This is a genomic window from Glycomyces endophyticus, assembly GCF_039531525.1.
In the GTDB taxonomy this organism is placed as follows: domain Bacteria; phylum Actinomycetota; class Actinomycetes; order Mycobacteriales; family Micromonosporaceae; genus Glycomyces; species Glycomyces endophyticus.
This window is the reverse complement of record NZ_BAAAQF010000002.1, coordinates 278,700-392,516: the sequence shown is the minus strand read 5'-3', so window position 1 is coordinate 392,516 and position 113,817 is coordinate 278,700. Positions and strand designations below refer to the sequence as shown.

Genomic DNA, 113,817 nt, shown 5'->3' with positions numbered 1-113,817 from the left:
GGCCGGGTGGGACCGCGAGGCGGTGGGCCGGCGCGCGGGAGGGGCGCTGCCGATCGCGGCGCTCGCGGTCGTCTACACGGCGTTCCTGCTGTTCGCGGCGGGGCTGCGCTTCGTGCTCGTGTCGTTCATCGTGTACGCGCCGGCGACGATCCTGTTCGTCATGACCCGCCGCGAGCAGGGCCGGCGCCTGTTCAGCCCCGGCGAGGCGGTGCTCCTGGCGGTCTCGGTCGCGGGCGCCGCGATCGGCGTCATCGCACTGGCACTCGGCTGGATCAGCATCTAGAACCCTTGGGGGAGCAATGAGCGGTGACTACGGCGTCCACTCCGAGGTGGGCCGGCTGCGCAAGGTCCTGGTGTGCCGGCCGGGCCTCGCCCACCGGCGCCTCACGCCCACGAACGCCGACGGGCTGCTGTTCGACGACGTCATGTGGGTGGAGAACGCGCAGCGCGACCACGCCGACTTCGTGAACAAGATGCGCGGTCGGGGCGTGGAGGTCGTGGAGCTGCACGAGCTGCTGGCGGCGACGATGGCCGACCCGGCGGCCCGGTCGTGGCTGCTCGACCGCAAGATCACCCCGAACGAGGTCGGCCTGGGCCTGGTCGAGCCGACCCGGGAGTTCCTGGAGTCGCTGGGGCCCATGGACCTCGCGGAGTTCCTCATCGGCGGCATGTCGACCGCGGACCTCCCCGAGGACCTCCGCCCGCCCTACGTCGCACTCGCCCGGGAGTCCACGGGCGCGCGCGAGTACCTGATGCCGCCGCTGCCGAACACGCTCTACACGCGCGACACCACCTGCTGGCTGTACGGCGGGCTGACGCTGAACCCGCTGTACTGGCCGGCGCGGCACGACGAGACGCTGCTGATGAAGGCGGTGTACACGTTCCACCCTGACTTCACGGGGTCGACGGTGTGGTGGGGCGACCCCGACGAGCACTGGGGGCAGGCGACGTTCGAGGGCGGCGACATCATGCCGGTCGGGAACGGGGTGGTGCTCATGGGCATGAGCGAGCGCACCTCCCGGCAGGCGATCACGCAGGTCGCGCGGGCGCTGTTCGCGCGGGGTGCTGCCGAGCGGGTGGTGGTGGCGGGCATGCCGAAGCTGCGGTCGGCGATGCACCTGGACACGGTGTTCACGTTCGCCGACCGCGACGTGGTGACGCTGTACCCGAAGATCATGGACGCGGTGCACACGTTCACGCTCCTCCCCGCCGACCGCGAACCGGGCCTCGACCTCGTCGACCACGGCACGGCGCCCTTCACCGACGTGGTCGCCGAGGCCCTGGGCCTGCCCGGGCTGCGGGTGATCGAGACCGGCGGCGACGTGTACGCCTCCGAACGGCAGCAGTGGGACTCGGGCAACAACGCGGTGGCGCTGGAACCCGGCGTCGTCATGACGTACGACCGGAACACGCAGACGAACACGCTCCTGCGCAAGGCCGGCATCGAGGTCATCACGATCGTCGGCGCCGAACTGGGCCGCGGCCGCGGCGGCGGCCACTGCATGACCTGCCCGATCAGCCGCGACCCGGTCGACTTCTGATCCCATCGCGCGCAAACGCGGCCGGTGCTCCTCCCCGAGGAGCACCGGCCGCTGCGTCTGCCGCGGCCTCATCTACTGGGACACGCGGCTCCGCGGGCGCCGCCTCCCCCGATTCGCCGGGCCAGTGCGAAGGGCGCAATTCGGGTAAGGTCGCGGGTGCGCGGCGCGACCGGGCGCGCCCACCCCGTTGCCCCCGCTCCCCGGTTCGAAAGGCCCCCATGGCATCCATTGACGAGGTCATCGCCTCCATCGGCGCGGGCGCCGATGCGGTGAACGAGATCCAGGCGCAGGTCGAGGGTTCCAAGGCCATGACCGAGGAGACCATGGGCCAGTTGCAGGCGCTGAACGTCGAGGGCGCCGCGGCCGCGGTCGGGGCGTGCAAGGATCAGCTTGAGGAGTGCTCCGCGATGGCCGCCGCCCTACACAACAAGCTGACCGAGGCCGCCACTGCCGCGCAGTCCGCCAAGCAGGGGTAGCGGTCGTGGACGGGTTGACCGGGTTCGCGGGGTAAGCGGGATGGCGGGGCTACTGGAGGTCGCGGCGAAGATCGCGGCCGACAAGGAGCAGGTCGCGCAGTTGGCGGCGCTCCTCGCCGCAATGAAGGATCAGGCCGAGCAGACGGCGGGTGCCATTGCGGCCGTGGGCGTCGAGCAGCGGGCCGCGGACATGCGTCGAGCAGCCGAGGCCGTCGAGGAGGCCGAGGCGCTGCGTCTGGCGCTTGAGGGCGGGTTGGAGAAGGCGCGCTGGCAGGCGATGTCGGCCGTACACGGGAAGATGGGGCCGGGAGCGCGAGGATCGGGCCCGGGAGGCGCGTTCATCGCCGCAGACGGGACGGTCATCACCTCCGATGGAGGATCCGCGATCGGCCACCTCGATGCGGTCCCGCCACACGTAAGGCAGGATCCCACTCCAAGTGGCCAGGAGCTGACCGGAGTCGATCCGACCCTCAGCCCCTTCCAGAAGGAGCACGAGGGCGCGAGCGACGACACGAAGATGGGCAAGCTAAGTCGTTTCGGCCGGAAGGCAGTTCGGAACACCGGCGATCTGGTCGAGGCTTCCAAGAACATAATCGATGCTCGAGCCAATACGATTGAGCGCGACTACGATCCCTGGGGCCCAACGGCTCACACGATAACCGAGACCCCCACCCCTCCGTCCCAGACGCCGGTATTCCAACGCTCGGAGATCGGAGACGTGCGCAGTGCGGATGTGGTCGGCACTAGCATCGTGGTTGCAGTCATTGCAGTCGAGGGGCTATCACGGATTCTGAGAAAGAGGAAGCATGGCGAGTAACCCGCTGATCCGAGAGCTCATGCGAGCCATCGCCCTTGGCGACGGATCGAAGATGAAGGAGCTGAACAGCCGCCTTCCCGATGCTGACCGGGATGACTATGTCATCCGGGTCGCTGCGATGTTCGCTGGTGTTGTCGGGCACGTTTTCGAACACGATCAGAGTCCGGAAGCGATTCGCGACTTCATCGCCAAAATCTCATACGCGTACCGAAATGCTGAGCCCCCATTCAAGCCACTCGCGATGGAGGCGCTTATTCGGGCGCTCTTGGGCGAGGATGACCTCCTCGATGAGGTTGCAGCCGAGGATCAGCTCGACATCGAGATCTTGACCATCCGGATGATCACGGATCAGTACCCCAAAGTTCGTGACAATCTGGAGGAGTACCTCAATGACGCCGAGACACTTGCGGTCCACTGGGAAGCTGAAAGCTGACTAAGCATCCATCGAGATTGCGCGCTTGGGGGACAAGTCCAATGGCTCTGTCCCCCAAGCTGTTTCAAAAAACTCTTGGACAATCCTGCACCGTGAGTTGACACGTGGCATTACTTTGAGTCATCATCGGACTCACGCCCCTGGTGTCGCAAGTGGGGTGAGTTCTTACGTCTCGAACGGAGCTTGTTACGAAGCATCCAGATGCCATCGAAGCCTTTAGATAGGCCAGAATTAATCAGCCGTCCGGCGGTCCTCTGCCGCTAAACATGGGTTCCGCCGGACGGCCTAACAACAGAAGGAGTGCTTCCGTGTCGTCTACGACGATACGCTATTCCGGCGTACCTGAAAACAGCCATTCCCGTCGCCTCGATTTCGGGGCCGATACGGCGTCCGGCCTCGCGGCCGATGCCGCCTCCTACAGCCGCCAGGCACCGGACGACCGGTACGACCGGCGTCCCGAAACCGATCTCACCCTGAAGTGGCGCAAGCGTCTCCGCGCGCTCGCCGACACCGACGCCGCGTCCGCCTCCGGCACTCACGTCGCCTCCGGTTCCGAGGGACCGGCGAGGCCCGGCCCGGGTCCGTTCGGCTCACCAGGCTGGTATCCCGACCTCCGGACCGGGAGGCACCGTCGCGGCGAGGCCCCCGACCCGATCCCTCGGCCAGACCACGAAGAAGGCCGGCCCGGGACCTCGGTTCCGAGCCCGCCACAGGATCCGCAACCGCCGCGCGGCTTCTCCTCGCCACTGCGCGAACAGGATCGCGGCGACCTCTCGTGGTCGTTGGATGAGGAGTGTTGCGGTGTCCCGCAATCGTCGGAGGGCCAGCGTGGCGGATCTTCGCGAGCACCAGAAGAGGAGCGGGGCGCAGCCTCACGACCGTCCGAGGACCAGGGCGGCGCATCCTCGCGGAGCTGGCGCGAGCCGGGCGGCGCCGACATCCGGCGGGAGTCATCGGGTCGGCTCGGACGGCCCAGCCCCAGCCCCAGTCATCGCACTACCGCAGAGCCCCGGTCCGCCGAGGCGCCGGTGGCACCGCACCGGTTCGACAAGCTCCGAGAAGACGCCTGGGTCCGGTTCCTCGAGAAGTCCGCCCCATTGGCTGCAGCGCACCACACCACCCGGACCGGGGTAAGACGCGACGGCAATCCGAGCGCGGGCCGGCTGAGGCGATTGATCCTGACCGTCGCCGGAATGATCAAGTACCGCGGAACCGCCCGTGTCGCAACCGAACCGGAGTGGCATGTGACCTCACGGGCTGATCGCAGCGGCTCGCGCATCACGGCACCGGCCGCAGGGGAATCACCGAACTCGGCCGTCCTACGCCTGAGCACAGAGCGGCCCTCGATTCCGCGCCCTCGTGATCTCTGGGGCCGTACCGAGACCGCGTTGCGAACCGCTCGGTTCGCTCAAGCGGTCCGTGGTGCCGCGCGCGCTCGCTCCGAACTCGCCGGAGGTGCGGCATGGGCCTAGGACGGCTCGCCCCGCACTGGATCAGGGCCCGCTATGCGAAGGCCCTCAACGAGATCCCGCTTCCAGTCCGGTCATTCGGCGGGATCGATCCCGCCGCACTGACCGTCCTCGCCGAGGTCGAGATCGCCGGGCAGGTGCTCCGGTTCGGGCGCCTAGCACAGGTGCCGCGCCTGTGGATCACACTGCCAGACCAGTATCCCCAGGTCATGGGTTTCCTCACCGGCCTTGAGACCGGTCGGCCCGACCTCCATCTCACTGAACTCGACCACCTCGAATGGGCCAGTCGGCCGGGACGCGCCGCGCACATCAAACGCGAGGCGCTGACCGCCTGGAACATCCCCAGCCGCAACTGCGAAGGGTAGGAGACACCATGACGCACGACGACATTCCATCCACTGTCGAGTTCCCCGCCATCCCTCCGGCCGAATCACAGGCCGAACCACTCGCGGCATCCGCATTCACGGCCGCGGGACCGACCGACCCGACCGACTCGCCCCACCTCGCCGACGCGACCGAGCCGGCCGACACATCAGACCCGACCGATCCAGCCGCCCTGACCGTGTCGAGACCGGCCAGGTCCGCGCGGCCGCCGGCGGAGACATCGCCGAGGGCGGCACAGACCGCCCTGTTCCGGGCCCACGCGACCGCCCGCCTGCGAGGCGACACTGCCGGGGCACTCGCTCTGGCGATGGACATCGGCGAAGCGCAGCGCTTGGCGCACATGGTGTTCCTGATCTCGCTGTTCACGCAGGTCGTCTACGAGGAGTACGGCGACCGCCCCGACCCATCGGACCTCGCCGCGCTCACCAAGCACCTGCACGAGAAGCACCGCACCGCGAGCCCGGGCTTCATGGCGATCCGCGCCGAGGCGCTGGTGCGGGCCGTCTGCGGAGAGTCTCACTGGTTCAACGAGATCCCGCTCAGTGAGCAGCCCGGCTACCTGTGGGCGGTCATGACCGAGCTGGTCGACCCGGAGAGCACCGATGCCGCCCTGACCGAACGCTTCGACCTCGCCGACGAACTCCGCACCGACATCTTCCGGGAGGTCGGCGCCACTGCAGAGGCCGAAGCGCCGCAGGGGAGCCGGATCGGCCCAGACAACGCCCACTCGCCCGCGCCGGGAACCGACCGAGCCATCGGCGACCGGTCGACACCCGGACCGGCCCCGCGTTCGGCGAAGCCGTTCCGGGACATCACTGAAACCGGCGATGCCGCCGACGAGCAGGAGGTGTGAAGGATGACCACTGAACAACTGCAACCGCTGCACCACGACCACCTCGCCGCGCTGATCACCGGCGACCTGGACCGTGCCGCGAGACTGCGCGAGCGGTTCCGCGCGCACGACCACGGCATCGCCGTCGATCTGCTCCGCGCCGCCGCAGCGGTGTGCCTCGAACACCGCTTCGGCCCCGGGGCCGGGCTCGGTGCGGGTCCGGTCGATCATGATGTGCTCACGGACTTCATGGGCGAAGTCCGCGCTGCCCACCGCTGTACCGAACCGCCACCGGACTACCTCGCCGTCGAAGCGGTGATCCGTTCGCTCTACGGCGAACCGCACTTGCTGGAAGCGCTCGACGTCCACCCGCGGAGCCAGGCCCTCTACACGGTCCTGTGCCGCCAGACCTCCCGCCATCCGTGGCTCGCGGCGAACCCAGACCGCACCATCGCCCGAGCCAGGGAGCTGGCGGTCGTCTGGCTCCTCGGCTGAGCGGAGGCCGGGACGGCGAGATGCACCGCTGGGGCGGCCCGCCGAGGCCGCCTCAGCGGGCCGAACCGCGTGCGTACCTCCAAGCGCACCAATGAAAAAGACGTCGTCGGCGGCGACCGGAATCGTGGGGAGCACTTGAGTGCGAGACGAGGGCTTGTCAGGCACGTACGGCCGCGGGGCGGGATAAGGCGGGACGGCGCCCGCGAGGCGGATCCGGGAATGGGCGGGACGGGCCTGTGAGGCGCGCCCGGGCGCGGGGGACGGCCGGAATTTGTTGGGCTGCAACCGAACCTGAAGCCAGGCTGAAGATTTGCCACTCGATTGAGTGATGACACCCCCTGATACAGGTGAGACAATTGGTGTACGCACAGGGACGCGAAATCAGTACAGTCGGCGGCAGGTGCAAGCAGACTGAGACAAGCCTCTGGCCGGGACCGTACCTCTGGCTGGTTTCGAGAACCCCGTACCGCACCGGGCGGTCGGGCGGGTCTCAACCCTCAGTGCCATCGGGTTCCATCCCGGGCCCTGGGAAGGGTCGCAAGGGGATGGGAGACCTCCGGGCGGGATCACCTCACTCCGGGGAGCACGTGCTCAGAACGAGGCACACGGCACCACCAGCGGACCGCACACCACACCGCTGCACCAAGCAGACACCCGACGACACCTATCCATGAGGAGGCACCGAGGACCAGGCATCACCGGGTTCAGACGGCACGCATTCGCGACGCCAGGCTTCAGGCTTCAGGCTTCAGGCTTCAGGCTTCAGGCGGGATCATCCGCACAGGAGAGCGGCTGAGCTGCAGGCAGCCCCGGGCGGTCACATTCGTCGCAGCTGTTGCGTCATATGAGTGACCGCATGCATGAGGAGGGACCGGACATGACCGACGACCAGTGGCTCGCACGCCGATTCGAGGACGACCGGCCGCGGTTGGTGGCGGTGGCGTTCCGGATGCTCGGGTCTTCGGGGGAGGCCGAGGACGCCGTCCAGGAGGCGTGGTTCCGCCTGGCCGCCAGCGACACCGAGCGGATCGTGAACCTCTCCGGGTGGCTGACGACGGTGGTGGGCCGGGTGTGCCTGGACCAGTTGCGGCGGCGCAGGTCCCGGGCCGAGCAGCCGATCCCCGAGACCGGGCCGGAGCCGACCGCGCTGCCGACGCTGACCGGCGCGCCGGTCGACCCCGAGTCCGAGGCGGTGATGGCCGATTCGGTGGGGCTCGCGCTCCTGGTGGTGCTGGAGACCCTGGAGCCGGCCGAGCGGTTGGCGTTCGTGCTGCACGACATGTTCGGTGTGCCGTTCGACGAGATCGCCCAGATCGTCGACCGGACCCCTACGGCGGCGCGGAAGCTCGCGAGCCGGGCCCGCGCCCGGGTGCGGGGGACGGGCGAGCCGGAGCACCGGGACACGGCGCGCCAGCGCGCGGTGGTCGAGGCGTTCATGTCGGCGGCGCGCGAAGGGGACTTCGACGCGCTGGTGTCGGTGCTCGACCCGGACGTGACGCTGCGGACCGACGCTGCCGGGGTCGGGATGATCCTGCGCGGCGCGGCCACGATCGCGGGCGGCGCGGTGACGTTCGCGGCCATGGCGACCCAGGCGCAGCTGGTGCTCGTGGACGGGCGGATCGGGACGGTCTCGTCGATCGCGGGCCAGCCGCTGCCCACGCGGGTGCTGGTGTTCACGGTGGAGGACGGCCGGATCACGGCGATGGAGGGGATCACCGACGCGGCCCGCATCCGCGGCATGGAGATGACGCTCCTCGCCGTCTGACGGGCGGCCCGCGCCACGCGCCCGCATCGTGCGCCTCGCGTTCTCCGGTATCCCGATCGTCGGCGCGGGCCGGTGCGCCTGGGATCGGTGCCCGCGGTCGGCCCTCGTGGATCGGCAGGCCCCCGTGGAACGGTCGGCTCCAGGATGTTGCACAGGCGCGAGACGGTCGCGGCCGGTCGCAGTCGGTCTCGACCGGTTGTGGTCAGAATCCGCACCCGGTCGCGGACGGCTCCGCACCTGGCACAGCCAACACCCTGGAGCAGGCGCAACAGCGTCGCAGTCGGCCGGCCAGCGCCCGCAACCGGCAGGGTCGTGATCGGGCTCAGTCGGCTCCCAGGCGCGGCACGGCCGGTACTCCCACCCGGCACCGTCAGTTCCGCGCCCGGCACGGTCAAGGCGGCCATTGACTCACCGAATCGTGCCCTCTCTCGATTTTCGATCGGTATCTATTGACTATCGATAGATACCGATCGAGAATCGATGTATGAACGCATTCCTCATCCTGATGCTGCGGATGGCCCTCGCCGCCGCCTTCCTCGCCGGGCTGTTCGGTCAGATCATGGTCGTGCCGAACTCGCTCGCCGAAGACGTCGCCCAGGCATACGGCCCCGAGATGGTGACCGCCCTCGTGCCCGCTGCCATCGCGGGCATCGCCTGCGTGCAGATCGTGCTCGTCGCGACCTGGCGGCTCCTCGGCATGATCGAGGGCGACGCGATCTTCAGCGAGCGGTCGTTCCGCTGGGTCGACGTCGTCGTCTGGGCCACCGCCGTCGCCACCGCGATCGCGCTGCTCGCGGCCGCCTACATCTTCGTGTTCGGGAGCGGCGCCGACGAGATGCGCCTCCTGGGCGACCTCGGCGGGCTCGTCGTATGCGCGGGCGGCGGCGCGGCGTTCGCGATGTTCACCCTCATCATGAAGGGCCTGCTGCGCAAGGCCACCGAGCTGCGGACCGAGATGGCCGGGGTCGTCTGATGGCCATCGCGGTCGACATCGACGTCCTGCTGGCCGCGCGCGGCATGTCCGTGGGCGAGTTCGCCGAGGCCGTGGGGATCAGCCCCGCGAACGTCGCGGTCCTCAAGAACGGGCGTGCGAAGGCGGTGCGGTTCTCGACCCTGGAGGCGATCTGCCGGGTCCTCGACTGCCAGCCCGGCGACGTGCTCCGCTGGGTCCCCGACGCCGACTGACCGGCGGCATGCGAACGGCGGCACCGGAACCCCGGTGCCGCCGCTACGTGCGTCTAGTGCCCGAACTCGTCGGAGTCCGCGGCCGCGCCCTCGCCGCGGTCGAGGGCCGTCAGGGCTGCGACGTCGGCCGGCTCGAGCTCGAAGCCGAACACGTCGAGGTTCTGCTCCAGGCGCGCGGGGTCGGAGGACTTCACCGCGACCGCCAGGCCCAGCTCCAGGTGCCAGCGGAGCACGATCTGCCCCGGCGTGCGCCCGTACTTCTCGGCCAGCGCGGTGACCACCGGGTCCTTCCGGACCTCGCCGCCCGCGCCGCCGATCGGGGACCAGGACTGGGTGACGATCCCCTTCGCGGCGTCGTAGGCGCGGGACTCGGCGCGGGTGGTGTACGGGCTGAGCTGGATCTGGTTGACGTCGGGGACGACCCCGGTGGCGTCGATGACCCGGTCGAGGTGCGCGGGCTTGAAGTTCGAGGTGCCGATCGCCTTGACGCGCCCGGACTCCAGCAGCCGGACCAGGCCCTGCCAGGCCTCGGTGTACTTGCCGTGCTGCGGGTTGGGCCAGTGGATGAGCAGCAGGTCGAGGTAGTCGAGACCGAGCAGGTCGAGGCGGCGCTCGGCGGCCTCGGCGGCGAGGTCGACGCCGTGCCACTCCCGGTTGAACTTGCTGGTGACGAACAGCTCCTCGCGGGCGACGCCGGAGGCCTTGAGCCCCAGGCCGACGCCGCGCTCGTTGCGGTAGTTCTCGGCCGTGTCGACGAGCCGGTAGCCGATGCCGACCGCCTCGGCGATCACCCGCTCGGCCTCGGCGTCGTCCATGGGCCAGGTGCCCAGACCCAGGCGCGGCATGTCGGCGCCGTGTGCGAGCCGGACGGTCGGTGCGGTGGGAGCCATCGGTGCCTCTTTCCTCGGATGCGGTTCGGCGTCTACGCTACCCTCGTCCCGACCAGTGGCGGACTTTGTACCGATGCAAACATTTGTTTGTACCGGCATGTAGCTTCGAAGCATGGGAACGAACGAGAACGCCGTGCTGCGCGTGCCCCCGGCCTCCCCCGCCGACGCGCTCGCCCACTTCACCGGCCTGATGGCCTACAGCAGCGACGTCTCCGACGTCCACGCCGCCCTCGACGCCGAGGACCCGGGCTTCACGCTCGTCGACTCGCGCGGCGCGGCCGCCTGGTTCCAGGGCCGCGTGCCCGGCGCCGTGCACCTGCCGACCGACGAGATCGCCGCCCGCGCCGCCGAGCTCGTGGACGCGGCCAAGCCCGTCGTCGTCTACTGCTGGGGTCCCGGCTGCAACGGCGCCTACCGGGCCGCGATCGAGTTCGCGAAGCTCGGCTACCAGGTGAAGTACATGATGGGCGGCTACGAGTACTGGGTGCGCGAAGGCCTCCCGGTCGCCACCGACGCCGGCGTCGAGCGCGGCCGCCCCGACCCGCTCACCGCCCCGTCGAGCGGCGTCTCCTGCGACTGCTGAACCGGGCCCCGGGCGGCCGCCGGCCCGCGGGCGCATAATCGGGGCATGAGCGAACTCCTTGCGATGCCCGAGGACTGGACCCGCGCGCTGGCGATCGTGGCGCACCCCGACGACATGGAGTACGGCGCCGCCGCGGCCGTCGCCCGCTGGACGGGCGAGGGCCGCGAGGTCGCGTACCTCATGGTCAGCCGCGGCGAGGCGGGCATCGACACGATGAGCCCCGAGGAGTGCGCGCCGGTCCGCGACGCCGAGCAGCGCGCCTCGGCCGCGGTCGTCGGCGTCTCCACCGTCGAGTTCCTCGACCACAGGGACGGGGTCATCGAGGCGGGCGTCGCGCTGCGCCGCGACCTGACGGCCGCGATCCGCCGCCACCGGCCCGAGCTCATCGTGACGCTGAACCGGCGCGACCACTTCGTGCCGGGCACCTGGAACTCCGCCGACCACCGGGCCGTCGGCGAGTCGGTCCTCGACGCCGCCAACGACGCCGGGAACCGGTGGATCTTCCCCGAGCTCGCCGCACAGGGCCTGGAGCCGTGGGGCGGGGTCCGGTGGGTCGCGCTCGCCGCGTCGCCGCAGTCGACGCACGCGGTCGACGTCACCGGCACGATGGAGGCCGGGATCGCCTCGCTGCTGGAGCACCGCGCGTACCTCTCGGCGCTCACCGACGAGGACCCGGAGACCTATGCGCGCGGGTTCCTCACGCAGTTCGCGCAGGCGACGGGCGAGCGCTTCGGCGTCCCGTTCGCGACCGCGTTCGAACTCGTCGGCTTCTAGGGCCCGTACTCCCGATAACGACCGGTCTGATTCGCGGCACGGGCCCTGACGGTGCCGGTGCGGGGGCCGGCTGTCGCGACCGGCCCCCGCGCCTGCTCTGGGGTCGACGAGGACTAGAAACCGCCTTCGAGGGTGCCGGTTCCACCGTCCTCGTCCGTGGCGGTGATCGTGAACGAGTCGCCCTCGCCGCTGCGCGGACCCCCGTTGGGGTCGAACTGGCCCGCGAGCGTGTATTCGATGCCGGGGGGCACGACCACGCCGTCCTTGAGGGTCCACCGCAGGACCGAGTAGCCGTCCTCGCTGGTCAGGACCGCCTTCTCGAAGAGGTTGTCGTCGGTCGTCCACGACTGGATGAACGCGAGGCCTTCGCCTTCGGCGAGCCGCAGCTCGATCTCGACCTCGGCGAGGCCGCGGTCGGTGGAGAACAGGATCTCCGACTGCGTGAAGTACTCGGTGTTGTTGGCGTCGATCTCGCCGGCGCCGTGCAGCCAGTCGGGGGCCGCGGGGGCGTCGTCGCCGCCGGTGGTCGCCTCGTCGGTGGCGTCGGGGCCGCTGCCGGTCTCGGAGGGCCCGCCGCCCTCGGCCGCGGTGCTCGCGTCGGGCTCGCTCTCGCTGGGCTCGCCGGACTGCGTCCCGGGCCCGGCGGCGGGCGGCGCGGGGTCGGGGTCGGCGGAGGGCCCGAAGCCCAGCATCTGTCCGAAGAGGACGACGCCGCCGATGAGGACGACGGCCGCGCCGGTCGCCATCGCGAGGTGGGGGACGAGCCGGCGGCGCTCGGCGGGCGCGGCGGCCCCGCGCGGTTCGCGCATGCCGTCGGCGATCCGCGTCCACATCCGGCCCGTGTCGGGCTCGAACTCCTCGGCGGTGACCCTGAGCCGGTCGGGCAGTTCGTCGTTCACGGCCCCACCCCGTTCCTGATCGCGGTGCGCGCGGGCCCGTCGCCGGGCGCGCCGAGGAGGCGCCGCAGCTCGGCGAGGCCCTTCGAGGTCTGGCTCTTGACGGTGCCGACGGAGACGCCGAGGGCCTCGGCGGTCTCGCGCTCGGACAGTTCGAGGGAGTGGCGCAGCACCACGCAGGCGCGGCGGCGCAGGGGGAGCCGGTCGAGGGCGGCGCGCACGTCGAGGACCGCGGCCGTGTCGGGGCCGTCGGCGGCGTCGGTGGGGCGCTGCCAGAAGAGGGTGTTGCGGCGGCGCTCGCGCACGGCGGCGCGGATGCGGGCCTTGGCGAGGTTGGCGACGATGCCGCGCGCGTACGCGATCTGGGAGCGGGCCCGCCGGGCCTGGTCCCACTGGCGCCACACCGCGAGCATGGCGTCCGAGGCGATGTCCTCCGCGGCGGCGCGATCGCCGATGAGCATCCACGCGAAACGCGCCAGCTCGGCGTGGTGCCGCTCGAAGAAGGCGCGGAAGGCGTCTTCCTCCAGCTTGGCGGGGACGTCCAACGGGGGCCTTCCAGTCGCGTTGCGGGGAGGCGATTCTAGCAGCACGACCGAGACCCCCTCACGTTCCGTTGCACGACAGGCGCAGGCACCCCCGGTGCCCGCGCCTGTCGATCTCCCATGGCAGGAAGCCCATCCGTCGGAACCGGAGTCGTTACGGGCGCGCCATGGCGGGGGTGACGGGGAAAGTCGGTGAGGACATCGCGGTCGCTCCCTCCGGTAGATGTGCGGTGCGGCGAGCCGGGTTGCCGCACCGTCCCCTAGTTGCCGCGGACGCCCCGAAGGTTGCCCCCGTTCCGAAGATTCCTCGGACTTTTTCTGCGGAGGCGCGCCGCCGCAGGTCGCGGCCTATGCGACGGGGGCGGCGAGACCGGCGAAGAGGTTGTCGAAGACGGCGGTGCGGTCGAAGCGCATCGCGTACGCGCGGGCGCGGGCCGCGCGCTCCTCGCGTTCGGCCGGTTCCATGCCCACGGCCCGGTCGATGGCGGCGGCGAGGGCCTCGCGGTCGGCGGGCGGCACCTCGATCGCGTGGTCCCCCACGGCCTCGGGGATGCCGCCGGTGCGGGTGGTGATGACGGGGCCGCCGCCGGCGAGCATCTTCTCGACCAGCGCGATCCCGAACGTCTCGACGAACTCGGGGCGGGGCTTCGACGGCAGCGCGTACGCCGCGCACCCGTTCATGAGCAGGGGCTTCTCGTCGTCGCTGACGTCGGAGAGGAACAGGACGCGCTCGTCGCCCTCGGCGAACACCTTCGTCTCGGCCAGCGCGGGGCCGGTCCCGGCGATGACGAGCCGGTGGGTCTTGTAGGCGTGGGAGTCGCGGTGGGCGGCGATGAGGTCGTCGGCGCCCTTCGCGGCGGCGACGCGGGAGAGGAACAGGACGTACTTGCCGCGTTCGAGGCCGCGCGCGGCCAGGGCGGCGTCGACGGCGGCGCGGCGCTCGGGCGAGGCGTCGAGGCCGGTGTACCGGCTCGCGTCGACGGCGGGGTAGGAGACCTGGACGCGGGCGTCGACCTCGGCGGCGAAGCGGGTCCCGCAGGCGCGGTCGACCTGCTCGGCCTCGTCGGCGATGAGGTCCTTCGTGTACTGGGACACCGCGACGCACCGGTCGTTGGCGAGGTAGGTGGTGAACAGGGCGGCGGCGGCGCCGAGCTCGCCGCGGGCGAGGCAGCCGCGCACGACGTTGGTGATGTCGGAGCCGACCGCTTCGGCGATGGTGGTGACGTCGGCGTCGATCCCGGCGGCGCGCACCGACCGGAGGGCGTCGACGACGGCGTTCGCGTGCGGGGACAGGTACATCGACATGCACACGGTGGGGACGCCGTCGGTGAACAGCTCGAAGAGGCGGCCGGTCATGCCGAGGAGGTGGCGGCCGTCGGGGACGCGGTAGTCCCCGACGGGGCCGGGCCGCTCGACGGTGATGCCCGCGGAGTACGGGAGGAGCTCGTCGAGCGGTTTGAGGGGCAGTCCCGCCGCCTGGAGGGCGTCGATGGGCCAGGTCACGATGCGCACGTCGTCGAAGCCGCGGGTGAGCGCGACCTCCGCGAGGCCGCGGGCCTCGGTGGCGTGGCCGCAGATGACCGGGTCGGCCCTGACGACGATGATCAGGCGGCGGGACTGCTGGGTCACGGTAGGAACTCCTGGAAGCGGGCTCCGGCGCCCCGAGCGTGGTCGGTGCGGTCGGAGGCGGACGGGGGGCGCGTCTTCGTCGCCCAGTCGGAGGGTGCGGCGCCGAGCTCGATCTCCAGCCGCCCGCCGCCGTGCAGCTGGTTGCCGGTGATGAAGCTGTGGTCCAGGGGCCGGCCGTTGAAGCGGGCGGACTGGACGTACTGCGGGGCGGCGCCGCGGGCGTCCTCGCCGATGCCGGTCTCGGTGTGGCCGGTCGTGACCACCTCGAAGTCGTTGCCGCCGAAGCGGAGCTGCGCTTCGGCGAACGCGGGGGCGTTGACGAGGAACAGGTTCTGGCCGGCGACGGGGAACAGCCCCAGCGACGCCCACACGTACCACGAGGACAGGGCCCCGGAGTCGTCGTTGCCGACGAGTCCGCCGCGCCCGGTCCCGAACTGGTGGGCGAGGGCGGCGTGAACGATCTCGGCGGTCCGGTCGGGCCGGCCCGCGTAGTGGTAGGCCCAGGGGGCCTCCATGTCGGGCTCGTTGTTCAGGCCCTCGAACCGGTCGAGGTCGAGGCCGATCGCGAACTCGGTGCCGAACGGCGGCGTGCCGAGCTGCACGACCGGGTCGGCGCCGAACCCGAAGAACCGGTCGAGGATCGCGGTGAACTCCTTGTCGCCGCCGGCGAGCTCGATGCGCGAGGCCATGTCGTGGAGGAGCCGGAACGAGTAGTTCCAGCGGCCGCCCTCGTAGAAGGAGGAGTCGCGCAGGAGCCCGTCGGGGCCGAACGCGTTGATCCAGTGGCGGGCCTTCGCCTCCAGTTCGTCGGCGAGCTTGAGGTCGCCGAGGCCGCGGGCGACGATCGCGGTGCACCAGTAGCCGGTGGCGAGGTCGAGGGTGTGGCTGATGGGGTGGACGACGCCGCGTTCGGTGTAGTCCTCGCCGTAGCCGCGGCGCAGGTCGTCCTGCATGTGGACGAGGGCCCAGTCCCATTCGGGCCCTTCGAGGCCGAGCTGGAACCCGTCGGCGAGGACGGTGTGGGCGAGCGCGGACGCCTGCCGGAAGAACCGGTCGGAGCCGCGGGCCATCCGGTAGCCGATGGGGAGGTTCCCCTCCTCCTCGGCGATCCGCACGATCGCCTCCAGCATGTCGGCGCCCTTGGCCGGGTTCAGGGCCGTGAGCAGCGGGAACTGGGTCTTGTACATGTCCCACATGGTCGCGATGTCGAACACGAACGGGCCCTTGGAGGGCCAGAACGGGCTCTCGTCCTGCGCGAAGCACGGCTTGATGAGCGAGTGGTACAGGCTGGTCGCGAACACCTGGCGGCGCTCGGGGGTGCCGCCCTGGACCTCGACCTGGGAGAAGTAGTCCGACCACGCCCCGCGGGCGTCGCCGAGGGCCCGGTCGAACCCGGCCTCGCCGGGGAGGGCCTGCTCGAGGTTCTTCCGCGCCTGCTCGGTGCCGCGCATGGAGAAGCCCATGCGGATCTCGACGACCTGCCCGGCCCTGGTGGGCCCCATGAACATGAGGCCGAACGGGCGCAGCGTGGTGCGGCGGATGTAGTCGAAGTCGAGCCTGGTGCCGCCGTCGACGCGCCGCCGGTCGTACCAGACGAGCTGGCGCCACCCGGGCGCGTCGGTGTCGATGTACACCGACAGCGGGATGCCCTCCATGACGACGGTGCCCTGCGCGCTGCCCTGCCCGAGGCTCTCGATGCCGGCGCGCAGCGGCACGGTGGTGCCGTGCTCGATCGCGAGGCCGCCGTACGAGAAGTCGAGCACCACTCGCGAGGACGACGACTCGGGGAACGTGTACCGGTGCACGGCGGTCTTCGCGCCCACGGTCAGCTCGCAGCGGATGCCGTTCTCCAGCGTCGCGGCGTAGTACCCGGGCGAGGCCTCCTCGTCCCGGAGCCGCCACCGGTTCCCGAGGGAGTCGAGCGGCTCGATCATCGGCGTGACGCGGAAGTAGTTGTAGTACTTGCGGATCGCGCCGGTGCCGGACTGCTGGAAGTGGGTGAAGCCGCTGGCGAGGTAGTCGTCGTACATGCGCGTCGGGGCGCCCTCGGTGGAGATCCCGTACAGGCCGTACCCGGTCGGGTAGGCCCCCGAGCACGCGCACGCCGAGACCATCCCCAGCGGGTAGCAGGCGCCCGGGTGGGTGTTCCCCACCTGGGCCTTCGGCCACCACCAAGCGGCGGCCAGCCCCTGCGCCGCGGGCAGATCGGTAGCGGCCGTACCGATGAACGGGTCCACGCTGTCCAAGATGCGACTGAGATTAGAGCTCATTCGTCACATCCTCGTTACGGCGACATGAACGCGCAAGCGTTCACGCGGACTCCGTTTGGAATCCGCCGCACCGCCACCCGGAATGCACACTTCGGACGCTTTCGCGACCGCCGAGCCGCTCCCGATCAGCCGCCGAGCGCCCCCAGATGCCCCACGGCCGCGACCGACACCACCGCGAGCCCCGCGACCGTCGTCATCGCCGCAGCGGAGCGGGGTCGGTATGGCAGGCCCTACCGGGTTTTCGGCGGTGAGCGTCAGTGTGCGGCAACCGGATCGGAAATACCGTCGTTCCCATGAGCACTACCCCGGTCATCACCGCCCCCCGCCCCAGGACCCCGGGCCGCCACTCCGCCGCCGGACGCGCCGCCGAGCGCGCCGCCGAGGCCGGTCTCGCGCTGACGCACGGCGGCCGCCGCTGGCACCGGCCGCTGCTGGTCCTCGGGATCGCGTGCGGCGTCGTCGCCCTCGCCTCGCTCGCCGCGATCCCGTTCGACGACCGGCAGATCCTCGGCGAGAGCGTCTGGATCAAGTCGTTCAAGTTCGGCTTCTCGTTCTTCGCCTACTGCCTGTCGCTCGCCTGGCTGCTATCGCACATGACGAAGCTGCGGCGCACCGGCTGGGTCTTCGGCACCGTGTTCGCCGTCGTGAGCGCGGCCGAGGTCGGCGTGATCGTCGCGGCGGCCGCGATGGGCACCTACAGCCACTTCAACGCCTCCGACGACCCGTTCAACCAGGTCGTGCAGCTGGCCTTCCAGTTCGTGCCGGTCATGTTCCTCGCGAACGCCGCCATCGCGGTGCTGGTCCTGTTCCAGCGCATCGGCGACCGCGCCGTCACGGCCGTGATCCGCTGGGGCCTGGCCCTGTCGAGCCTCGGCATGTTCGCCGCGTTCTTCATCGTCACCGTCGGCGGCCAGGGCCAGCGCACCCAGCTCGACGCCAACGGGGACGAGATCCCGCTGAACGCCGGGCACGGCGTCGGCGACCTCGACGGCAACGGCATGGTCCTCACCGGCTGGTCGACCACCGGCGGCGACATGCGGGTCGCGCACTTCATCGGCCTGCACGGCATCCAGGTCCTCATCGGCGTCGGGATGCTGCTGGGCTTCCTGGCGGCCCGCCGGGCGTGGCTGCGCGACGACCGGGTCCGCGCCGGGATCGTCCGCTCGATCGCCGTCGGATACCTCGGGGTGTTCGCGACCGCCGGCTGGCAGGCCGTCCGCGGCCAGGCGTTCACCGCCCCCGACGCCGCCTCGCTCGCCGCCTACGCGGCCTCGGTCCTCCTGGCCGCCGCCGGGGTCGCGATCACCGTCGCCCGGGCCCGCCGGGCCGCCGCGGTGGTCGATCCCGTAGTCAGATAACGCTTGCAACCAGGGATTGCACCCGGGCCGGGACCGCCGCTAGGCTGGTCCCGGCCCCGACCCGTCCCCAGGAGGCGACACCACATGGAACCCTTGCGCCCCAAGCGGCTCAACCCCGGCGACCTGATCGCGATCGCGGCCCCCTCGGGGCCGCGGATGCCGCACCGCCGCGATCAGCTCGACGCCGTCACCGGCGTCCTGGAGGAACTGGGCTACCGCGTGCGCCACACGCCCCTGGTCGCCGCCGCCGCGCACCACTACTGGCGCGCCGCCCCGCCCGAGGCCCAGGCCGCCGAGCTCAACGAGCTGCTGAACGACCCCGAGGTCCGCGCGATCATCCCGTTCTCCGGCGGCAACGCCACCACCGCGTACCTCGACCGCATCGACTACGACGCGGTCCGCCGCGACCCCAAGCCCCTCCTCGGATTCAGCGACATCACCGCCCTCCACCTGGCCCTGCACTCGCAGACCGGCCTCGTCGGCATGCACGCCGACTTCGCGCCCGGCCTGAGCGGCCTCTTCTGGGAGGACGCCGCGGCCGAACGGCACCGGGAGATCCGCGACCTCCTGAACGGCCTCCTCACCGGCGCGATCGGCGAGGTGTCGCTCCCCGCCGACGCCGCCTGGGAGACCTGGCGGCCGGGCCGCGCGACCGGCCGGCTCGTCGGCGGCCTCCTCGACCGCCTCATCAACGTCGAGGCCTCCCCGTACGCGCTCCCGCCCGAGACGTGGGACGGCGCGGTCCTCTTCTGGGAGGACGTCGGCCGCAACCTCGGCCACGTCTGGAACCAGCTCCACGTGCTGCGCATGAACGGCGTCTTCGACCGCGTCGGCGCGATGGTCGTGGGCATTCCCCTCGACGTCGAGATCCCCGCCGACGCCCCGTTCGGACCTGTCTCGGTGCAGGAGGTCGTGCTCGACGTGCTGGCCGACTACGACTTCCCGATCCTCGCGGGAGTCGACTTCGGACATACCGGCCCCAATCTGCCGATGCCCGTCGGGGTCCGGGCCGCGGTCGACGCCACGTCCCGAGAGCTGCGCCTCCTCGAGTCGCCCGTGTCCTAGACGTTTCTTGCACGTACGGGTTGTCGTCGCAATTCCGGGCGCCCGAGTGGTTGCTTTCTTGTGGACCTTCGGGCACGGTTGGTAGACATGAAGATCCGAACGGCCACCCCCGCAGACGCAGACGAGATGGTTCAGGCCCGCACCGCCTCCTGGCGCGCGGCCTACGCCGGCCTGGTCGACGCCGCCGTGCTCGCCGGGCTTCCCGAAGAGGCCTCCGAGCGGTACGTCCGACACCTCGCGCAGAAGCGGCCGCTCGAACTGACCCTCGTGGCGGAGAAGGGCCCGTACGTGATCGGGTTCGCCATGTTCACCTGGGACCACGACGAGGCCGCCGAGGAGGACGCCGCCCCGGGCGTCCCCGGCGAGGTCCAGTCGATCTACGTCCACCCGGACCACTGGAGCCGCGGGGCCGGCCGCGCCCTCATGAACGAGGGCGTGCGCTGGCTGACCGAGGCCGGGCTGTCGCCGGTCCGGGTGTGGATGATGGAGGGCAGCGAGGTGAGCGGCCGCTTCTACGAGCGGTACGGCTTCGAGCCCGACGGGGCGCGCAAGACCGCCGAGATCAGCGGCGCGTCGATCCCCTGCCGGCGGCTGACGCTCAAGCGGGACGCCCCGGCCGCCTGAACCGGGCCTCCGGCGTGATCGGCGCACGGGCCCGGAACGTCCCGGCCGCCTGAGCCGGCACGGCACGCGCGCGGCGGGCCGCCGACGGTGCGGTCCCCTAGCGGACGACGTCGAAGACCTGCTTCTGGATGCCGTTCGCGTACGCCTCGTGCTCGACGAGCGCGAGCTTGACGGCGTCCTGGTCGGCCTCGGAGAACAGGCGCTTCCCGGCGCCGAGGAGCTTCGGGAAGACTAGCAGGTGGTAGCGGTCGACGAGCCCGGCGTCGGCGAGGCTCTTGCCGAGGGCGGCGCTGCCGTTGACGATGATCGGCGCTCCCTCGCCCTCCTTGAGCGCGGCGACGTCGTCGATCGAGCGGAGGATCGTGGCGGGCCAGCGCTCGTCCTCCTCCTTCAGCGTGGTGGAGACGACGTAGCGGGGCATCGAGTTGTAGCCGGCGAAGTCCTCGGTCATGGTGGGCCACACGGGCGCGAACGCCTCGTAGGAGCGGCGGCCGAGCAGGAGCGCGCCGGCCTCGTCCTGTTCGCGGCCCTTGAGCTCGTAGGCCTCGGGGACGAACTCGATGTCCTTGAACGTCCAGCCGGTGTTGCGGTACCCAGTCTCTCCGCCGGGGGCCTCCATGACGCCGTCGAGGGAGACGAACGCGGTGACGATGAGCTGGCGCATGCGGGTGCCTTTCGGTTCAGCGGATGGCTTCCTCCACTATGACGACCGGGCCCGACAGTATTCATCGCGAACCTGAAATCCGCTTCAGGAGGCTACGGGAGCCGCAGCTCCGCGAGGACGGGCGCGTGGTCGCTGCCGTCCTTCTCCAGGACCTCCCAGTCGAGGACGGCGACGCGCTCGTCGGCGAGGACGTGGTCGAGGGCGACGGCCGGGATCTTCACGAACCCGAAGTAGCCGGGGCCGGTGGGCTGCCAGGTCGGGTGCAGGCCCTCGCCGGTCGCCTCGGCGGCGTCGGTGAACCCCGCGTCGAGGAGGTCGCGCATGTTGTCGTGGTCGAGGGTCGCGTTGAAGTCGCCGGCGAGGACCCAGGGGGCGCCGCCGTCGGGGCGCGGCAGGTCCTCGAAGTCCTCCTCCCACAAGGGGATGCGCTCGCGGGAGGCGGGGGCGGCGGTGTGCACGGCCATGAACCGGACGGCCTCGCCGTCGAGGTCGACCTCGGCGCCGATCTGGGAGAAGATCCCGTCGCGGCCGACGGTGTCGATCCGTTCGAGCGGGTGCGAGGAGTAGAGGCCGGTGCCGACGGCGAGGCCGTCGGGTTCGAGGATCGCGTGGGGGAGCAGCTCGTCGAGGCCGAGCTCGTCGAGGCGCTCGGCGGCGGCGGGGGTGAGCTCCTGGACGCTGAGCAGGTCGGGGCCGTGCTCTTCGACGAGGGCGACGACCTTCTCGAGGTCGGTCTGGCCGACGTACAGGTTCACGGACATGACGGTGAACTCGGCGCCGCCGGCCGCGGCCGGCTCGTCCGCGAGGACGCGCGGGAGGAGGACCGCGCCGAGCGCGAGGACCGCGGCGCCGGTGACGGCGAGGGCGGCCCAGTGGCGCACGGCCGCCTGCACGCCGGCGGCGAGGAGCGCGGCGGCCGCCAAGTAGGGCACGAACGCGACGGTGGTGACCAGGAGCCACCCGGTCTCCAGTCCGAGCAGCCGGATGAGCGTGTACGCGGCGACGCCGGCGGTCCCGGTCCACGACAGGGCCCGCAGCGGGCGCGAGCGCCACCAGGGTCGCCGGGCCGTCGTCTCGGCCGGGTGCTCGGTCGGCGCTGCGGTCGCGGTGGCCTCGTCGGTGTCGGTCATGCGCCCGAATCTAGCCGCCGCCGTCCACAGGCACCGGAGGCGCGGGCCGGACCGGGGCGGCGGGCGAGAGGCGGTCCCGAAGCGGGCCTGCCGGTCTACCGGCACCGGCGCTCCGGGCGACGGGGCGGGCCGTAAGCGGCTCCCGCTGGCCCTCCGGCCCCGGAGGCAATGCTCCTTGCGGCCGCGGCGGGCTCAGTGGAGGAGTGCGATGCGGGGCCGGACGGCGGCGGCAAGGTCGTGGAGACCGGGGCCGGTGTGGGGGTCGAGGAGGTCGGCGAGGGCGTCGATGGCGGCGCGGATCTCGTTGCGGCTCAGGTCTTTCGGGTGGGTCCGCTCGATGCCGGGCGGGGGCGGGGCGTCGGCGTTCTCGGCGGTGACGGCGCCGAACCCGGGGTAGGTGAGGCCGAGGTCGGCGGCGTGGAGTTTCCAGAGGTGGTCGCGGGCGTCGGTGAGGGCGTGGAGGGCCCGCCACGGGTGGTCGCGGAGGCGGTGGCGGGCGGCGTCGCCGAGGGCGATCCACGCGAGGAACGCCCATTCGCGGCGGGTGCCGGCGTCGGGGGTCCAGCGGCCGGGGTCGAGGGGCGCGGCGAGGCGGCCGTGCTTGTCGACGACGGCGGTGGACTGCGGGGCGAGCCCGGCGCGGGCGGCGGCGTCGAAGACGACGAGGGAGAGCTGGCGGCCGTCGCGGTAGACGCAGATCAGGTGGGTGAGGTCGCCGAGGGCCTGCTCGAGGGTCGCGGCGGTCGGCGCGAACCCGGTGGCCGCGCGGAGGGCCTCGCCGATGCGAGGGTCGCCGTCGGCGAGCGAGGTGACGCCGATGCCGGCGTCGACGTCGGAGAGCGCGTCGCCCGCGCCGCGGCCGAGGGAGCCGCCGAGCTCGACCCACTCGACCCAGTCGGTGGCGCGGGCCCAGTCGGCCAGGGCGTCGACGACGCCGCGCGGATCAGGTCCCATACCGGCTCCTCACATCTGGCTGCCCCGCAACGGTACCGGTGCGCCGAGCAGGTGTCCGCCGGGCCGCGGGCCGGGCTCAGGACTCGGGGCGCCAGTCTTCGGGCGGGTCCTCGCCGACGCGGCCGTCGACGGCTTCGCGGAGGAGGTCGGCGTGCCCGGTGTGGCGGCCGTACTCCTCGACGAGGTCGCAGACGATGCGGCGGACGCTGAAGTGGCCGCGGCCGGGCCACTCCCAGTGCGCGGGCTGGTCGAGGCCGCCGTCGGCGGTGATCGCGGCGAGGCGCTCGCGGGAGCGCCCGACCGCGGCGTCGTACAGCCCGTACAGGTACTCGGGGCTGTCGTCGGCGGCGGTCGTGAACTCCCAGTCGTCGGTGTCCTCGAGCGGCGCGGACACCCACGGCTCGCCGGGGGACTGGCCGCGCATCTTCCACGCGAACGTGATGTCCTCGACGCGCGCGAGGTGCTTGAGGAGCCCGCCGATGGTCAGGTTCGAGGCCCCGATGCGCTGGTTCAGGCCGGCGGCGTCGAGGCCGTCAGCCTTCCACCGGAAGGTCGTGCGGAGGCGTTCGAGCATCGCGAGGAGGTGCTCGGACTCGGTGCCCGCGAGGGGCGGTTCCCACGGAACTGGTTCGGTCATGCCCGACACCGTAGCGCCGGGCACCGACAACCGGGTCCGATCAGAGCGTGTTCGCGAGCGAGACGACCTCGACGTCCATCGACGAGTTCGCGGGGAAGTCGATCACCGAGGGCGCCACGCCCGCGGCGACGAGGTGCGAGCCGAGCGCGGCGACCATCGCGCCGTTGTCGGTGCACAGCTTCGGGCGCGGGTACCGCAGCGTCAGGCCCGCGGCCTCGGCGCGCTCGGTCGCGAGGGCGCGGAGGCGCGAGTTCGCCGCGACGCCGCCGCCGAGGAGGATCGTCTCGACGCCGTGCTCCTTCGCGGCCAGGATCGCCTTCCGGGTGAGGACGTCACAGACGGCCTCCTGGAACGCGGCGGCGACGTCGTTGACGGGCACGTCCTCGCCGTCGGCGCGGCGCGCCTCGATCCACCGGGCGACCGCGGTCTTCAGCCCCGAGAACGAGAAGTCGTACCGGTGGTGCTCCTGGTCCTTCGCCGCCGAGAGGCCGCGCGGGAACTCGACGAACCGCCGGTCCCCCTCCTTCGCGGCCCGGTCGATGTACGGGCCGCCGGGGAACGGGAGGCCGAGCAGGCGCGCGACCTTGTCGAACGCCTCCCCCGCGGCGTCGTCGATGCTCGCGCCGAGCTGCGTGACCTTCCCGGCGAGGTCCTCGACCATCATGATCGTGGAGTGCCCGCCCGACACGAGGAGCCCGATCGCGGGCTCGGGGATCGGCCCGTTCTCCAGCGTGTCGACGGCGATGTGCGCACTCAAATGGTTGACGCCGTAGATCGGCACGCCCGTCGCGATCGAGTACGCCTTCGCGGCGCCGACGCCGACCATGAGCGCCCCCGCCAGGCCCGGGCCCGCGGTCACGGCGATGCCGTCGAGGTCGGCCAGGGTCACCCCGGCGTCGTCGAGGGCGCGCTGCACCGTCGGCACCATGGCCTCCAGGTGGGCGCGGCTGGCGACCTCGGGGACGACGCCGCCGAAGCGCGCGTGCTCGTCCACGGAGGACGCGATCGCGTCCGCGAGCAGCTCGTGCCCGCGCACGATCCCGACACCGGTCTCGTCGCACGACGTCTCGATGCCCATCACCAACGGTTCGTTCTTCACAGGTCCATCCTCATCACGGCGGCGTCGGTGCCGGTGTGCTGGTAGTAGTTCTTGCGCACGCCGATGCCGGTGAACCCGTAGCGGTCGTACAGCCGCTGCGCCGGGCCGTTGTCGACCGCGACCTCCAGGAACACCGACTTCGCGCCGCCCGCGCGCGCACGCGCGATCAGGTCGTCCATGAGCATCGCGGCGATGCCGCGGCGCCGGTACGCCTCGTCGACGGCGATGTTGTTGATCCAGGCCTCCGCGTCGCCGAACGCGGTCCCCGCGTACCCGGCGATCCGGTCGCCGTCGAGGACGGCCCGGTAGTCGTGCCCGGCCGCGAGCTCGGACCACAGGACGCCCTCGCTCCACGCCTCCGGCCCGAAGATCGCCGCCTCCATGCGCGCCATCGCGGCCAGATGCCACCAGCGCACCCGCTCGATCCTCACGTCACCGTTCATCACGTCAAGCTGTACCACGCCGGGCCGCGCGGCGGGCGCCGCCTCGGCGGCCGTCACTTCCCGGGCGGCGCGACGACGCCGGCCGCGGGCTGCGCGTCCGGGCGGCGCAGGTACAGCGGCGTCAACCGCTCGCTCGGCGCCCCGTCGAGCAGCCGCGGCGCGGCCAGCTCCACGAGCTTCACCAGGTCCGGGTACACCGCGCCGGCCTCGGCCGGGACGGCGAGCTCGGCCGCGTACTTCGACGCGCCCTCGCCGATCGCGTAGTCCGCGCGCGTGTCCGGCAGCTCCGCGGGCTTGGCGACCTGCGGCTCCCCCTCGCGCACGCCGTCCTCGTACACCGCCCAGTACACCTCTTTGCGGCGCGCGTCCGTCGCCACGAGGGCCCGCCCGCGCGTGTTCCCGCCGATCGCGTCCAGCGAGCACACCCCGTACACCGGGATCCCCGCGCCGTCGGCGAACGCCGCCGCCGTGACCATCCCGACCCGCAGGCCCGTGAACGGCCCCGGGCCCACGCCCGCGACGACCGCGTCGACGTCGCGCACGGTCCGGCCCGCCTCCGCGAGGCACGCCTCGATGAACGGGCCGAGCTTCTCCACATGCCCGCGGCCGTCGATCTCCCGGCGGAACGAGGTCAGGAACAGCTCCGGCTCGAACGCGGGGCCGTCGAGGTCGACGAGCGCGGCCTGCACCGCGCTGGTGGAGGTGTCGAGGGCGAGCACTCTCATGCGGCCGCGCCCACCGGCAGGCCCAGCGACGCCAGGCGCGCCGCCCAGTCGCCGCCGCGCGCGTGCAGCACCGCCTCGCGGACCTCGTCCGCGCGCCGCTCGATCGCGATCTCCAGGTGCGACTCCGCGAGCCGCTCCGCCAGGCCCGCGCCCCACTCGACCACGGTCACCGCCGCATCCACGTCGGTGTCAAGGTCCAGGTCGTCGAGCTCGTCCAGGGTCTCCAGCCGGTACGCGTCGACGTGCACCAGCGGCACCCCCGGCGCCCCGGCGCGGTGCGAGCGCGCGATCACGAACGTGGGGCTGGTGATGCGCCCCTCGACGCCGAGCCCGGCGCCGATGCCCTGCGTGAGGGCGGTCTTCCCGGCCCCGAGCGGGCCGGTCAGGATCACGAGGTCCCCCGGTCGCAGGACCGCGGCCAGCCGCAGCCCGAACTCCTGGGTGTCTCCGGCTGTCTGGAGCGTCAGCCTCACGTCTCACTCCTGTTCTGCGGACCGGCCGCTGCCGCGCGCCGGCGCCCGTCTGACTGTCTTCACATAACCGCTACGGGAGGCCGTGGTGGCGCGGGAACGGCCGCCAGCGGCGCTGCCGCCCCGGCCCGGCCTCGCGCGGGGCCTCCCGACGCGGCGGACCGTCACCGATCTCAGCCGCGACTTTGTCGATCATCTCCAACAACAGTTGTGAGATCTCACCAGGGTACTCCAGCTGCGGCGAATGCCCCGCCTCGGCTATGAGCTCCAATCGCGACCCCGGGAGCGCCTCCGCGAGCCGCCGCGAATGCCCCGGCGGCGTCAACGGATCCCCGTCGCCCACCACCACCAGGATCGGCAGCCCCTTGAACTGCGGCAGCACCGCCGTCGAGTCGTGGTCGAGGATAGCTCGCGCATACCCCACGATCGACTGGATCGACGTGCGCCGGTTCATGCGCTCGACCAGCGTCACGATCGACCCCGGCGGATTCGGCGACCGGAACGCCGCCTTCCGCGTCAGCAGCCAGCCCAGATCCCCCGCCAGCAGCCGCGAGCGGTCGATCAGGTCCGGCGTCCACCCCGCGACCTGCTGCAGCATCGGCAGGACCGTCCGCCGCAACCGCCGCAGCGCCCGCATCGGCTTCGTCTCCACCGTGTCCAGACCCGCCGCGCTCGTCGACAGGAACGCCACCCCCTGCACCCGCTCCCGGAACTCCTCCGGATACAGGCGCGCATACGCCATCACCGTCATCCCGCCCATCGAATGCCCGACCAGCACCAGCGGCCCCCGCGGCGCCACCTCGTCCAGGACGTCGCGCAGGATCTCCGCCAAGTCGTCGATCGAATACTCGGTCCGCACCAGCCCGCCCGACCGGCCGTGCCCCGGCTGGTCGTACAGCACCGCCCGCAGCCGCACACCCCCGCGCACCGCGTCCGCGATCGCCTTCCGCTGGAAGTAGAACGTCCCCATGTCCTGCATGTAGCCGTGGATCAGCACCACCGTCAGACCCGCGTCCTCCGGACCGGCGGTCTCCACGTGCACCGACGCCCCGTCGCGCGTCTCCACCGTCCGCACCGAGTTCACCGGCGGCATCTCGAACGGCTCGTTCGCGTACGGATCGCTCGACGACGCCCGCGTCCGCCGCGCCACATACCGCGGCACCCCGTACGCCAGCGCCGCCCCGACCGCGATCCCGCCGGTCACCCCGCCGACGACCGCCCAGCCCTTCGCGCGCCGCGACCCGCGGCGCGGCTCGTCCCCGCTCACCGCTCCAGGCCCCGGTTCCACAGCCGGGGGATGCGCGCCCCCAGACCCGTCAGCACGTCGTTCGGGATCGTCCCCGCCCACGCCGCCCAGTCGTCCGCGTCCGGATGCTGCTCGCCCGCGCCGATGAGCACCACCGGCTCACCCGCCTTCACGGCGTCGTCACCGCAGTCGACCACGAACTGGTCCATGCAGATCCGGCCGATCACCCGCCGCCGCTTCCCGGCGAGGTACACCTCGGCCTTGTTCGACGCCGCCCGCGGGATCCCGTCCGCATATCCCAGCGGCACCAGCGCCACGTTCGTGTCCCGCTCCAGGACGTGCGTGTGCCCGTACGAGATCCCCGACCCCGCCGGGAGCCGCTTCACGCTCATCACCTGCGACCGCACCTCGATCACCGGCTTCAGGTCCACCGGGATCTGCGGCACCGGGTTGTACCCGTACAGCGCGATCCCCGGCCGCACCAGGTCGTACCTGGACCCGGGGTCCGCGATCAGCGCCGCCGAGTTCGCGAGGTGCCGCACCTCCGGCTCCAGCCCGGCCGCCGCCACCGCCTCCAGGTACCGCTCGAACGAGGCCCGCTGCGCCGCGTTCGCCGGATGCCCGAGCTCGTCGGCGCACGCCAGATGACTCCACGCCCCGGCCACCACCACCGCGCCCGCGGCCTGGAACTTCGCCGCCGCCTCCGCGACGGCCTCCCACTCGTGCTCGGCCACGCCCCCGCGCGACATCCCGGTGTCGCCCTTCAAGTGCACGCGCGCCGGAGTGCCCGCCCGCTCGCCCGCCGCGGCCGCGGCCTCCAGCTGCGCAAGCGACGACACGCCGACGTCGATCCCGGCGCCCACGACCTCCGCGAGCCCGGACTGGTCCGGCGCGAAGAAGAACGCCATCACCGGCGCGTCCTCGAGCCCGGCCGCGTGCCGCAGCTGCCAGGCCTCCTTGAGGGTCACGACACCGAGCCGGGCCGCCCCGGCCTCGACGGCGATCCGCGCCGCCGGGACCATGCCGTGCCCGTACGCGTCGGCCTTGACCATCGCCATCATCGGGACCCCGGCGACGCGCGCGAGCGCCTCGACGTTGTGCGCGAGCCGCCGCCAGTCCGCGCTGGCCTTGGCCAGTCCGGACATGCCGCCGTTCACCGGTTCGGTCAGGATGCGGTAGTTGTCCATCGCCACGGCTCAAGGGTACGTGGCTCCGGTCGTGCGCCGCCGCAACGCACCCGCGGCGGCCTGATCGGGCGTCCCGGGCGGGACGGGACGCCCGATCGGGCGGCGTATGCGCAGGCGGGGCCGGTGCCGCTCGCGGCGGGCCCGGTCTTAGGCGGCCTCGGCGCGGACGGTGCGCGCGGCCTCGACGAGCCCTTGGAGCGCGGGCACGACCTCCTCGTAGCGGCGGGTCTTCAGGCCGCAGTCGGGGTTGGCCCAGACGCGTCCGGCGCCGAGCGCGGCGACGGCGAGGCGGAGCGCCGCGGCCATCTCGTCGGCGGCGGGCACGCGCGGGGAGTGGATGTCCCACACGCCCGGGCCGACCGCGCTGCGGTAGTCGGCGCCGTCGAGGTCGGCGAGGACCTCCATCTTCGAGCGGGACGCCTCGATGGAGGTGACGTCGGCGTCGAGCGCCGCGATGGCGTCGATGACCTCGCCGAACTCGGAGTAGCAGAGGTGCGTGTGGATCGCGGTGTCCGGCCGCACGCCCGCGGTCGCGATCCGGAACGACCGGGTCGCCCACGCCCGGTAGGCGGCGCGCCCGGCGGCGCGGACGGGCAGGAGCTCGCGGAGCGCGGGCTCGTCGACCTGGATGATCGCGGTCCCGGCGGCTTCGAGGTCGGCGACCTCGTCGCGCAGGGCGAGGGCGACTTGGTCGGCGGTGTCGGCGAGCGGCTGGTCGTCGCGCACGAACGACCAGGCGAGAATCGTCACCGGGCCGGTGAGCATGCCCTTGACGGGCTTCGCGGTGAGCGACTGCGCGTACGAGGTCCACGGCACCGTCATGGGCGCGGTGCGGGCGACGTCGCCGAAGAGGACCGGCGGGCGCACGCAGCGCGAGCCGTACGACTGGACCCAGCCGGCGGCGGTGGTGGCGAACCCGGTGAGCTGCTCGGCGAAGTACTGGACCATGTCGTTGCGCTCGGGCTCGCCGTGGACGAGCACGTCGAGGCCGAGCTTCTCCTGCTCGGCGATGACGGTGGCGACCTCGGCCTTCATGCGGGCGTGGTAGTCGGCGTCGATCATGAGGCCCTGCCGGTGGGCGGCGCGGGCCTTGCGGAGCTCGGCGGTCTGCGGGAACGAGCCGATCGTGGTGGTCGGCAGCGGCGGCAGCGGCACGCGCTCGGCCTGCGGGGCGCGGCGATCGGCGTAGGGAATGCGCCGGTCGGCGTCGTCGCCGAGCCCGGCGAGGCGGGCGCGGACGGCGTCGTCGCGCCAGGCGTCCGGCGCGGCCGGGCGGGGCTCGCGGGATCCGTCGGGATCGGTGAGGGCGTAGATCTCGGCGAGCTTCTGCCGGGCGAAGGAGAGCCGGGCGACGAGTTCGGCGGGCAGCCCGGTCTCGGCCGCGAGGTCCACGGGGACATGCAGGAGCGACGAGGACGAGGCGACGCCGACGCGGTCGGTGAGGGCCCGGACGCGCTCGACGTCCTCGGCGGCCTTCGCGAGGTCGGTGCGCCAGATGTTGCGCCCGTCGACGACCCCGGCGACGATGAATGTTTCACGTGAAACATTCAGTGTCTCAAGTGCATCGAGATCGGACCGGCCGCGCACCAGGTCGAGGGCGATCCCCTCCACCCCGGCGTCGAGGAGCACCGGCAGCGACTCGCCGAACGGGCCGTAGCCGCCCGCGACGAGGATCTCGGCGGTGCCGACGAGGCGGCGGTACGCCGCGGCGACGACGGCCAGCTCCTCAGGCGTGCGGTCCGCGGCCAGCGCGGGCTCGTCGAGCTGGACGAGCCCGGCCCCGGCGCGGCCGAGCGCGGTCAGGATCTCGGTGTACACCTCCACCAGGTCGCCGATCCGGTCGAGCGGCCGGAAGTCCTCCGGCGCGCCGTCCTCGGGCTTCGCGAGCAGCAGGAACGAGACGGGCCCGACGAGCACCGGCCGGGCGTCCAGGCCGCGCTCGCGCGCCTCCAGGAACTCGGCGACGGCCTTCTCGGGCTTCGCGGCGAACGCGGTCGCGGGCCCGATCTCGGGCACGAGGTAGTGGTAGTTCGTGTCGAACCACTTGGTCATCTCGAGCGGCGCGGCCTCGGCGTCGCCGCGGGCGGCGGCGAAGTACGAGGCGAGCGGGTCCTCGCGCCGGTGGCGCGGGGCGACGGCGTCGACGGCGAACGCGGTGTCGAGCACGTGGTCGTAGTAGGAGAAGACGCCGGTCGGGACGGCGTCGAGCACGGACAGGTCGTCGAGCATCTCGGCGCGGACCGCGGCGGCGGCCCGCTCCAGGCCGGCGGCGTCGAGCCGCCCGGACCAGTGGGCCTCGAGCGCGCGCTTGAGCTCGCGGTTCGATCCGATGCGCGGGTATCCGAGCGCGGTGGAGCGCACGGCGGTGCGGTTGTTCATGTGTCAGTTCCCTCGAACTTGCGACAGCGGGGCCGCGCGCGGTCGCGCGCGGGACGCGGGCAGGTATTCGGACTCGGGGGCGCTCCGTCTCCGGCGCCTAGTCTCCGCCGCTTCCCAGTCCCTCGCGGTCCCAGTGCTCATGGCGGGTTTCGTTCCCCCTCACCGCTGCGGGGCAGTCCTGGATTCGCACCAGATTCCCTCTTGGCCGCGGCGGTCGCCCGCCGCGGAACCAGCGTCGGTTGCGATGGTACGGGCGCGGCCGGGCGTGCCGTTCGCCTCGGCCAGAGTGTGAGAACCGGCGCGGGCGCGGGGAGGGCGCCGAGTAAGGTCCGGACCGGGCCGGGACCGCGGCCCGGGACGCGTTCGAGGAGGATTCGATGAGCAGGAAGACCGCAGTCGTCACGGGAGCGAGCAGCGGCATCGGGGCGGCCACCGCCCGGGCGCTCGCCAAGGCCGGGTTCGACGTGGTCCTCGGGGCCCGCCGGGCCGACCGGCTCGCGGAGGTCGCGGCCGAGTGCGGCGGGCGGGCGCTGCCGCTCGACGTGACGGACGAGGCGTCGGTGGCGGCCTTCGCCGCCGAGATCGGCGAGTGCGCCGTCCTGGTGAACAACGCCGGGGGCGCGTTCGGGCTCGACTCGATCGCCGGGGCGGACCTGGACGCGTGGCAGCGGATGTACGACGTGAACGTGCTCGGCACGGCCCGGATCACCAAGGCGCTCCTGCCGAAGCTGGTCGCGTCCGGCGACGGCCAGGTCGTGGTGGTCGGCTCGATCGCGGCCCACCAGCCGTACCCGGGCGGAGGCGGTTACAACGCGGCGAAGCACGCGGAGGCGGCGGTCACGCGGGTGCTGCGCATGGAGCTGCTCGGGCAGCCGGTCCGCGTCTGCGAGATCGACCCGGGCATGGTCGAGACCGAGTTCAGCCTCGTCCGCTTCGAGGGCGACCAGGACCGCGCCGACGCGGTGTACGCGGGCATGACCCCGCTCGTGGCCGACGACATCGCCGACACGATCGCATGGGTCGCGACCCGCCCCGCGCACGTCAACATCGACCAGATCACCATCACCCCGAGGGACCAGGCCGGAGCCCAGCTCGTGCACCGCCGCCAGTAGCCCCGACCAGGAGCTTCGCGAAGTTATCCACAAGTAGCTTCTTCGCATTCGACACTTCGCTACCCCTCCTGTTGTAGTAGATAGCAAAAACGTCATCCGCTATCGGCGGGATGGCGGCGACAACAAGGGGATTCGCGAAATGTCGCTCCATACCAGGGCCCGACCGGCGCGAGAGACCACTCGCGCTCGGGTCCCCGCCGATGGCAACCCGCTCCGCGCGGAGCACGCGGGCGGCCGGCCTGACGAGGCCGACCGCCCGCAACACAAGCTCGAGCCGCTCCCACAGCCTGCACCGGGAACCGGCCCGGGCTCACGCCTTCAACCCGACACCAGCCCTCGCTCGGGCGCACGCGGCGGGCCGGGACGGCTCCAGGCTCACGCCCTCGACCTCAACCGGCCACCAGCCTTCGCTGCGGGCTCACACCCTGGGCCCTACTCGGTCAGGGTGAACTCCGGCGAGGTCCACTGCTCCCAGTGGGCCGGGTCGTTCTCATCGCCGAGGGCCTTGAGGACCTTCACGGTGAGGGTCCACCGCCCGGGTTCGAGGGCGTTCGGGCGCTGCTCGACCAGGTCCTCCAGGTGGACGCCCATGGCGTCGTCGGGGCCGGGCGAGCGGGGCAGGAGGGACTCGGGGTCCCAGGCGACGACCTCGCCGGTGTCGGCGTTTGCGGCGCTGACCTCCATGGCGGCCGGCTGGTGGCCGAGGTAGACGAGGGCCGCGAGGGCGGGGCCGTCGGCGAGGCTGAAGGCCTCGCCGACCTCGACGTCGCGGTACTCGAACTCGTGGGTCTCGGGGTCTTGGGCGACGACGGCCGCGAGGCTCGGGAACTCCGGGTGCTCCAGGACCGGGATCGCGAGGTAGTCGCCCTGGTAGCCGGAGTACGCGGCCGTCAGGGACTCGCCGTCGCCGTCGGGGCGGGCCGTGATGCGGCCGCCGAAGACGCTCCCGTCGGGCAGGTCAGCGGCGGGCTCGACGGTGACCTCGACGGTGGCGGTCTGGCCCGGGTAGAGGCGCAGTTCGCGCGGTTCGAAGGTGACCTCGGGTTCGGCGGCGCTGAAGCCGGGGTCGCGGTCGTCGCCGGTGGTTGCGATCGTGGACCGGTGGGTCAGCGTGTAGTCGCGGGCGGTCCGGTCCCGGGAGGTCAGGGTCAGCTCAAAGGTGCGGGGCCCGGTGCCGTCGCCGGTGTTGACGCCGGTCGGGTACAGGCAGGCCTCAGCGTCGAGGGCGTCGACGACGTCGATGACGCCGGTGCCCTGCCGGTGGGCCGCTTCGAGTTCGCCGAGGTCGGGGTTGTCGCCCCACAGGACCGGCTTGGCGGAATTCGCGAGGCGGGTGCGGACCTCGCGCGGCTCCAGGCGCGGGTCGTCCTGGAGGAGCAGCGCGGCGGCGCCGGCCACGTGCGGCGAGGACATCGAGGTGCCCGAGAGCGCCTCGTAGGAGCCGTCGGCGACGGGCACCGTGGACCAGATGCCGCCGCCGGGCGCGGCCACGTCGGGCTTGAACGACAGGTCGGGGGCGGGCCCGTACGCGGTGAAGCTCGAGGCGAAGCCGCCGCGGGGGAGGTCGACGAGGACGGTGTCGCCGCCGAACTCGAGCACGGGCGCCTCGCCGATCGCGGCGAGGTCGTGAAGGTCCTTGCCGTCGGCGTCGGTGACGGCGATGATCGGGACGCCGAGGTCCTCGACCCCGCCGCCGCCGAAGGGCCCGGGCCGGTCGTTGTAGACGACGACGCTCGTCGCGCCCTCGGCGACGGCCCGCTCGTACTTCTCCTTGAACGTGCAGGTGCCGCGGACGACGAGCGCGGCCGCACCGTCGACGTCGCCTTCGGAGGCGTCGTCGGCGCAGGCGCGGCCGAGCCACACGAGCGGGTCGGTGGCGGTGCCGGTCTCCGGTTCCTCGGTCTCGCCGATGGCGCGGTATCCGACGAGGCGGTCGAGCGCGGGCACGTGCGCGGCGTCCATGCGCTGGGCCGGGTTGTCGGTGGAGGCCACGGCGATCACGTCCTCGCCGACGCCGGGCGCGGAGCCGGAGTAGACCCCGGACTCGCCGTCGTTGCCCATGGAGGCGACGACCACGACGCCTTCGCGGGTGAGCGTGTCGGCGGCCTTCGCGGTCGGGTAGCCGGGCCACTGGAACGACTGGCCGAGCGAGAGGTTGACGACGTCCATGCCGTCGTCGAGCGCGGTCTCCAAGGCGTGCATGATGACCTCGGCGCTGGTGGAGCCCTCGCAGCCGAAGACCTTGTACGCGCCGAAGCGCACGTCGGGGGCGACGCCGGTGACCTGGCCGTCGGCGCCGACGATGCCGGCGACGTGGGTGCCGTGGCCGCCGCAGTCGGCGGGGTCGTCGTCGGGGTCGGGTTCGCTCAGCTCGGGGTCGTCGGAGTCGAACTCGTCGCCGACGAAGTCGGCGCCCCACGCGACCCGGCAGTCGTCGCCGAAGCAGCCGCCGAGGTCGGGGTGGGTGTAGTCGATGCCGGTGTCGATGACGCCGACCTTGACGCCCTCGCCGGTGATCCCCCGGTCGTGCGCGACGTCGGCGCGGGTCGTCTCGATCGCCTGCGCCAGTTCGGGGACGCCGGCCGCTTCAGGGGCCCGGTCGAGGCGCGCGGGCCCGGTGAAGACGACGTCGGACCAGACGCGCTCGACGTGGCCGAGCTGCCCGAGGCGCCGCGCGGTGGCCGGGTCGGCCTCGACGGAGACGCCGTTCCAGATCCGCTCGAAGTCGTGCCGCACCGTGAAGTCGAGGTCGCGGGCAGCGTCGAGGACGGACGCGTCGGCGCCCTCGCCGAACTCCACGAGCCACACCTGCGCGGGGCCGTCGTCCGGTTCGGCCTGCGCCGCAGGGGCGGCGAGGGCGAGGAGCGGCAGCGCGACCGCGGCGGCGAGGGGCCGCCGCCAGGCGGCCGGGAGGGTTCGAAGCGTGCGGTGGCCCGGCATCGGGGTCCCTTCGGATCGCGCCCGGCGGGGGTCGCGGAGCGCCCGGGAGCCCCGGCGGGCAGAAGTGGCAGGACCTTCGATCGTGGGCCATCCGGCGCGCCGAACCGCGCATTTGCCGCGCCGCCCGGCCGCGTGTCGGCCGCGGCTGGTGGAACGGCGATGAGACGGTCGCGAGCCTGGCCGCGTGTTGTCCATGGTCGGCCAGACGGTGATGGGACGGTCGCACACCCTCGGCCGCGTGTCGGCCACGGCAGGCGACACGGCGATGAGACGGTGCGCGCCCCGGCCGCCGGCACGTGCCCGGGCGCGGAGCCCGTCGCCGGTCCGCGTCCGCGGGTCAGTACCCGAGCAGGCGCGCCAGCGCGGCCCCGGCGAGTCCGGCGGTGAGGCCGCCGGCGAGATTGAGGGCGATGTTCGCGGCGGCGCGGCGCCACCGGCCGTCCTCGGCGAGCCGCAGGGTCTCCCAGGAGAGGGTCGAGAAGGTGGTGAGCGCGCCGCAGAATCCGATCGAGAGGAGCGCGGTCCAGGCAGGTCCGGTGGCGGCGACGGCGAGGAACGCGGCGAGGCCGGAGCCGGCGGTGTTGACGGCGAGGGTGCCCCAGGGCATGGCGCGGCCGAGGTAGTGGGCGGCGACGAGGTCGGTGAGGAATCGGGCGGGGGCGCCGACGGCGGCGCCGAGCGCGACAAGAAGAAGAGTCACCGGCGGCGCCTCGCGATCGCGCGGGTCGCCCGCATGCCGAGTGCGGCGGCGGTGAGGGCCGCGGCGATGGTCGCGAAGGCGTAGGCGACGGCGAGGAGTGCGGCGTCCGCGGCGGCGGCGCTGCCGATGCCGACGATGTAGGTGGAGAAGGTGGTGAATCCGCCGAGGACGCCGACGCCGAGGAACGGGCGGAGGTGGCGGCGGCCGGGCGCGATCTCGGTGGCGGCGACCATGAGCGCGCCGATGAGGAGTCCGCCGAGGGTGTTGGCGGTGAAGACGGCCAGGTCGAAGCGGCCGGGTTCGGGCGGGAGGGCCAGCAGGAGGCCGTACCGGGCGAGGGAGCCGATCACGCCGCCGAGTGAGACCGCGGCGAGCACGGTGACCGGGACGGCGCGGAGGGCGTCGCGCAGGGTCGGGCGCGGCTCCGGCGGGTCGGGAGTTGCGGGCACGGTGTGAATCTAGGCCCGGGTCGGGGACCGGGCGGGGCGGGGGCGGCTGGTCCGGGCAGGATGACGCGCGGGCCGGCACGCCACGCTGGGGCCGAGCAGCCAGCCGGGGGGAGCGGCGCGCACCGGCGCCCGGCCCGCTCCGGGCGTGTTCCGGAACCGCGGTCCGTATGCGATCCCTCACCGGGTCTTGCGCCCGAAATGCGAATGGCGCTACGGTTGAGGGCGATGAGTTACACCGTCACTAACCAGTTCCTGACACGCAGGCGTCACCTCGACTTCTGCCGCGTGTCGACCGTGCTCTGTCGTTAGTCCCGCCGATCCCACCGGCCGGCTCGCCGACGTTCTCATCTTCCCCGCAGGGTCCGAGCCCGACCCGCACCCGTTTCGCTGACACGGCGCGCGCCGCTGCGCCCCGCCGTGCCCGCTCCCGCCTTCACAAGAGGTATCCATGTCAAGTGCTCCCGACAGCGCGCCCGTCGACGCGGCCGCTGAGGAAACTTCCAAGCCCAAGCGCCGCAAGCGGGTTCCGTTCGCCGCGCAACTGCTCATCGGCCTCGTGCTCGGCCTCGCACTCGGGTACGTCGCCCGCGAGTGGTCGGTCGCGTGGCTCGGCACCACGTTGGAGACGGTCGGCACGCTGTTCGTGCAGCTGCTGTTCCTGATCGTCCCGTTCCTGGTGTTCACCGCGATCGTCGCGTCGATCGCGAATCTGCGGAACCTCGCGAACGCCGGCCGCCTGGTCGCCAAGACCCTCGGCTGGTTCGCGCTCACCTCGCTCATCGCGGTCGTCATCGGCATCGCGATCGGCCTGACCACGAACCCGGGTTCGGGGATCGAGCTGTCGGGCGCGGCGGCCGCGCCGGAGACGCAGGGGTCGTGGACCGACTTCCTGACCGGGATCGTGCCGACGAACGTCGTGGACGCGTTCGTGAACGTGAACGTGCTGCAGATCGTGTTCGTGGCGATCGTCGTCGGTGCGGCGGCGGCGAGGATCGGCGACAAGGCCGAGCCGTTCCTGAAGTTCAACGCGTCGGCGCTGGCGCTGATCCAGAAGGCCCTGTGGTGGGTGATCCGCTTGGCGCCCATCGGTACGGCGGCGCTGATCGGCAAGTCGGTGTACGCGTACGGGTGGGATCTGCTGGAGCCGCTCGCGGTGTTCAGCATCGACATCTACGCGGCCGCGCTGATCGTGCTGCTGATCGTGTACCCGGTGCTGCTGCGGGTGTTCGGGAAGGTCTCGCCGGTGCAGTTCTACCGGAAGGCGTGGCCGGCGATCCAGTTCGCGTTCGTGTCGCGCTCGTCGGTGGGCACGCTGCCGCTGGCGCAGAAGACGGTGACCGACCGTCTCGGCGTGGACCGGGACTACGCGTCGTTCGCGTCGCCGTTCGGGGCGACGACGAAGATGGACGGCTGCGCCGCGATCTATCCGGCGATCGCCGCGATCTTCGTGGCGCAGGTGTACGGCGTGGACCTGGCCGTGCAGGACTACCTGCTCATCGCGTTCGTGTCGGTGATCGGCTCGGCGGCGACGGCGGGTCTGACGGGTGCGACGGTGATGCTGACGCTGACGCTGTCGACGCTGGGCCTGCCGCTGGAGGGCGTGGGGCTGCTGCTGGCGATCGACCCGATCATGGACATGATCCGCACGGCGACGAACGTCGCGGGGCAGATGGTGGTGCCGGTGATCGTGGCGAAGTCCGAGCAGCTGCTGGACCGCGAGGTGTACGACGCGGCGCCGCAGCCGCTCGACGAGGAGTCGGCGTTCGGCGGCGGCGAGCCGGTGCGGAAGGCGGAGCCGGTGCCGGCGCCCGCGTGACGGGAAGCTTTGTTCTCTCCTGAGTAGCGGGGGGCCGGTCCGTGAGGGCCGGTCCCCCGTTCGCGTCAGCGGGCGTCGAGGTGCAGCTGGAGGCCGTCGACGACGCGGTGGAGACCGAATTCGAAGTGGTCTTGGACGGGGTCGTCGGGGCCGATGTCGGCGGCGACGCGGGCGAGGTGGGGGAAGCGGGTCGTGTTGGCGGGTTCGGCGAGGAAGCGGAAGAAGTCGGCGGCGGTCCCGCCGGTGTCGCCGATCTCGGGGCGGACGGCGCCGAGCGCGAAGCAGTCGACGGTGAGGACGGCGGCGAGGCCGGTGGCGTGGGGCATGCCGACGGCGTCGAGGCGGCCGAGGATCTGGTCGACCCAGCCGGCCTCGTGCGGGCCCATGGGGCGTTCGCCGGTGGCGACGGGCAGGGCCCAGGGGTGGGCGAGGAAGAGGCCGCGGATGGAGCGGCCCCAGCCGAGGAGGACGTCGCGCCAGTGGTCGGCGGCGGGGACGTCGACGGGGCCCGCCATGAGGGAGTCGTACATGAGGAGGACGAGCTCGTCCTTGCCGGGGACGTGCCGGTAGAGGGACATGACGCCGGAGCCGAGGCGGTCGGCGAGGTGCTTCATGGAGACCTTCGCGAGGCCGTCGGCGTCGGCGATGGCGACGGCTTCGGCGACGATGCGCTCGCGGGTGAGCCCGGAGGGGCGGCCGCGGCCGGGCCGCGCGCGGTCCCCCCAGAGCAGCTCGTACTCGCCCTGTCCCAACAGAAGCACCCCCTCAGCTTCGGTGTCCAAGCGTCGCAAGCGTAGGGCCCGTGCCGGTTCCGCGTGCACCCGCCAAGCGTGCGTATGATGTACGCTAATCAGCGTATCTCATACGCAACGATCGGACCCCACCGCGATCGGAGAGACCAGTGACCCAGACCCTCACCCCGTCCGAGGCGCAGCCCGGACCCGAGCGCCCGCCCGCGCGCGAGAAGCCCAAGTGGTACCGCCGCCCCTGGATCGTGCCGCTCTTCGCGGTCGCCGGGCTGTTCGTCGCCGCCCGGCTGCCGTTCTACCTCACCTTCGACACCGGCGACTCGCTCGTCGAACTCCAGGACGCCTTCCCCGAGACCCACTACCTCATGCTCTCGGGGCACATCCTGTTCGGCTCGATCGCCCTCATCACCTGCTCCATGCAGGTCTGGACCTGGCTGCGTCTCAAGCACCCCCGGGTCCACCGGATCTCCGGCCGCCTCTACGTCTTCGCCGGCGTGCTGCCCTCGGGGGCCTTCGCGCTCACCGTCTCACTCATGTCCACAGTGGGCAACGACGGCAAGGTCGGGAACGTCTTCCTGTCGCTCCTGTGGTTCGGCACGACCCTCGCCGGGTTCCTCGCCGCCCGCCGCCGCGACTTCGGCGCCCACCGCCGCTGGATGATCCGCAGCTTCGCCCTGTGCTGGTCCATCGTCGTCAACCGCGTGTGGCTGGTCCTCCTGGTGCTCGTCCTGCTGCCGTTCAGGGACACCTACTACGGCGGCGACACCGACGCGCTCTTCGAGGACGTCGCCGTCGCCTCCATCTGGCTCTCCTGGGTCGTCAACCTCATGATCGCCCAGTGGTGGCTCGACCGCAGGCCCAAGCGCCGCAAGTCCCCGCGCCCTGCCACCAAAGTCGCAGCGGACGCCTGACCCGTGCCACCTTCGGGGCGGCCGGGGCTCCACCCCCGGTCGCCCCGCCCCGTGCCCGAAGTCCATGCCGCGGAAGGATTCGCGCGACCGCCCCGCGCGCGAAGCTGGACCCATGGACACCACCACCGCACCGGCCCCCGCCGGCACCGCGCCCGCCGCGGCGAAGCGGCTGCCGCTCCTCGACGTCCTCCGCGGCGTCGCGATCCTCGGCACGCTCGGCACCAACGTCTGGCTCTTCGCCGCCGCCCACGGCGAGGCCGGCCCCCTCCTCGGCTACGGCATCGTGGGCGAGGGCCCCCTCGGCGCCGCCTTCGAACTGCTCGCCAACGGCAAGTTCCTCTCCATGCTCACCGTCCTCTTCGGCGTCGGCCTCGCCATCCAGTACCGGTCCGCCGAGAGGAAGGGCCGCCGCTGGCCCGGCCGCTACCACTGGCGGGCCCTGTTCCTCTTCGCCGAGGGCACCATCCACTTCGTGCTGCTGTTCGCGTGGGACGTGCTCATGGGGTACGCCGTCACCGCGATCACCGTCGCCTGGCTCCTCAAGCGCTCCGAGCGCGCCCAGCGCGCCGTCATGTGGACCGCGCTCGGCGTGCACCTCGCCGTGATCGCGCTCATCACCGCCGGCTCCGTCACCGGCCCCGGGAACGACCCGGCGGGGAACGCCGAGGTCGCCGCGCTCTACGCCGACGGCTCCTGGCTCGACCAGGTGCGGTTCCGCCTCGACCACATGCTCGTCTTCCGCATCGAGCCGATCATCACGTTCCCGCTGCTGGTCTTCCTGTTCCTGCTGGGCGTCAGGCTGTTCCGCGCCGGGGCGTTCGGCGCCGACGACGCGGGCCGCCGCATCCGGGCCCGCCTCACGGCCTGGGGCCTCGGCGCCGGCCTGCCGCTGAACGCCGCCGTCATGCTCCTGCCCGACGACTACATGTTCGTGGAGCGGTACGTCGTGGCGCCGATCGTCATGCTCGGCTACATCGGCCTGGTCGGGCTCCTCGTCGAGCGCGTCCGCCGCGGCCCCGTCACGGCGTCGCTCGAATCGCTGGGCCGCACCGCGCTCAGCGGGTACATCCTCCAGAACCTCATCGCCTCGATCGTCTGCTACGGCTGGGGTCTGGGGCTGGCCGCGGAGTACGGGACGGAGGCCTGGTTCGCGCCAGCGCTGTGGCTCGGCATCAGCGCGTTCCTCCTCGCCGGGTCGTGGCTGTGGCTGCGCCGCTTCACGAACGGTCCCGCCGAGGCGCTCCAGAAGGCCGTCCTGCACTGAGGCGCAACGAAGAAGGGGTGCGGGCCGGTTCGAGACCGGCCCGCACCCCGCGCTCACCCGGTCGGTCAGGCCGCGACCGGCTCGCGGTCGCGGGCCACGCGGCGCTTGACGAGCGTCGCCAAGGGCCACAGCGCGATCAGCGCGATGATCCCGTACACCGTCCACGCGACCGGCCCGCCGACGAGACCGGACAGGTCCCCTCCGGACAGCTGCAGCGACATGCGCGCCTGCCGCTCGGCCATCGGGCCGAGGATCACGCCGACGATCATCGGCAGCATCGGGATCCCGAAGCGCCGCATCGCGAACCCCAGGAGCCCGAGCACGAGGAGCACGAACAGCTCGAACGGCTGCCCGCTCGTGGCGTACGCGCCCATCGACGCGAAGAACAGGATCCCCGCGAACAGGTACGGCTTGGGGATGCGCAGCAGCTTCACCCACAGCGGGATCAGCGGCATGTTGAGCACCAGCAGCATCGCGTTGCCCACGAACAGGCCCGCGATGAGCGTCCACACCAGCACCGACTCGTTCTCGAACAGGAGCGGCCCCGGCTGGATCCCGTACGTCTGGAACGCCGCCAGCATGACCGCCGCGGTCGCGTTGCACGGCAGGCCGAGCGCGAGCATCGGCACGAGCGTCCCGGCGGCCGACGCGTTGTTCGCGGCCTCCGGGCCCGCGACGCCCTCGATCGCGCCGTTCCCGAACTCGCCCTTGTGCTTCGAGAGCCGCCGCTCGGTCACGTACGACAGGAACGTCGGCACCTCCGCGCCCCCGGCCGGGACCGCCCCGAACGGGAAGCCCAGCGCCGACCCGCGCAGCCACGGCCCCCACGAGCGGCGCCAGTCGCTGCGGCCCATCCACACCCGGCCCACCGGGATGATCTCGTCCTTCCCGTGGCGGCGCCGGGCCGCGACCCACAGCGCCTCGCCGATCGCGAACGCGCCCACCGCGACCACCACGATGTCGATGCCGTTCGCCAGCTCCGGCACGCCGTAGGTGAGGCGCTGCTGGCCGGTCACCGCGTCGATCCCCACGGTCCCGATGACGAGCCCGATGAGCAGCGACGCGAACCCGCGGACCCGGGAGGACCCGAGCACCGAGGCCGTCGCCACCAGCGCGAGCACCATGATCGCGAAGTACTCGGGCGCGCCGAGGCCGATCGCGAACCGCACCGTGACCGGGGTGACGAACACGAGCGCGATCGTGGCGATCGTGCCGGCCACGAACGACCCGATGGCCGCGGTGGCGAGCGCCTGCCCGGCGCGGCCGTTGCGCGCCATCTTGAAGCCTTCGAGCACGGTGACCACCGACGACGACTGGCCCGGCGTGTTCAGCAGGATCGCCGTGGTGGAGCCGCCGTACATGCCGCCGTAGAAGATCCCGCCGAACATGATGAACGCCTGGGTGGGCTCCATCCCGTACGTGATCGGCAGGAGCAGCGCGATCGCCATCGCGGTGCCCATGCCGGGGAGCATCGACACGGCCGTGCCGATGGTGACCCCCAGGAGCGCCAGGAGCAGGTTCCCGGGGGTGAGGATCGCGGCGAAGCCGTCGAGGAGCGAGTTGAGGTTGTCCATCGAGTGCCCGCCTTCCTACAGGATTCCCTGGAGCACGCCGGCCGGCAGGCCGAGGCCCAGGCCGATCGCGAACCCGTAGAACGTGGCGAGGCCGAGGACGACCGCGGCGGCGAGGGTCAGGAAGTACCGGCGGGAGCCGAGCACGATCGCCGCGCCCCAGAACAGGAGCGCCCCGGAGATGACCCAGCCGAGCCAGTCGATGAGGAGCGCGTTCGCGATGAACACCGCGCACAGCAGGACCACGGTCTTGAGGTCGTACCGGTCGCCGGCGTTCGCGCCCTCGTCCTCGCCGTGGCCGCCGCGCACCACGTTCAGCGCGTAGAACGCGGCGACCGCGAACAGCAGGACGCCGAGGATGATCGGCACCGGTTTCGGGCCGATGGGGTCGTTCGAGGCGGAGAAGCCGCCGAGGCGCGCGGCGTCGACGACGACGAGGACGCCGAGCACCGCGAGGAACCCGCACACCCACAGCTGCTGGAGGTCCCGCTTCGGCGGCGCCGCTGCGGTTCCGGCGGTGTCGCCGCTCTCGGCCGCATCCCCCTCCGCCGCGGCCTTCTCGACGGCGACGCTCTCAACCGCGTCCTCTGCAACCGTGTCGTTCTCGACCTCGACCTTCTCGACCGCGTCGTTCTCAAGCGCGGTCGCCTCGGCCGCCGCGCCGTCGCCGGCCGGCTTGTCGGCACCGGTCATGCCAGGCCCAGCTCTTGCAGGGTCGCGGCCACGGTGCTGTCCTGGTCGGTGAGGAAGTCCCCGAAGTCGCTGCCGGTCATGAACGCGTCGGTCCAGCCCTGCTTCTCCAGCTCGTCCTGCCACGCGGCCGAATCGTGCATCGCGGTGAGCGCGTCGGTCCACTTCTCGACGTCGGCGTCGGCGATGCCGGGCGGGGCCACCCAGCCGCGCCAGTTCGTGAACACCAGGTCGATCCCGGACTCGGTGAACGTCGGCGCGTCGGCGACGACGTCCACGCGCTCGGACCCGGAGGTCGCCAGGACGCGCAGCTGCCCGGCCTCGATCTGGTCGATGAACTCGCCGACCCCGCTGGCGCCGAAGGAGACCTTCTCGCCCAGCAGCGCGGGCAGGAGCTCGCCGCCGCCGTCGTAGGACACGTAGTTGACCTGCACCGGGTCGATGCCCACGGCATTCGCGAGCCGCATCGGCAGGAGATGGTCGGGGCCGCCGGGGGAGGAGCCGCCGCCGACGGTGACGCCGTCCAGGTCGCCCGACCAGGCCGCGACCAGGTCGTCGATCGTCTGGAACGGGGAGGCGGTGGGCACCACGATGGCACCGGACTCCTCCACGAGCTTCGCGAGCGGCGTCGTGCCCGTCAGCTTCGCCTCGGAGTTCTGGGTGTACGAGGCGCCCACGACGCCCAGGCCCATCTGCATGGCGAGGTCGCCGTTACCCTCCTCGCCGACGACGCGCTGGAGGCCGACGGTGCCGCCGGCGCCTTCGAGGTTGAACACCTCGACCGCCTTGGCGATCCCCTCGTCCTCCATGATGCGGGCGATGGAGCGGGCGGTGGTGTCGTACCCGCCGCCGGGACTGTTGGGGACCATGATGCGCAGACCGGTGAGGGGTCCGTCGCCCGAACCGTCCTCGGCGGTGAGGCCGCACGCCGACGCCGCCGCGAACGCGGGGACGGCCGCCGCAGCGCTGAGGAGGGCCCTCCGGTGAAATTTCATCGTGGTTGCTCTTTCATTTCGAGGGTGGTGTGAGAGACGATGGTCACCCCGGCGCGGCCCCTGCGTCAGCCTTGTGTCCGTATCGATCATTGAGTTCATTGTGTTCAGGCCCCCGCTCCGCCCGACGCTCGCCGGGCAGCTCCTCCTCTTCCAGCTCACCGTCATCCTCCTCGTGCTCGCCGCCGTCGCGGGCCTGTCGCTCGCCCAGTCGGCGGCCGTGTTCAACGCCGAGCAGGGGCGGCGGGTCACGCAGCTCGCCGAGTCCGTCGCCGCCTCCGACCTGGTCCGCGGCCGCCTCCCCGCACCGGCCCCCGCGCAGACCCTCGCCCCGCAGATCCAGGCCGACCTCGAACGCTGGCAGGTGTCCTCGGTGACCGTCGCGAACGCCGACGGGAAGGTCGTCGCCTCCACGAACCCGCTGCTCATCGGCACGTACCTGCCGCTCGGCGCGGGCGTCCTCGACGGGCGCGGCTGGCGCGGCGAGATCGAGCTCGGCGGGCGAACCGAACTCGTCGGGCAGGTGCCGGTGCTGTCGGCCGAGGAGACGAGCCTCGGCGTGCAGCTCGGGGTCGCCGTCGTCGGCCAGGAGGTGCCGACGCTCGCGGAGCTCCTCGTCGAGGCCACGCCGACGCTGCTGCTGTACCTCGGGGTCGCGAGCGTCCTCGGCGTCGCCGGGTCGTGGCTGCTGACGCGGCGCATCAAGCATCAGACGTTCGGCATGGAGCCCAGGGAGATCGCCGGGCTCGCCGAGCACCGGGAGGCGATGCTGTACGGGATCGCCGAAGGCGTCGTCGCCGTCGACGATCAGCACCGGGTCACCCTCGTCAACGACGTCGGCCGGCGCCTCCTCGACCTCCCCGACGGCGCGGTCGGCCGCACCCTCGGCGACCTCGACCTGACCGGGCGCCTCCGCGACGTCCTCGCCGGGACCGTCACCGGCTCCGACCAGGTCGTGCTCCAGGGGAACCGAGTCCTCGTCGTCAACCGCATGGCCGTGGAGAAGGACGGTCGCGCGCTCGGCGCGGTCGCGACCCTCCGCGACCGGACCGAGCTCGCGCAGCTCGAACGCGACCTCGGGTCGTTCCGGTCCACCGCCGAGGCGCTGCGCGCGCAGGCGCACGAGTTCGACAACAAGCTCCACACCATCTCCGGGCTCATCCAGATCGGCGAGCAGGAGGAGGTCGTGCGCTACATCGACGCGCTCAACCGGCACCGGCAGTCCCTGGACCTGTCGATCGGCGAGCCCATCCGCGACAAGGCGATCGCCGCGCTCCTCATGGCGAAGTCCGCGCAGGCCTCGGAGCGGCAGGTCCGCCTCGACGTCGCGGCGGGCAGTACGCTCGCGCCGCTCGCCCCCGAGGACTCCGCCGACGTCGGCACCGTCCTGGGGAACCTCGTCGACAACGCCGTCGACGCCGCCGCCGGGACCCTCGCCCCGCTCCCCGCCGCCGAGGCGTGGGTGTCGGTCGACATCCGCGATGTCGAAGGGGCCGTGCGCATCACGGTGACCGACTCCGGTCCGGGCGTGCCGCCGGAGACCGCCGAGGAGGTGTTCGCGCACGGGTTCACCACGAAGGCCGCGGCCGGGGAGCACGGGATCGGCCTCGCGCTCACCCGGCTGGTGTGCGAGCATCACGGCGGCGGCGTCCACGTCGCGAACACCGCCGACGGCGCCCGCTTCACCGCGGTCCTCCCGCTGCTCGGCGCCCGCCCCGAACCCGCTTCGACTACGGCTGAGGACCCGACATGATCGATGTGCTGGTGGTCGACGACGACTTCCGCCTCGTCAACATCCACCGCGGCTTCGTCGAGCGCACCCCCGGCTTCCGGGCGGTCGCGTCGGCCCGCAGCGGCGCGGAGACCCTCGCGGCCCTCGAGGAGCACCGGCCCGACCTCGTCCTCCTCGACCTGTACCTGCCCGACGTGTTCGGCCTCGACCTGGTGCGGCGCATGCGCGCCGAGGGCCACGAGACCGACGTCTTCGTCATCTCAGCGGCCCGCGAGTCCGACGCGGTCCGCGCGGCCGTGCGCCTCGGCGTCGTGTCGTACCTCCTCAAGCCCTTCAGCTTCGACGAGTTCCAGGAGCGCCTGGAGCAGTACGCGAACCGCCGCGCCGGCCTCGCCATGGCCGTCCGCGACCAGGCCGACGTCGACCGCGCCTTCGAGCGCACCGGCGCCGCCGCCGCCATGCCGAAGGGCTTCAGCGCCGAGACCGCCCAGCTCGTCGAGACCGCCCTCCGCGAGGCCCCCGGCACCCTCTCCGCCGCCGAATGCGCCGAGCGCATCGGCGTCTCCCGCGTCAGCGCCCGCCGCTACCTCGAACAGCTCACCGAACGCGGCCGCGCCGAAGTAGCCCTCAAATACGCCGGCCGAGGCCGCCCCGAACGCCGCTACCGCTGGCGCTGACCCGCCCGCGCTCGACGCCGGCCGCGGGAGCCGGTCCGGGGTGGCGGCCCGGCCGCATGGGCGATGAACGGGCAACGGCCGGGCTCTCGCCCGGCCGTTGCTTCGTCGGTATGCCGCGTGAACTGCGGCGGAATGTGCGTCTGGTGGAGTCTAGGGGAATCGAACCCCTAACCCCCGCCTTGCAAAGGCGGTGCTCTGCCAATTGAGCTAAGACCCCTGGACGGCCGGTGCGGTGACCGGACCGTTCGAGTATCCCCGCCGCGCACGCGGCAACAGCGAGGATACCCGCGGCGCAGTGAGTTGGCTAACGCGATTCGCTAGCGAACGTCCTCGGCGGAGGTGGTGGCCTCGTGCCACAGGGTGCGGTCGTCGTTGATCGACTTGACCTTCTTGGCGACCACGAACGCGACCGTCGCCACGCCGGCGACGATCAAGATCTTCTTCCACATGGACCCAGGCCCCCATATCAGAGATTGCCGCGTACTGCAATGCCGCCGTCGGCATCGCGCGATGCGCCTCAGCATAGCGAACTGCGGCGGGCCCGGCCGCCGGGCCGGTGCCCCGCAGGCTCAATACCGGACGCCCGGCGTGTCGGGGGCGCCGGTGAAGAACGTCTTCGCGGCGGTGAGGGCGCGCTCGTCGCGCAGGACCTGGCCGGGCCGGGAGCCGTACCCGAGGAGGACGCCCTTCCACTCCATGCCCATGTACTCGGCGGAGAGGCGGAGCGTGCCGGCGAGCGGCGCGGCGACGTCCGGTTCCTCGTCGCCCTGGACGGTGACGCCCCACATGCGCCGCCCGCGCATGCGGGCCTTGAAGTCGAGGCCGGGCACGCGCAGCCACCCGGACCAGTGGTCGAGGTAGTTCTTGACCGAGCCGCTCACCGAGTACCAGTACAGCGGGGACGCCACGACGACGTCGGTCGCCGCGAGCGTGGCCTCCTGGAGGACCCGCTCGGCGCCCTCGGCGGCCGGGGTCCGCCCGTCGCCGAGGTGCCGGACGTCCCGGAACGGCGGCAGGTCGAGGTCGGCCAGGCGCAGCCACCGCTGCCCGGCCTCCGGTTCGAGGTGCTCGGCGGCGGCGCGGACGAGGGTCTCGGTGTTGCCGCCGGTGCGGGAGCTGCCGAGGAGGAACAGGAAGGAGCGGGGCGAGTCGGCCATGGCGGGGGCGCTTTCGAGCGGGGATACGGGTCCCCTGGTGCAAGGCCCGGGACCGGCCCGCGTATTCCGGGCAAGAAAAAACCCGCCGTGACCGGCGGGTGTCTGTGGGCGTACCAAGACTCGAACTTGGGACCTTCGAGTTATCAGCTCGACGCTCTAACCACCTGAGCTATACGCCCTTGCATCGGCCGCTCATCGGCGGCGCTGGGAAAGATTACCCCACGTTCGCCGCGCCCGCGAATCAGGGGCCCTCCCTGGAGGGACGGGCATCACTGCGCCCCAGCGCACCCGGGCGGAACGGCGGAGCGCCCGGGGCCGACAGGCTCCGGGCGCTCCGTCACGCTGGTGCTAGTCGCGCTCGGCGAGCGTGACCTCGACGCCGCCCACGAGGTCGGCGCACACGTTGTAGATGAACGACCCGAGGGTCGCCAGGGCGGTGAACAGGACCATGTTCACGACGCCGAGCAGGGCCGCGGCCCCGATGACGCCCTTCGCGGTGATCCTGAAGTCCTCCGTGGCCGCCGCGCCCGAGTCCGCGTTCGAGCCCATGAGCATCTGCAGCATGTCGTTGACGGTGTCGAACACGCCCATCGCGTCGAGCGCGATGTACAGGACGGTGGTCGCCACGACCATGACGATGAACAGCACGATCGACACGGCGAACGCGAACTTCATCACCGACCACGGGTCGATCCGCTTGAGCCGCAGGCGGGCCCGGCGCGGGCCGCGGGCCGCGGCCTGGCTGACGGCCGCGCGGGCGGCGCGCACCGCGTCGGCGACGCGCGCCGACGAGGCGACGCCCGCGGCCTGCTGGGCCGCGGTGTTCCCCGTGGGGCCCGTCGACTGCGGGATCGGGACCGCCTCCGGCGTGATCGGCGGCGGCGTCATCCCCGGAGGGCGCCGCAGCGTCAGCGTCTGGTCCTGCGCGGGCGCAGGGGCCGGCTCCGCCGGGGCGGCGTCGGGCTTGGCCGCGCCCGCCTCGGAGGGCGTGGTCTCGGACGGTTCGGAGGGCAGCTCCGGCACGTCGTCCTCGCGGTCGGTCGCCGCTGCGGTGGCCTTCGCGTCGGTCATCTACTCGTCCTGCCCCTCATCGGGTTCCGGTTCCTCGGCGCTCCTGGTGATGGCGAGCAGCGACACTTCCTCGGGCAGGTCGATCAGCTTGACGCCCTGGGTGTTGCGGTCCGACGTCTGCCGGACCGGCTTCACAGGAGTCCTGATGACCCCTCCCTCCGAGGTGATCGCGAACAACTCGTCGTCGGGCGTCACCGACAGCGCCCCAACCAGGTCGCCGCGCCGTTCCGTGATCTTAGCCGTCAGGACGCCCTTCCCGCCGCGGCCCTGCTGCGGATACGCGTCGACCGGAGTCCGCTTCGCGTAGCCGCGGCTGGTGGCCACGAGGATGTCCATATTATCGCGGAGCACGATCATGGTGAGCAATTCGTCGTCCCCGACGAACCGCATCCCGATCACGCCGCTGGTCGCGCGGCCCATGGGCCGCAGCGCCTCGTCGGTGGCCTGGAACCGGATCGACTGGGCCTTGCGCGAGACCAGCAGCAGGTCGTCCTCCTGCTGGATGAGCGAGGCGCCGACGAGCTCGTCGCCGTCGCGCAGGTTGATGCCGATGAGGCCGCCCGTGCGCGGGGAGTCGAAGTCGGTGAGCTTGGACTTCTTCACCAGGCCGTTGCGGGTCGCCAGCACCAGGTACGGCGTGACCTCGTAGTTCGCCATCTGGATGACCTGGGCGATGGTCTCGTCCGGGCCGAACGCCAGGATGTTCGCCACATGCTGCCCGCGGGCCGTGCGGCTCGCCTCCGGCAGCTCGTACGCCTTCGCGCGGTACACGCGGCCCTTGTTCGTGAAGAACAGGATCCAGTCGTGCGTGGTGCACACGAAGAAGTGGCTGACGATGTCGTCCTGCTTGAGCTGCGCGCCCTGGACGCCCTTCCCGCCGCGCTTCTGCGAGCGGAACGAGTCGGTCGTGGTGCGCTTGACGTACCCGCCGCGGGTGATCGTCACCACGATGTCCTCGCGGGCGATGAGGTCCTCCATGGACACCTCGCCGGCGTCGGGGAGGATCTGCGTGCGGCGCTCGTCGCCCCAGCGGGCCACGACGGCGCCGAGCTCCTCGCGGATGATCTGGCGCACCCGCTCGGGCTTGGCGAGGATGTCGGCGAGGTCGGCGATCTTCGCCTCGATCTCGGCGAGCTCGTCGATGATCCGCTGCCGCTCCAGGGCCGCGAGGCGGCGGAGCTGCATGTCGAGGATCGCGACGGCCTGGACCTCGTCGACGTCGAGCAGGCTCATCAGGCCCTGCTTCGACTCCTCGGCGGAGGGCGAGCGGCGGATGAGCGCGATCGTCTCGTCGAGCAGGTCGAGGGCCTTGGCGAGGCCGCGCAGGATGTGGGCGCGCTCCTCGGCCTTGCGCATCCGGTACCGGGTGCGGCGGACGATCACGTCGATCTGGTGCGCCACGTAGTAGCGGACCATCTGCGCGATGTTCAGCGTCCGCGGGACCCCGTCGACCAGCGCGAGCATGTTCGCGCCGAACGTGTCCTGGAGCTGGGTGTGCTTGTACAGGTTGTTGAGCACGACCTTCGGGACCGCGTCGCGCTTGAGCACGACGACGATCCGCATGCCGGTGCGGCCGGAGGACTCGTCGCGGATGTCGGCGATGCCGCCGAGCTTGCCCTCCTTGACGAGGTCGGCGATGCGCTCGGCCAGGTTGTCGGGGTTGACCTGGTACGGCAGCTCGGTGACGACCAGGCAGGGGCGGCCCTTGGTGTCCTCTTCGACCTCGATGACGGCGCGCATCTTGATGGAGCCGCGGCCGGTCCGGTAGGCGTCCTCGATCGCGGCGCGCCCGAGGATGGTGGCGCCGGTCGGGAAGTCGGGGCCGGTGATGATCCCGAGGACGGCCTCGAGGGCCTCCTCCTCGGTGGCCTCGGGGTGCTCGAGGCACCAGTCGACGGCCTTGGCGACCTCGCGCAGGTTGTGCGGCGGGATCTTCGTCGCCATGCCGACCGCGATGCCCTCGGAGCCGTTCACGAGGAGGTTCGGGATGCGGCTGGGGAGGATCGTCGGCTCGGTGGTCTTGCCGTCGTAGTTCGGCTCGAAGTCCACCGACTCCTCGTCGATGTCCCGCAGCATCTCCATGGCGAGCGGTTCGAGGCGCGACTCGGTGTACCGGTGGGCGGCGGCCGGGTCGTTGCCGGGGGAGCCGAAGTTGCCCTGGCCGTCGATGAGCGGGTAGCGCAGGCTCCACGGCTGGGCCATGCGGACCAGGGAGTCGTAGATCGCGCCGTCGCCGTGCGGGTGGAACTGGCCCATGACGTCGCCGATGACGCGCGAGCACTTGACGTACCCGCGGTCGGGGCGGTAGCCGCCGTCGTACATCGCGTACAGGATCTTGCGGTGGACCGGCTTGAGCCCGTCGCGCACGTCGGGCAGCGCCCGCCCGACGATGACGCTCATCGCGTAGTCGAGGTAGGAGCGCGACATCTCCACTTCGATGCCGACCGGTTCGATGCGGCCGTGGCCCTCGGGGATCTCCAGCTGGTCTTGGTTGTTCTCAGGCACCAGTGCTTCCTTGCTGTGTCAGACGAAGTCGTGTCGGGCCGGAGCCTCAGATGTCCAGGAAACGGACGTCCTTGGCGTTCTCCTGGATGAATCGGCGGCGGCTCTCCACGTCCTCACCCATCAGGACGCTGAAGAGCTCGTCGGCGGTTGCCGCGTCGTCGAGCTGAACCTGGAGGAGGTTGCGCTGCGAGGGGTCCATGGTCGTCTCCCACAGCTCGGTGTAGTTCATCTCACCGAGGCCCTTGTACCGCTGGACGCCGTCGGAGCGGCGCGGGTCGGCCTTGCCGGAGGCGACGCCCGCCTCGATGATCCGGTCGCGCTCGGCGTCGGAGTACGCGTAGTCGACCAGGTCGCCCTTCTTGTTCCACTTGATCTTGTACAGCGGCGGCTGGCTCATGTACACGTGGCCGAGCTCGACGAGCGGGCGCATGAACCGGAACAGGAGCGTCAGCAGCAGCGTGTTGATGTGGTGGCCGTCGACGTCGGCGTCCGACATCAGGATGACCTTGTGGTAGCGGAGCTTCTCGGCGTCGAACTCCTCGTGGATGCCGGTGCCGAGGGCGGTGATCATGCCCTGGACCTCGTTGTTCTTGAGGATCTTGTCGAGGCGGGCCTTCTCCACGTTGAGGATCTTGCCGCGGATGGGCATGATCGCCTGCGTGCGGGGGTTGCGGCCCTGCTTGGCGGAGCCGCCGGCCGAGTCGCCCTCGACGACGAAGATCTCGCACTCCTCCGGGTTCGTCGACTGGCAGTCGGCGAGCTTGCCGGGCATGGACGAGGACTCCAGGAGGCTCTTGCGGCGCGCGAGCTTGCGGGCCTGCTGCGCGGCCTTGCGGGCGTTCGCCGCGCTGGAGGCCTTCTGGATGATGATCCGGGCCTCCTTGGGGTGGCGGTCGAGCCAGTCGGGGAGGTGCTCGTTGCAGACCTTCTGCACGAAGCTCTTGACCTCGGTGTTGCCCAGCTTCGCCTTGGTCTGGCCCTCGAACTGCGGCTCGCGCAGCTTGACGGAGATGATCGCCGCGAGCCCTTCGCGGATGTCCTCGCCGGAGAGGCGGTCCTTCTCGGACTTGATGATCTTCTTCTCGAGCCCGTACTTGTTGATCGTGTTCGTGAGCGCCGACCGGAAGCCCTCTTCGTGGGTGCCGCCGTCGTGGGTGTTGATGCCGTTCGCGAACGTGTAGACCGACTCGCCGTAGGACTCGTTCCACTGCATCGCGATCTCGAGGGTCTGCTCCGGCTCCTGCGCGGAGAAGGCGACCACGGACTGGTGGACCGGGGACTTCGAGGCGTTGAGGTGGCGCACGAAGTCGGCGATGCCCTCGTCGTACTTGAAGAGGACCTCGCGGACGCGGCCCTCTTCGTCGAGGTGGTCGGGGCGCTCGTCGCGCAGGTTGATCGCCAGGCCGCCGTTGAGGAACGCCATCTCCTGGAGGCGGCGGTAGACGGTCTTGTAGTCGAACTCGAGGGTCTCGAAGACGTCGGGGTCGGGCCAGAACGTGAGGATCGTGCCGGTGGTGTCGGCGGCCTCGCCCTGCTCCAGGGGCCCGGGCTGGGCGTTCTTGTAGTCCTGGCGCCACACGCGCCCGTCGCGGCGGATCTCGACCGAGACCTTCGTCGACAGGGCGTTGACGACCGAGACGCCGACGCCGTGGAGGCCGCCGGAGACGGCGTAGGTCTGGGAGTCGAACTTGCCGCCGGCGTGGAGGACCGTGAGGGCCACCTCGACGCCGGGCTTGCCGAGCTTGGGGTGGATGTCGACCGGGAAGCCGCGGCCGTTGTCCTGGACGCGGACGCCGCCGTCGTCGGTCAGGGTCACCGTGATGTCGGTGCAGAATCCCGCCAGCGACTCGTCGACCGAGTTGTCGACGACCTCCCAGATGAGGTGGTGCAGGCCGCGCTCGCCGGTCGAGCCGATGTACATGCCCGGGCGCTTCCTGACGGCCTCGAGGCCTTCGAGGACCTGCAGCGAACTGGCGCTGTACTCGTCCTGCTGCTTCGCCGCCACCGGCAACTCCTTCTGTCGTTCACGCGTCGTAGTGAAAAGCTAGTCCATGGTTGTGACACTTTTCAGCCGTCTGGACTCGGCCCTGCCGGATTGTCTGGTCCGGATCGCCGGGCGCGGGCCCCGCCTCGGGGGCCGGCCACGGCGACGGCCGGACGCGGGGCGCCGGCCGGACTTCACTCGTCAAGTCTACTGCGGCCCGGCTTGCAGTTCGGTGTCTGTGCGCCTCGTTGTCGTCACAGTCGCGCCGGGAGCCGCGGACATGAACCCCCCTACGGACCTAGGGGTGTCCGGCTTCAGAACGTGTCACGAGAGCCATTAAACCGCACTCGCCTGGGACCGTAGGAGCGAGTCGGCTGCTTGGGGCCGACGATCTTGAGGCGCTTGACCACGCTCGGGCCGAGGGCCGCGGCGAGCTTGCCGTGGATCTGGCGCGAGAACAGCCGCAGCTGGGTGGCCCAGGCGGTGGACTCGGCGACGACGATGAGCTCGCCGTTCTCGAGTTGCTCGGGCCGGCAGTGGCTCGCGATGTCGGCGCCGACGATGGCCTCCCAGCGGCCGAACACGGAGGCGTCGGCCACTTTCCGGGTCCAGCCGTTCTTGCGGACGATCTGCGGCAGGAGCGCGCCGAGGGTCTCGGGGTCGCGCTTGTCGGGCCCGGGCCCGGACCACTCCTTGCGGAAGCGCGGGTCGTCGGCCTTGCCGCGCCGCCGCGGGCGCGGCCGGTAGTCGAATCCGCCGGTGCTAGAGGACACGCTTGACCTCGCCTTCCCACACGTCGTAGCGGGCGCCGGTGAGCCGGTCGGGCACGTCGCCGGCCACGGCGCAGGTGATGAGCGTCTGCGGGGCGGCCTCGGCGTACTCGGCGAGGCGCTCGCGCCGCGTGGCGTCGAGCTCGGCGAACACGTCGTCGAGGATGAGGATCGGGGCGGTGCCCTCGGCGCGGAGGAGCTCGAAGGCGCCGAGGCGGAGCGAGAGCGCCACCGACCAGGTCTCGCCGTGGGAGGCGTAGCCCTTGACGGGCAGGTCGCCGAGGACGAGGTCGAGGTCGTCGCGGTGGGGCCCGACGAGGGTCGAGCCGCGCTCGACCTCCTTGGCGCGGGCGGCGGCGAGCGCGGCGGCGAGGCGGGCCTCGAGCACGTCCTGCTCGGCGGTGAGGCCGTCGCCGAGTTCGGACTCGTACGTGAGCGCCACTTCGGCGCGGCCGTCGGCGATGCGCGAGTGGGCCTTGGCGACGGGTTCGGCGAGGTCGTCGAGGAGGGCGAGGCGGCCGGCCATGAGTTCGGCGCCGTGGGCGGCGAGGTGCGCGTCCCAGGCGTCGAGGGTGGCCATCTCGGCGCCGCCGGGGCCGCGGCCGCCGGTCTTCTTCGCGAGGTACGCGGTGCGCAGGAGGGTGTTGCGCTGCTTGAGGACCCGCTCGTAGTCGGCGCGGACGCCCGCGTAGCGCGGGTACCGGGCGCACAGGAGCTCGTCGAGGTAGCGGCGGCGGGTGGCGGGCTCGCCGCGCACGAGCGCGAGGTCCTCGGGGGCGAACGCGATGGCCTTGAGGGCGCCGATGAGCTCGCGCGGGCGCTTGAGGTCGGTGCGGTTGAGGCGGGCCTTGTTCGACTTGCCGGGGACGATCGCCAGCTCGGCGAGGAGGCGCCGGGACTCGTGGACGATCTCGGCCCGGACGACGGCCTGCTCGCAGCCCTGGCGGACCAGGGGCGCGTCGGAGGAGACGCGGTGGGAGCGGAGGTTGGCCAGGTAGACCAGGGACTCGACCAGGTTGGTCTTGCCGTGTCCGTTGGGGCCCACCAGGATCGAGGGCCCCTCGTCGAACAGTACTTGGGCGTGCGCGTAGGACCTGAAGTCCGTCAATTGCAGCTGTCGTACACGCACGCCTCTATGATGCCGTCTCGATCCGGGGCGCTGCTTGCGAGCCCCGGCAAATGTTCAGTCCGACTTCACGTGGTGTCGAGACTTCGTCCCGCCACCAGCCGCTTCGCGGCGCGTGCCCGCCACTGCGCTACTCGGATTTGACGGCGTGGCCGCCGAATTGGTTGCGCAGCGCCGCGACGGCCTTCATCGCGGGGGAGTCCTCCTGGCGGGACGTGAAGCGGGCGAACAGCGACTCGGTGATCGCCGGGAGCGGGACGCGCAGGCGGATGCCCTCGTCCACGGTCCAGCGGCCTTCGCCGGAGTCCTCGACGTAGCCCTTGACCTTCGACAGCTCCGGGTCGGCCGTCAGCGCCCGGTCCATGAGGTCGAGCAGCCAGGAGCGGATCACGGTGCCCTCGCGCCAGGACTTGAAGATCTCCGGCACGTTGTCGACGTACTCGGAGGCCTCGAGCAGCTCGTAGCCCTCGGCGTACGCCTGCATCATGGCGTACTCGATGCCGTTGTGGACCATCTTCGCGTAGTGGCCGGCGCCGACGCCGCCGGCGTGGACGAAGCCGAACTCGCCCTCGGGCTTGAGCGCGTCGAAGACGGGCTGGAGCCGGGCCACGTCGGCCTCGGCGCCACCGACCATGAGCGCGTAGCCCTCGGTGAGGCCCCACACGCCGCCGGACACGCCCGCGTCGATGTAGCCGATGCCGTGCGCGGCCAGCGCGGCGGCGTTGACGCCGTCGTCGGTGAAGCGGGAGTTGCCGCCGTCGACGACGATGTCGCCCTCGGCGAGCAGCCCGCCGAGTTCGGCGACGGTGGACCGGGTGGCCTCGCCCGCGGGGACCATGACCCACACGGCCCGCGGGGCCTCCAGGGCCTCGACGAGCTCCGCGAGGGAGCCGACGTCGGCGACGTCCGGGTTGCGGTCGTAGCCGACGACCTGGTGTCCAGCCTTTTCGAGCCGCAACTTCATGTTGCCGCCCATCTTGCCGAGCCCGATCATGCCGAGTTGCATGTCGCGCCCCCTTTCACACGAAAGCGTTCGCGGTGTTCGCGCCAGGGTCGATCACGTCGTTGTGCGGTCAGGCGTCCCAACGCAATGGTTGCAGCATGTACAGGTACACGTCGTGGTGTGTGTCGGAATCCTCATCTTCGGGCGCGGGCTGGCCGGTCATGACGACGGGCTTGCCCAGCTCGTTCATCTTGAACGCGGTGTAGGGCGCGTCGACGGCGGCGAGGCCGTCGAGGAGGTACGTCGGGTTGAACGCGATCTTGCCGGGCTCGCCGTCGAGGGCGCAGTCCATGGCCTCGGAGGCCTTGGCGTCCTCGGCGCCGCCGGCTTCGACGACGAGGCCGTCCTCGTCGAAGGAGAGTCGGATCGGCGAGTTGCGGTCGCCGACGAGGGCGACGCGGCGGGCGACCTCGATGAGTTCGGAGGTCTTGACCTTCAGGGTGGTCGCGTAGGAGGTCGCCAGGAGGCTGCGGAGCGGCGGCAGCTGGCCGTCGAGGACCCGCGAGGTGGTCTGGCGGCCGCCGGCGGTGAAGCCGATCATGCCGGGGGCGCCCTCGGTGCCGGCGGGGACCGCAATGGTCACCGGGCCGGAGAGGGAGCCGAAGGTGCGGGCGGTGTCGGCGAGGGCCTTGGCGGGCACCAGGACCGTGACGGCGACGTCGGAGGCGCCGGGCTCCCAGGCGGAGTCGCGGATGGCCATGCGGTACCGGTCGGTGGCGAGCATGCCGATGCCGCCGCCGGAGAGCTCCAGCTGGACGCCGGTCATGGTCGGCAGGGTCTCGTCCTTGCCGGCGGCGACGGCGGTCTGGGCCACGGCCTTCGCGAACTCCTCGGCGTCGATCGTGCCGATCGCCTCGGGCATCTGCGGCAGCGAGGGGTAGTCCTCCAGGGGCATGGTCGGCAGGGTGAAGCGCGCCGACCCGCAGGTGAGTTCGGCGTGGGGGCCGTCGACGACGAAGTCGACGGGCTTGTTGGGGAGGGCCTTGACGATCTCGGCGAGGAGCTTCCCGGAGACCAGCGCGGTCCCGGCGGACTCGCCGGTGACCTCCACGGTGACCCGGGTGGAGATCTCGTAGTCGAAGCCGGAGATGGTCAGGGTGCCCTCGTCGACCGACAGGCGCGCGCCTGCGAGGACGGGCACCGACGGGCGGGCCGGGAGGCTCTTCGCGGTCCAGGAGACCGCGTCGGCGAAGGTGTCTCGTTCGACTTGGAACTTCATGGGTCGCTCCTTCTGGATGAAGCTCGGTTGTTCACAGCGCTATTACTAATGGTTTCTCTTTATATATAACTGTCGTCGTAGTAGTCGGTGCTGTGGAAACTGTGGAAAACCCGTCTTCTCGCAGCTAGTCCCGGCTACGGGCCTGTGGACGGCCTGTGGAGAACCTGTGGATGAATCAGGAGCTTATCCACAGCCTCCGACACCCGCCGAGTTTTCCACATTCCATCCACAGGGTTGTCCACAGCTTTTCCACAGGTTATGCACAGGGTTCTCCACAGCCGCAACACGAAACGGAATCGCGCTCGCGCCTGTTTTCCACACGCTGTCCACAGGTTGTCCACAGATTCCGGGGCTTTTCCACAGCTTTTCCACAACCTTGTCCACAACCCCGTTCATTCGTTGGTGTGTTTCAAACGGTTGGTCAATTCCGCGATCTGGTTGTAGAGCGCCCGGCGCTCCGCCATCTGCTTCCGGATCTTCTTGTTCGCGTGCATCACGGTGGTGTGGTCGCGGCCGCCGAACGCCTGCCCGATCCGCGGCAGCGACATGTCGGTCAGCTCCCGGCACAGGTACATGGCGACCTGGCGGGCGTTCACGAGGATGCGCGAGCGCGAGTTCCCCTTGAGGTCGGCCGAGGCCACTCCGAAGTAGTCGGCGGTCGCCTGCATGATCTGGTCGACGGTGATCTCGGCGGTGTTGCCGCCCTCGGGGATGAAGTCGTGCAGCACCTCCTCGGCCAGGCCCAGGTCCACCGGCTTCTTGTTCAGGCTCGCGTACGCGGTGACGCGGATGAGCGCGCCCTCGAGCTCGCGGATGGAGTGGTGGATCTGCGTGGCGATGAACTCGACCGCGTCGGTGGGGACGTTCAGCTCGTCCTGCACGGCCTTCTTGCGCAGGATCGCGATGCGCGTCTCCAGGTCCGGCGGCTGGATGTCCGCCAGGAGGCCCCACTCGAAGCGGGTCCGCAGCCGGTCCTCCAGGGTCTGGAGCTGCTTCGGCGAGCGGTCGGAGGAGATCACCAGCTGCTTGTTGGCGTTGTGGAGCGCGTTGAAGGTGTGGAAGAACTCCTCCTGCGTGCGCTCGCGGTCCATGAGGAACTGGATGTCGTCGATGAGGAGGATGTCGACATCCCGGTAGCGGCGCTGGAACGCCTGCTGGCGGCGGTCCGACAGCGAGTTGATGAAGTCGTTCGTGAACTCCTCCGTCGTCACGTACCTGACGGAGTGGGCCGTGCCCAGGTCGTGCGCGTAGTGGCCGACCGCGTGGAGGAGGTGCGTCTTGCCGAGCCCGGAGCCGCCGTAGATGAACAGCGGGTTGTACGCCTTCGCGGGGGCCTCGGCGACGGCGAACGCGGCCGCGTGCGCGAACCGGTTGGACGAGCCGATGACGAACGTGTCGAAGTTGTAGCGCGGGTTGAGGCGGCCGACGCCGTCGACGGCCTTCGCGGGCGCCGCCTGGTGGGCCTTGGTGATGTGGCCGCGCCGCTCGGGGTCGGGGTCGTCGGACGGCGGGGGCGCGACGGCCGGGCCGCCGCCGTTGTCCTTGTGCCCGTCCGCGCGGCGCGCGGCGGTCTCGGACAGGACCCGCTCCAGTTCCGCGCCGTCGGCCGGGGCGTCGGGCGCCGGGGGTTCGGCGGGCGGGGCCTCCCAGCGGGGCGCCTCCGCCTGGGCGGGGCGGGCCGGCTGGTGCGGGATGGCCGCGGGGCGCTCGGGTTCGACGTCGGGCGCGCGCTCGGCCGGCCGGGCCTCGGGGGCCTCCCCGGGCCGGAACGCCGCGGTGTCGAACAGGCTCGGCGGGTTCTGCGCCGGGACGGGCCCGCGCGGCTTCGGCGGCTCCGGGTCCTCGAAGCGGGGCCGCTCGAACACGATGGTCGCGTCCCCAGGGTGGTCGTCCACCGGCGTGCCGTTCACCGGCGGCGCCTCCGGGGCCGGACCGGGGTCGGCCTGCTTCTCCTGCAAGGTGACCGCGATCTGCGTCGGCTGGCCCAGATACCGGGAGAGGGCCTCGCTGATCGGCACGCGGAGCTTCGACTCGAACGCCGACCGGGCGAACTTGTCCGGGGCGGCGACGATGAACGTGCCCGGCATCGACAGCACGGGCTGCGACAGCCGCATCCACGCCGCCTGCTGACGGGTGAGCGAGGACGCCTCAGCCAGCTCGGCGCTCACCGCCGACCAGACTGCCGACAGATCTCGGTCGGTCACGTTCGCCATCCCTTTGTGCTCGTCATCTGTCCCCGAACGGACGGTTTCGCGAAGTTCGGAGGCCGCAACCGGTAGGCTCCGATGCAGGCGATCCGCACTGCCGCACCAGGTTCCCCAGGTACCGCCCGCAGCGCGTTCCAGCAAGTTTTCCACAGGTTATCCACAGGCCTTCAGCTGCCCTGTGCACATGCGCCGCTTGTGACAATGTTTCCTGAATCACGGTCATGACCTGCTATTTCTCGTGAGACTCCCGACAATGCCGTTCCGGCGCCGTGAAACCCGCCCACGATTCGGACGAAGTTATCCACAGGCAGCTCGCAGCGGTCGCACCAGCTCGGAACACCCCGGACCGGACCCGCCCCGGGCCCTCCCGGAAGGACGGACGCGCCCGCGCCGCGCCGCCGCCCCCGGGTTGGCGACCGCCCCGCAGCGGCGAGTAACATGAGGTGGTTGCCCGTCGACCCAGAGGGGCATGCCACACCCGCCGTCCGCGGCTGGGGCCGCCGATGAAAGCCCTGCTAGGCTGTTCTCCGCGTCCCCGTAGCCCCGATCCGGGGCTGGGCCCCGAGAGGGCCTGGCGCAGTGGCAATTTGATTCGTAATGGGAGACATCCGTCGTGAGCAAGCGCACCTACCAGCCGAACAACCGCCGTCGCAAGCGCACCCACGGCTTCCGGCTGCGCATGCGCACCCGCGCCGGCCGCGCCATCGTCAACGCGCGCCGCAACAAGGGTCGCAAGCAGCTGACCGTCTGAGCGCTTGCCTCCGGACCCCTGCGCGAGGCGGGCCAAGGCCCGCCCGCGGGGGCTCCCGATGAGGACGTGATCCAGGTGCTACCAGCCGACGCGCGCATCCGCTCTAGCCGGGACTTCGGTGCCGCGCTCAAGCGCGGCCGCCGCGCCGCCCGCGGCGGCGTCGTCGTGCACTGGGCACCCGAGCGCACAGCAGCAGACCAGACCGCACCGTCCGAAGCCGTCGCGAACCGCACGGCGCGGGCGGGTTTCGTCGTATCCAAGGCCGTCGGCAACGCCGTCGTCCGCAACAAGGTCAAGCGCCGCCTCCGCCACGCCGCCGCCGCCGAGCTGCCGCACTGGCCCGCCGGGACCGACGTCGTCGTCCGGGCCACCCCCAAGGCCGCCGAGCGCGACTTCCACGAACTCCACCGCGACCTGGCCGAGGCCGTCAAGGCCGCCCGCAGCGCCAAGAGCGGCCGCCCCCGCGAGCAGCGGAGCCGGCCATGACGGTCCCCGCAGTGGGACCCGCGCCGCTCGGCCGCCCGCACGAGGCTCCCGCGCACCCCCACCGCCACCCCGGCCCGGACCCGGCGTCCCGCGTTTGTTCGCCAGGAGCGAAACCCGTTGAACGAGAGGCGAGGTCGGCGCTGGTCCGAGTGGTCGGTGCCCCCGTCGTCGCGTACCGTCGTTGGATAAGCCCGGTCCTGCCGGCCCGCTGCCGCTTCTACCCCAGTTGCAGCGCATATACCCTTGAGGCGCTGTCCGAGCACGGCGCCGTCCGTGGCATATGGTTGAGCCTGCGAAGGCTGGGACGGTGCCACCCCTTTCATCCCGGGGGTTTCGACCCCGTACCCCCACGGAGTGAGCACGAGATGAATTCGAAGAGCGAGATGACTGGAGTCCGCAAGTGATGGAGTGGGCCTACGACGGCGTGTCCTGGGTGCTGCTGCGGTGGCACGATCTCTGGTCCAACGTCTTCCACGGGAACCAGGCGCTGGCGACCGACTGGGCCTGGGTCCTCGCCATCGTCGGCGTGGTCATCACGCTCCGCATCATCCTCTTCCCGCTGTTCGTCAAGCAGATCCAGTCCCAGCGGGCGATGCAGAAGCTCGCCCCTGAGATCAAGGCGCTCCAGGAGCGCTACAAGGGCGACCGCGAGACGCTCCAGAAAGAGATGATGGAGCTGTATCGGAAGGAGAAGGCCAACCCGCTCATGGGCTGCCTTCCCATCCTGATCCAGATGCCGGTCTTCCTGGCGCTGTTCCACGTCCTGCGCCGGCCCGACCCGGACCAGACCATGTACCACACGCTGTACGGCTGGACCGAGACCAACTGGGACACGTACGTCGACGCCAAGCTCTTCGGCGCGCCGTTCTGGAGCACCTTCCTGACCCCGGCCGACCAGCTCGCCAAGGTCGACGCGTCGGCCCTCGACGTGAAGCTCGTCGCCGGCGTCCTCGGCGCGGCCATGATCCTGACGACCTTCCTCACCACCCGCCAGATGATCCTCAAGACCGGCTGGAACGAGGACCCGAACCAGCGGATGATCCAGAAGGTGATGCTCTACGGCATCCCCGTCATCATGATCTTCTCCGCGGGCGCGTTCCCGATCGGCGTGGTCATCTACTGGACCGTCAACAACCTGTTCTCGCTGGGCCAGCAGCAGTTCGTGCTGCACAAGTACCCGCCGCCCGCGCAGAACTCCGCGACCGCGAAGCCGCCGAAGCCCGGCACCAAGGCCCACGAGAAGATGCTCGAGGAGCAGCGCGAGGCCGAGCAGCGCCGCAAGGACCTGGCCCCCAAGCCGGGCAAGCGGCCCAAGCCGGCCGCCGCCGCGGACACCCCGAAGCCGGACGCGAACCCGGGGGTGAACGGCGCCGCCGTCAACGGCTCCAACGGTTCCGGCCCGGCCAAGAGCGGCCCCGGCGCGGGCAGGAACCTCTCCCGGGCCGAGCGCATCGCGCGGGCGAAGAAGGTCAGCGGCGCGCAGCAGGCCTCCAAGAAGAAAAAAGGCTAGGGGGACGATCCGGGGCGGCGCAGGCGCCTCCGGATCAGCCACAATGGTGCAAACTAGGCTTATAACGAGCGATAGGACGAGTTGGCAATTATGGGAGCAACGGTGCGGGAGGACGAGGTGGCCTCCGAAGACGACCTCTTCGAGCAGAGCGAAGTGGCGGCCGACTACATGGAAGGCCTGCTCGACATTCTCGACATCGACGGGGACATCGACGAACTCGTCGTCGGCGACCGCCCCCAGGTCGAGATCGTCGGGGAGGAGCTCGGCGGTCTCGTCGGGCCCAAAGGCCAGACCCTCGAAGCCCTCCAGGAGCTGTGCCGCCTCGCGGTGTACCGCAAGACCGGTGACCACTCGCGCCTGATGCTCGACATCGGGGGCTACCGCGCCGGGCGCCGCAAGAAGCTCGCCGAGCTGGCCGAGAAGACCGCGAAGCGCGTCATCGAGACCGCGAGCGTCGTGAAGCTGGACCCGATGAGCGCCTTCGAGCGGAAGTGCGTCCACGACGTCATCAACGCCACCGACGGTGTGCAGAGCGAGTCCGAGGGCGCCGAGCCGCGCCGCCGGGTCGTCGTGAAGCCCGCCGAGTAGGGCACGGAGCACATACGAATGAGCGAAGAGCCGGAAGGCTCTGAACCCGCCGAGGCCAATGTTTCACGTGAAACATTGGCCTCTGTGTTCGGAGCGGACGAGCGGATCGTCATGGCGGAGCGGTACGTGGCGCTCCTGTCGACCATGGGCATCGAGCGCGGCATCATCGGCCCGCGCGAGGTGCCGCGGCTGTGGGGGCGGCACGTGCTCAGCAGCGCGGTCGTGGAGGAGCTGATCCCGCACGAGTCCGACGTCATCGACGTCGGGTCCGGCGGGGGCCTCCCGGGGGTCCCGCTGGCCATCGCGCGACCGGACATCCTGGTGACGTTGGTGGAGCCGATGCAGCGCCGTGTGGACTTCCTCGACGAGGTCGTCGGCGCCCTCGACATCCGGAACGTGGAGATCCTGCGGGCGCGGGCCGAGGAGGTGGACCCGAAGGGGAAGTCCGACATCGTGGTCTCGCGCGCCGTCGCGCCCTTGGGGAAGCTGGCGGCCTGGTGCCTGCCGCTGGCTCGCGTCGGCGGCGTCATGCTCGCGGTCAAGGGGCAGAGTGCGGCCGAGGAGATCGAGCGCGACGCGAAGGCGGTCCGCAAGCTCGGCGGGGGTCCGGCGGGGATCACGATCTGCGGCGAATCGAAGTTGAGTGAGCCCGTGTTCCCGGTCCCGGCAACGGTAGTGACGATCGAGCGGGTCCGGTAGCCCACCGGGCCAGGGCGTCCGGAAAATTCATCAAGCGAATACCGAAGCGCTGCAACGAGTGCCGCGATGAACAGTTCATCGCGGCACTTCGTATTCGGCGATGCGCGCCCCGACCGGATAACCTATCCCGAGTAAGTTACTCCGAGCAGGGCGATGTTTCACGTGAAACATTCGGCCCGTAGTCTGTGGCGGTGAACGTGCGCGACCCCCTTCCCCCCGAAGATCGTGAACACAGCTCCCTTGGCGGCGATACCCCGGCTGAACGGCGTATCCGAAACCTCCTTGATGCGGCCGTGAGCGAGGAGGCGCCGCCTTCACGCCGCCACCGCTATCGAGAAACCTCCCCCGAATCGGGTGGCGCAGCCCCGGCGTTCGGCCAGACTGGGTCAGAATCGGGTGCGAGGCGTACCGGTGCGGGCGCCGGCACGGCGGAGCAGTCGTCTGACGGCGGCGAACGGGGGGACGGGATGGCGAGATCCACATCGCGCGGCAGGGCCGGGCGGCACTTGGCGCCGGATGCGGCGCAGGAGAAGAACGGGCGCAAGCCCGTCGCGAAAGCGGTGCCGCAGCAGTCGGCGTCCTTGCAGAAGGACCAGCCGTTCGACGACGATCTCCCGCTGGCGCGCGAAGCGCAGCGCGCCGTCCGGGTGCTGAACCCGTCGGGCTCGGTGACGATGCCCCGGCCGACCCGCCGCCGCGTCATCGCCGTCGCCAACCAGAAGGGCGGCGTCGGCAAGACCACGAGCACGGTGAACCTGGCGGTCGCTTTGGCGCTGCACGGGAACCGCGTCATGGTCGTCGACCTCGACCCGCAGGGGAACGCCTCGACGGGCCTGGGCGTCGAGCACGGCGCCGGCACGCCGAGCGTGTACGAGGCGCTCGTGGAAGGCATGTCGCTCGACGAGATCGCGATCCCGGTCGACGGCATCCCCTCGCTCTACTGCATCCCGGCGACGATCGACCTCGCCGGCGCCGAGGTCGAACTCGTCAACGTGGTCGCCCGCGAAGGGCGCCTGGAGAAGAGCATCGCCACCTACAGCGGCGAGCTCGACTACATCTTCATCGACTGCCCGCCGTCCCTGGGCCTCCTCACGGTCAACGCGCTCGTCGCCGCCGAGGAGGTGCTGATCCCGATCCAGTGCGAGTACTACGCGCTCGAAGGACTCGGGCAGCTGCTGCGGAACATCGAGCTCATAAAGGCGCACCTGAACGCGCGCCTGCGGGTCTCGACGATCCTGCTCACCATGTACGACAAGCGGACCAAGCTCGCCGACCAGGTGGAGCAGGAAGTGCGCGGGCACTTCAGCGAGATCGTGCTCGACGCGGTGGTCCCGCGGAGCGTCCGCGTCTCCGAGGCGCCCGGCTACGGGCAGTCGATCATGACCTACGACCCCGGCTCGCGGGGTGCGGCGAGCTATTTCGAAGCGGCCGAGGAGATCGCCCTGCGGGGCGCCAAACTCTCGCGCCGCGGGAAGAACCAGAAGGGCGGGAACTAGTCGATGGCTGCGGCGAAGCGCGGAGGGCTCGGTCGCGGACTGGGCGCGCTCATTCCGACCGGTCTGGCCGAGAGCACGACGACGGAGGACGAGGGCGCCCCGGCGCCGGCCGCCGCTCCGCGTCAGGCGGCCCGCACGGCGGTGATCGAGCGCGATGTTTCACGTGAAACATCCACCCCCGAACCCGAGGCGGCTCCCGATGTTTCACGTGAAACACCGGCCGGCCCGGACCTCGTGCCCGTCCCCGGGGCGAGCTTCCAGCTCGTCGCGATCACCGACATCGGCACCAACCCGAAGCAGCCGCGGCAGTACTTCGACGACGAGCACCTCCTCGAACTCCAGACCTCCCTCACCGAAGTCGGAATGCTCCAGCCGATCGCCGTGCGCGAGCGGACCGCGGACGAGCCGCGCGAGGACGGCGCCCGCTTCGAACTCGTCATGGGGGAGCGGCGCCTGCGCGCCGCCACCGCCCTCGGCTGGGACACGGTCCCGGCGATCGTCCGCCGCACCGCCGACGAGGAGATGCTCCGCGAGGCGCTGCTGGAGAACATCCACCGGGTGCAGCTGAACCCGCTCGAAGAGGGCGCGGCCTACGCGCAGCTCCTCGAGGAGTTCAACGTGACCCAGGAGGAGCTGTCGAAGAAGATCGGCCGCAGCCGCCCGCAGATCTCGAACATGATCCGCCTCCTCAACCTGCCGCCCACGGTCCAGACGAAGGTCGCCGCCGGCGTCCTCACCGCGGGTCACGCCCGGGCCCTGCTCGGCCTCGACAGCGCCGACTCGCAGGAGCACATCGCCGAGCGCATCATCAGCGAAGGCCTGTCGGTGCGGAGCACCGAGGAGCTCGTCACGGCCAACCGTCTGGAGGAGACGCCGGAGCTCGACGAGCCCCGCCCCCGGGACGCCCGCGCCGCGAAGGACCGGATCAAGGCCCCCGGGCTGGAGGAGCTGAAGGAGCGCCTCTCGGACCACTTCGAGACGCAGGTGGCGATCTCCTGGGGCCGCAAGAAAGGCAAGATCGTCATCGAGTTCGGCTCGCTCTCCGACCTCGACCGGATCGTCGAGCAGATCGGCGTGGAGTAGCGCGGCCCAGGAACGGTGCTGCCCGTAGACGAACGAAGGGGCGGGATGTTTCACGTGAAACATCCCGCCCCGCTTCGATTCCGGTAGCGGCTAGGAGAGCTCCCGCCACATGATGATGTCGTCCCGGTAGTCGTCATCGGCCATGCGCACGGCGCGCGGCAGGCGACCGACCTCAGTGAATCCGTGTCGACGGTAGAAGGCGTCGGCGCCGGTGCCCGAGCGGACCTTGAGGCTGATCGCCTCGAGCTTCAGCTCTTCACGGGACACGTGGTCGACGGCCGCCAGCAGCTTGCCCCCCAGACCGCCGCCCTGCCGGGCGGGGTCGACCTGGACGTGGCGCATGGTTCGCCACCCGTGTCGCGGCGGGCTGTCGTTTGATGTGAGAACACACCAAGCGACAATGGCGGCTCCTTCCTTTAGAGCGACCAGCGTGTCAGTCCGGTCGATCACTCGCGCGAGAATGGAGACGGTGTGAGGGCGGACCTCGTCGATGTTGACCGGCGGGACGAACCCGACGGAACCGCCGGCGTTCGTCACTCTCACCCAGAGATGGCTGAGTTCGTCAACGAGCGCGGCGGTGACCGGCGGGTCCACCAGGACGGCGATGTCGCCCGAAACGGGCGTCGCCTCCGGCGTGGAACTATCAGTCACTGTTGCTTGCACGCCTTCCAGCTTGCCCTACGGACCGGCCCTCCGGACAGGGGCTTCCCGCCATATGGGCGCACGTCACTTGTGCCCGCCAAAGGCGTTGTCCGCCACTGATTCGCCTGGTTCGCGGAGTATGATCGCTCCACTGTCGGGAGTCCGGTGTGCCTACTTCCAGTTCACCCAGTTGAAATCTGCCAAAAGGTGGATTCCGGTGGTTTCCCCTCTCGCCCCGATGAGGTATTTTTCGATAGTGGCAGCTGCGAGTACCCCCGGCCCGAATTCGAAGCCCGATGTGACGAACACCCGACACCCGACCCAGCGCGCGAGCGGCGTCCGGCCGAACCTGCCCGCTTTCGTGGACTGGCCCGCCTTCCCGTTCGAGGGCAGCCTCAACATCAAGCCGCTGCAGGAGCCGGTGGACGCCGAGCCGCCGCGCCGCGGCGACCGCCAGGAGCAGTGTGCGGCCTGCCATACGCCTGACTCGGTGTACCTCTGGTCGAACGAACGCTGGCGTCTGAAGAGCCCGCCGGCGCCGAGCGGCCTCCCGGTGGTGGTGATCCTGGAGCCGCGCGCGCACCTCGACCTGGGCGACCTGTCGACGATGCACGCCGCGGAGCTCGGCGTCCTCACCGTGCGGCTGGAGCGGGCCATCCGCTCGCTCGAATCGGTGGCGCAGGTCCACGTGAACCGCTGGGGCGACGGCACCGCCCACCTCCAGCAGTGGTTCCTCGCACGGCCCCACGGCTACCTCCAGCTCCGCGGGCCCTTCATGACGATGTGGGACGAGATCCTCCCGCCCGTCGAGGAGCACGAGTGGCAGATGAACCTCGAGTACATCGCCGCCTGGCTCAGCGACGACTGACCGCTTGACATGAGCGATCCGCCCCCGACCGGGTGAGTCGCGGACCCCCGTTGCTGTCGCACCCCCGCGATATTTTTGATTCCAGGGGTCCCTTTAGGGGACATATCGGGAATATCCGCTTTCATGTTCTCGACCGCCGGTCAGCGGCCCGAAACTGTCCCGGCGGCGGTGCGGCCGCCGATGCTGTCGCCGCCGATGTGCGGCGGGAAACGACTCAGGGGNCGGGAAACGACTCAGGGCGGCGATGTTTCACGTGAAACATCGCCCCCCTTCGTGTTGCGCGTGCGGCCTCAGGACCGGGCCAGGGCCCGGCGGACCATCGTGGCGAGGACCTCGCCAAAGTCGAGGCCGGCGGCGTCGATCGCCATGGGCAGCAGCGAGGTCTCGGTGGTGCCGGGGGCGACGTTCGCCTCCAGGACCTGGATGCCGCCGGCGTCGTCCACGATCAGGTCGACACGGGACATGTCGCCGAGTCCGAGCGTGCGGTGGACCTCCAGGGCCAGTTCCGCCGTGCGGGCCGCCACGGGCTCGCTGAGGGCCGCGGGGACCGTCCAGCGGGTCGCCCCGGGGTTGTACCGGGCCGCGTAGTCGTAGTCGCCGTGGAGCGGCGCGATCTCGACCGGCGGCAGGGCCGTCGGCCCGTCGCCGAGGTCGACCACGCCGACCGCGATGTCGCGGCCCTCGACGAACGACTCGATGAGCGCGGTGTCGCTGTACGAGAAGCAGCCCATCATCGCCGACGGGAAGTCGTCCTCCTTGTGCACCGCGTGCACGCCGAGGCCCGACCCGCCCGAGTTCGGCTTGACGACCAGCGGCAGGCCCATCTTCGCGGCGATCCGGTCCAGAAGCTTGCGCGCCCCGAAGTCCGAGAACGCCTGGCGCGGCATCGAGGTCCAGTCCGGCGTGGGGATCCCGGCCGACCGCAGCAGGTCCTTCGCCGCAATCTTGTTCCACGCGCGGCGCGCGCCCGTGGAGCCGGTGCCGACGATCGGCAGGCCGAGCAGCTCGAGCACCGCCTGGAGCGAGCCGTCCTCGCCCGGCTGGCCGTGCACGAGCGGCAGGACCACGTCGGGCGGGAACTCCTGGAGGGCGGGCAGCAGCTCGCCGTCGAGGTCCCGTGTGTAGCAGGCGAAGCCGAGCCGCTGCAGCGCGTCGGCCGCGCGGCGGCCCGACTTCAGCGACACCTCGTGCTCGTACGACATGCCCCCGGCGAGGATCAGGACGCGGATGTCCGCGGCTGCGGCGCTCTCCTTCATGCCCGGCCCCCCGCGAACGTGTCGCGCAGCTCGATGTCGCTCGCGACGACGCCCGCCAGGCGGCGGACCCCCTCGCGGATGACCTCGGCGGTCTGGGTCGAGAAGTTCAAGCGCATCTCCCTGCGGCCGTTGCCGTCGGCGTAGAAACCGGTGCCCGGGACGTACGCCACCCGCTCCTGGAGCGCGCGGGGGAGCATCGCCTTGGAGTCGAGCCCCTCCGGCAGCGTGGCCCAGATGAACAGGCCGCCCCCGGGGACGGTCCACGACATCCCGTCGGGCATGTAGTCGCCGAGCGCCGACATGAGCGCGTCCCGGCGGTCCCGGTAGAGCGTGTTGAACACCTTCACCTGCTGGCGCCACTCCATCTCCGTGAGGAAGCGGAGCGTGGCCTCCTGGGTGAGCCCGGAGGGGCACAGGATCGACGCCTCGATCGCCAGGAGCAGCTTGTCGCGCACCGCGGGCGGGGCGAGGACCCAGCCGAGGCGCAGGCCCGCGGCGAAGATCTTCGAGACCGTGCCGAGGTAGATGACGCCCCGCTCGGCGCGGGCGCGCAGCGGCGCCGGCGGCGTGCCGTCGAAGCTGATCATCGAGTACGGGTCGTCCTCGATGATGAGGAGCCCGTGCCGCTCGGCGATCGCGAGGATCTCCTCGCGGCGGTCCTCGGTCAGCGTGACGCCGGCCGGGTTCTGGTACGTCGGGATCGTGTACAGGAACTTCGCCCGGCGCCCTTCGCGTTCGAGCGCCGCGAGGCCCTCCTCCAGGCCGGCCGGGACGAGCCCGTCGTCGTCCATGGGGAGGTGCCGCACGTCGGCCTGCGCGGCCTGGAACGCGCCGAGCGCGCCGACGTACGTGGGGCCCTCGGCGAGCACGATGTCGCCGGGGTCGAGGAAGGTGCGGGCGAGCAGGTCGAGTCCCTGCTGCGCGCCGGTGGTGAGGACGAGGTCGTCGGCCGAGGCGCGGATGCCCGAGAGCTCCAGGACGTCGCAGAGCGCCTCGCGCAGCGCGATGCTGCCCTGGCCCGGGCAGTAGCCGAGCGCCTCGGCGCCGACCTGCTGGAGCAGGCGCGTGAACATCTCGCCGAGCTCGTCCATGGGGAGTGCGGCCGTGTACGGGTTCCCTCCGGCGAGGGAGACGACCTCCGGGCGCGATGCGACCGAGAACAGTGCGCGGATCTCCGACTGTGCCATCCCGTGAACCCGGGATGCGTAGCGACCGGTGTAATCGTCGAGTGTTGTACCGGACACGCGGAGACCTCCTCTGATGGTCCTCGTCGCCCGCGAACCGAGGTCGCGGGTCGCGCTCTGCGTTTCGGGACCCGACGCGCGGGTCCCTGTCGGCCAGCGTACGGCCCCTGCCCGGGAGCGGTCGGCGAGCGCCGCCGTTCGCGCACAGTGATCGAACCACTCTACTAGCACAGGGGCCGCAGTCCGCGCGTGTTTTCCGTCATGTGGACCCCGCATCGACGTAGGCTGGACGGGTGCATCGGCGCATGGTCAACCTCACACTCGACTCCTTGGACGAGGTTCCGAGGCGGTGCCGCGCCTGCGTGTTCTGGGAGCTGTCGCCCCTGTGCGCGGAGGCGGCCCGCGACGTCGGCGAGCCCGCCGCCGAGAAGGAGGCGTGGCTGTCGCACACGCTCCTCGAATGGGGCGGGTGCGGGCGGATCGCCTACGAGGGCGAGGCGGTCGCCGGCTTCGTCACCTACGCCTCCCCGAAGTTCGTGCCGCGCTCGATGGAGTTCCCGTCGGGCCCGGTCTCTCCCGACGCGGCCCTGCTGATGACGGCCTACGTGGCCCCCGCGTACGCGGGCACGGGCCTGGGCCGCCAGCTCGTGCAGACCGTCGCCGCCGACGTGGCGCGGCGGGGGATCTACGCGCTGGAGACGTTCGGCGACGCCCGCGGCGAGGCCGGCGCGTGCCTGGTGCCCGCGGACTTCTACCGCTCGGTCGGGTTCAAGACGGTGCGGTTCGACCCGCGCTACCCGCGGCTGCGGCTCGAGCTGCGCTCGGCGATCGACCGGAGCGTGGAGGCCGAGGAGTCGATGGCGCCGGGCGACTCGGTGGAGTGGTTCAAACTCGACGACGTCGAGCTGGAGCAGTTCTTCGGGGAGCCGACCACCGGCCGCTCCCGCATCGACCGGCCCGGGACCCAGCGCGACGGCGAGATATTCGACTAGCGGACGCGCGTGCGGGGCCCGGCGATCGCCGGGCCCCGCACGCGTCGTAGTCCTACTGGCCCAGGAACTTGCGGATGGCGGCCTTCGGCTGGGCGCCGATCAGCTGCTGCGCGGGCTGGCCGTCCTTGAACAGGATCATGGTCGGCACGCTCATCACGTCGTACTTGCGGGTGATCTCCGGGTTCGCGTCGGTGTCGAGCTTGCGGATCTCGATCGAGTCGATCTCCGTCGCGAGCTCTTCGAGGACCGGCGCGACCTTCTTGCAGGGACCGCACCACTCGGCCCAGAAGTCGACGAGCACGGGCTTGTCGGCTTCCAGCACCTCGGCCTGGAACTGCTCGTCGTTGACGGCTTTGATGGCGCCCATGGGCATCCTCCTGTGTGTGTGAAGAAGGGGAAGTCGGTTATGCCGCGACCGCGGCGTCCTCGAGTGCGGCGATGTAGCGCTCGGCGTCGAGCGCGGCGGCGCAGCCGGTGCCGGCGGCCGTGACCGCCTGCTGGTACGTGTGGTCGACGAGGTCGCCCGCGGCGAACACGCCCTCCAGGTTCGTCTTCGTCGACGGCGCGGCGACCTTCACGTAACCGGACTCGTCGAGGTCGACCTGGCCCTTGAACAGCTCCGAGCGCGGGTCGTGGCCGATCGCGATGAACAGGCCGGTCGCGGGGAGTTCGCGGGTCTCGCCGGTGACGGTGTCGACCAGGCCGACGCTCGCGACCTTGCCGCCCTCGCCGTTGATCTTCTCGACCGCGGAGTTCCAGGCGACCTCGATCTTCGGGTTCGCCAGGGCGCGCTCGGCCATGATCTTGGAGGCGCGGAACTCGTCGCGGCGGTGCACGATGGTGACCTTCGACGCGAACTTGGTGAGGAACGTGGCCTCCTCCATCGCCGAGTCGCCGCCGCCGACGACCGCGATCTGCTGGTCGCGGAAGAAGAACCCGTCGCAGGTGGCGCAGGCGGAGACGCCGCGGCCCATGAGCTCGTTCTCGCCGGGCACGTTCAGCGGCCGGTACGCGGAGCCCGTCGCGAGGATGACGGCCTTCGCCCGGTGCTCCTCGTCGCCGACCCAGACCTTCTTGATCTCGCCTGTGAGGTCGACGCGGGTGACGTCGTCCGAGACGAGTTCGGCGCCGAAGCGCTCGGCCTGCTTGCGCCACTGGTCCATGAGCTCGGGGCCCATGATGCCCTCGGGGAAGCCGGGGAAGTTCTCGACCTCGGTGGTCTGCATGAGGGCGCCGCCGAACTGGAAGCCCTCGAACACCAGCGGACGCATGTTGGCGCGCGCGGTATACAGCGCGGCGGTGTACCCGGCCGGGCCCGAGCCGATGATGATGACGTCGCGGATTTCGCTCACCGGTGCTGCTCCTGTGGTCGTTCGGCGCTCCAGGGACGGCTCCCCTGGTGCTGACTGCTACAACGCCATCCTATTGACCCGAAATTCCAGGAGGCGGCGCCGTGGCGGCCTTGTGACAGGCGCATTCCCCGATCGTGGGGAAGCTCACCCCGCGGTTCGCGGAGCGCGCAGCGGCCGGGCCGGGTGCGGCGGTCGAGCGGGCGCCCGGTTCACGGCTGGATCGCGAGGACCTCGATGACCCCGTCGGCGCACGCGGGGCTGAGCGCCACCGCGATCTCGCCCTGGTCGGACACGAGCAGCGCCATGATCGCCGGGGCGTCCTCGTAGCGCGCGAAGTCGACCGCGACGAGGAGCCGCTGGTACTCCGCGGCGATCGCGTCCTCGCAGGCGTGCCAGAATTCGCCGCCCGCGGCCAGGACCGCGAGCTCGTCCGGGACCTCCCCGGTGAGCGTCGCGGTGCCCAGGCCGTGCATGGCGGTGAGCATGTCGGTGGAGTCGGTGTAGTTGAAACCGCTCGCGAAGGACGCGACGTCCGCGATGGCGACCTCGTCCTCGACCGCGCCGGTCGCCTCGGACTCCTCGTTCAGGGAGTCCGAGGAGGACCCGGGGGCGCCGGCGTCGGCGCCGTCCTCGTCGGAGCGCGGCGCGTCCTCGGCGTACACCTGGGAGGAGCCCGCGTCGTCGCCCTGGGTCGCGAGCGACTGGAGGCCGACGGCCACCGCGCCCGCGGTGATCAGGACGGCGGCCGCGCCGCTCGCCAGCGCGTACCTGACCCGCTTGGGGCGCAGCCGCTCGGCAAGGGACGCGAGGAGGCCCTGCCGCGCGGGTGCGGGCGCGCTGCGGAGCGTGTCGGCGGCCGGAAGCGAGTCCAGCACGCGGTCGAGCCGGTGCGCGACCGGCTCGGGGAGGTCCCCGTAGCCGTCGGAGGCCTGCCGCAGCAGGCGGGCCGTCTCGGCCTCGGCGCCGGTCTCGCCGGGCGTGCGCCCGATCATCGGCTCTCCTCCTCTCGGCTGGTCGGATGTCCCGGTCCTGGTTCGGCCGTCCCGGGTACGACGCTGCGCTGCCCCGGCGGGTTCCCGGCGGCGGCCGGGTCGAGGTCGGGGAGGCGGGCGGCGAGGCGCTTGCGGGCGCGGGAGGCCCGCGACTTCACGGTGCCGGGGCGGACCTTGAGGATCGCGGCGACCTCCTCGACCGGGTACCCGAGCATGTCGACGTAGACGAGGACGGCGCGCTGCTCGAAGGGGAGTTCGGCGAGCGCGCGGTGGACGGTGATGCGCAGGGCCGCGTGCTGGGGGTCGTCGGCGGTGGGGCGGGGGGCGCCGGCGGGTTCGCGGCCGTCGTCGGGGAGGGGGACGGTGGGGCGGCGGCCGGCGGCGCGGATGCGGTCGAGGCAGGCGTTGACGACGATGCGGTGCAGCCAGGTGGTGACGGCGGCGCCGCCGCGGAAGGTGCCGGCGGCCTGGTAGGCCTTGATCATGGCGTCCTGGAGCGCTTCGGCGGCGTCCTCGGGGTCGGCGAGGGTGCGGACCGCGACCGCCCAGAGGCGGCCGCGGTGGCGGCGGAACAGTTCGCCGAACGCGTCGCGGTCGCCGCCGACGTGGCGGCTGAGCAGGTCGGCGTCGGCCACCCCGTCGAGGGGCCCGGCGGTGTCGCCGGGTCCGGGTCGGGGCGGGGGGCCGGCCATGGTGCGGCGGCTACCGGACGAACACGTTGATGTCGGAGATCGTGAGCTTGTAGCCGCCGGAGGAGGCGGGGAGCTCGGTCACCCAGACGACGATGTAGCGGGCGGTCTGGCCGCCGGCCTGAAGTTCGATGTTGGTGTCGGCGTCGGCGACGGGGTCGGCGAGGACGGAGAAGCCGTCGACGATGGCCTGGTCGCCCTCGGAGGAGTCGCCGGGGTCCTCGTCGCCGGCGAGGAGGCCGAGGGTGGCGCCGGCGCTGGTCATCTGGACCCGCACGGAGGCGACCTCGCGGGCTTCGCCGAGGTCGATGAGGATGCCCATGCCGGGCTTGAGGTTCCCGAAGCCGGGGTCGTTGTAGTAGGTGTTGGTGGACCAGCCGGTGGAGGCGTTGCCGTCGATGACGGCTTCGACGCCTTCGCCCTGGTCGCGGTCGCCGTCCGGCGGGTCGACGACGCGGATGTCGTCGGCGGTGATCTCGGCCTCGGTGGGGGCGGCGACGTCGCTCTCGCCCTCTTCGGAGGCGTCGCCGCCGGTGTCCTCGCCGGTGACCTGGTCGTCGGCGCCGGCGGGGTCGTCGCCGCCGCCGAAGACGACGGCGGAGCCGACGACGCCGGCGAAGATGACGGCGGCCACGACGGCCGCGACGACGGCGAGGCGCTTCATGCCGAGGGGCGGGGAGGCGGCGTCGCCGGTGAAGCGGCGGCCGAGGTTGATGGCGCCGAGGATGGTGGTGGACTGCGCGGGGGCGGGGTCGGCGCCGCCGGTCTCGGTGAGGCGGCGGAGTTCGACGGCGAGCTCGGCGGCGGACGGCGGGGTCTGGGAGTGGTCGAGGAGGTCCGCGGTCAGCTGGGAGAGGCGCGCGGGGATGCCGGGGACGACCTTGGCGGGGTCGAGGACGCGGCCCCATTCGTCGGTGGCGGCGTCGGGGAGGCCGGTGTTCTCGGCGGGGACGACGCGCGGCCAGGCGCCGGTGAGGCAGGCGTAGAGGGTCGCGCCGAGGGCGCGCACGTCTTCGACCTGCGTGTTGCCGGGTTCGTTGCGGGGCTCGGTGACCATGACGCGGTCGTCCTCGGAGAGGAGGATGGAGCCGGGCTGGAGGTCGGCGTGGGTGACGCCGCCGTCGTGGAGGGCGGCGACCGCGTCGGCGACGGAGGCGACGAGTTCGAGGGCGTGGCCGCTCTCGAGGGTCTGCTGCTCGAGGACGCCGCGGAGGGAGGAGCCGTTGACCCATTCGCGCACCACGTAGGCGAAGCGGCCTTCGTCGACCGCGTCGTAGACGTCGACCATGGAGTCGACGTGGGTGCGGGAGGCGGCCACGGCGGCGGTCATGGTCGGGGCCGCGTCCTCGCCGCCGGGGGAGCGCAGGACCACCGCGACTGAGCGGTGGAGGAGGACGTCGACGCCCCGCCACAGCTGGCGGTGGCCGTTCGTGCCTCCGACGTGCTCTTCGAGGCGGTACCGCTCGGCGAGCAGGTCGCCCACGGACGGCACTTCGGCGGAACTCATGGTGCGGGGTCCTCCCCTCTCAGACCGACCCCGCGGAGGGGCCGTGCCGGCCGGTCGGGTCTCTCAGGCGTACAGGCGTTTCAGCGTCGTGCGGGGTGGTGCGGTGATCCAAGGCCATAGTGCACGTAAGGATCGTACTTGCCTCATCGTCGCAGCCTTGCGCGCACCGTTGCCTGGAGCGACGCCATTTCAGTGACGCGGAATACCAGGCAGGCGGCGAGATACACGCCCAGGAGTGCGATCCCGAGGACGAACGACGCGCCGAGCTGCCCGAGTTTGGAATCGGACACGTCCGGCCAGGCGAGCCAGCCGCCGTAGGCGGCGGCGCCCGCGACCAGCGCGGCCGCGCCGGTGCGGAGCAGTCCGGTCGCGGTGGTGCGCATGCCGAGGAGTCCCACGCGCTTGCGCAGCAGGCTCATCGAGAGCAGGAGCGAGACGAGGTAGGAGACGCCGTTGGCGGCGAGGAGGCCGACGACGACCCATTGGAGGGGGAGGAACGCGAACGCGAGGAGGTATCCGCCGATGCGGATGGCGATGACGGGGAGGTTGAACAGGCCGACGGTCCTGGTGTCGGTCTGGGCGTAGAACGCGTAGATCTGGAGCTGGCTGATCGAGAACGGCAGGAGCACGATCCCGACCATGAGCAGGGCCTGGCCGGTGGCGGTCGCCATGGTGTGGTCGTAGGCGCCCCATTGGAAGATCGCCATCGCGATCGGCTCGTGGAGGGCGACGAACACGGCGGCGACGGGCACGAGGAGGAAGCTGGCGAGGCGGATGCCGGAGGAGAGGTGGCCGGTGAGCTCGGTCCAGCGGCGGTCGTCGGCGGCGCGGGTCATGCGGGGCATGAGCGCGGTGATGACGGAGACGGCGACGATGCCGTGGGCCATCATCATGAGGTAGGCGTTGTTGTAGACGGTGGTGCCGGGCACGAACTCGCCGGCGGCGGCGTCCCCGGAGGCGGCGTTCGCGACCTTGATCACGGCCATGACGGCGATCTGGTTGGCGACGACGAACAGGAGCGTCCACGCGGCCATGCGGCGGATCTGGCGCAGCGGCAGCGCCTTGAAGTCGAACCGGAGGCGCCACCGGAACCCGGCCTTGCGCAGGGCGGGGGCGAGGCACAGGACCTGGATGAGGACGCCGGCGGTGGTGCCGCCGCCGAGGAGGATGATCATCCCGTTCGTGACCTGGTCGGCGGAGGCGAACAGCTCGCCGGCGGCGTTCGGGACGGCGTCGCGGGTGTAGACGAGGAAGAACACGGCGCCGACGGTGATGACGACGAGGTTGTTGATGATCGGCACCCACATGGGGGCGCCGAAGTGCTCGCGGGAGTTGAGGACGCCGGAGAGGATCGCGAACAGCCCGTACAGGAGCAGGGCCGGGAGCATGAGGTACGAGAAATCGGTGACGAGCGCGTACTGGGAGGGTTCGGCCATGGCGCGGGCGATGAGCGGCGCGCAGAGGGTGACGACGAGCGCGGCGGCGCCGAGGACGAGGGCCGCGAGGGTGAGGAGGCGCTGCGCGAAGGCGTCGCCGCCGTCGGGGTCGTTCTTGTGGGCCTTGACGAACAGGGGCATGATGATGCTCGCGAACACGCCGCCGAGGACGAGCTCGTAGATCATCTGCGGGAAGTACTGCGCGGTCGTGTACGAGTTGCCGAGGAGGCCGGCGCCGATGGCGGCGGAGATGACGACGGTGCGCCCGAACCCGGTGATGCGCGAGACGAGGGACCCGGCGCCCATGAGGAGGCTGGAGCGGACCACGTTCTTGCCCTGCGGCGCGGCGGGCGCGGGGGCGGGCGGCGGGGGCGGTCCGGCGGGGGCGTAGCCGTTGCCGGTGAGCGGGCCGCCGGGGTGCGGGTACTGGGGGTTCGCGTGGGGGTGGGGGCCCAGGGCGGGGCCAGACGGCGAGTGCTCGGGGCGCGGTCCCGGTCTCGCGCTAGGTTCGGCCATTCTCGCACTCTCCGCTAAGCTTGCCCGGCGATGTCTGACAACAGTAGCGGTAAGGAAATCACGGTCCCGCCGATCGCCGATGAGCTGGGTCGGGTGTTCGAACGGGAGGGCCACGAGCTGCACCTGGTCGGCGGCCCGGTCCGCGACGCGGTGCTGCGGCGGCCGGTGAGCGACCTCGACTTCACGACCGACGCCCGCCCGGAGGCGACCGAGGCGGTGCTGCGCGCCGTCTGCTCCACGGTGTGGACCACGGGCGCCGACTTCGGGACGATCGGCGGCATGTTCCGCGGCGAGCAGGTCGAGGTGACGACGTTCCGCGCGGACGCGTACGACCGCGTCGGCCGCAACCCGGTGGTCCGCTACGGCGACCGGCTCGAGGACGACCTGGAGCGCCGCGACTTCACCGTGAACGCGATGGCCGTGTCGGTGCCCGGGCACGTGTTCGCCGACCCGTTCGGCGGGATCGCCGACATCGCGCGCCGCACGATCCGCACGCCGGCGTCCCCGGAGTCGTCGTTCGCCGACGACCCGCTGCGGATGCTCCGGGCCGCGCGCTTCGCGGCGCAGCTCGGCTTCGAGGTGGAGGGGCCGACGCTGCAGGCGATGCGGGACATGGCGCCCGAGCTGTCGCGGATCACCGCCGAGCGGGTCCGCGACGAGTTCGTGAAGCTGATGCTCGCGCCCGATCCGGTGGTGGGGCTGCGCCTCCTCGTCGACACCGGCCTGGCCGAGCGGTTCCTGCCGGAGCTGCCGGCGCTGCGCATGGAGATCGACGAGCACGCCCAGCACAAGGACGTCTACGAGCATTCGCTCCAGGTGCTGCGCAACGCGATCGCCTTGGAGACCGACGGCCCGGACCTGCTGCTGCGGATCGCGGCCCTGCTGCACGACATCGGGAAGCCGGAGACCAAGGACGTCGCCCCGGGCGGCGGCGTCACGTTCCACCACCACGACGTGGCGGGCGCGCGCCTGGCCCGGCGCCGCATGCGCGAGCTGCGGTTCCCGAAGGCCGACGTGCAGGCGGTGTCGCTGCTGATCTCGCTGCACCTGCGCTTCTACGGGTACGCCGACGGCGAGGCCGGCGGGTGGACGGACTCGGCGGTCCGCCGGTACGTGACCGACGCCGAGGGGCAGCTCGACCGGTTGAACGCGCTGGTGCGCTCCGACTGCACGACTCGCAACCGCCGCAAGGCGGAGCGGCTGCGCCGCGACTACGACGCGTTCGAGGAGCGGATCGCGCGCCTGCGGGCCGAGGAGGACCTGCGGGCGGTCCGCCCCGACCTCGACGGGAACGCGATCATGGAGCTGCTGGGCCTGGAGCCCGGCCGCGAGGTGGGCCGGGCCTGGGCCTATCTCAAGGAGCTTCGGCTGGAGCGGGGTCCGCTGCCGCGCGAGGAAGCGGAGTCGGAGCTGCGGGCTTGGGCCGCAAGGGAAGGGCTCGGACCGCGTCAAGACGCGGGATGAGGATCTCCTGCACGACGAGGGCGCACATGACGGCCACGGCGATCCACCGCGACGCCGCCGCGGCGAGGAACACGCCCTCGGGGATACCCCGGCCGTCCTCGGCCGAGACCTGGAGCATCTTGCCGTAGAACGAGAAGAAGTAGAACAGCTCGGCGGCCTGCCACACCAGGAAGAAGCCCCACTTGGGGCGGGCGAGGACGGCGAGCGGCAGCAGCCACAGCACGTACTGCTGCGACCAGACCTTCCCGAACAGCAGGAACGTCGCGATCACGAGGAAGCACAGCTGCGCGAGCCGCGGCACCACGTCCTCCGACGAGGACCCCTTGAGGCCGAACGACGTTCCGGCCGAGCGCCGCTGCGCGAAGTACCCGAGCGCCGCGATCCCCAGGCAGGACAGGGCGAAGCACACCAGGTACAGGTCGTTGACGAACTCGGAGTCCCACAGCGACTCCCAGCCGGTGACGCCGCGGAGCACGTACCAGCCGGTGCCCCAGTCGACGGGCCGCTCCGAGTTCAGCTCGAAGAACCGCATCCACGAGTCCGGCCACAGGTACGCGACGGGCCCGTTGAACACGGCCCACACGATCGCGGCGGTCGCGGTCGCCTGGAGCGCGGGCAGGATCTTCTTCTGCCGCAGCGCGAGGACGAGCAGCGGGCCGATGAACAGCAGCGCGTAGAACTTCGCGGCGACGGCGAGCCCGAGGAACAGCCCGGCCATGACCGGTCGGCTCCGCTGCCAGTACAGGAAGAACGGCATCGAGAGGGCGACGGCGAACAGGTCCCAGTTGACGGTGGCGGTCACCAGGATCACCGGCGCGGCCGCGAGCATCATCGCGTCCCACGGCCGCGAGGGCCGGGAGTGGACGAGCGCGGGGTCGGGGCTGGGCCCCGGGAGGTCGGTGCGGCGGTTGTCCTCTCGGATGCGGTGCAGCACGGCGATGGCGGCGGCGCCGCAGATGAACAGCACGATCGCGTTGAGGTGCCAGAAGATCGGGCCGCCGTCGGTCCCGGCGACGCCGCCGAGCCGGAAGGCGATCTGCCCGAGCACGCCCATGAACCATCCGGTCAGTACCGGGTATTCGACCGGGTGGTCCTTGTAGGGGATGAAGCCCTCGTTGAGGCGCTCGGCGCCCCACAGCGCGCGGATGTCGGTGTAGCAGGCGTTCGTGTACTGCTGCCAGTCCACCCAGCCGCCCGCCGAGCACGGGTACTTCTGCAGCCAGTTGACCGCGAACGCGATCAGGCCGGTGAGGAGGATGACGCGGATCGGGATCCAGAACGTGCGCCGGGGCGGGTCGACGGCGTGCTGGCCGAACGGCCCGCCGATGAACCCGGAGGCGAACCGGGCGACGCGGTCGGTGAGGGTGGGTGCGGCCGGAGGGGGCCCGGCGGGTCGAGCGCGCTCTGAGGGGAGCGGCGAGGGGTTCGGCTCATCAACGGAAGACGGCGGCATGGGCCCTATTGTGGCCCATCCCGCCGTGATGCTGTTACCGGCCGGAGACGGAGCCCCGGCCCGGACGGCTAACCGCCGCCCTGGCCTTCCTCGGTCTCCGAGGCCTCCTCGGACGGTTCGGCCGACGTCTCGTCGTCGCACGACGGCGGGTCCCACGGCATGCCCGTGCACTCCTCGTCGGTCGTCGTCTCCTCGTCGGTCGGGTCGGTTGTCGGCTGCCCGGTGTCGTCGTCCTCCTCGCCCGGTTGGCAGGTCGTGCCGTCCCAGGTGCCGCCGCCCGCTTCGCACTCCTCCTGGGCCTCCTCGGCGACCTGGCCGGCGCACAGGGCGTCCTCGGGCTCGGCCGCGCAGAACGCGCCGCCGGCGAGCGGCCCGCCGTAGTCCTCGATGTCCCAGGTGCTCATGCTCCCGTTGAGGGCCTTGCCCTCCCAGTCGATCTCCTCGTCCCAGTGGTCGTCGCCCTCCTTGTTGGCGAGGGCGCGGGTCATCGCGTCCCACCACACCGGGTAGGCGGTGTTCGAGCCGAAGACGTTGCTCTTGTTCCCGTCTGGGTCGGCGATCGGATCGGACTCGGAGGTCGCGTTGCCGACCCAGGCCGCGATCGACAGCTGCGGGATCGCGCCGACGTACCAGGCGTGGGCGTTCCAGCTGGACTCGCAGTCCTCGCAGGTCGCCTCCCACGTACCGGTCTTGCCGAAGTACGGGCGGTCGAACTCCAGGCCGGTGGACTCCTCGCCGGAGATCTCCGAACCGACCCACTGGAGGTCGCGGGCGGTCTCGGCCGAGATCGCCTGCGTGGACTCGAGCTTCGAGGACTCGGGTTTCACCTCGTTGCCCGAGCTGTCGACGACGGACTCGACGAAGTGGGTCGGCCAGTGCTCGCCGTCGTTGGCGATGGTGGCGTACATGGCCGCCATGTCGGCGACGCTCGTCGGGTACTGGCCGAAGGACAGGTGGTGGTAGAACGGGTTGGTGCCGCTGTCGCCGCCGCCGATCTCGCAGGTGTCGGCCTCGCCGTCGGGGTCGGCGAGGAAGACCCCGTCGAGGTTCACCACGGGGTCGCAGCCGTCGAGCTGGAGCGGGGTGTCGAGGGCGATGTTGCCGAACTCGTCCTGGAGCCAGTTGCCCTCGGCGTCGACCGCTTGGCCGTACTGCGTGTACGTGCCGTTGTCGTGGAACTCGTAGCCGATGCTCACGTCGTGCGGGTCGCCGTTGTCGTCGTACAGCTGCCGGGTCTGGGTCATCATGTCCAGGCCCATGCCGTCGGCGAAGTCGAGGATCGAGCTCGCGCCGTACTTCTGGGAGATGGCGTACATCGGGGTGTTCTTCGAGTTGCGCAGCGCCTCGGTCAGCGTCATCTCGACCTTGGAGTTCTGCGAGCCGTTGCGCAGGGTGCACTCGGGGTAGTCCCCGCCGCCGATGCAGGTCTCGGAGTCGTCGTTCTTGAGGCTGTCGAACTCGCGCGGCGAGCTCGCGTTGAACCACGACTCGATGGAGTCGCCGTTCTCGATGGCGGTCGCTGCGGTGATCAGCTTGAACGTCGAGGACGGCGGGTGCGGGGACTCCTCGCCGGCCTTGTCGACGCCGAAGCCGTTGTCGCCGCCGAAGTAGCCGAGGACCGCGCCCGTGTCCGGGTCGATGGCGACCATGGCCGTGGTCATGTACTTCTCGTAGTCGGCGAGAGCCGCGTCCTCGTTCGAGTTCTCGAAGTAGACGTAGCCCTCGTCGTCCTTGGCGAGCGCCGCGTCCTCGCGCGCGGTGACGGGGTTGCCGTCGGCGTCGACCATCGTCTCGCCGTCCATCTCGACGGCGAGCTCGCCGCGCGAGCCGGTCGACTTCAGCGCCGCCTGGACGTCCGGGTCGATGGTGAGGTTGACCGTGTAGCCGCCAGTGCCGTCCTCGCCGCCGAAGAGCTCCTCCTTGGTGATGCCGTAGCGCTCGAGGAGCTCGTCGAAGACGTAGCCGTCGCGCTCGTTGATGATGAAGCCGACGTCGGTGTTGCCGCCCCACGAGCCGGACGCGTTGAAGTCGGTGACCGCGGTCGCGACGACGTCCTCGTACACGAAGCCGTCCCGCGCTTCCTGGGAGAGCGCGCCGGTGTCGACCATCGAGTCCATGGTGTACTCCCAGCGGCCCTTGGCGGCCTCGGGGTCGTACTCCTCGGTGTAGTAGGAGTCGTAGTAGCCGTTGGGCGACTTGACCTGCATGACGATCAGCGCGGCCTGGCCGGGGGTGAGGTCCTTGAGCGGCACGTTGAAGTAGTTCTTCGCCGCCGCCTCGATGCCGTACGCGCCCCGGCCGAAGTAGGCCATGTTCAGGTACGCGGTGATGATGTCTTCCTTGTCGTACTCCGACTCCATCTTGATCGCCAGCGCCGCCTCGCGGGCCTTGCGGTCGTACGAGATCTCGTCGCGCGCGTCCAGGTACATGCCCGCGTACTGCTGCGTGATCGTCGAGGCGCCCTGGGTGTCGCCGCCGGTGAGGTTGTTGACGAGCGCGCCCATGGTGCGGACGTAGTCGACGCCGCCGTGGTCCCAGAACTTGCGGTCCTCGAGGGCGACGAGGGCGTCCTTGACCGAGTCCGGGGCCTCGCCCGGCTGGATCTGGAGGCGGAGCGTGTCGCCGTAGGCCCCGGCCTGGGTGCCGTCGGCGTAGAAGAACGCGGAGGACTCGCCCTTGCGGAAGACGTTCTTGAGCTCCGGGGTGTTCTGGAAGAAGTAGGTGGCGACGATGGTGACGCTCGCCACGAAGATGATGCCCATGGCGATGAGCGCGGCGAGCATCTTGCGGCCGAGGCGCTTGCGCTTCTTCTTGCCGCCTTCGAGCTCGTCCTTGTTCAGGGGCCCGTTGCCGGCGCGGCGGCGGCCCCCGCCGGCGCCCGCGCGGCCGGGCCGCTCGTCGGCGTCCCCGAGGTCGATGGGCCGGGCGGTGCCGACCGAGGCGCGTCCGGCGCCGCCGACGGAGGCGGAGCCCACCGAGGCCGAGCCCACCGAGGCGCGTCCGGCGCCGCCCACGGACGCGGACCCGACGGAGGCGCGGCCGGAGCCGCCGCCCACCTGGGCCGAGCCGGCGGGGCGGGCGCCGCCGACGGACGCGGAGCCGCGTCCGACGGGCGCCTGGCCGCCGAGCGGCGTGCCGTAGCCCTGCTGCCCCTGGCCCTGCGGTCGCTGCGGCGGCCGGGGGGCCGAGGCGCGGCCGCTCCCCTGCGGCTGCTGCCGGCCCTGCTGCGGTCCGCCGCCCCACCCGTAATCGGGCTCGCGCGAGCCGCCGCCGGAGGCGCTCCCGTAGGCGCGTCCCTGCCCGGCGGGGCGGCCCTGCGGCCGCCCTTCCTCGGGCGGCGGGGCGGGGCGATAACCGTAGTCGCTCATGCTCAACCATCCACGTGCTGTACAACCCCAGCGGGGGTTTGCCGGTCGGCCCGGTGCTCGCCGGAAGGGTGGCGCCCGCGTGGGCGCTCCGGCGGACCGGTGTTCGCAAAGGTCTACTCCCGGCGGCGGGGGTGGCCGGACGTCTCGCAGTTTCGCACACCGAATCTGAGAGGACTCTGCTAGATCGCGTCGTGTGGCCGAGCCTATCGGATGTATGAGCCTCTGAACAGGGAGCGGACCCGTGCCTTGACGTGATTTACACCTGCCGTTATGGTTACCGTGATGTATCGGGCCGATACATCGGTGAGTTAGATCGCCGTGTGAAGGGAGGGGCGCATGTTGGAGCTGGCGATTCTGGGGCTCTTGCACGAGTCCCCGATGCACGGTTACGAACTGCGCAAACGCCTCTTGGCGCTGCTCGGAGCCGTCCGGGCGGCGTTCAGTTACGGTTCGCTGTACCCGACGCTCAAGCGGATGCGCCTGCGCGGCCTCATCGTCGAGGAGACCCCGGCGGTGGCCGCGGACCCGAAGACCGCCGCCACGCGCGCCACCGCGGAGAAGCCGCTGCTCAGCGGCCGCCGAGCCCGGAAGGTCTACCGGCTCACACCCGAAGGCAAGGAGCACTTCGCGCAGCTCATGGCGGACGCGGGCCCCGAGTCCGCGGACGAGGCGCTGTTCGGCGTGCACTTCGCCTTCTTCTCCCGCACCGACCCGGCCACCCGCCTCCGCATCCTGGAGGCGCGCCGCCGCCGCGTCGAGGAGCGCCGGGAGCGCATCCGCGAGGCGCTGGCCCGCACCGCCGAGCGGCTCGACGCCTACGGGCTCGAGCTCCAGCGCCACGGCCTGGAGACCGCCGAGCGCGAGGTGCGGTGGCTGAACGAGCTCATCGCCACCGAGGAGGGCCGCGGCCCGCGGCCCGGCAACGACTTCGGCGATCCCGTCGCCGGGACGGGAGGGCCCTCGGCCCTCCCGGAACAGGGAACACCCGATCCGGCTGCGAGTGCCGGAGACCCAAATAAACAAGGCAAAGGAGGCATGCGCGATGGGTAAGCTGCGCGTAGCCATTGTCGGCGTGGGCAACTGCGCCTCTTCGCTGGTCCAAGGCGTCGAGTACTACCGGGACGCCTCGCCCGAGGACCGGGTCCCCGGCCTCATGCACGTCCAGTTCGGCGACTACCACGTGAACGACATCGAGTTCGTCGCCGCGTTCGACGTGGACGCGAAGAAGGTCGGCCAGGACCTGGCCAGTGCGATCAACGCCTCGGAGAACAACACCATCCAGTTCGCCGAGGTGCCCCCGACCGGCATCCCCGTCCTGCGCGGTCCGACCCACGACGGCTTGGGCGAGTACTACACCGAGATGGTCACGGAGTCCTCCGAGGAGCCCGTCGACGTCGTCGCGGCCCTGAAGGCCGCGAAGGCCGACGTCGTGGTCTGCTACCTGCCGGTCGGTTCGGAGCAGGCCGCGAAGTTCTACGCGCAGGCCTCGATCGACGCGGGCTGCGCCTTCGTCAACGCCCTCCCCGTGTTCATCGCCTCCGACCCCGAATGGGCCCAGAAGTTCGTCGACGCCGGCGTCCCGATCGTGGGCGACGACATCAAGTCGCAGGTGGGCGCCACCATCGTGCACCGCGTGCTGGCGAAGCTGTTCGAAGACCGCGGCGTGCGGCTCGACCGCACCTACCAGCTGAACTTCGGCGGCAACATGGACTTCATGAACATGCTGGAGCGGACGCGTCTGAAGTCGAAGAAGATCTCGAAGACGCAGGCCGTGACGTCGCAGATCCCGCACGAGATGCACGGCGCCGACGTCCACATCGGCCCGTCGGACCACGTGCCGTGGCTGACCGACCGCAAGTGGGCGTACATCCGCCTGGAGGGCACCACCTTCGGTGACGTGCCGCTGAACGCGGAACTGAAGCTCGAGGTGTGGGACTCCCCGAACTCGGCCGGCGTCATCATCGACGCGGTGCGCGCGGCGAAGATCGCGATGGACCGCGGCCACGGCGGCCCGGTCGAGTCGGCCTCGAGCTACTTCATGAAGTCGCCGGCCAAGCAGTTCTCCGACGAAGAGGCGCGCATCTCCGTCGAGAACTTCATCGCCGGCCTGTAGCGTCCGAACCGTTCTCGCCAAGGGGGCTCCGATTCGAACATCGGAGTCCCCCTTGGTGTTCAAGGGGGATATCCTTCGAACATGCGCACCGACGGGCACGTCCGCAACCTCGCCGGCAACCGCCGCTTCAGGCACCTGCTGGCGGTGCGCCTCACCTCCCAGGTCGCCGACGGCATGTTCCAGGCGTCCCTGGCGCTCTCGGTGTTCTTCAACCCGGCGCTGGGCGAGGCCGGCGACCCGTTCCGGTACGCGGCCGCCGTGGCCCTCCTGCTCGGCCCCTACTCGCTGCTCGGGCCCTATGTGGGCACCGTGCTCGACCGCTTCAGCCGCCGCAACCTGATCGGCGGCGCGAACCTCGTGCGCGCGGCCCTCATGATCGTCATCTGCCTGACGCTGCCGGGCGGCTTCAACTGGACGTGGGTCCTCTGCGCCATGCTGGTGCTCGCCGCGAACCGGTTCGTCCTCGCGGGCCTGGCGGCCACCCACCCGCAGGTCGTCCCCGAGCGGGACCTCGTGACCGCGAACTCCCTGGCCTCCACATTGGGCGCGCTCGCGTACGGCCTCGGCCTCGCGACGACGGGCATCGCCAAACTCGCCGACTCCGACGTGTCCTACTCGATGCTCGCGCTCGCGGCCGGCTGCGGCTACCTCGCGTCGGCGCTGATCGTCGCGGCCACCTTCAAACGGAACGCCCTGGGCCCCAGCGAGGACGAGGCCGCCGACGGCGGCCTGTGGCGGGGCGTCGCCGCGACGACCGCGGGGATGATCGCCGGATTCCGGTACCTCGGGCGCCGGCGCGGCCCGGCGCTCGTGATGGCCGTCCAAGGGCTGCACCGGTTCCTGTACGGCATCGTGTTCATCGTCGCGATCGCGCTGTTCATGGGCTTCTTCTGGGACGTCGAGTCGGACCCGACCCGCACGACCACGATCACGTGGCTGCTGGTCCTGGCGATCCTGGGGAACGTCGGCGTGCTCGCGGCCGCGATCGTCACGCCGCGCGCGACCCGCGTGTGGGGCCCGCGGAACTGGGTCGTGGTCCTCATGGCGCTGTGCGCGGTCGTCGTGGCCGCGCTCGCCGGGACGATGGTCCCGGTCATGTTCGCCGCCGCGGTCCTGCTGGTGAACATCGCGTCCCAGGGCGTCAAGATCACCGTGGACACCAGCATCCAGCGCGGCGTCGAGGACGCCTACCGCGGCCGGGTCTTCTCGGTCAACGACACCGTCTACAACGTCGGCTACCTCGCGGGCCTGTTCGCGGCGGCCCTCCTCGTCCCGGCCGACGGCTATGCGCCGGGCACGCTCGTCGGCGTCGCCGTCTCCTACGGTCTGATCTGCGTCGGATACGCCTACCTCGCGCGAGACGACGCCCCGTACGATGCTGAGTCATGGAGCCCAGCCGCCCCGCGCACGCAGCCGAGACCGACCACGAGCCGGTAGCCTCCAGCCCCTTCCGCTCCACGCCCCCCTGGGAGCGCGGCAGCGGCTGGAAGCGCGGCCTGGCCGGACTGGGCGCGGTCCTCCTCACCGCCGGCTCGGTCGCCGGCGTCGCCTGGCTCGCATTCCGCGACGGCGACGGCGAGGGCGGCGACACCGGCGAGGTGATCACCGAGCGCTGCAACATCACCGAGGCCGACGACGTCGGGTCCGGCGCGGACCCGCTCCAGCCGGCGTCCCCGCCCGAGCGGTCCCTCGCGGTGATCCAGACGAACTACGGCGACATCGCCGTGATGCTCTGGGGCGACCTCGCGCCGTGCGGCGTCGACGCGTTCACGTACCTGTCGGAGACCGGGTTCTACGCCTCGCACGAGTGCGACCGGCTCACCACGCAGTCGGTCGACCCGACCGCGGTCCTGCGCTGCGGGAGCCCCGGGCATGAGGAGGAGTCCGACGACTCGTACGGCCCGGGCTGGCGGTTCCAAGCCGAGACCGGCATGGCGGGCAACGACGTCGCCGACGTCCTCGCGCTCGTCACCGACGACCGGGGCCGCGCGGGCAGCGCGTTCGCGCTCATCCGCGGCGCGGCCGTCCCGACCGCGAACGTGAGCGTCATCGGCGGGATCGTCGACGGCTACGAGGTCCTCGACCAGATCGCGGCGCTCTCCGACACCGTCGAGTCCGACGGCGTCCCGCCCGTGCCCGTCGAGGTGTGGGGCGTCACGGTCACCGAGCTGTCGGACCTGCCGAGCGGACCGGACACGGTCGGCGAGGCCACCGGCCTGCCGAGCGGCACCCCCGCGGAGACGCCCTCCGGAACCTCCACCGGCACGCCGAGCGGCACCCCCACCGGGACGGCGACGCCGACCGGAGTCACCACCCAAGGGCGCGACTAGTCGTCGTTCTCCTTGCCGGGGCTGTTGCGCTTCGCGTACTTGTCGACGTACTCCTGGCCCGTCAAGCGGCGGATCGCGTCCATGACCTCGTCGGTGACCGCGCGGATCACCACCCGGTCGTTCTCCATGCCCTTGTAGCGGGTGAAGTCCAGCGGCCGCCCCACGCGCACGCCCACCGGCGCCACGCGCGGCCGCGACTCCCCGATCGGCAGGACCTTCTCGGTGCCGATCAGCCCGATCGGCACCACCGGCGCTCCCGACGCCAGCGCCAGCCGCGCCACCCCGGGCTTGCCCCGGTACAGGCGCCCGTCGGGCGAGCGGGTCCCCTCCGGGAAGATCGCGAACACGCGGCCCTCCTCCAGGACCTCCAGGGACGGCTCCAGGGCCGAGGCGCTCTTGCGCCCGCCCGAGCGGTCCACGGCCACCTGGCCCAGGGCCTTCACCGTCGAGGAGATGAGCTTGCCCTTGAGGCCCGCGCCGGTGAAGTACTCGATCTTCGCCATCGTCGCGATGTGCCGCTTCGTGGTCAGGCCCAGGAAGTAGTGGTCGGCGACGGAGAGGTGGTTCGACGCCAGGATCACCGGCCCGGTCTCCGGGATGTTCTCTCTCCCGTCGATCCACGGCCTGTAGATCAGTTTGACGGCCGGCGCGGCCGTCCATTGCAGCGTCCTGTACAGCACCGTGCTCAGCTCTCCAGTGGTCTCACCCTAGGGACGGGTCGGCACAATTATGGCTCGCGAACCGCCGAAGGCGAAACCCGCGAGCCGTCGGATCCCAGAAGACCGCAGCGGCCCCGCCAGGAAGGCAGGGCCGAGTCTATGGCATTCGCCCGCCCTACAAGTACTGCCCGGGAGGGTGGTCGCGGTCGTCACCGCGCGCCGCGCGCTCGGCCATCACGGCCCTCAGCTGCGGCGGGAGCTCACTCCCGGCGGGCAGCGCCTTGAGTTCGCCGCCGCGCATCTGGTCGAGCTGGAGCCGCGCGGCCATCTGCTGCGCGACGAGCGCGGCCTGGATGCCGTGGAACAGCCCTTCGAGCCAGCCCACGAGCTGGGCCTGCGCGATGCGCAGCTCCGCCTCGGTGGGGACCTCGTCGGAGCCGAACGGCAGCGACAGCCGCTCCAGCTCGTCGCGGAGCTCCGGCGCGAGCCCGGACTCCAGTTCGGCGATCGAGCGGGCGTGGATGTCGCGCAGGCGCTGGCGGCCCTTCACGTCGAGGTCCGCGGCCCGGACCTCTTCGAGGAGCTGCTTGATCATCGAGCCGACCCGCATGACCTTGGCCGGTTCGTGCACGAGCCGGGTCGGGTCGGACTCGTACGGGTCCTCGCCCTCGTCGTCCGCGTCGGCCGCGGCGGGCTTCGCGGGCTTGGCGGTGGCGACCGGGTTGCCCTCCGCGTCGACGATGAGCAGTTCGTCCTCGGTCTCGTCGCGTTCGGGCTCGGTGTTCGCGTCGCTCATGGTCGTAGTGACCCCACAGTCGTTGTCGGTGGCGGTTCCATTCCCTTGCTCCGAGCCTAACGCGGGAACCCCCGGGGGTGTTCCCGCTCGCCGCACCCGCGGTGCGGGACCCGGATAGCGAAAAAGCCCGGTGGTCGAAACCATCGGGCCTTCACCTGTGCGCGAGGGGGGACTTGAACCCCCACGTCCTTGCGGACACTGGCACCTGAAGCCAGCGCGTCTGCCATTCCGCCACTCGCGCCAGCGAGTGGCGGAATCAGAAGTGCAGTCGCCACTCGCTAGGCCGGATAACCGACCTGAAGTCGGATCGAACCGCCCTAGGTCGATCACGCCGACCTCGGGCCGGACCAAGCCGACCGCACGATACTACCTCCCGCGCCGGACCCCGCTCAACGGGGTATTCCCCCCGTTGAGTCCCGGGCCACTACAGCAGGGTCCGCACCCTGCCGACGGGTTCGCCGCCGCCGAGGACCTCGGGCCAGGTGAGGGCGTCGATCTCGGGCTTGGCCGAGAGCGGGACCTCCATCCCGGCGATGGTGGTGAGGGCGCGGAGCGCGACGGGCATGGAGGCCCGGCCGGCGCCGTCGTCGATCTTGACGGCGACCGCGCCGACGCCGGGTGCGGCGACGACGTGGAAGCCTTCGGCGCCGCCCTTGGCGAGGAGGCCGGGGACGGCGCTCATGGACCGGTTGTCGGGTCCGTGGGTGCCGTCGACGAGGTGCGGGTGGGCGCGCATGGCGTCGGCGATGCGCCGCTCGGGCGTGCCCTCGGGGGCCTCGACGAAGCGGGCGAAGGCGCGGGCGATGCCGTGGAGCGAGACGGCGAGGACGGGCGCGCCGCAGCCGTCGACGCCGGTGTGGGCGACGGTCTCGCCGGTGAGCTCCTCGACGGTCGCGGTGATGAGTTCCTGGAGCGGGTGCTCGGGGTCGCGGTAGGTGGCGAGGTCCCAGCCGGCGGCGGCGCAGGCGGCGAGCATCCCGGAGTGCTTGCCGGAGCAGTTCATGTAGACGCGCTTGGGCTCGGGCCCGTCGGCGGCGACGACGGCGTTGCGGGCGTCGAGGTTGCCGGGCAGGTCGGGCGGGCACAGGAGGTGCTCCTCGCCGAGGCCGGCGTGCGCGAGCACGGAGCGGACGCGGTCGAGGTGGAACGGTTCGCCGCGGTGGCTGGCGGCGGCGATGGCGAGGTCGGCCTCGGAGTCGGGCTCCCAGCCGGCGCGGAGCATCGCGAGCGCCTGCATGGGCTTGTTGGAGGAGCGGGGGAACACGGGCGAGTCGGCGTCGCCGATCGTGGCGACGAGGGCTCCCGCGGGGTCGGTCACTGCCACGCTGCCCCGATGGGAGCTCTCGGCGAAACCGGACCTGACGACTTGTGCGACGGGTTCGCCGCCGCGGTACGAAGCACTCATACTGCGAGGCTAGCCGGGCGGCTAGAGACTCGCGGCCTGATCGCCCGTGATGAGGCGCACGTCCGGTTCGGCCACGGCCGACCGCTTGACCATCGCGAGCGCGATCTGGCCGAGCTCGAAGTGCTGGACGGCGGTGCCGATGAAGCCGACTTCCTTGTCTCCCAACGAGACAGGGGTGCCGTTGGCGGGCGGGTGCTCGTCGGTGCCGTCGAGGTGGAGCATGACGAGGCGGCGCGGCGGCTGTCCGAGGTGGTGGACCTTGGCGACGGTCTCCTGCCCGCGGTAGCAGCCCTTGTCGAGGTGGACGGCGGCGGCGAGCCAGTGGGGGACCTCGTGGGGGACGGTCTTCTCGTCGGTGTCGACGCCGAACGCGGGGAGCTTCGCGGCGACGCGGAGCGCGTTCCACGCCCAGGTGCCGGCGAGGGTGCCGCCCGCGCCCTCGGCGGCCTCGGCGAGGCGCTCGCGGCGCACGAGCACGTCGAAGGTGGGGACGCCGAGCGCGTCGGTGCGGCGGGTCCAGCCGTCGGCGTCCTGGAAGGGGCCGCCGGGGTGGACGGCGGTGGGGACGGCGAGGAGGTCCTTGGAGGCGAACTTCGCGATGGGCACGGGCTGGACGACCGGCGGGGCGTCGTCGGCGCGGGCGATGCCGGTGAAGCTGAACAGGGCCCAGTCGGCGGTCTCGTCGCGGAGTTCGACCTCGGTGCGGAACTTCATGAGCTCGAGGTACTTCAGGAGCGCCTCGCCGCGGCCGGGCTCGGTGTCGAGCCAGGTGGTGGCGCCGTCGTCGTAGACGTTGGCGTGGTGCTCGACGCGCCCGGTGGGGGAGAGGATGAGCGTCTCGGTGCCCTCGTGCGGCTTGAGGCTGGTGAGGTGCTGGGTGGCGAGCGAGTGCAGCCAGGTTAGTCGGGCCTCGCCGGTGACGGAGAGGACGTCGCGGTCGGAGCGGTCGAACAGGGCGCCGGTCTCGGTCGCGGTCTTCTGCTCCTTCAGCGGCCCGCCGTAGTGCCAGGCGGTGCGGCCGTCGGCGGTGGCGACGGCGCCGGGGGCGCTGAGCAGCGGAGACGGTCCGATCGTGGTCATGCGTGCTTCTCCAGGCAGTCGGCGCAGGTCCCGAACAGGGCGACGTGGCCGACGTCCATGACGAATCCGGTGGCGTCGGCGACCTCCCTGCGCACGCCCGCGAACATCGTGGGGTCGACTTCGGTGATCCGGCCGCAGCGGTGGCACACCAGGTGGGCGTGGCCGCGGTCGCCGGACAGGTGGTAGGTGGGGGCGCCGTGGGAGAGGTGGGTGTGCGAGACGAGCTGGAGCTCCTCGAGGAGGTCGAGGGTCCGGTAGACGGTGGTGATGTTCACGCCTTCGACCTGGTCGCGGATGCGCTCGTGGATCCGCTCGGGGGTCGCGTGCCCGAGGGCGCGGACGGCCTCCAGGACCAGCTGCCGCTGGGCGGTCATGCGCAGGCCTTTGGAGCGCAGCACCGCGGCCAGTTCGGTCTCGGCCTCGGCTTCGGTGGGCATGTGTGCATGGTACTGCGCCGCGCGGGTGACTCGTCCGGGTGACATGGGCGGCCGGGGACCCGGTTCCTGTCGGACCCCCGCGACATGATGGCGACTATGTTCCCCGGGGTGGGTGGGGGTTCGGGATGGAACTACTACTAGCCCGCCCACCCGCCCTGCGGGCGGCGCGTCCCGGCCGTGTCCGTTCACCCCCGCCGGCGCGGGGAGCACAATGAGCACATGGCACTAGTGACAGCAGTACTGCACCGCGGCGTCGTCGACTCCGACGCGCCGCTCCTGTGCGCCGACGACCTCGGGGTCCTCCGCGGCGACGGCGTCTTCGAGACGATCAACGTGCGCGGCGGGGCCGCGTTCCTGCTCTCGGAGCACCTCGACCGGATGGCGAACTCCGCGCGCCGCATGGAGTTCGAGCTCCCCGCGAAGGCCGAGCTGGCCGAACTCGCCGAGCAGGCCCTGGTCGCCTGGCGCGAACGGGCCCAGGGCGAGGGCGCGCTGCGCCTGGTCGCGACCCGCGGCCGCGAGGCCGGCGGCCCGCCGACGGTCTACGCGACGGTCGACCCCGTCCCGCGCGAGCGCATCCTGCCGCGGCGCGACGGGCTCCGGATCGCCACTGCGACCCTGGGGGTGAATGCCGATGCGCGGGGCGACGCCCCGTGGCTTCTAGGCGGGGTGAAGGCGCTCTCGTACGCGTCGATGATGGCGGTGACCCGCTGGGCGAAGACCCAGGGCGCCGACGACGCCCTGTGGGTCTCGGCCGACGGCTTCGCGCTGGAGGGCCCGACCTCGTCGCTGCTGTGGCTCGAGGGCGACACGGTCTTCACGACGCCGACCTCGGCGGGCATCCTCCCGGGGACCACGAGCGCGTACCTGCTGGAGCAGGCGCCGAAGGCGGGCCTGAAGACCGGCGAGAAGCTGATCTCGGTGGGGGACTTGAAGAACGCGGAGGCGGCGTGGCTCAGCTCCTCCGTTCGAGGTGTGGCCTTCATCACTCAGATTGACGGAGCGGCGGTCGCGCAGCGCCCGGACATCACGGCTGAGCTGGACAAACTCGCGGGGTTCGAGGTGCCTTCGTAACGGTTGGGCATCGTTTCCCAGGTTCTTCCCAGGCTCGCCACAGGTCCCGCTCAGAGACGGTCCTCATAGTAATGAGTGTTCCGGTCACGCCGACAAGCCAATCGGAGGGACATGGGCAGTCTTCCGGGAGGCACGGAACAATCCGGGGGCACAACCGGTAAGGGCAATCGGGCACAGCCCTACCGGTGCCAATGAAAAGTGGAGCTCCTCCACTTTATCGGGGCCGCAGCGAATGGGCAAGCGCTGCGGCCCCATTACCGTGTCACAGGATCGACACGAAACCGTATCGGCCGCAGCCGGACTGCACTGCCCGACCGCATTGCCGGACCGCTTTGCCGCACTGCGGCCCGCGGTGCCGCCAGCGCAGACGCCGCCCGCATTCAGGCGAGGACCTTCCCCGGATTGAGGATGCCGAGCGGGTCGAGGGCCGCCTTCAATCGGCGCTGCACCGCCAGATTCACCGGGTCGACCTCCTTTGCGAGCCAGTCCCGCTTGAGCATTCCCACGCCGTGCTCGCCGGTGATGGTGCCGCCCATGGCAAGCGCCATCTCCAGGATCTCGTCGAACGCGGCCCGACCCGCGGCCAGGGACGCCGGGTCCTCGGGGTGCACGATGATGTTCGGGTGCAGGTTCCCGTCGCCCGCATGGGCGATGACCCCGATGACGACCCCGTGCTTCGCGGCCGCGGCCTGCACGCCGTCGAGCGCCTCCGCAAGGCGGGCGCGCGGGACGGCGACGTCGTCGACGAGGACGGTCCCGAGCCGCTCCATGGCGTGGTAGGCGCTGCGCCGCGACTCCAGGAGCGCGTCGGCCTCGGCGGCGTCGGTCGCCCGGTACACCTCGGTCGCACCGGATTCGGTGCACAGCGCCTCGATCGCGATGAGCTCGCGCTCGGGGTCGGCGTCGGCGGCGACCAGCAGCAGCGCGGCCGCCTCGGTCGGGAGTCCCATGGGCCGCATGGCCTCCAGGGCCCGCAGGTGCACGTTGTCGATGAGTTCGAGCAGGCTCGGCTGCTTCCCCGCGGCCATGATCGCGGTGACGGCGCGCCCGGCGGCGGCGGTCGTGTCGAAGACCGCGGCGAGCGTGAGCCGCTGCGCCGGAACGGGTGCGAGCTTCACGGTGGCCTCGGTGACGATCCCGAGCGTCCCCTCGGAGCCGCAGAACAGCCGCACCAGGTCGTACCCGGCGACGCCCTTCGCGGTGCGCCGCCCGCAGCGCATGACCTCCCCGGAGGCGAGGACCACTTCGAGGGCGAGCACGTACTCGGGGGTCGTCCCGTACTTGACGCAGCACATCCCGCCCGCGGCGGTCGCGATGTTCCCGCCGATGGTGGAGATCCGCCACGACCCCGGGTCGGGGCTGTACCGCAGCCCGGAGGCGGCCGCGGCCTCGGAGATCGCGGCGTTGAGGACCCCCGGCTGCACGACCGCGAGCCGGTCGACCGGGTCGATCTCGATGATGCGGTCCATGCCGGAGAGGTCGAGCAGGAGCGCGCCGTCGACGGCGGTCGCCGCGCCGGCGAGCCCGGTCCGGGCGCCCTGCGGCACCACCGGGACCGCGAGCTCCGCGGCGATCGCGACGGCGGCGCTCACCTCCGCGGTCGAGTGCGCCCGCACCAGCGCGGCCGCCCGCCCGGGCGGCACCAGGCCGGCGTGGTCCACCGCGTGCGCGGCCAGGACGTCCGGGTCGGTGACGGGCGCCAGGCCCGCCTCGGTCAGTGCTTCGACGAGTCGGCTCATGCTGCGATTGTCACTCGCGGCGCAGCGGCCCTACTCCAACGGGTCGGTGTCGACGATCCCGCGGACGATCTCGGCGAGCGCCTCGACGCGGTCGATGCCCTCCTCCTGGGAGGCCGAGCCGCCGGTGAGGATCGCGATCTCGATGGGGTGCTCGGTGTCGCCGCCGATCACGCCGATGGAGTTGACGACCCATTCGCCGCCCATGGCGTCGCGCGTGTCCCAGCCGTTCTTCATCCACACGGTCTCGCCGTCGGCGGCCGCCGCGGAGACGCCCCACTGCTGGAAGTCGGCGAGGTCGCCCATGAGCGAGCGCGCGTACTCGGTCTGCTCGGCGTCGAGGACGCCTGCCTCCTCGTACAGCGCGATCTCCAGGACCCGCAGCTGGTCGACGGCGGTGGTCTGCGTCTTGCCCCACTGCTCGGTCTCGTTCGGGTTGGTGTTCTCCAGCCCGAAGTCGATGTGCGCCTGGCGGATCGCGGCGTGCCCGTCGTCGAACGTGCCGCCGTAGAGGACGTCGTTCGTCGCGTCGTTGTCCGACTCGCGGATCATCAGCTCGGCCCGGTCGAGCAGCCAGTCGGGGACCTGGTCGAGGGTGCCGTACTCCTCCAGCATCATGGTGAGGATCTCGACCTTCACCACCGACGCCGTGTCGTACTGCACCTCGCCGTCGTAGTCGAGGCGGAACTCGCCGTCGTCCACCGCGACCGCGGCGTAGAAGTTCTCGTCGTCCTCCTCCGCCATGTACGCGGCGACGGCCTCGTCGAGCGCGGACTGCAGCTGGGTCTGCGCGGCTTCGCGCATCTCCTCGTCGGACGGCTGGAGGGAGGAGCTCTCCAGGTCGTCGGCCTGCGAGCCGGGGAGGCTCTCGTCGGAGGACCCGCCAGTGCCGCCGTTGTCGCGGCCGGAGCTCACGACGAAGATCACCGCCGCGACGAGCACGGCGATCCCAGGGACGGCGAGGTAGGGCCAGAGCCGTCGCGAGGAGGCGTGTTTTGCGGTCACTGCTGAACCTGACTCTTCAAGGCGGGGGTGAACGAATTGCTGCGGCCCACGCTAATTGAGCCGCCGAAGCCACCACAAGCAGGGTGGATCGAGAGTTCCGTAACGGTTGCGCATCGGTGCGTGCGGCGCCGTCGGGGCGCCCTCCCCCCGTCGTCGGGCCTTCAATGGTCCCTCGCCCCGCCCGCCGCGGCCAGCGTCCCTCGTCACGGCCGCCCCGTGCGCCCCGGCGCAAAGGGGACGCGGCACGACGAAGCGCCCGCCGGACGGCGGGCGCTACGGGTGGATCAATGCAGTTTCAGGCGGGCCGTGAGGCACTGGTCCGGGCGGTCGGAGTGGGACCTGGGGAGGAAATGACCATCACCGATCGACCGAGCCGCAGTGCCTCACGGAGACTCCACCGTGCCGCGCCTCGACTGCCCGGAGGGCAGTGCGATCGAAGGGGTCGCCTTCGAAGGCTCCGGCCGCCTGCTGCGGCGGGCCGGTTCGGGGCCGGTGAAACACCGGGCCGCCCGCTGCCGCTCGCGGCGGTTCCGCACCCGCCCGCCGGTCCAAGCCGGAGAGCCGTGCACGGGACCGGACGCGGCGGCCGACTGCGGCTCCGGGGCCTTCAGGGCGGCGGTCACGCCGTCGCCCGCTGCTTCAGGAGGGTGCGGGTCACCGCGGCGGCCACGCCGACCAGGCAGATGATCGCGACCAGGGCCAGGAGCCCGTTCGCGCCGTCGGCCACGGCCCGCGGGTCGACCGCGACGACCTCTTCCTCTGCGGCCGGGTCGAAGCCCGCGCCGTCGTCGAAGCCGGGCTCGCCGAACGCGTTCACCTCGTCCTCGACGGGGGCCTCGGCCTCGTCCTGCACGGGCTGCTCGGCGTCCGGGCCCTGCTGGGCCGCCGCCTCGTCCTCCGCCTGCGCCCCTTCGGAGTCCGAGTCGCCCCGGTCCTCCTCGTCGGGGGCGGGCAGGTCGTGCGTGTCGGACTCGCCGGAGCCGGACTCGTTCTCGCCGGTCGCCGTGTCCGCCTGCGCCTCGACGACGTGGACCTGCGCCGAGTCGTACTCCGCGAACAGGCCGTGGCACTGCGGGACCATCGCGACCTCGGCCGACCGGTTCATCTCGAACACCTGCGTCGAGCCGTCGGAGATGTCGAACACCTCGTCGCCCACGTGCAGTTCGGCGTTCGCGCCCAGCTCGTTCGTGTACCGCACCTGGGAGCCCTCCTCGACCGTCAGGTCGGTGGCGTCGGGGATCGACGAGGCCGAGAGCAGGCCGAGCGTGCCGCAGTCGCCGCTGAAGACGATCTCGCTGCCGGTGCCCGCCTCGGGCTCCTCGGCCGTCGCCATGCTCATCCCCGCCGCGCCGCCCGCCGCGAGCACCGCCGCGGCCGACAGCGCCGCCAGGCGCGAGCGCCGGCGCTGCGAGCGCCGGTCCATGGCCTCCTGGATCGCCGGGGCGATCCGGCCGTCGTTCACCGGGTACGGCAGCGGAGGACGCGTCTGGGCCCGGGACTGATGACCGAGCTTCGTGGTGTGTCTTCCCATGCCTGCGTCTCTCCAACCGCGATTCCGTCTGTGGGTGCGGACCCGGTCCACCGCGGGAATCAGGTCTCAACCCCGTTCAACGAACCGGCGGGCGAAAGGTGACGGCCCCGGCCGCACCCGATTCCCGCGCGGCCTCATGCGGTGGGGCGCCGGAGGGCGGCCCTCCGTAGGATGTGCCCTGAGAACAGCACCGAGCGAGACCGCGGGAACCCCATGGTGATCACCGAGCCCACCCAGCCCGAACGCGGCGAGGGGCGCGAGCCCGACGCCGCCGCGGCCCCCGAGGGCCCCGAGCCCGGACCGGCCGCCGACGCGACCGCCGACGGCGGTGCGCCCGAACCGAAGGCCGACGACGAGCGCTGGCGGCGCTTCGCCTCCGGCGCGGACCCGGCCGCCCCCCGGACCGCCCCGCCCGGACGGGTCCGCCGCACCGGCCGCCTCGCCGCGCGCGCCGCCCGCAGCGAGTGGACGATCGCCGCCCTCGTCAGCGCCCTCCTCGCCGTCGCCATGACCTGGCCCCTCGCGAAGGACCTCACCACCGTCATCCCCCACGACCTCGGCGACCCGCTCCTCCAGGCGTACACGCTCGGCTGGATCGGCGAGGCCCTGCGCACCGACCCCGCGGGCGTCTGGAGCACCAACAGCTTCTGGCCCAACCCCGACTCGCTCCTGTTCACCGACACGCTCTTCGGCTACGCCCCCGCCGCGCTCCTCGCCACCGACGCCGCGAGCACCCTCGTCGTCTACAACGTCCTGTTCATCGCCACGTTCGCGCTCGCGTTCCTCGGCGCCTACGCGCTCCTGCGCCAGCTCGGCGCCCGCGTCGCCGGCTCCGCGGTCGGCGCCGCCGCGTTCGCCTACGCCCCCTGGAAGCTCGCGCACCTCGGGCACCTGAACGTCCTGTCGTCCGGCGCGATCGCCCTCGCCCTCGCCATGCTCGCGCGCGGCCACGGCTGGTCCCTGCGCGACGGCTTCCGCCCCGAGCGCCAGCGCCCCGGCTGGATCGTCGCCGGCTGGCTGGTCGCCCTGTGGCAGTTCTCGATCGGCGTCGCCCTCGGCCTCTCCTTCGTGTACCTCATGCTCGCGATCGCCGTCGTCGTCGGCCTGTTCTGGCTCGTCAAGCGGCCCGCGCTCAACTGGCGCACCGTGGTCGCCGACGGCGCCGGCGGCGTCGTGTTCAGTCTCGGCGTCCTGTGGATCGCCGACCGCCACGCCTCGGTCGCGCAGGCGTACCCGGAGACGGTGCGCGACTACGGGTACGTGCAGTTCTTCAGCCCCGGCTGGCAGTCGTTCATCATCGCGCCGGAGGAGTCGCGCCTGTGGGGCGCGGCGCACGAGGCCGCCCGCACCGACCTGACGTGGCCGCCCGAGCAGACGCTCCTGGTCGGCTTCACCGTGCTCGCGCTCGCGATCGCGGGCCTGATCTGGTCGTCGTGGAGCCGCTGGCAGCGGTGGTGCCTCGCGCTCGGCACGGCCCTGCTGACGGCGCTCGCCATGGGCCCCAACTTCCTCGACCACGGCCGGTGGGCGTGGGGCCTGCTGTACGAGTACGCGCCGGGCTTCGACGCGGTCCGCACCCCGGGCCGCATGGTCCTCTACATCTCGCTGCTGCTGGCGGTCCTCGCCGCGGGCACGCTGACGCGCTTGGCCGACGACGCCGACGCCGTCGCCCACGAGTCCCGCGTCGACCGCCGCCTCGACCGGGTGCGGGCGCCGCGCCGCGTGCACGCGCTCCTGTTCCTGCCCATCGTGTTCGTGCTGTGGGAGGGCCTCATGGTGCCCGACTTCCACGAGCCGGACCCGGCGCCGCTCGACGTGTCGGCGCTCGACGGGCCGGTCCTGTTCCTGCCCTCGGACGGGCGCGACACGCGGGTCCAGTTCTGGACCGTGGACGGCTTCGTCGACATGGTGAACGGCTCCGCCGCGTTCACGCCGGCCGCGACGTCGGAGATCCGGGACCTGTCGAAGTCGTTCCCGAGCGAGGGGGCGGTCGACGCCCTGCGCGAGGCGGGCGTCGAGACCGTCGTGGTCGTCCCCGACTGGCTGCCCGGCAGCGACTGGGCGGGCGTGGACACCGAGACCGACCCGTTCGGCGTCGACGTCGAGCGGACCGACGACGCGATCGTCTACGACCTGAACCCGTGAGGCGCCGGTCAGGCCGGGCCGATCGGGGTCAGGAACGCCAGCGACCCGATCGCGTCGAGGCGCGGCGGGGAGTGCAGCGGCGACGCCGTGACGTCGAAGGTGCGGTGCACGCCCCGGTGCTCGATGCGCATGAGGCTCCGTTCGAGGGCGTCGGTCTGGAGCGCCTGCACGGGGGCGAGCCGCGCCAGCTCGGCGTCGACGAGCGGGTGCGCGCCGGCCGTGAAGTCCAGGAACCGAAGGCCCGCATCGAGGAAGCGCGGCATGTGGTGCTCGACGTCGGGGCGCATGCCGAGCAGCTGCCGGGCCGCGCGGGACACGGCGACGAGCCTGGTGTCCGCCGCGAGCAGCATGCAGGCGTCAGCGCTCGCGGCGACCGCGGCGCGCCAGGTGGCGAGCGACGGGTCGAGCCTCCTGCCATCGGGTCCGGGCGCGGAGGCGCGGAGCGGGATGACCAGTTCGAGTTGCGTCAATTGGGCGTCCCGGGGGTAGTGGTTACGCTCAGTCTGTCCACGTTAACAGAGAAAAGTTGATCTCTGTCCTCGGCGCGTCTACGCTCAGGCCATGAGTGCTGATGTCGCGCCCGCATACGGAGTCGATTCGGAGGTGGGCCGCCTTCGCAGCGTCATGCTCCACCGCCCCGGAGGGGAGCTGCGCCGGTTGACGCCGCGCAACAACGGGGCGCTCCTGTTCGACGGCGTCCCGTGGGTCGAGCGGGCCCAGGAGGAGCACGACCGCTTCGCGGGGGTCCTGCTGGAGCACGGCGTCGAGGTCCTGTACCTGTCTGCGCTGCTTCGGGAGTGCCTCGAACTCGACGAGGCCCGCGAGGCCGTCACCGTGGGCGTCGCCGCCGACCCGCGCCTGGGGCAGACCCTCGGCCGCGAACTCGCCGCGTACCTCTCGGCCCTGGAACCGGAGCGGCTCGCCGCGGTCCTGGTGGAGGGGCTCACGAAGGAGGAGTTCGGGCCGTCGAGCAGCCTGCGGCACAGGATGATGCGCGCCACCGAGTTCGTCATCGACCCGCTCCCGAACACGATGTTCACCCGCGACTCGTCGGTGTGGATCGGCGACGCCGTCGCCGTCACCAGCCTCGCGATGCCGGCCCGCCGCCGCGAGACGACCCTGACCGGGATCGTCTACCACCACCACCCCCGCTTCGCCGACGTGCCGAAGCTGTACGACCCGTCCCTGGAGCACCTCGAAGGCGGCGACGTCCTCGCCCTCGCCCCCGGCGTCCTCGCCGTCGGCGTCGGCGAGCGCACCACCCCCGCGGGCGTGGAGCGCCTGTCGCGCAAGGTGTTCGAGCGCGGCACGATCCACACCGTCCTCGCCGTCCCGATCGCGCAGCGCCGCGCCACGATGCACCTCGACACCGTGTGCACCATGGTCGACCGCGACCGCATGGTCATCTACGCCCCGGCCGCCCAGCGCCTGGAGTCGTACACGATCACCCCCGACGGCGACCGCATCGCGATCGAGGGCCCCCGCCGCTTCCTCGACGCCGCCGCCGACGCCATCGGCGTCGACGCCGTCGAGATCATCCACACCGGCGAGCGCGACGTCGTCACCGCCGAGCGCGAGCAGTGGGACGACGGCAACAACACCCTCGCCCTCGCCCCCGGCGTCGCGGTCGCCTACGAGCGCAACACCGTCACCAACGGCCGCCTCGAACGCGCCGGCGTCAAGGTCCTCACCATCCCCGGCTCCGAACTCGGCTCCGGCCGCGGCGGCCCCCGCTGCATGTCCTGCCCCACCGGCCGAGCACCCCTCGCCGCCTGACCGGCACGCGGAAGGCCGCGCCCCGTCCGGGTCGCGCCCTTCTCGCTCGGTCGCTTAGATGTTCGCGGCGATGTCCTTGCGGTAGTAGCCGCCTTCGAGCTTGACGCCCTCGGTGAGGGCGTACGCCTCCTGGCGGGCCTGGGCCACGGACTTGCCGGTGCCGACGCAGCCGAGGACGCGGCCGCCGGTGGCGATGAGCTGCCCGGAGGCGTCGAGGGCCGTGCCGGCGTGGAAGACGCCCTCGGCGTCGGCGCCGTAGAGCGGGCGGCCGGTGACGGGCGTGCCCGGGTAGCCCTCGTTCGAGACGACGACGCACACGGCGGCGCCCTCGCGCCACCACAGCGGCCCGAAGTCGGCGAGCTTGCCGGTGGCGGCCGCGTACAGGAGCTCCCCGAGGGGGCTCTCCAGCAGTGCGAGGACCGCCTGGATCTCCGGGTCGCCGAAGCGCGCGTTGAACTCGACGACCTTGAGGCCCTTCGAGGTCAGCGCCAGGCCGCAGTACAGGGTGCCGACGAACGGCAGGCCGCGCCCGGCCAGCTCGGCGAGGGTCGGCTCGGCGACGCGCGCCATGACCTCGGCGACGAGGTCGTCCGGGGCCCACGGCAGCGGCGTGTACGCGCCCATGCCGCCGGTGTTCGGGCCGGTCCCGCCGTCGCCGATGCGCTTGAAGTCCTGCGCGGGCAGCAGCGCCTTCGCGCTGGTGCCGTCGGCGACCACGAACAGGGACACCTCGGGGCCGTCGAGGTACTCCTCGATGACGACGCGCTCGCAGTCGAGCGCGTGCGCGAGCGCCTGCGCGCGGTCCTCGGTGACGACGACGCCCTTGCCGGCGGCGAGGCCGTCGTCCTTGACGACGTACGGCGCGCCGAACTCGTCGAGGGCGGCCTCGGCCTCCTCGCGGGTGCGGCACACGCGCGCGGCGGCGGTCGGCACGCCCGCGGCGGCCATGACCTCCTTCGCGAACGCCTTGGAGCCCTCGATCCGGGCGGCCGCGCCGCTCGGGCCGTACACGGGGATGCCCTTCGCCCGGACCGCGTCGGCGACGCCGGCCACGAGCGGGGCCTCGGGGCCCACGATCACGAGGTCGGCGGCCGAGGTCACGGCCAGGGAGGCCACCGCGGCGGGGTCGGTCTGGTTCACCGGCACGCACTCGCCGAGCGCGGCCATGCCGGGGTTCCCCGGGGCGCAGATGAGTGTGGTGACGGACGCGTCAGCGGCCAGGGCCGCCGCGAGGGCGTGCTCGCGGCCGCCGGAGCCGATCAGGAGTACTCGCACGAGGCCAGTTTACGTGGCGGATACGTGCTGGTTAACCGCCACGCCGGTGGTGAACGTGACACTCGCCCCGCTCGCGGGTGCGCACCAGGCGCCGACGCCGCCGCTGGTGACATCATTGCCCCGTGACTGCGAATGTGCTCGCCGAGCGTTACGCCTCCGCGCCGATGCGCGACATCTGGGACCCCGTCGGGAAGATCAAGGCCGAGCGCAGGCTCTGGCTCGCGGTCCTCCAGGCGCAGCACGACCTGGGCGTCACCGTCCCCGACGGCGTGATCGCCGACTACGAGCGCGTCCTCGACCGGGTCGACCTCGCCTCCATCGCGGAGCGCGAGCGCGTCACCAAGCACGACGTCAAGGCCCGCATCGAGGAGTTCTCCGACCTCGCCGGCCACCAGCACATCCACAAGGGCATGACCAGCCGCGACCTCACCGAGAACGTCGAGCAGATGCAGGTCCGCCAGTCCCTCGAACTGGTCCAGGGCCGCATCGTCGCCGCGCTCGTGCGCCTCGCCGCCCGCGCCCAGCAGTACCGCGACCTCGTCATGACCGGCCGCAGCCACAACGTCCCCGCGCAGGCCACGACCCTCGGGAAGCGCTTCGCGACCTGGGCCGAGGAGCTCCTCGCCGCCCACGACCGCATCGAGGACCTGCTCCGCCGCTACCCGCTGCGCGGCATCAAGGGCCCGGTCGGCACCGCCCAGGACATGCTCGACCTGTTCGACGGCGACACCGCGAAGCTCGCCGAGCTGGAGCGGCGCATCGCCAGCCACCTGGGCTTCGAGCGCGTCATGGACTCCGTCGGCCAGGTGTACCCGCGCTCGCTCGACTACGAGGTCGGCACCGCGCTCGTGCAGGCCGTCGCCGCCCCGTCGTCGGCCGCGCTCACCATCCGGCTCATGGCCGGCGCCGAGCTCGCCACCGAGGGGTTCATGCCCGGCCAGGTCGGCTCGTCCGCCATGCCGCACAAGATGAACACCCGCTCCTCCGAGCGCGTCAACGGCCTCGCCGTCGTCGCCCGCGGCTACGCCTCGATGCTCGGCGAGCTCGCCGGCGACCAGTGGAACGAGGGCGACGTCTCGTGTTCGGTGGTCCGCCGCGTCGCGCTCCCCGACCTGTTCTACGCCGTCGACGGGCTGTATGAGACGTTCCTCACCATTCTGGACAACTTCGGGGCGTACCCGGCGGTCGTCGGCGCCGAACTCGACCGCTACCTCCCCTTCCTGACCTCGACGAAGGTCCTCATGGAGGCGGTCAAGCAGGGCGCCGGCCGCGAGGACGCCCACGAGGCCATCAAGGAGCACGCCGTCGCGGTGGCCCGCGCCATGCGCGAGGAGGGCCTGCGCGGGAACGACCTGTTCGACCGCCTCGCCGCCGACCCCCGCCTGCCCCTCGACCGGGCCGGCCTGGACGCGCTCGTCGCGAATACGGGTGAATTCATCGGCGCCGCAGGCGATCAGGTCGACGGTGTCGCCGAAAGGGTGGCCGCAGCGGCGAAAGCGCACCCCGAGGCGGCCGCCTACAGCCCCGCCGGCATCCTCTGACGAGCTGTGACCTGGCACCGCTCGCACAACGCGTCGCTGGTCCAGGTCACCGCCCGTGAATATGCTGGTCCTGTCCCGTCCATGTGACCGACAGGAGTGCGACCGTGGCCCGTGTAGTGGTCGACGTGATGCTGAAGCCCGAAATCCTCGACCCCCAGGGCGAGGCCGTCCTCGGGGCGCTGCCCCGCCTCGGCGTCACCGATGTGGCGACGGTGCGGATCGGCAAGCGCGTCGAGATCGAGTTCGACGAGAACGCCCAGAACGTCGAGGAGCAGTCGCGAGTGATCGCCGACCAGCTCCTGGCCAACCCCGTCATCGAGGACTTCACGGTCTACGTGGAGCGCGACTCGGTCGAGGCGGCATGAGCGCCCGCATCGGGATCGTGACGTTCCCCGGCTCGCTCGACGACCGGGACGCCGCCCGCGCGGTGTACCTGGCCGGCGCCGAGCCGGTGTCGCTGTGGCACGACGACGCCCAGATCCACGGGGTCGACGCAGTGTTCCTGCCCGGCGGGTTCTCCTACGGCGACGCGCTGCGCTGCGGCGCGATCGCCCGTTTCAGCCAGGTGATGGACACCGTGAAGGCCGGCGCCGCCCAGGGGATGCCCGTCCTCGGCGTGTGCAACGGCTTCCAGGTCCTGTGCGAGTCGCACCTGCTGCCCGGCGCGCTGGTGCGCAACGCCCACCTGCGCTACCGCAACCGGCCCGCGCGCCTGCGCGTGGAGACGACCCGGACCGCGTGGACGAACGCGTTCGTGCCCGAGGCCGAGATCGTCATGCCCGCCAAGCACGGCGAGGGCCGCTATGTCGCCGACGAGGCGACCCTGGACGCGCTCGAGCAGAGCGGCCGGGTCGTCTTCCGGTACCTCGACAACCCGAACGGGTCGATGCGCGACATCGCCGGGGTGGCGAACGAGGCCGGGAACGTCGTCGGCCTCATGCCCCACCCCGAGCACGCCGTCGAGGCGCTCACCGGGCCGTCGACCGACGGCCTCGGCGTGGTCGCCTCCGTCCTGGCCCACCTCAGCGAGGGAGCGAGACGATGAGCCAATACGTCGCCGTGGACACCGTCGGCGTCGCCGAGGCGACCCCCGACGAGAAGCAGCCGTGGTCCGAACTGGGCCTGAAGGAGGACGAGTACCAGCGCATCCGCGAGGTCCTCGGCCGCCGCCCCACCCAGTCCGAGCTCGCGATGTACTCGATCATGTGGTCCGAGCACTGCTCGTACAAGTCGAGCAAGGTGCACCTGCGCCAGTTCGGCGAGAAGAACCCGCGCACCCCGCGCCTCCTGGCCGGGATCGGCGAGAACGCCGGCGTCGTCGCCATCGACGAGAACATCGCCGTCACGTTCAAGGTCGAGTCGCACAACCACCCGTCGTACGTCGAGCCCAAGCAGGGCGCGGCCACCGGCGTCGGCGGCATCATCCGCGACATCATCGCGATGGGCGCCCGCCCGATCGCCGTCATGGACTCGCTGCGCTTCGGCGCCATCGACCACCCCGACACCGCCCGGGTCCTCCCGGGCGTCGTCGACGGCATCGGCCACTACGGCAACTGCGTGGGCCTGCCGAACATCGGCGGCGAGACCTACTTCGACCCGTGCTACCAGGGCAACCCGCTCGTCAACGCGCTCAGCGTCGGCGTCATGCCCCGCTCGCGCCTCCAGTCGATGCAGGCCTCCGGCACCGGGAACGTCGTGATCCTGCTCGGCGCCAAGACCGGCCGCGACGGCATCGGCGGCGTGTCCGTCCTCGCCTCCGCGACGTTCTCGGAGTCCGGCGAGGGCGACGCCCGCCCGTCGGTCCAGGTCGGCGACCCGTTCACCGAGAAGCTCCTCATCGAGGTGTGCCTCGAGCTGTTCGACGCCCAGCTCGTCGTCGGCGTCCAGGACCTCGGCGGCGCGGGCCTCACCTGCGCCCTGAGCGAGACCGCGGCCGCCGGCGACGGCGGCATGCACGTCGACCTCGAACTGGTCCCCTTGCGCGCCAAGGGCATGGAACCGCAGGACATCCTCGCCTCCGAGTCGCAGGAGCGCATGCTCCTCATCGTCGACCCGGCCAAGGCCGACGAGGTCCTCGCCCGCGCCCACCGCTGGGGCCTGCTCGCCACCGCGATCGGCACCGTCACCGACACCGGCCGCCTCGTCGTCGACTTCCACGGCCAGACCGTCGTCGACGTCCCGCCGAAGTCGCTCGCCGACGAGGGCCCGGTCTACCACCGGCCGCTCGCCGAACCGAACGACCTGGGCCTCATCGCGGTCGACCGCGCCGAGACCCTGCCGCGCCCGGCCACCGACGAGGAGATCCGCCAGACCGTCCTCGACATGGCCGCCAGCCCGAACCTGTGCGACAAGTCCTGGATCACCGAGCAGTACGACTCGTCGGTGTTCGGCAACACGGTCCTGGGCACGCCGCACGACGCGGGCGTGGTCCGCCTGGACGAGCGCACCGGCGTCGGCATCGCGATCTCCCTCGACGGCAACGGCCGCTTCGCGCGGCTCGACCCGTACCTGGGCGCGCAGCTCTCGCTCGCCGAGGCGTACCGGAACGTCGCCGTCACCGGCGCCACCCCGATCGCCGTCTCCGACTGCCTGAACTTCGGCTCGCCCGAGGACCCGCACGTCATGTGGCAGTTCGAGCGCGCCGTCACCGGCATCGCGGACGCCTGCCAGAAGCTCGGCATCCCCGTGACCGGCGGCAACGTCTCGTTCTACAACCAGACCGGCCGCGAGGCGATCCACCCGACGCCCGTCATCGGCGTGCTCGGGGTCCTCGAGGACGTGGCCCGCCGCATCCCGCTCGGCCTGGGCCGCACCGGCGACACCATCGCGCTCGTGGGCACCACGAGCGAGGAGCTGTCGGGCTCGGAGTGGGCCGCGGTCACGCACGGCCACCTCGGCGGCGTGCCGCCGAAGGTCGACCTCGACCACGAGATGAAGCTCGCCGACCTGCTCTCGCGGCTCGCCGAGACCGAGCAGCTCGCGGCCGCGCACGACCTCTCCGAGGGCGGGCTGGCGCAGGCGCTCGTGGAGGCGATCAGCTTCTCGGGCATGGGCGCGCAGATCCTCCTGCCGGAGGGCGCCGACCCGTTCACCTACCTGTTCTCGGAGTCGTCCGGGCGGGTGCTCGTGGTGATCCCGCGCGGCCAGGAGCTCGCGGTGCGCAGCGCCTGCGAGTCCCGCGGCCTGCCGATCACGCCCCTGGGCGTGGCCGACGCGAACACCGACGGCCTCCACCTGCGCGATCACTTCGACATCACCCGCGAGGACATCGACGCGGCCTTCAAGGGCCGCATCGGCGCCCGACTGGGAGAGTAAGGACACACCGCACGACCACGAACGCCCCGGCGCGCAGCGCCGGGGCGTTCGTGTTGCGGCGCATGCGAACGGGGAGGACATCGCCTGGGAAAGGGCCCCCGGTTTCGACCGTAGCGCGAGGTACCTGAAGCGGAGCTGAAGCGGGCTGAAGGGGAGCTGAAGCGGGGCCGGCCGGGGCACGCCGATCACCGCTTGACCTCTGGGTAGAGGGCCCCCGGTTTCGAAGCTAGCGCGAGGTACCTGAAGCGGAGCTGAAGCGGCGGGCTATTCCTCTTCTTCCAAAGCTTCGCCGTGGAGGCCCGTCAGGGGGAGGACCTCGGTGAGGTCGGCGCGCTGGCCGGAGGCGGTGACGCGGCCGGAGGCGACGGCGTCGGCGAAGGCGAGGCGGCCCACGGCGAGTTCGACGAACACGACCGGCTGACATTCGATGACGTTGGGAGGGGTGCCGCGCCGGTGCCGGGGGCCCTCGACGCACTGGACCGCGCCGTACGGCGGCACCCGCACTTCCACCGAGTGGCCTGGGGCTTTGGCGGCGAGCTCGCGCAGCAGCTCCCGGACGGCGGATTTCAGCGTCTCCTTGTCGGGCGCCTCATCGTTGTCGATCGCGGCGATGGCGTCGGCCACAGCGTCCACGGTGGGACCTCCCGGTCACGTTAGACTGCCCGTTACGGCACGTTGCCGAACGGCGATGATCGCCGCCGACCGAATCGCCCGCGGCACCGTCCGCACCCCTGGTCCCGTGATCGAATTGAGACCAGGCATAGTGGCGACGACGGCCCGCTTCCGTGGGTTCGTCGTGCCTGCCCGCTGCGGACCGCCGCGGGTCGGCGCCTGAAGCACATGCCCAGGAGGGGATGTAGATGACCGGAGCGGCCGAACCGAGCGGGACCCAGAGTAACCTCCCGCGGTCCCGGCGCAGGCGAGGGGTCGGTCTGGGCTCGCGCCTGGCCGCCGTCGCCGCGACGGCCGGCGTCCTCCTGCTCGGCGTCCTCGCCTTCCCGCAGGCCGCGACGGCCCAGCCGAACGCCGTCAACGGGTGGATCTCCTACGGCCCCGACCCGGGCCAGATCAGCATCGGCGGCCAGGCCACGGTCATCTCGGTCACGGTCAAGAACCTGGACCCGGTGACGCCCAAGGACATCACGATCCGGGCCGACGTCGAGGGCCTGAACCAGTACATCGCCGCCATCGACAACGACGGCGGCGCAGGATTCTGCACCCGCGAGGACGGCGACCGGGCCAAGTGCGCCCAGATCGAGCCGAACGGGGAGCGCACGGTCTCCTTCACGGTCACGACCGAGATGGAGTCCGACCTCCCCAACGGCGAGCAGAAGTCCGGCACCTTCAAGGCCGACTTCGGCGGCCAGGCGACCGCCGACGCGGGGATCAACGTCGTCGGCGCCACCCAGTCGGTCAGCCAGATCACCGGCAAGGTCACCTCGAACGGCGAGCCCGTCGAGGGCGCCAAGGTCGTCCTCGAGGACGGCGACGGCGAGGAGCACGAAGAGGAGACCGGCGGCGACGGCGGCTTCGCCTTCCGCAGCGAGGGCGGGACCACGATCGCGCCCGGCGACATGACCTTGACGATCACCAAGGAGGGCTTCGAGGAGAAGGTCGAGGACATCTCCGTCGAGTCCGGCGACTTCAACCTCAACGTCTCCCTCGCGCAGGTCGAGACCGAGGAGAGTTCCGCGCCGCCGACGTCCGAGGCGCCACCGACCTCCGCCGAGCCCGAGCCCAGTGATGAGGAGGAGAAGGGCGGCATCTCCGGCACGCTGCTGTTCCTGATCATCATCGGCGCGCTGCTCGTCGTCGGCGGCATCGTCGGCATCGTGTTCCTGCTGCGCGGCGGCAAGGACGACAAGGACGGCGGCGACGACGACTCGTTCGCCCCCGACGGCCCGCCCGACCACAAGCCCACCGCCGCCCAGGTCGGTTCGCCGGGCGTCTACCAGGCCGGGCCCGCGCCCGGCTCCGAGGCGCCGACGATGATCCACCCCGGCGGCCTCGTCGACGCCGCGGCGCCGACGCAGTTCGGTCCCGCTTACGGCGGCAACGACTCCACGCAGGTCATGCCGCAGTCGGGCTTCGGCGCGCCGCCGCCGCCCGCTCCGGGCGGTCCGGTCGGCCCCGACGGGACGACGATCCTCCCGGTGGTGAAAACCCCGGGGGCGTTCGACGCCTCCGACGCGACGCAGATCATGCCGCAGGCGAACCTGTCGAACCAGCCGCCCGCGGCTCCGCACGGCTCCTTCGGCGCCGACGCGGCCACGCGGCCGCACCCGTCGCCGACCGGCGCGTTCGGCGCCGACCCGGGCGCGACCCGGCCCCACCCGGGGCCGTCGCCGACGGGCGCGTTCTCCGACCCGGCCGGGCGGCCGTCGCCGAGCCCGTACGGCGACGCCGGCGCGACCCGCCCGCACCCGGCTCCGACCCCGCCGCCGTCCGGCGGCGGCATGTTCGAGCCGCAGAACCCGGGTCTGGTCGCGGGTCCGGCCTCGGAGCCGCGCTACGGCGCCCCGAGCGCGCCGCAATCGCAGCAGCCGCAGAGCCAGCAGCAGAGCCAGCCGCAGTACGGGCCGGGTTCGCAGGGCTTCGGCGGCCACAGCCAGCCGAGCCAGCCGCAGGGCTACGGGCAGTCCCAGCCAGGTCAGGGCTACGGCCAGAGCCAGCCGGGTTCCCAGAGCTACGGCCAGAGCCAGCCGCAGGGCTACGGGCAGTCCCAGCCGGGCCAGCCCGGCCAGGGCTACGGCTCGCACAGCGCGCCGCAGGAGCCCACCGGTTACCAGAGCCAGCAGGAGCCCTCGGGCTACCAGAGCCAGTCGATGCGCCGCGACCCGTACGCGCCGCCGGCCGACCAGCCGGGCGGCACGCGTCCGATGCCGCAGTACGGCAACCAGTCCCAGCCGCCGGCGCCGTACGGCGGCGCGCAGCCGGACGCCGACCCCGAGGACCCGGACTCGCGCCGCACCGAGCGCCGCAACTGGGGCGAGTGGGACGACCGCCCGCGCTCCTGGTAGCGGGCGGGCCGGCCGGGCACGAGCCGGTTCACACCTTCGGGTGACATGAGCGCCGCGGGGGCCGATTCTTGTCGGACCCCCGCGCAATGCTGGGCGCTACGGTCCCCTGGGTGGGTGGGGGTTAGGGATGGAAGTACTACTAACCCACCCACCCGCCCTACGGGCGGAGCATGTTTCACACACCTGTCGCCGCACGCCGTGCGCCTCCGCCCCGCGCCGCCCGCCCCGCCCCCGCCCGCCGCCGCCCGCCTCCGCCCGACCCGCGGCGCCCGACCCCACTCGCCTCCGCCCGGCCCTGCCTGCCGCACGGCGCCCGCCCCCGCCCGCCCCCCCGGCTTCCGACCACCCCCGCCCGCCTCCGCCCGACCCGCGGCGCCCGACCTCCGTCGGCTGCCGCTTTCCAGCTCCGGTGAAACCGGCCCCGGTGGGCGGAATTGCGCGGAGTTTCACCTAGTCGGGGAGGGGCACGGCACACACCCGCGCTCGCTGGACAGTGGCGACTTCCCGCAGGTCCGATAGACTGTCAGTGGTCGCCCGGATGAACGGGCGGGCACATTTGCAGGCATGGCGCCTACCGCGCGCCATACATTTGCTCAGCCAACTGAGGAGTTGCAGTGGCCCGAGGTGACGGTCGACTCACCACGGAACTCGATCCCGACAGTCCTGGACCTCGCGACGCCTGCGGCGTCGTCGGCATCTGGGCCCCCGGCGAAGAAGTCTCCAAACTCACCTACTTCGGGCTGTACGCGTTGCAGCACCGCGGCCAGGAGGCCGCGGGCATCGCCGTCTCCGACGGCACCCGCACCGTCGTCTACAAGGACCTCGGCCTCGTCGCGCAGGTCTTCGACGAGTCCACCCTCGCGCCCCTCCAGGGCCATCTGGCCATCGGCCACGCGCGCTACTCCACCACCGGCGCCCCCACCTGGGAGAACTCCCAGCCCACGATCCGCTCCACCTCCACCGGCACCGCTATCGCCTTGGCGCACAACGGGAACCTGGTGAACACGGCCGACCTCCTGAAGGAGGTCGACCACCTGGGCATCGACATGGGCACCACGACCTCCGACACCCACCTCATCACCGCGCTCCTCGCGGCGCACCCCGACGAGTCCGTCGCCGCGGCCGCCGAGCGCGTCCTGCCGCAGCTGCGCGGCGCGTTCTGCCTGGTGTTCATGGACGAGCACACGCTGTACGCCGCCCGCGACCCGCAGGGCGTGCACCCGCTCGTCCTGGGCCGCCTCGCGTCCGGCTGGGCCGTCGCCTCCGAGACCGCCGCGCTCGACACGATCGGCGCGCACTTCGTGCGCGAGGTCGAGCCGGGCGAGCTGCTCACCATCGACGAGCACGGCCTGCGCTCCACGCGCTTCGCGAACCCCGAGCCCAAGGGCTGCCTGTTCGAGTACGTCTACCTGGCGCGCCCCGACACGAAGCTGGCCGGGCGCAACGTCTACGCCACCCGCGTCGAGGTCGGCCGCACGCTCGCCCGCGAGTTCCCGGTGGAGGCCGACCTCGTGATCGGCGTCCCGGAGTCGGGCATCCCGGCCGCGATCGGGTACGCCGAGGAGTCGGGCATTCCCTACGGCCAGGGCTTCACCAAGAACCAGTACGTGGGCCGCACGTTCATCCAGCCCTCGCAGTCGCTGCGCCAGCTCGGCATCCGCCTGAAGCTGAACCCCCTGGTCGACCAGATCAAGGGCAAGCGGCTGGTCATCGTGGACGACACGATCGTCCGCGGCAACACGCAGCGCGCCCTGGTGCGGATGCTGCGTGAGGCCGGCGCGGTCGAGGTCCACATCCGCATCTCGGCGCCGCCGGTGAAGTGGCCGTGCTTCTACGGCATCGACTTCGCCACCCGCGCCGAGCTCATCGCCGGCTCGCTCGACACCGACGGCATCCGCGCCCAGATCGGCGCCGACTCCCTCGGCTACGTCTCGATGGAGGGTCTGGTCAGGGCCACCGAGCAGCCCGCGACCCGTCTCTGCATGGCCTGCTTCGACGGGAACTACCCGATCGAGCTGCCCGCCGCCGACCTCATCGGCAAGCACCTCATGGAACCGCAGCCCCAGTCTGCCGCGTCTCATTCACCCACTGCCCAGTCAAAGCGATCCACCGAAGCGAGCACGCAAGTGCGGGAAGGGACCACAGCGTGAGCAGCGGCACCACCACTCAGAAGACGATCTCCTACCAGTCCGCGGGGGTCGACATCGACGCCGGGGACCGGGCCGTCGACGCCCTCAAGCCGCTGATCAAGCGGACCGTGCGCCCCGAGGTCGTGGGCGGGATCGGCGGGTTCGCCGGCCTGTTCGCGCTCGACACCGAGAAGTACAAGAAGCCGCTGCTGGCCTCCTCCACCGACGGCGTGGGCACCAAGCTCGTGATCGCGCAGAAGCTCGACATCCACGACACCGTGGGCATCGACCTGGTCGCGATGGTCGTCGACGACCTCGTCGTGTGCGGCGCCGAGCCGCTGTTCCTCCTGGACTACATCGCGACCGGGCAGGTCGTGCCGGAGAAGATCGCCGACATCGGCGCGGGCATCGCCGACGGTTGCCGCTACGCGGGCTGCTCGCTCATCGGCGGCGAGATCGCCGAGCACCCGGGCGTCATGAAGCCCGACGACTACGACATCTCGGCGACGGG

General features: G+C 71.7%; 102 protein-coding genes, 3 tRNA genes and 1 riboswitch (2 of these 106 running past the window's edge). Of the genes, 47 read left to right on the top strand and 58 right to left on the bottom strand.

Annotated features, from left to right (window positions below):
• From ABD419_RS02570 to ABD419_RS02520, 11 genes are all read left to right on the top strand, one after another.
• Nucleotides 1-283 carry the end of a basic amino acid/polyamine antiporter gene (locus tag ABD419_RS02570; protein WP_344481345.1) on the top strand. The gene continues 1,157 nt to the left of window position 1, outside the view, so the window shows 283 of its 1,440 coding nt (coding positions 1,158-1,440); its start codon lies off the left edge, out of view; its stop codon occupies nt 281-283.
• A 16-nt stretch (nt 284-299) separates the two neighbouring features.
• A complete protein-coding gene (locus ABD419_RS02565) occupies nt 300-1,541 on the top strand; it encodes an arginine deiminase (RefSeq protein ID WP_344481343.1) in 1,242 nt (413 codons plus the stop codon).
• Nucleotides 1,542-1,759: 218 nt separating this feature from the next.
• Entirely contained in the window at nt 1,760-2,017 is a 258-nt protein-coding gene (locus tag ABD419_RS02560) for a hypothetical protein (protein ID WP_344481341.1), read from the top strand.
• 40 nt (nt 2,018-2,057) lie between these two features.
• Nucleotides 2,058-2,834 carry a hypothetical protein gene (locus ABD419_RS02555; RefSeq protein ID WP_344481338.1) on the top strand — a complete coding sequence of 259 codons (777 nt, stop codon included), beginning with the start codon at nt 2,058-2,060 and terminating at the stop codon, nt 2,832-2,834.
• Nucleotides 2,824-3,267, top strand: coding sequence for a hypothetical protein (locus ABD419_RS02550; protein WP_344481336.1), 444 nt, complete (start codon nt 2,824-2,826; stop codon nt 3,265-3,267). The genes ABD419_RS02555 and ABD419_RS02550 overlap by 11 nt, the downstream gene beginning before the upstream one ends.
• Nucleotides 3,268-4,729: 1,462 nt before the next feature.
• A complete protein-coding gene (locus ABD419_RS02545; RefSeq protein WP_344481334.1) occupies nt 4,730-5,101 on the top strand; it encodes a hypothetical protein in 372 nt (123 codons plus the stop codon).
• An 8-nt stretch (nt 5,102-5,109) separates the two neighbouring features.
• Nucleotides 5,110-5,973, top strand: coding sequence for a hypothetical protein (locus ABD419_RS02540; protein WP_344481331.1), 864 nt, complete (start codon nt 5,110-5,112; stop codon nt 5,971-5,973).
• A 3-nt stretch (nt 5,974-5,976) separates the two neighbouring features.
• Complete coding sequence (locus ABD419_RS02535) at nt 5,977-6,447, top strand: hypothetical protein (protein ID WP_344481329.1); 471 nt, start codon at nt 5,977-5,979, stop codon at nt 6,445-6,447.
• Between the two features lie 877 nt (nt 6,448-7,324).
• Nucleotides 7,325-8,212 carry a sigma-70 family RNA polymerase sigma factor gene (locus tag ABD419_RS02530; RefSeq protein ID WP_344481327.1) on the top strand — a complete coding sequence of 296 codons (888 nt, stop codon included), beginning with the start codon at nt 7,325-7,327 and terminating at the stop codon, nt 8,210-8,212.
• Between the two features lie 484 nt (nt 8,213-8,696).
• Nucleotides 8,697-9,185 carry a DUF2975 domain-containing protein gene (locus ABD419_RS02525; RefSeq protein ID WP_344481324.1) on the top strand — a complete coding sequence of 163 codons (489 nt, stop codon included), beginning with the start codon at nt 8,697-8,699 and terminating at the stop codon, nt 9,183-9,185.
• Nucleotides 9,185-9,397, top strand: coding sequence for a helix-turn-helix domain-containing protein (locus ABD419_RS02520; protein ID WP_344481322.1), 213 nt, complete (start codon nt 9,185-9,187; stop codon nt 9,395-9,397). The genes ABD419_RS02525 and ABD419_RS02520 overlap by 1 nt, the downstream gene beginning before the upstream one ends.
• Nucleotides 9,398-9,450: 53 nt before the next feature.
• Here the strand turns inward: ABD419_RS02520 and ABD419_RS02515 are convergent, their stop codons facing one another.
• Nucleotides 9,451-10,287 carry an aldo/keto reductase gene (locus tag ABD419_RS02515; protein ID WP_344481320.1) on the bottom strand — a complete coding sequence of 279 codons (837 nt, stop codon included), beginning with the start codon at nt 10,285-10,287 and terminating at the stop codon, nt 9,451-9,453.
• A gap of 112 nt (nt 10,288-10,399) precedes the next feature.
• On the opposite strand from ABD419_RS02515, the gene ABD419_RS02510 reads away from it, so the two are divergent.
• A complete protein-coding gene (locus tag ABD419_RS02510; RefSeq protein WP_344481317.1) occupies nt 10,400-10,870 on the top strand; it encodes a rhodanese-like domain-containing protein in 471 nt (156 codons plus the stop codon).
• A 45-nt stretch (nt 10,871-10,915) separates the two neighbouring features.
• Nucleotides 10,916-11,644, top strand: a complete 729-nt coding sequence (locus ABD419_RS02505) for a PIG-L deacetylase family protein (RefSeq protein WP_344481314.1) — start codon at nt 10,916-10,918, stop codon at nt 11,642-11,644.
• 113 nt (nt 11,645-11,757) lie between these two features.
• On the opposite strand, the gene ABD419_RS02500 is transcribed toward ABD419_RS02505, so the two are convergent.
• The 4 genes from ABD419_RS02500 to ABD419_RS02485 form a co-directional block, all read right to left on the bottom strand.
• Nucleotides 11,758-12,543 (bottom strand): hypothetical protein, encoded by a 786-nt coding sequence (locus ABD419_RS02500; RefSeq protein WP_344481311.1) that lies wholly within the window; start codon nt 12,541-12,543, stop codon nt 11,758-11,760.
• Nucleotides 12,540-13,085 carry a SigE family RNA polymerase sigma factor gene (locus ABD419_RS02495; RefSeq protein ID WP_344481309.1) on the bottom strand — a complete coding sequence of 182 codons (546 nt, stop codon included), beginning with the start codon at nt 13,083-13,085 and terminating at the stop codon, nt 12,540-12,542. The genes ABD419_RS02500 and ABD419_RS02495 overlap by 4 nt, the downstream gene beginning before the upstream one ends.
• A gap of 345 nt (nt 13,086-13,430) precedes the next feature.
• The gene (locus tag ABD419_RS02490) at nt 13,431-14,711 is read right to left on the bottom strand and encodes a glycosyltransferase (RefSeq protein WP_344481306.1); all 1,281 of its coding nucleotides are present in this window, start codon (nt 14,709-14,711) and stop codon (nt 13,431-13,433) included.
• Complete coding sequence (locus ABD419_RS02485; protein WP_344481303.1) at nt 14,708-16,981, bottom strand: glycoside hydrolase domain-containing protein; 2,274 nt, start codon at nt 16,979-16,981, stop codon at nt 14,708-14,710. Before ABD419_RS02485 ends, ABD419_RS02490 begins: the two co-directional genes overlap by 4 nt.
• A 293-nt stretch (nt 16,982-17,274) precedes the next feature.
• On the opposite strand from ABD419_RS02485, the gene ABD419_RS02480 reads away from it, so the two are divergent.
• The 3 genes from ABD419_RS02480 (at nt 17,275) to ABD419_RS02470 (ending at nt 20,028) form a co-directional block, all read left to right on the top strand.
• Nucleotides 17,275-18,339: a hypothetical protein gene (locus tag ABD419_RS02480; RefSeq protein WP_344481300.1), complete on the top strand. Its 1,065-nt coding sequence runs from the start codon at nt 17,275-17,277 to the stop codon at nt 18,337-18,339.
• A gap of 84 nt (nt 18,340-18,423) precedes the next feature.
• Nucleotides 18,424-19,404: a S66 peptidase family protein gene (locus ABD419_RS02475; protein WP_344481299.1), complete on the top strand. Its 981-nt coding sequence runs from the start codon at nt 18,424-18,426 to the stop codon at nt 19,402-19,404.
• A gap of 87 nt (nt 19,405-19,491) precedes the next feature.
• A complete protein-coding gene (locus ABD419_RS02470) occupies nt 19,492-20,028 on the top strand; it encodes a GNAT family N-acetyltransferase (protein WP_344481298.1) in 537 nt (178 codons plus the stop codon).
• Between the two features lie 97 nt (nt 20,029-20,125).
• Here the strand turns inward: ABD419_RS02470 and ABD419_RS02465 are convergent, their stop codons facing one another.
• From ABD419_RS02465 to metE, 11 genes are all read right to left on the bottom strand, one after another.
• On the bottom strand, nt 20,126-20,692 hold the full coding sequence (locus ABD419_RS02465; RefSeq protein WP_344481296.1) for a dihydrofolate reductase family protein: 567 nt from the start codon (nt 20,690-20,692) through the stop codon (nt 20,126-20,128).
• Between the two features lie 92 nt (nt 20,693-20,784).
• The gene (locus ABD419_RS02460; protein ID WP_344481294.1) at nt 20,785-21,822 is read right to left on the bottom strand and encodes an endonuclease/exonuclease/phosphatase family protein; all 1,038 of its coding nucleotides are present in this window, start codon (nt 21,820-21,822) and stop codon (nt 20,785-20,787) included.
• Between the two features lie 192 nt (nt 21,823-22,014).
• Nucleotides 22,015-22,776 (bottom strand): hypothetical protein, encoded by a 762-nt coding sequence (locus ABD419_RS02455; RefSeq protein ID WP_344481292.1) that lies wholly within the window; start codon nt 22,774-22,776, stop codon nt 22,015-22,017.
• A gap of 76 nt (nt 22,777-22,852) precedes the next feature.
• A complete protein-coding gene (locus ABD419_RS02450) occupies nt 22,853-23,413 on the bottom strand; it encodes a mycothiol transferase (RefSeq protein WP_344481289.1) in 561 nt (186 codons plus the stop codon).
• A gap of 40 nt (nt 23,414-23,453) precedes the next feature.
• The gene (tsaD, locus tag ABD419_RS02445) at nt 23,454-24,512 is read right to left on the bottom strand and encodes a tRNA (adenosine(37)-N6)-threonylcarbamoyltransferase complex transferase subunit TsaD (protein WP_344481287.1); all 1,059 of its coding nucleotides are present in this window, start codon (nt 24,510-24,512) and stop codon (nt 23,454-23,456) included.
• Complete coding sequence (gene rimI, locus ABD419_RS02440; RefSeq protein ID WP_344481284.1) at nt 24,509-24,955, bottom strand: ribosomal protein S18-alanine N-acetyltransferase; 447 nt, start codon at nt 24,953-24,955, stop codon at nt 24,509-24,511. Before rimI ends, tsaD begins: the two co-directional genes overlap by 4 nt.
• A 53-nt stretch (nt 24,956-25,008) precedes the next feature.
• Nucleotides 25,009-25,680, bottom strand: coding sequence for a tRNA (adenosine(37)-N6)-threonylcarbamoyltransferase complex dimerization subunit type 1 TsaB (gene tsaB / locus ABD419_RS02435; RefSeq protein WP_344481282.1), 672 nt, complete (start codon nt 25,678-25,680; stop codon nt 25,009-25,011).
• The gene (gene tsaE, locus ABD419_RS02430; protein ID WP_344481280.1) at nt 25,677-26,153 is read right to left on the bottom strand and encodes a tRNA (adenosine(37)-N6)-threonylcarbamoyltransferase complex ATPase subunit type 1 TsaE; all 477 of its coding nucleotides are present in this window, start codon (nt 26,151-26,153) and stop codon (nt 25,677-25,679) included. Before tsaE ends, tsaB begins: the two co-directional genes overlap by 4 nt.
• A gap of 70 nt (nt 26,154-26,223) precedes the next feature.
• On the bottom strand, nt 26,224-27,417 hold the full coding sequence (locus ABD419_RS02425; RefSeq protein ID WP_344481277.1) for an alpha/beta fold hydrolase: 1,194 nt from the start codon (nt 27,415-27,417) through the stop codon (nt 26,224-26,226).
• The gene (gene alr, locus ABD419_RS02420) at nt 27,414-28,583 is read right to left on the bottom strand and encodes an alanine racemase (protein WP_344481473.1); all 1,170 of its coding nucleotides are present in this window, start codon (nt 28,581-28,583) and stop codon (nt 27,414-27,416) included. Before alr ends, ABD419_RS02425 begins: the two co-directional genes overlap by 4 nt.
• Before the next feature lie 147 nt (nt 28,584-28,730).
• Nucleotides 28,731-30,962, bottom strand: a complete 2,232-nt coding sequence (gene metE / locus ABD419_RS02415; protein ID WP_344481274.1) for a 5-methyltetrahydropteroyltriglutamate--homocysteine S-methyltransferase — start codon at nt 30,960-30,962, stop codon at nt 28,731-28,733.
• A gap of 41 nt (nt 30,963-31,003) precedes the next feature.
• Nucleotides 31,004-31,211, bottom strand: a riboswitch (cobalamin riboswitch).
• 128 nt (nt 31,212-31,339) lie between these two features.
• Here metE and ABD419_RS02410 point away from each other — a divergent pair.
• Nucleotides 31,340-32,074 (top strand): SDR family NAD(P)-dependent oxidoreductase, encoded by a 735-nt coding sequence (locus ABD419_RS02410; RefSeq protein WP_344481271.1) that lies wholly within the window; start codon nt 31,340-31,342, stop codon nt 32,072-32,074.
• Between the two features lie 432 nt (nt 32,075-32,506).
• On the opposite strand, the gene ABD419_RS02405 is transcribed toward ABD419_RS02410, so the two are convergent.
• From ABD419_RS02405 to ABD419_RS02395, 3 genes are all read right to left on the bottom strand, one after another.
• On the bottom strand, nt 32,507-35,014 hold the full coding sequence (locus tag ABD419_RS02405; RefSeq protein ID WP_344481268.1) for a S8 family serine peptidase: 2,508 nt from the start codon (nt 35,012-35,014) through the stop codon (nt 32,507-32,509).
• A gap of 337 nt (nt 35,015-35,351) precedes the next feature.
• Nucleotides 35,352-35,714, bottom strand: coding sequence for a fluoride efflux transporter FluC (locus ABD419_RS02400; protein WP_344481266.1), 363 nt, complete (start codon nt 35,712-35,714; stop codon nt 35,352-35,354).
• Nucleotides 35,711-36,163, bottom strand: a complete 453-nt coding sequence (locus tag ABD419_RS02395; RefSeq protein ID WP_344481264.1) for a fluoride efflux transporter FluC — start codon at nt 36,161-36,163, stop codon at nt 35,711-35,713. Before ABD419_RS02395 ends, ABD419_RS02400 begins: the two co-directional genes overlap by 4 nt.
• Nucleotides 36,164-36,611: 448 nt before the next feature.
• On the opposite strand from ABD419_RS02395, the gene ABD419_RS02390 reads away from it, so the two are divergent.
• Nucleotides 36,612-37,979: a dicarboxylate/amino acid:cation symporter gene (locus tag ABD419_RS02390; RefSeq protein WP_344481262.1), complete on the top strand. Its 1,368-nt coding sequence runs from the start codon at nt 36,612-36,614 to the stop codon at nt 37,977-37,979.
• Between the two features lie 65 nt (nt 37,980-38,044).
• Here the strand turns inward: ABD419_RS02390 and ABD419_RS02385 are convergent, their stop codons facing one another.
• Nucleotides 38,045-38,740, bottom strand: coding sequence for a TetR/AcrR family transcriptional regulator (locus ABD419_RS02385; protein WP_344481260.1), 696 nt, complete (start codon nt 38,738-38,740; stop codon nt 38,045-38,047).
• Between the two features lie 140 nt (nt 38,741-38,880).
• On the opposite strand from ABD419_RS02385, the gene ABD419_RS02380 reads away from it, so the two are divergent.
• Together ABD419_RS02380 and ABD419_RS02375 are read left to right on the top strand one after the other, a co-directional pair.
• A complete protein-coding gene (locus ABD419_RS02380) occupies nt 38,881-39,639 on the top strand; it encodes a DUF2306 domain-containing protein (protein WP_344481258.1) in 759 nt (252 codons plus the stop codon).
• Between the two features lie 112 nt (nt 39,640-39,751).
• A complete protein-coding gene (locus ABD419_RS02375) occupies nt 39,752-40,903 on the top strand; it encodes a DUF418 domain-containing protein (RefSeq protein WP_344481255.1) in 1,152 nt (383 codons plus the stop codon).
• A gap of 65 nt (nt 40,904-40,968) precedes the next feature.
• On the opposite strand, the gene ABD419_RS02370 is transcribed toward ABD419_RS02375, so the two are convergent.
• From ABD419_RS02370 to ABD419_RS02360, 3 genes are read right to left on the bottom strand one after another with little or no spacing between them, the layout of a single operon-like run.
• Nucleotides 40,969-42,477, bottom strand: a complete 1,509-nt coding sequence (locus ABD419_RS02370) for a tripartite tricarboxylate transporter permease (RefSeq protein ID WP_344481253.1) — start codon at nt 42,475-42,477, stop codon at nt 40,969-40,971.
• Between the two features lie 15 nt (nt 42,478-42,492).
• Nucleotides 42,493-43,167, bottom strand: a complete 675-nt coding sequence (locus ABD419_RS02365; RefSeq protein ID WP_344481250.1) for a tripartite tricarboxylate transporter TctB family protein — start codon at nt 43,165-43,167, stop codon at nt 42,493-42,495.
• Entirely contained in the window at nt 43,164-44,159 is a 996-nt protein-coding gene (locus ABD419_RS02360) for a Bug family tripartite tricarboxylate transporter substrate binding protein (protein WP_344481247.1), read from the bottom strand. Before ABD419_RS02360 ends, ABD419_RS02365 begins: the two co-directional genes overlap by 4 nt.
• 100 nt (nt 44,160-44,259) lie before the next feature.
• Between ABD419_RS02360 and ABD419_RS02355 the strand changes: the two genes are divergently transcribed.
• Together ABD419_RS02355 and ABD419_RS02350 are read left to right on the top strand one after the other, a co-directional pair.
• A complete protein-coding gene (locus tag ABD419_RS02355; RefSeq protein WP_344481244.1) occupies nt 44,260-45,909 on the top strand; it encodes a sensor histidine kinase in 1,650 nt (549 codons plus the stop codon).
• Complete coding sequence (locus ABD419_RS02350) at nt 45,906-46,565, top strand: response regulator (RefSeq protein WP_344481241.1); 660 nt, start codon at nt 45,906-45,908, stop codon at nt 46,563-46,565. Before ABD419_RS02355 ends, ABD419_RS02350 begins: the two co-directional genes overlap by 4 nt.
• 141 nt (nt 46,566-46,706) lie before the next feature.
• Here the strand turns inward: ABD419_RS02350 and ABD419_RS02345 are convergent.
• The 12 genes from ABD419_RS02345 to dnaA form a co-directional block, all read right to left on the bottom strand.
• Nucleotides 46,707-46,782: transfer RNA gene (locus ABD419_RS02345), tRNA-Ala, on the bottom strand.
• A 100-nt stretch (nt 46,783-46,882) separates the two neighbouring features.
• Nucleotides 46,883-47,014 carry a DLW-39 family protein gene (locus ABD419_RS02340; protein WP_218125197.1) on the bottom strand — a complete coding sequence of 44 codons (132 nt, stop codon included), beginning with the start codon at nt 47,012-47,014 and terminating at the stop codon, nt 46,883-46,885.
• Nucleotides 47,015-47,134: 120 nt separating this feature from the next.
• The gene (locus ABD419_RS02335; protein ID WP_344481238.1) at nt 47,135-47,722 is read right to left on the bottom strand and encodes a flavodoxin family protein; all 588 of its coding nucleotides are present in this window, start codon (nt 47,720-47,722) and stop codon (nt 47,135-47,137) included.
• A gap of 105 nt (nt 47,723-47,827) precedes the next feature.
• Nucleotides 47,828-47,901: transfer RNA gene (locus ABD419_RS02330), tRNA-Ile, on the bottom strand.
• A 169-nt stretch (nt 47,902-48,070) separates the two neighbouring features.
• Complete coding sequence (locus ABD419_RS02325) at nt 48,071-48,793, bottom strand: DUF3566 domain-containing protein (protein ID WP_344481236.1); 723 nt, start codon at nt 48,791-48,793, stop codon at nt 48,071-48,073.
• Nucleotides 48,794-51,298 (bottom strand): DNA gyrase subunit A, encoded by a 2,505-nt coding sequence (gene gyrA / locus ABD419_RS02320; protein ID WP_344481235.1) that lies wholly within the window; start codon nt 51,296-51,298, stop codon nt 48,794-48,796. It lies immediately after the preceding gene.
• A 46-nt stretch (nt 51,299-51,344) separates the two neighbouring features.
• Complete coding sequence (gene gyrB / locus ABD419_RS02315) at nt 51,345-53,303, bottom strand: DNA topoisomerase (ATP-hydrolyzing) subunit B (RefSeq protein WP_344481232.1); 1,959 nt, start codon at nt 53,301-53,303, stop codon at nt 51,345-51,347.
• A gap of 293 nt (nt 53,304-53,596) precedes the next feature.
• A complete protein-coding gene (locus ABD419_RS02310; RefSeq protein WP_344481229.1) occupies nt 53,597-54,055 on the bottom strand; it encodes a DciA family protein in 459 nt (152 codons plus the stop codon).
• On the bottom strand, nt 54,045-55,181 hold the full coding sequence (recF, locus tag ABD419_RS02305) for a DNA replication/repair protein RecF (protein WP_344481227.1): 1,137 nt from the start codon (nt 55,179-55,181) through the stop codon (nt 54,045-54,047). The genes ABD419_RS02310 and recF overlap by 11 nt, the downstream gene beginning before the upstream one ends.
• 127 nt (nt 55,182-55,308) lie before the next feature.
• Nucleotides 55,309-56,229, bottom strand: coding sequence for a phosphogluconate dehydrogenase (NAD(+)-dependent, decarboxylating) (gene gnd / locus ABD419_RS02300; RefSeq protein WP_344481471.1), 921 nt, complete (start codon nt 56,227-56,229; stop codon nt 55,309-55,311).
• Between the two features lie 22 nt (nt 56,230-56,251).
• Nucleotides 56,252-57,400 (bottom strand): DNA polymerase III subunit beta, encoded by a 1,149-nt coding sequence (gene dnaN, locus ABD419_RS02295; protein WP_344481224.1) that lies wholly within the window; start codon nt 57,398-57,400, stop codon nt 56,252-56,254.
• A 392-nt stretch (nt 57,401-57,792) separates the two neighbouring features.
• Complete coding sequence (dnaA, locus tag ABD419_RS02290) at nt 57,793-59,613, bottom strand: chromosomal replication initiator protein DnaA (protein WP_344481222.1); 1,821 nt, start codon at nt 59,611-59,613, stop codon at nt 57,793-57,795.
• A 607-nt stretch (nt 59,614-60,220) separates the two neighbouring features.
• On the opposite strand from dnaA, the gene rpmH reads away from it, so the two are divergent.
• The 8 genes from rpmH (at nt 60,221) to ABD419_RS02250 (ending at nt 66,220) form a co-directional block, all read left to right on the top strand.
• A complete protein-coding gene (gene rpmH / locus ABD419_RS02285) occupies nt 60,221-60,358 on the top strand; it encodes a 50S ribosomal protein L34 (RefSeq protein ID WP_091053947.1) in 138 nt (45 codons plus the stop codon).
• Between the two features lie 75 nt (nt 60,359-60,433).
• The gene (gene rnpA / locus ABD419_RS02280) at nt 60,434-60,844 is read left to right on the top strand and encodes a ribonuclease P protein component (RefSeq protein WP_344481469.1); all 411 of its coding nucleotides are present in this window, start codon (nt 60,434-60,436) and stop codon (nt 60,842-60,844) included.
• Between the two features lie 149 nt (nt 60,845-60,993).
• Nucleotides 60,994-61,248, top strand: a complete 255-nt coding sequence (yidD, locus tag ABD419_RS02275) for a membrane protein insertion efficiency factor YidD (RefSeq protein WP_425555884.1) — start codon at nt 60,994-60,996, stop codon at nt 61,246-61,248.
• Nucleotides 61,248-62,354, top strand: a complete 1,107-nt coding sequence (gene yidC, locus ABD419_RS02270; RefSeq protein WP_344481220.1) for a membrane protein insertase YidC — start codon at nt 61,248-61,250, stop codon at nt 62,352-62,354. Before yidD ends, yidC begins: the two co-directional genes overlap by 1 nt.
• A gap of 90 nt (nt 62,355-62,444) precedes the next feature.
• Complete coding sequence (locus ABD419_RS02265) at nt 62,445-62,942, top strand: Jag family protein (protein WP_344481217.1); 498 nt, start codon at nt 62,445-62,447, stop codon at nt 62,940-62,942.
• 18 nt (nt 62,943-62,960) lie between these two features.
• Nucleotides 62,961-63,641, top strand: a complete 681-nt coding sequence (gene rsmG, locus ABD419_RS02260) for a 16S rRNA (guanine(527)-N(7))-methyltransferase RsmG (RefSeq protein ID WP_344481214.1) — start codon at nt 62,961-62,963, stop codon at nt 63,639-63,641.
• Between the two features lie 467 nt (nt 63,642-64,108).
• Entirely contained in the window at nt 64,109-65,137 is a 1,029-nt protein-coding gene (locus ABD419_RS02255) for a ParA family protein (RefSeq protein WP_344481212.1), read from the top strand.
• Nucleotides 65,138-65,140: 3 nt separating this feature from the next.
• Nucleotides 65,141-66,220 (top strand): ParB/RepB/Spo0J family partition protein, encoded by a 1,080-nt coding sequence (locus ABD419_RS02250; protein ID WP_344481210.1) that lies wholly within the window; start codon nt 65,141-65,143, stop codon nt 66,218-66,220.
• Between the two features lie 90 nt (nt 66,221-66,310).
• Here ABD419_RS02250 and ABD419_RS02245 read toward each other — a convergent pair whose 3' ends face one another.
• Complete coding sequence (locus ABD419_RS02245) at nt 66,311-66,871, bottom strand: GNAT family N-acetyltransferase (RefSeq protein WP_344481207.1); 561 nt, start codon at nt 66,869-66,871, stop codon at nt 66,311-66,313.
• 289 nt (nt 66,872-67,160) lie between these two features.
• Between ABD419_RS02245 and ABD419_RS02240 the strand changes: the two genes are divergently transcribed.
• Nucleotides 67,161-67,730 (top strand): hypothetical protein, encoded by a 570-nt coding sequence (locus ABD419_RS02240; protein ID WP_344481205.1) that lies wholly within the window; start codon nt 67,161-67,163, stop codon nt 67,728-67,730.
• Between the two features lie 290 nt (nt 67,731-68,020).
• Here ABD419_RS02240 and ABD419_RS02235 read toward each other — a convergent pair whose 3' ends face one another.
• Together ABD419_RS02235 and ABD419_RS02230 are read right to left on the bottom strand one after the other, a co-directional pair.
• A complete protein-coding gene (locus ABD419_RS02235) occupies nt 68,021-68,986 on the bottom strand; it encodes a D-alanine--D-alanine ligase family protein (RefSeq protein ID WP_344481204.1) in 966 nt (321 codons plus the stop codon).
• Nucleotides 68,983-70,173 carry an aminotransferase-like domain-containing protein gene (locus ABD419_RS02230; RefSeq protein ID WP_425555883.1) on the bottom strand — a complete coding sequence of 397 codons (1,191 nt, stop codon included), beginning with the start codon at nt 70,171-70,173 and terminating at the stop codon, nt 68,983-68,985. Before ABD419_RS02230 ends, ABD419_RS02235 begins: the two co-directional genes overlap by 4 nt.
• Nucleotides 70,174-70,463: 290 nt before the next feature.
• Between ABD419_RS02230 and ABD419_RS02225 the strand changes: the two genes are divergently transcribed.
• Nucleotides 70,464-71,162 (top strand): GNAT family N-acetyltransferase, encoded by a 699-nt coding sequence (locus tag ABD419_RS02225; protein WP_344481200.1) that lies wholly within the window; start codon nt 70,464-70,466, stop codon nt 71,160-71,162.
• 52 nt (nt 71,163-71,214) lie between these two features.
• Here the strand turns inward: ABD419_RS02225 and trxA are convergent, their stop codons facing one another.
• From trxA to murJ, 6 genes are all read right to left on the bottom strand, one after another.
• The gene (trxA, locus tag ABD419_RS02220) at nt 71,215-71,529 is read right to left on the bottom strand and encodes a thioredoxin (RefSeq protein ID WP_344481197.1); all 315 of its coding nucleotides are present in this window, start codon (nt 71,527-71,529) and stop codon (nt 71,215-71,217) included.
• A gap of 37 nt (nt 71,530-71,566) precedes the next feature.
• The gene (gene trxB / locus ABD419_RS02215; RefSeq protein ID WP_344481194.1) at nt 71,567-72,514 is read right to left on the bottom strand and encodes a thioredoxin-disulfide reductase; all 948 of its coding nucleotides are present in this window, start codon (nt 72,512-72,514) and stop codon (nt 71,567-71,569) included.
• 209 nt (nt 72,515-72,723) lie between these two features.
• Nucleotides 72,724-73,506 (bottom strand): hypothetical protein, encoded by a 783-nt coding sequence (locus ABD419_RS02210; RefSeq protein ID WP_344481192.1) that lies wholly within the window; start codon nt 73,504-73,506, stop codon nt 72,724-72,726.
• Nucleotides 73,503-74,198: an RNA polymerase sigma factor SigM gene (sigM, locus tag ABD419_RS02205; protein WP_344481190.1), complete on the bottom strand. Its 696-nt coding sequence runs from the start codon at nt 74,196-74,198 to the stop codon at nt 73,503-73,505. The genes ABD419_RS02210 and sigM overlap by 4 nt, the downstream gene beginning before the upstream one ends.
• A gap of 10 nt (nt 74,199-74,208) precedes the next feature.
• Nucleotides 74,209-75,702, bottom strand: a complete 1,494-nt coding sequence (locus ABD419_RS02200) for a protein kinase family protein (protein ID WP_344481189.1) — start codon at nt 75,700-75,702, stop codon at nt 74,209-74,211.
• A gap of 143 nt (nt 75,703-75,845) precedes the next feature.
• Complete coding sequence (murJ, locus tag ABD419_RS02195; RefSeq protein ID WP_344481187.1) at nt 75,846-77,654, bottom strand: murein biosynthesis integral membrane protein MurJ; 1,809 nt, start codon at nt 77,652-77,654, stop codon at nt 75,846-75,848.
• A 30-nt stretch (nt 77,655-77,684) separates the two neighbouring features.
• Here murJ and ABD419_RS02190 point away from each other — a divergent pair, with 30 nt between their 5' ends.
• Nucleotides 77,685-79,118, top strand: a complete 1,434-nt coding sequence (locus tag ABD419_RS02190) for a CCA tRNA nucleotidyltransferase (protein ID WP_344481185.1) — start codon at nt 77,685-77,687, stop codon at nt 79,116-79,118.
• Here ABD419_RS02190 and ABD419_RS02185 read toward each other — a convergent pair.
• Both ABD419_RS02185 and ABD419_RS02180 read right to left on the bottom strand, forming a co-directional pair.
• Complete coding sequence (locus ABD419_RS02185) at nt 79,009-80,571, bottom strand: glycosyltransferase family 87 protein (protein ID WP_344481182.1); 1,563 nt, start codon at nt 80,569-80,571, stop codon at nt 79,009-79,011. The two genes, ABD419_RS02190 and ABD419_RS02185, sit on opposite strands and share 110 nt — an antisense overlap.
• A 68-nt stretch (nt 80,572-80,639) precedes the next feature.
• A complete protein-coding gene (locus ABD419_RS02180; protein ID WP_344481179.1) occupies nt 80,640-83,939 on the bottom strand; it encodes a transglycosylase domain-containing protein in 3,300 nt (1,099 codons plus the stop codon).
• A gap of 336 nt (nt 83,940-84,275) precedes the next feature.
• Here ABD419_RS02180 and ABD419_RS02175 point away from each other — a divergent pair, with 336 nt between their 5' ends.
• From ABD419_RS02175 to ABD419_RS02160, 4 genes are all read left to right on the top strand, one after another.
• The gene (locus ABD419_RS02175; protein WP_344481177.1) at nt 84,276-84,989 is read left to right on the top strand and encodes a PadR family transcriptional regulator; all 714 of its coding nucleotides are present in this window, start codon (nt 84,276-84,278) and stop codon (nt 84,987-84,989) included.
• A complete protein-coding gene (locus ABD419_RS02170) occupies nt 84,982-86,052 on the top strand; it encodes an inositol-3-phosphate synthase (protein ID WP_344481175.1) in 1,071 nt (356 codons plus the stop codon). The genes ABD419_RS02175 and ABD419_RS02170 overlap by 8 nt, the downstream gene beginning before the upstream one ends.
• 81 nt (nt 86,053-86,133) lie before the next feature.
• A complete protein-coding gene (locus ABD419_RS02165) occupies nt 86,134-87,489 on the top strand; it encodes an MFS transporter (RefSeq protein WP_344481173.1) in 1,356 nt (451 codons plus the stop codon).
• Nucleotides 87,438-88,382, top strand: coding sequence for a peptidylprolyl isomerase (locus ABD419_RS02160; protein ID WP_344481171.1), 945 nt, complete (start codon nt 87,438-87,440; stop codon nt 88,380-88,382). The genes ABD419_RS02165 and ABD419_RS02160 overlap by 52 nt, the downstream gene beginning before the upstream one ends.
• On the opposite strand, the gene ABD419_RS02155 is transcribed toward ABD419_RS02160, so the two are convergent.
• From ABD419_RS02155 to ABD419_RS02130, 6 genes are all read right to left on the bottom strand, one after another.
• Nucleotides 88,379-89,062, bottom strand: a complete 684-nt coding sequence (locus ABD419_RS02155; RefSeq protein WP_344481169.1) for a lysophospholipid acyltransferase family protein — start codon at nt 89,060-89,062, stop codon at nt 88,379-88,381. The two genes, ABD419_RS02160 and ABD419_RS02155, sit on opposite strands and share 4 nt — an antisense overlap.
• A 154-nt stretch (nt 89,063-89,216) precedes the next feature.
• Complete coding sequence (locus tag ABD419_RS02150; RefSeq protein ID WP_344481167.1) at nt 89,217-89,837, bottom strand: bacterial proteasome activator family protein; 621 nt, start codon at nt 89,835-89,837, stop codon at nt 89,217-89,219.
• A gap of 158 nt (nt 89,838-89,995) precedes the next feature.
• Nucleotides 89,996-90,078, bottom strand: a tRNA-Leu gene (locus ABD419_RS02145).
• A 183-nt stretch (nt 90,079-90,261) separates the two neighbouring features.
• Nucleotides 90,262-91,242 carry an asparaginase gene (locus tag ABD419_RS02140; RefSeq protein WP_344481165.1) on the bottom strand — a complete coding sequence of 327 codons (981 nt, stop codon included), beginning with the start codon at nt 91,240-91,242 and terminating at the stop codon, nt 90,262-90,264.
• Nucleotides 91,243-91,263: 21 nt separating this feature from the next.
• The gene (gene ygfZ / locus ABD419_RS02135; RefSeq protein ID WP_344481164.1) at nt 91,264-92,322 is read right to left on the bottom strand and encodes a CAF17-like 4Fe-4S cluster assembly/insertion protein YgfZ; all 1,059 of its coding nucleotides are present in this window, start codon (nt 92,320-92,322) and stop codon (nt 91,264-91,266) included.
• The gene (locus tag ABD419_RS02130) at nt 92,319-92,759 is read right to left on the bottom strand and encodes a Fur family transcriptional regulator (protein ID WP_344481163.1); all 441 of its coding nucleotides are present in this window, start codon (nt 92,757-92,759) and stop codon (nt 92,319-92,321) included. The genes ygfZ and ABD419_RS02130 overlap by 4 nt, the downstream gene beginning before the upstream one ends.
• A 219-nt stretch (nt 92,760-92,978) precedes the next feature.
• Between ABD419_RS02130 and ABD419_RS02125 the strand changes: the two genes are divergently transcribed.
• Nucleotides 92,979-93,833: an aminotransferase class IV gene (locus tag ABD419_RS02125; protein ID WP_344481160.1), complete on the top strand. Its 855-nt coding sequence runs from the start codon at nt 92,979-92,981 to the stop codon at nt 93,831-93,833.
• A 380-nt stretch (nt 93,834-94,213) separates the two neighbouring features.
• Here the strand turns inward: ABD419_RS02125 and ABD419_RS02120 are convergent, their stop codons facing one another.
• The 3 genes from ABD419_RS02120 to ABD419_RS02110 all read right to left on the bottom strand — a co-directional run bounded on the left by ABD419_RS02120 (nt 94,214) and on the right by ABD419_RS02110 (nt 98,105).
• A complete protein-coding gene (locus tag ABD419_RS02120) occupies nt 94,214-95,572 on the bottom strand; it encodes an FAD-binding oxidoreductase (RefSeq protein WP_344481157.1) in 1,359 nt (452 codons plus the stop codon).
• Between the two features lie 30 nt (nt 95,573-95,602).
• Nucleotides 95,603-96,574, bottom strand: a complete 972-nt coding sequence (locus ABD419_RS02115) for a serine hydrolase (RefSeq protein WP_344481155.1) — start codon at nt 96,572-96,574, stop codon at nt 95,603-95,605.
• 619 nt (nt 96,575-97,193) lie between these two features.
• A complete protein-coding gene (locus ABD419_RS02110; RefSeq protein ID WP_344481153.1) occupies nt 97,194-98,105 on the bottom strand; it encodes a hypothetical protein in 912 nt (303 codons plus the stop codon).
• Between the two features lie 213 nt (nt 98,106-98,318).
• Here ABD419_RS02110 and ABD419_RS02105 point away from each other — a divergent pair, with 213 nt between their 5' ends.
• Nucleotides 98,319-100,250 (top strand): hypothetical protein, encoded by a 1,932-nt coding sequence (locus tag ABD419_RS02105; RefSeq protein ID WP_344481151.1) that lies wholly within the window; start codon nt 98,319-98,321, stop codon nt 100,248-100,250.
• 8 nt (nt 100,251-100,258) lie between these two features.
• Here ABD419_RS02105 and ABD419_RS02100 read toward each other — a convergent pair whose 3' ends face one another.
• Nucleotides 100,259-100,720 carry a hypothetical protein gene (locus tag ABD419_RS02100; protein ID WP_344481148.1) on the bottom strand — a complete coding sequence of 154 codons (462 nt, stop codon included), beginning with the start codon at nt 100,718-100,720 and terminating at the stop codon, nt 100,259-100,261.
• Between the two features lie 91 nt (nt 100,721-100,811).
• On the opposite strand from ABD419_RS02100, the gene ABD419_RS02095 reads away from it, so the two are divergent.
• Nucleotides 100,812-102,026 carry an arginine deiminase gene (locus tag ABD419_RS02095; protein ID WP_344481146.1) on the top strand — a complete coding sequence of 405 codons (1,215 nt, stop codon included), beginning with the start codon at nt 100,812-100,814 and terminating at the stop codon, nt 102,024-102,026.
• A 54-nt stretch (nt 102,027-102,080) separates the two neighbouring features.
• Here the strand turns inward: ABD419_RS02095 and purD are convergent, their stop codons facing one another.
• Nucleotides 102,081-103,301, bottom strand: a complete 1,221-nt coding sequence (gene purD / locus ABD419_RS02090) for a phosphoribosylamine--glycine ligase (RefSeq protein ID WP_344481144.1) — start codon at nt 103,299-103,301, stop codon at nt 102,081-102,083.
• Nucleotides 103,302-103,423: 122 nt separating this feature from the next.
• Between purD and purB the strand changes: the two genes are divergently transcribed.
• From purB to purL, 4 genes are all read left to right on the top strand, one after another.
• On the top strand, nt 103,424-104,842 hold the full coding sequence (gene purB, locus ABD419_RS02085; RefSeq protein WP_344481143.1) for an adenylosuccinate lyase: 1,419 nt from the start codon (nt 103,424-103,426) through the stop codon (nt 104,840-104,842).
• A gap of 104 nt (nt 104,843-104,946) precedes the next feature.
• Nucleotides 104,947-105,207 (top strand): phosphoribosylformylglycinamidine synthase subunit PurS, encoded by a 261-nt coding sequence (purS, locus tag ABD419_RS02080; RefSeq protein ID WP_344481140.1) that lies wholly within the window; start codon nt 104,947-104,949, stop codon nt 105,205-105,207.
• Complete coding sequence (gene purQ, locus ABD419_RS02075; protein ID WP_344481137.1) at nt 105,204-105,887, top strand: phosphoribosylformylglycinamidine synthase subunit PurQ; 684 nt, start codon at nt 105,204-105,206, stop codon at nt 105,885-105,887. Before purS ends, purQ begins: the two co-directional genes overlap by 4 nt.
• A complete protein-coding gene (gene purL, locus ABD419_RS02070; RefSeq protein ID WP_344481134.1) occupies nt 105,884-108,157 on the top strand; it encodes a phosphoribosylformylglycinamidine synthase subunit PurL in 2,274 nt (757 codons plus the stop codon). The genes purQ and purL overlap by 4 nt, the downstream gene beginning before the upstream one ends.
• 264 nt (nt 108,158-108,421) lie before the next feature.
• Here purL and ABD419_RS02065 read toward each other — a convergent pair whose 3' ends face one another.
• Nucleotides 108,422-108,790 carry a sterol carrier family protein gene (locus ABD419_RS02065; protein WP_344481132.1) on the bottom strand — a complete coding sequence of 123 codons (369 nt, stop codon included), beginning with the start codon at nt 108,788-108,790 and terminating at the stop codon, nt 108,422-108,424.
• A gap of 227 nt (nt 108,791-109,017) precedes the next feature.
• On the opposite strand from ABD419_RS02065, the gene ABD419_RS02060 reads away from it, so the two are divergent.
• The 3 genes from ABD419_RS02060 to purM form a co-directional block, all read left to right on the top strand.
• Nucleotides 109,018-111,177: a carboxypeptidase-like regulatory domain-containing protein gene (locus tag ABD419_RS02060; RefSeq protein WP_344481130.1), complete on the top strand. Its 2,160-nt coding sequence runs from the start codon at nt 109,018-109,020 to the stop codon at nt 111,175-111,177.
• Between the two features lie 614 nt (nt 111,178-111,791).
• Nucleotides 111,792-113,327: an amidophosphoribosyltransferase gene (gene purF / locus ABD419_RS02055; RefSeq protein WP_344481128.1), complete on the top strand. Its 1,536-nt coding sequence runs from the start codon at nt 111,792-111,794 to the stop codon at nt 113,325-113,327.
• A protein-coding gene (gene purM, locus ABD419_RS02050; protein WP_425555895.1) for a phosphoribosylformylglycinamidine cyclo-ligase crosses the window boundary here: on the top strand, nt 113,282-113,817 show its beginning. Its footprint extends 598 nt past the window's final position; only the first 536 of its 1,134 coding nucleotides appear in the window; it begins with the start codon at nt 113,282-113,284; its stop codon lies beyond the right edge, outside the window. The genes purF and purM overlap by 46 nt, the downstream gene beginning before the upstream one ends.

Bases quoted from the DNA above. Each gene is read 5' to 3' on its own strand.
- ABD419_RS02390 (WP_344481262.1), top strand. From the start codon at position 36,612: ATGTCAAGTGCTCCCGACAGCGCGCCCGTCGACGCGGCCGCTGAGGAA.
- ABD419_RS02110 (WP_344481153.1), bottom strand. From the start codon at position 98,105: ATGGGAAGACACACCACGAAGCTCGGTCATCAGTCCCGGGCCCAGACG.
- ABD419_RS02375 (WP_344481255.1), top strand. From the start codon at position 39,752: ATGGACACCACCACCGCACCGGCCCCCGCCGGCACCGCGCCCGCCGCG.
- ABD419_RS02410 (WP_344481271.1), top strand. From the start codon at position 31,340: ATGAGCAGGAAGACCGCAGTCGTCACGGGAGCGAGCAGCGGCATCGGG.
- ABD419_RS02535 (WP_344481329.1), top strand. From the start codon at position 5,977: ATGACCACTGAACAACTGCAACCGCTGCACCACGACCACCTCGCCGCG.
- ABD419_RS02505 (WP_344481314.1), top strand. From the start codon at position 10,916: ATGAGCGAACTCCTTGCGATGCCCGAGGACTGGACCCGCGCGCTGGCG.
- dnaN (WP_344481224.1), bottom strand. From the start codon at position 57,400: ATGAAGTTCCAAGTCGAACGAGACACCTTCGCCGACGCGGTCTCCTGG.
- ABD419_RS02095 (WP_344481146.1), top strand. From the start codon at position 100,812: ATGAGTGCTGATGTCGCGCCCGCATACGGAGTCGATTCGGAGGTGGGC.
- ABD419_RS02525 (WP_344481324.1), top strand. From the start codon at position 8,697: ATGAACGCATTCCTCATCCTGATGCTGCGGATGGCCCTCGCCGCCGCC.
- ABD419_RS02555 (WP_344481338.1), top strand. From the start codon at position 2,058: ATGGCGGGGCTACTGGAGGTCGCGGCGAAGATCGCGGCCGACAAGGAG.
- metE (WP_344481274.1), bottom strand. From the start codon at position 30,962: ATGAACAACCGCACCGCCGTGCGCTCCACCGCGCTCGGATACCCGCGC.
- purQ (WP_344481137.1), top strand. From the start codon at position 105,204: ATGAGCGCCCGCATCGGGATCGTGACGTTCCCCGGCTCGCTCGACGAC.
- ABD419_RS02265 (WP_344481217.1), top strand. From the start codon at position 62,445: ATGGGAGCAACGGTGCGGGAGGACGAGGTGGCCTCCGAAGACGACCTC.
- ABD419_RS02120 (WP_344481157.1), bottom strand. From the start codon at position 95,572: ATGAGCCGACTCGTCGAAGCACTGACCGAGGCGGGCCTGGCGCCCGTC.
- ABD419_RS02565 (WP_344481343.1), top strand. From the start codon at position 300: ATGAGCGGTGACTACGGCGTCCACTCCGAGGTGGGCCGGCTGCGCAAG.
- ABD419_RS02515 (WP_344481320.1), bottom strand. From the start codon at position 10,287: ATGGCTCCCACCGCACCGACCGTCCGGCTCGCACACGGCGCCGACATG.
- ABD419_RS02455 (WP_344481292.1), bottom strand. From the start codon at position 22,776: ATGGGACCTGATCCGCGCGGCGTCGTCGACGCCCTGGCCGACTGGGCC.
- ABD419_RS02560 (WP_344481341.1), top strand. From the start codon at position 1,760: ATGGCATCCATTGACGAGGTCATCGCCTCCATCGGCGCGGGCGCCGAT.
- dnaA (WP_344481222.1), bottom strand. From the start codon at position 59,613: ATGGCGAACGTGACCGACCGAGATCTGTCGGCAGTCTGGTCGGCGGTG.
- ABD419_RS02405 (WP_344481268.1), bottom strand. From the start codon at position 35,014: ATGCCGGGCCACCGCACGCTTCGAACCCTCCCGGCCGCCTGGCGGCGG.
- ABD419_RS02210 (WP_344481192.1), bottom strand. From the start codon at position 73,506: ATGATCGGGCGCACGCCCGGCGAGACCGGCGCCGAGGCCGAGACGGCC.
- ABD419_RS02125 (WP_344481160.1), top strand. From the start codon at position 92,979: ATGGCACTAGTGACAGCAGTACTGCACCGCGGCGTCGTCGACTCCGAC.
- ABD419_RS02485 (WP_344481303.1), bottom strand. From the start codon at position 16,981: ATGAGCTCTAATCTCAGTCGCATCTTGGACAGCGTGGACCCGTTCATC.
- ABD419_RS02530 (WP_344481327.1), top strand. From the start codon at position 7,325: ATGACCGACGACCAGTGGCTCGCACGCCGATTCGAGGACGACCGGCCG.
- ABD419_RS02465 (WP_344481296.1), bottom strand. From the start codon at position 20,692: ATGCGCCAGCTCATCGTCACCGCGTTCGTCTCCCTCGACGGCGTCATG.
- ABD419_RS02460 (WP_344481294.1), bottom strand. From the start codon at position 21,822: ATGACCGACACCGACGAGGCCACCGCGACCGCAGCGCCGACCGAGCAC.
- ABD419_RS02170 (WP_344481175.1), top strand. From the start codon at position 84,982: ATGGGTAAGCTGCGCGTAGCCATTGTCGGCGTGGGCAACTGCGCCTCT.
- tsaB (WP_344481282.1), bottom strand. From the start codon at position 25,680: ATGAGAGTGCTCGCCCTCGACACCTCCACCAGCGCGGTGCAGGCCGCG.
- alr (WP_344481473.1), bottom strand. From the start codon at position 28,583: ATGGACAACTACCGCATCCTGACCGAACCGGTGAACGGCGGCATGTCC.
- ABD419_RS02255 (WP_344481212.1), top strand. From the start codon at position 64,109: ATGGCGAGATCCACATCGCGCGGCAGGGCCGGGCGGCACTTGGCGCCG.
- ABD419_RS02475 (WP_344481299.1), top strand. From the start codon at position 18,424: ATGGAACCCTTGCGCCCCAAGCGGCTCAACCCCGGCGACCTGATCGCG.
- yidC (WP_344481220.1), top strand. From the start codon at position 61,248: ATGGAGTGGGCCTACGACGGCGTGTCCTGGGTGCTGCTGCGGTGGCAC.
- ABD419_RS02185 (WP_344481182.1), bottom strand. From the start codon at position 80,571: ATGCCGCCGTCTTCCGTTGATGAGCCGAACCCCTCGCCGCTCCCCTCA.
- ABD419_RS02150 (WP_344481167.1), bottom strand. From the start codon at position 89,837: ATGAGCGACGCGAACACCGAGCCCGAACGCGACGAGACCGAGGACGAA.
- ABD419_RS02540 (WP_344481331.1), top strand. From the start codon at position 5,110: ATGACGCACGACGACATTCCATCCACTGTCGAGTTCCCCGCCATCCCT.
- ABD419_RS02365 (WP_344481250.1), bottom strand. From the start codon at position 43,167: ATGACCGGTGCCGACAAGCCGGCCGGCGACGGCGCGGCGGCCGAGGCG.
- ABD419_RS02250 (WP_344481210.1), top strand. From the start codon at position 65,141: ATGGCTGCGGCGAAGCGCGGAGGGCTCGGTCGCGGACTGGGCGCGCTC.
- ABD419_RS02175 (WP_344481177.1), top strand. From the start codon at position 84,276: ATGTTGGAGCTGGCGATTCTGGGGCTCTTGCACGAGTCCCCGATGCAC.
- ABD419_RS02510 (WP_344481317.1), top strand. From the start codon at position 10,400: ATGGGAACGAACGAGAACGCCGTGCTGCGCGTGCCCCCGGCCTCCCCC.
- ABD419_RS02060 (WP_344481130.1), top strand. From the start codon at position 109,018: ATGACCGGAGCGGCCGAACCGAGCGGGACCCAGAGTAACCTCCCGCGG.
- ABD419_RS02190 (WP_344481185.1), top strand. From the start codon at position 77,685: ATGTCTGACAACAGTAGCGGTAAGGAAATCACGGTCCCGCCGATCGCC.
- ABD419_RS02450 (WP_344481289.1), bottom strand. From the start codon at position 23,413: ATGACCGAACCAGTTCCGTGGGAACCGCCCCTCGCGGGCACCGAGTCC.
- ABD419_RS02370 (WP_344481253.1), bottom strand. From the start codon at position 42,477: ATGGACAACCTCAACTCGCTCCTCGACGGCTTCGCCGCGATCCTCACC.
- ABD419_RS02340 (WP_218125197.1), bottom strand. From the start codon at position 47,014: ATGTGGAAGAAGATCTTGATCGTCGCCGGCGTGGCGACGGTCGCGTTC.
- murJ (WP_344481187.1), bottom strand. From the start codon at position 77,654: ATGGCCGAACCTAGCGCGAGACCGGGACCGCGCCCCGAGCACTCGCCG.
- ABD419_RS02360 (WP_344481247.1), bottom strand. From the start codon at position 44,159: ATGAAATTTCACCGGAGGGCCCTCCTCAGCGCTGCGGCGGCCGTCCCC.
- ABD419_RS02325 (WP_344481236.1), bottom strand. From the start codon at position 48,793: ATGACCGACGCGAAGGCCACCGCAGCGGCGACCGACCGCGAGGACGAC.
- ABD419_RS02550 (WP_344481336.1), top strand. From the start codon at position 2,824: ATGGCGAGTAACCCGCTGATCCGAGAGCTCATGCGAGCCATCGCCCTT.
- ABD419_RS02350 (WP_344481241.1), top strand. From the start codon at position 45,906: ATGATCGATGTGCTGGTGGTCGACGACGACTTCCGCCTCGTCAACATC.
- ygfZ (WP_344481164.1), bottom strand. From the start codon at position 92,322: ATGACCACGATCGGACCGTCTCCGCTGCTCAGCGCCCCCGGCGCCGTC.
- ABD419_RS02130 (WP_344481163.1), bottom strand. From the start codon at position 92,759: ATGCCCACCGAAGCCGAGGCCGAGACCGAACTGGCCGCGGTGCTGCGC.
- ABD419_RS02180 (WP_344481179.1), bottom strand. From the start codon at position 83,939: ATGAGCGACTACGGTTATCGCCCCGCCCCGCCGCCCGAGGAAGGGCGG.
- ABD419_RS02105 (WP_344481151.1), top strand. From the start codon at position 98,319: ATGGTGATCACCGAGCCCACCCAGCCCGAACGCGGCGAGGGGCGCGAG.
- rsmG (WP_344481214.1), top strand. From the start codon at position 62,961: ATGAGCGAAGAGCCGGAAGGCTCTGAACCCGCCGAGGCCAATGTTTCA.
- purL (WP_344481134.1), top strand. From the start codon at position 105,884: ATGAGCCAATACGTCGCCGTGGACACCGTCGGCGTCGCCGAGGCGACC.
- ABD419_RS02480 (WP_344481300.1), top strand. From the start codon at position 17,275: ATGAGCACTACCCCGGTCATCACCGCCCCCCGCCCCAGGACCCCGGGC.
- ABD419_RS02520 (WP_344481322.1), top strand. From the start codon at position 9,185: ATGGCCATCGCGGTCGACATCGACGTCCTGCTGGCCGCGCGCGGCATG.
- trxA (WP_344481197.1), bottom strand. From the start codon at position 71,529: ATGGGCGCCATCAAAGCCGTCAACGACGAGCAGTTCCAGGCCGAGGTG.
- sigM (WP_344481190.1), bottom strand. From the start codon at position 74,198: ATGGCCGGCCCCCCGCCCCGACCCGGACCCGGCGACACCGCCGGGCCC.
- ABD419_RS02335 (WP_344481238.1), bottom strand. From the start codon at position 47,722: ATGGCCGACTCGCCCCGCTCCTTCCTGTTCCTCCTCGGCAGCTCCCGC.
- rimI (WP_344481284.1), bottom strand. From the start codon at position 24,955: ATGAACGGTGACGTGAGGATCGAGCGGGTGCGCTGGTGGCATCTGGCC.
- ABD419_RS02545 (WP_344481334.1), top strand. From the start codon at position 4,730: ATGGGCCTAGGACGGCTCGCCCCGCACTGGATCAGGGCCCGCTATGCG.
- ABD419_RS02235 (WP_344481204.1), bottom strand. From the start codon at position 68,986: ATGAAGGAGAGCGCCGCAGCCGCGGACATCCGCGTCCTGATCCTCGCC.
- ABD419_RS02470 (WP_344481298.1), top strand. From the start codon at position 19,492: ATGAAGATCCGAACGGCCACCCCCGCAGACGCAGACGAGATGGTTCAG.
- ABD419_RS02230 (WP_425555883.1), bottom strand. From the start codon at position 70,173: ATGGCACAGTCGGAGATCCGCGCACTGTTCTCGGTCGCATCGCGCCCG.
- ABD419_RS02200 (WP_344481189.1), bottom strand. From the start codon at position 75,702: ATGAGTTCCGCCGAAGTGCCGTCCGTGGGCGACCTGCTCGCCGAGCGG.
- ABD419_RS02165 (WP_344481173.1), top strand. From the start codon at position 86,134: ATGCGCACCGACGGGCACGTCCGCAACCTCGCCGGCAACCGCCGCTTC.
- ABD419_RS02140 (WP_344481165.1), bottom strand. From the start codon at position 91,242: ATGAGTGCTTCGTACCGCGGCGGCGAACCCGTCGCACAAGTCGTCAGG.
- ABD419_RS02160 (WP_344481171.1), top strand. From the start codon at position 87,438: ATGGAGCCCAGCCGCCCCGCGCACGCAGCCGAGACCGACCACGAGCCG.